This is a genomic window from Gemmatimonadota bacterium (assembly GCA_026705765.1).
Taxonomy (GTDB): domain Bacteria; phylum Latescibacterota; class UBA2968; order UBA2968; family UBA2968; genus VXRD01.
This window is the reverse complement of record JAPPAB010000104.1, coordinates 1-115,343: the sequence shown is the minus strand read 5'-3', so window position 1 is coordinate 115,343 and position 115,343 is coordinate 1. Positions and strand designations below refer to the sequence as shown.

Here is a 115,343-nt window from a genome sequence, read left to right as displayed (position 1 = left end):
CAGACCATACCGCCTGCATCTGGCGATGCTGATAGTAGTGAGGTTAAGGTTTTCGAATATAAAGAGGTGGAAGTAAAGCCTCATCCTATAAATATTATTACACCTGTATATCCTGAAAAGGCGCGGAAGGAGAGGATAGAAGGCAAAGTGATTTTGAAGGTTGTAGTCAATGTGGATGGCTCGGTGAGCGATGTGAAGGTTTTGGAAGGGCCAGAGATCTTTCGTCAAGCGGCGATAGATGCAATATCTCAATCTCAGTTCAAGCCCGCGGCGCACAATGGCAAATCTGTGCCCGTGTGGGTGGTTATGCCGATTGAGTTTTCATTAGGTTCCACGGACACAGATCTCCAGCTCACGTCGCCTGTGCCAATTGATGCTGATGGTAATGAGGTTGACATCCCCAATTTTTTCGAGGTTGAAGCCAAGCCCGAACTCTTGCAATCTGTTAAATCTGTGTATCCAACAAGAGTTACTGTGCGTTTGGAGTTCAGGGTCTATGAGGATGGCTCGGTGGGCGATATGAAGGTTTTGAAAGGTCCGGAGGAATTTCATCAGGCGGCGATAGACGCGATCTTGCAATATCGATTCAAACCGGGGACACTCAACGGCAAAGTTGTGCCCGTGCGAATGACGCAGTGGGTTATATTTCGATTGCCAAAGCAACAAACCCAACCGCCTGCATCTGGCGATGCTGACAGTAGTAAGGTTCTCGAATTTTATATGGTTGAAGTAAAGCCCAAGGTCCTGCACGCTGTTAAGCCTGTGCATCCGAAGGAGGCACTCAGAGATAGTTTGGAAGGCAAAGTGTTTTTGAAGTTTATGGTCAATTTGGATGGTTCGGTAAGCGATGTGCGTGTCCTGAGAGGAACAGAGGTGTTTCGTCAAGCGGCGATAGATGCGGTATCTCAATTTCGGTTCAAGCCTGCCGAACACAATGGCAAACCTGTGGCCGTATGGATGACTCAGCCGGTCTCTTTTCGGTTGCCAAAGGAATAGATTGCTCCATTTTGAAGTAGTGCGCCGAAATAGTCCAAAAGAAATGCCCCCCGGAATGCGTATTTCGGGGGGTCTGAATTGGGATAATAGATGGAAAAGAGAAAGTTATACATTGGGTTGATCCTCGCGCTGGTGTTGGGCGGGTGCTCTCGGGGTATTGACGAATACGTGCGTGAGTCGCGCCATGTGGATGTCGATGTGCGGGTTTATGGGGTTGGGAAGTTGGGGGAGAGTGGTCAGTTGGATGCTGTACCGCATTTGATTCAGGCGTTGAAAGATGAAAAAGTGCGGGTGCGACTGACGGCGATTGATGCACTGGGTATGCTGAAAGACAGGCAGGCGACTGAGGTACTTATTCCCTTTTTGCAGGACAAGCGAGCGGTTCTGGCATTGGCCGCGATAGATGCGCTGGGTGAGATTGGGGATTCGACTGCGGTGGAGGCATTGGTCGCTGTTGTGCAAGAAAAGGTGCCTTTATTGCGGTTGGCGGCGATAGATGCGCTGGGTCAGATCGGTGATTCGACTGCGGTGGATGTCCTGTGTTCGCAAATGCAAAGTGAAATATCCCAGGTGCGATGGGTTTCAGCAGTGGCTTTGGGACGTATTGGGTCGCCCCGGGCGATTGGGCCTTTGGCAAATTTGTTGGGCGATGAGGAGATGCGCCGGACTGTTTTGTTTGCTCTGGATCAGATTGATAAAAATTGGCGTGCGCGGTCAGAAGTCGAGATGGCTGTGGAGGAATTTCAGCGTGATTTGATACAAGATGATATGTTGGGCGATAAACAGGCAGTCATTCGGTTCCGCGCATTGGAGGGTCTCAACGCGGTTGTTCCCAACTGGCGAGAGAAAGATTGGGCAGAAGAACTGGTGATGTACTGGTGTCGCAGGGTGACAGAGGGCAATGACGATGAGCGGAAGGTCGCGGCGCGTTTTTTGGGCGATTTGAAAGATCAGCGAGCAGTGCAGGCATTGCTCATCGCAGTAGAAGATCGAGATCGCAATGTGCGTCGGCAGGCTATTCAGTCGCTGGGTAAAATGAGAGATATGCGTGCGGCAGGTGTGTTGAGGCACGCGCTTATGGGAGAAGACAGGTATGTTCGCGGAGTCGCGGCGCAGGTATTGGGCTCATTGCGCGATACGAGTGCTGTTGATCTGCTGATCTCAGTCGTGGATCGGGAGATGCATTTGCAGGGACGATCTGGAGAGGAATTAATGGCGTCTATTGCCCGTGCTTTGGGTGTCTTAAATGACAGGCGAGGAATAGATGCTTTGATCCGCTTGTTGGGCCATCCGAGGATACAGGTCCGAAGATCTGCTGTAGAATCGTTGGGACAAATAGGTGACCTGCGAACGGCAGATGCCCTGGCGCAAGCGTTAAATGATAGCTCGGTTTTTGTGCGCTGGGCCGCGGTCCGATCACTTGTCACATTGAAGGATGCGCGTGTGGTGCCTGCGCTGGTGGAAATGCTGGGCAAGGGGTCGAATATAATACGGAGCAAGGGGGGGCCAATGTAATACTAAGCAATGAGTCGAATGTGCAGATGGCGGTGAGAGCCCTTCGGGATATTGAGCCAGATTGGCGCAACAGGCGCGATGTACAGGAAAAAATTGACGCGTGGATTTCGGCATTTGAGAATGGCAAGGGGGTAGAACGCGTTGCGGCGGCTATGACGCTTTCTGAGATAGGTGGCGATCGCGTTGTCGAGGTCTTAAAACGCGCGCTGCGAGAACGCGAACTGGACGTTATTGCAGCGGCGCATCCATTTTTTATTCGCGAGTATTCTGCATTTGCAACGTCTGCTCTTGTTCAAGCTCTGGAACACGAAGGCGACAAGCGTATGGCCAGCGCGATGCTCGCGTCTGGCAATCCCAAACTGGTCAAAGCCGCTCGGTATTGGGCTTATGCCCGGGGTATGGCTCTGGTGTCTCCGCCCGGGCGTTTGGATGATGGTGGTTGAACGAAAAAAAGATGACTGATTCGTCGCGCAACTGAGCGGTGGGGTGAGGAGACCCGCCGCTCTTTTTAAGCTGTTATGAAAATATCCGATTGCTTTTTTACAATAAATTCGTTTTTATGTGCAGGTGATGAGGTATTTGGGGAGTGAGTTTGACACAGCCCCATTCTAAATCATAAACAAATTAAAATAGAAAGGCATACCATGGATCTGACGAAACAACCGCCTCGCCGGCCGACCAATACTTCAATGCTCGGTATTGTCTCGCTTGCGCGTTTGACCGATAAAGCACGGGCGCACCGGGCAAATACGATTGGCGAACATCTCTATGGCGAGAATTCGGGGTTGGACAAGATAGTACTCGATTTTCTCGGCATCTCGCACGATGATTTTGCCGATGCAGCCCAGCGTATGAACGACGCGGAATTGTGCGATTGGTTGCGCGAAAATTACCCTAAAACTGAAGACGAGGTTCAGGCGTATAATAACGAGCTTCTCACATGGGAACCCTTTGATGATGCGAGCCGCCAGCGCTTAAAAGATCGTCTTGAAAAATTCAATGCCGATCCCGATAAGGTGAAAACGATGCTCCAATCGATGGAACTCGACGACTGGGGGTGTTTTCGGGATACTGATCTGACCCAACATCCACCGCGTTCGCCGTATAACAGCGATGTCGCTGGTATTTATGGCGGATCGCGCATGGGCGATAAAGCACGCGCGGCAAAGGCGGGCAAGCTCAACGATTATATCTACGATTGCCCCATTGATCAGGTCATTCTCGATTTTCTCAATATATCCGCCGATGATTTCCAGGATGCGGCCTATCACAATGTCAACGATATCGAACTCGGGGATTGGGTACTCGAACACACTGATCGCACCCAGGATGAAATCTCGCGCCTGAACGAGGCTCTCTCTCAGAAGGGGCCCGAGAATGACGAGCAAGTGGCGATTTTCAACATAACGCTCGAGCGCGTGGCACCCGGTCGCACCGATGTCACCACATGGTTTGACCTGCTTGACCTCGACGATGCACACGCCTACGACCTATAATAATGCCCGAACCCGTCGAACTACCAATTGATGGTGAACTCGATCTGCACCATTTTCATCCGGATGATGTCAAAACACTTGTGCCCGATTATCTCGATGAATGCAAATTGCACGGCATTTCCGATGTGCGCATTATTCACGGCAAGGGCACGGGTGTTCTCCGCGAAATCGTCCACACCATTTTAAAACGTCGGCCCGATGTCATCGCATATTATCTCACCGATCACAACTGGGGTTCGACCTCTGTTGTTCTCAACCTGAAGACGCAATCGTGACGCCTAATTTAGAACTCGTCGAATATATCAGAAATGCCGAGCGTATCCTTATCTTCACGGGGGCAGGTGTTTCCACTGCCAGTGGCATACCCGACTTTCGCGGGCCAGATGGCGTTTGGAAAACCCGTCAACCGGTTTATTACCGGGATTTTATGACTTCTGAAGAAGCGCGTATCGAAGCGTGGGATCAAAAACTCGAAGGTTGGGCTGCCTTTGAAAACGCCCGTCCCAATGCCGTTCACAGGGCTGTTGTGAAGCTCGAGCGAGCAGATAAAATCGAATGCGTTATCACGCAAAATATCGATGGCCTGCATACCCGGGCTGGTACTTCACCCGAATGCTTGATCGAATTGCACGGGACTAATGCCGAAGTCGAATGTCAGACCTGCGGCAAACGCAGCGATCCCGAACGCCACTACGCTGCCTTTCGCCGTACAAAAAAACCTCCTATGTGTGAATGCGGAGGTTATCTCAAGTCTGCTACCATTAGCTTTGGTCAACTGCTCATTGAAGCGGACTTGCACCGGGCAGCAAAAGCGGCAGCCAATACCGATCTGGCGATATCTCTGGGTTCTACGCTATCCGTCTATCCCGCCGCGAGTTTTCCATTGATGGCAGCAGAACGCGGTGCGCCCTATGTGATTATCAATAAGGGCAAAACTGATCATGACGGTTATCCAGATCTCGCATTGCGCCTTGAAGGCGATGTAACAGAAATTTTTCCACTATCTGTAGAAGCGGCACTTAAGCCTGTCCCATAAGGGACAGGATACCTTTCAGTCTTATGCTCACTTCCGACCTTTTGCTCGTGCGCCGTCGCGGGCCTTATATCGAGCCTCGCTATGTGGATGCAACAGCGCCTAATATTATCGCGCTGGCAGAGGAAATTATCGATATTTTCACCGATCACCAGGGCAAGTCGCGCGGTGAATTACACAGTGCTCTGGACCTGCGTGCGGCTGAAGCAACGGATTATCGCGTTCAGCGCGGTCTGACGAAATTGCTCGAAGACGATCGCTGTGAGTTTCGCATTGACAGTATTGTTGAACCCGAAGAAATTCGCACACAGGTTTTTGGCCTCAGCCGAGAGAATCACCCCATTGTCCGCGAACCCGATCTTCTCTATCCCGTTACACGCGAACACATTCTCGACCAGGTCGCGCTCAAATATCAGACCTCGTCGGAAAATATCGCGCATAGCCTCTACGCAGACCTTCCCGTCAATCACTATCTCGATGGCTTTGATGCGCCCGATCCCGCATGGTTGCTCAACCGCTACAATGTCGCACTCGCGCAGGCTATGTTCTATCGCTGTACCCGCATGCGACTCTCGGTGCATCGCAACTTGCCAGTGCGCTACAAACAGCTTTTCAAGTTTATCAAATTTTATCGCTTGATTCACGATATCCGCGGCGACCGGGATGCGGGATACGAAATTGTCCTCGACGGACCTGTAAGCCTGTTTCGTCTCTCGCAAAAATACGGTATTCAGATGGCTGTTTTTTTGCCTGCGTTGCTCTTGTGTACCCGCTGGAAAATGGAAGCTACGGTCAAACTTAAAGATGGTCGCGAAGGCGATTTTGTCCTGGATGACCATCACAATTTGATTTCGCACTACAAAGATCAGACCATGTACGATTCTCTCCTCGAAGAGACCTTTGCTACGCGCTTTGAAAAAGCCAGGACCGATTGGGAACTCGAACGCGAAACAGAAATTGTGAATCTCAAGAATACGGTTTTTATTCCCGATTTTGCATTCCGCCATCCCGATGGCCGCACGGCACTGCTCGAGATCGTCGGTTTCTGGCATCCCGATTATCTGAGGCGCAAACTCGACAAACTCCGCCGCGCCAATCGCAAAGACCTCATCGTCGCTGTTTCCCGCGATCTCAATGTCCAGGAAGAAGATTTCGAGGATGTGCCCGGGCATGTTTTCTTTTTTAAAACCCGAATCCAACCGCAGGATGTCGCCCGACGCCTCGATCAAATTCGCCCCGAAGATTGCGTAAATGATTGAACATTGCGCGGGGAAATTGTATATTTGAAACTTCTATCCTGTTCACGGCATCCCAAAATAGACAGACCTGAAAAATTCACAACACGGTTCACTTTCAAAGGAGTGCATTATGCGGAATTTATTCGCCCTTACACTTTTCACCCTTACACTGCTCGCTTCACCTGTCTTCGCCGGGTTCACGCGCGTTAATGCGCCCAATCCCGACGATCCGATGGATGTACATATCTACAAACTCGACAATGGTCTCACCATTTATCTCACTGAAAACCACGAAGAACCGCGTTTTTATGCCGAAATCCCCGTGCGTGCGGGAAGCAAACACGATCCCGCTGAATCTACGGGACTGGCGCATTATTTGGAACACATGCTTTTTAAGGGTACGCAAAATATCGGGACATTGAATTACAAAAAAGAAAAGGCCCACATTGACCGCATTATTGCGCTCTACGAAGATCACTTCAGCGAAACCGATCCCGAAAAACGCAAAGCCATTTATGCAGAGATCAACAAAGCATCTCAACAGGCGGCGCAATACGCTATACCCAATGAACTCGACAAACTCTACAAAGCTATGGGCGAGAGTGGCTTGAATGCACACACATGGCACGAAGAAACCGTGTACAAAGTGGGTTTGCCCAGCAATTATCTCAAACACTGGGCAAAAATTGAGTCCGAACGGTTTCAAAATCCCGTATTTCGCTTGTTTCAGCCCGAATTGGAAGTTGTATATGAAGAAAAAAACCGCACATTGGACAACAAAGGCTGGCTCATCAGCGAGGCTGTGAATAAACATCTGTACAAAAAGCATCCCTACGGCCAGCAAACCACGATTGGCGAGGTGGCGCATCTCAAAAATCCCTCGCTTAAAAATATGTACCAGTTTTACGACACGTATTACGTGCCTAACAATATGGCGATTTGTATTTCGGGTGATATTGACATCGACGCGACTATTAAACTGATTGACGAACATTTCTCAGCATGGAAATCCAAAGATATTCCCGCGCTCCAAACATGGGAAGAACCGCCTCTTAAAGGTGCTGAGCGCGTCACGGTCAAATTTCAGGGCGAAGAATATGTACTTCTGGCTTTTCGCACAAATCACCGCAGTCACAAAGACGCCGAGGCACTGAAGCTGATTGATATGATTCTGGACAATCGCACTGCGGGGCTTATCAATCTCAATCTCGTGCAGCAGCAGAAAGTACGACGCGCGGGTAGTTATCCCTACTTACACAATGACTACGGCACGCAATATCTGTGGGGGATTCCGAAAAGAGATCAAACACTCGCCGAAGTTGAGCAACTGCTGTTGGATCAAATTGCCATGATTAAACGCGGAGAATTTGACGAAAGCCTGCTGTCCGCGATTGTCACGGATTTTAAAAAGAACCAAAAACGGGGCCTGGAATCCAATCGCAGTCGGGTCAGACAAATGACCAGTGCATTTTTGGGATTTGCCGAATGGGATCAAGAGGTTGCTGAAATTGCCCGTATGGAAAAAATCACGCGAGAAGATATCGTACGTGTAGCCAATCATTATTTTGGCGAGGACTATGTTGCGGGCTATCGCATTGACGAACAACACGAATTGCCCAAAATCGAGAAGCCCAAAATCGACAAAATTGATATTGATCCTACGCGGCAATCCGAATTCGCAAAAGATGTGCTGGCTATGTCTGCGGATGAGCTTTCACCGGTTTTTGTCACCGATAAAGACTATACCATTGCACAGGTGCGAGACGGTGTAAAACTCTACTATGTGAAAAACCCGGTTAATGATCTCTTCACGTTCACGCTTAGCGTAGATATGGGGACGTATCAGGATAACCGACTCAGCACGGCCAGATCGCTCCTGGACAAATCTGGTGCTGACGATCTGTCTCCCGATGCGCTGAAAAAAGAATGGTACAAACTGGGTACGGATTTCAATATTGGCGTGTCAGATAATGAGACCAATATCAGTATTTCCGGCTTAGATGAAAATTTTGCGGCATCTCTTTCGCTGATGATGAAATATATCCAGAACCCGACTACTGATCAGACTACGCTCGATGAACTCGTCAAAATTACCCTCGCGCAACGCGAAGATCAAAAGAAAGACCCCCGATCTTTGCGCAATGCCCTGCGTTTGTACAGTCGTTATGGCGACAATTCGTCGTATAAACGCCGCATTTCTTCTGAGGCATTGCAAAGGCTCACGGTTATAGAATTACACGGTTTGATATCCAGCCTGCCGACCTATGAACATGCTCTGATTTACGGTGGTTCCAGGCCGCTGGATGAGGTTCTTGCGACGATCAAAGCGCATTTTCCCAACGGTGGTGACTTAAAAATGCCTCCTGCTTATGAACGTCTCGTAGTTCACGCGCCAGATAAAACCGAGATTCGATTCTTTCACAAAGAAACGGCGCAGTCTCAGGTCTTTGTCGAGTCTGGAGGCGTCGTGTTCGATGCAGCACTCCGTCCGGCTATTGATCTCTACAATGATTATTTTGCCGGGGGTATGTCGGGTATTGTTTTTCAGGAATTGCGCGAGGCTCGAGCACTGGCTTATTCTACATTTGCGCGGTATGACCTCGGCGATCGCAGTAATGATCAGAATGTCATGTGGGGATATATTGGTTGCCAGGCGGACAAAACCTCGGAGGCTGTTGCTGCACTGGTCGAGTTGATTGACGATTTGCCCGAATCTCCCGAGCGTTTTTCAGAAGCCCAAAATTCTGTGGTTAATCGCTATCGCGTCGCCAAGATTAAATACCGCGAGTTGCCCGGTGTGTTGCGTATTTGGGAACGCCGCAACCAGACGCCCGATCCGCGAAAAGAGCGGTTTGATCACATTCTCCAGGCTGAGATGCCGAGTGTGCTCGATTTCCACAAGCAGCATATTGCCAAACGCCCCAAGCTCATTTCTATTATGGGCGACACGACCAAATTTGATCTCAATAGTCTGAGCACTCTCGGTACGATTACGCCCGTGACACTGGATGATTTGTTTGTGGATTAGGAGTGGTCAGATGAAAATTACTGAGATAAAAACATATCATTTGCGCTATCCCTTGCGAGAGAAGATCGCGATTTCGAGGGGATGGTCCACGAGCCGACAGGCGCAAGTTGTGGAGATCGCTACAGATAGTGGTCTGATTGGGTGGGGTGAGGGGACAGGCGATGTCCATCGATCTGCGATTGACGCGCATATTATGGGGCGCAGTCCGTTTGATTGTGGTGCGATCTATCAGGCGTTGTCCGATGATGGGGTAAGCCCGAAGGCGATCAGTGGGGTAGATATTGCGCTGTGGGATTTGATGGGCAAGGCTCTCGATATGCCGGTGTATCAATTATTGGGGGGAAAGGTGAGAGACAAGATTCCCGCGTATGCCACCGGGTTATTTTGCATAGACCGCCCTGATGTGACACAGGCTCTTGTCGATGAGGCAAAAGGGTATGTCGATATGGGTTTTTCTGCGATGAAAATGAAGATCGGATTTGGCGCGGCTTACGATGTGAAAAATGTAACGGCAATTCGGCAGGCGATAGGTCCCGATGTGTTGTTTGCCGTGGATGCCAATTGCGGATATGATGTGGGTACGGCTATTGATGTGGGTCACAAGATCGCACATAATGATTTGTTCTGGTATGAAGAACCGATACCAACGGATGATGTGCGCGGGTATTTGCAGGTGAAAGATGCGTTGCCTATACGCATTGCGGGCGCGGAAGGGCTGGGTGGACGTTGGGCATTCCGCGAGTTGATCCAGCAGCGGGCACTGGATATTGTGCAGCCCGATATCAGTATTGCAGGTGGGTTTAGCGAGTGTCGCATTATTGCGGCGATGGCGAGCGCAAATTATGTGCGGGTTTTGCCGCATATGTGGGGCAGTCATATTCGACTGGCGGCGACTGTCCACTGGCAGGCTACTATTCCCGATGCACCGGATGCGTTGAACCCCTTTCCTTCCCTGTTTGAATACGATATGACGGAGAATGGGTTGCGGACGGAGTTGGCTGTGAATCCGATCCAGGCGGTGGATGGCGAAGTGCCCGTGCCCGATGCACCGGGATTGGGGATTGAGATTGATCGAGGTGTGCTGGAAAAATACGCTGTTTGAGTTGGTTATTGATAACACAAACACAAGGAATAGAGATGAAAATTCACGAATATCAGGCTAAAGAAATTCTCAGATCTTTTGGCGTGCCCGTGCCAAATGGCGCGGTTGCTCGTACGCCCGAAGAGGCCGAAGCGATTGCCAAAGACCTCGGTGGGGCAGTGGTTGTCAAGGCTCAGATCCACGCGGGTGGGCGCGGTAAAGGGGGCGGTATTAAACTCGCAGCCGATCCGGCCGAAGCTGGAGAAGTGGCATCAGAAATTATTGGCATGCAACTCGTTACCCCTCAAACGGGTTCTGAAGGGCAAAAGGTCAAATCTGTTTGGGTGGAAAATGCGACGGATATTGACCGCGAATTGTACCTGGGCATTGTGCTGGACCGCGCGCAGTCGCGTCTGGTCGTTATGGCTTCCAGTGAGGGTGGGATGGATATTGAAGAGGTGGCTGCGACGACGCCGGAAAAAATTCTCAAAGAGGTCGTTCATCCCGGCGTGGGGCTTCAGCCCTTTCAGGCGCGGCATCTCGCACTCGGTCTGGGGCTTGAAGGCGATCAACTCAAACAGGGAGTCTCATTTATCACCGCCCTTTACAATGCATATATAGAGACCGATTGTTCGCTTGCTGAAATTAATCCCCTCGTTGTGTCCAAAAGCGGTGAGGTTCTGGCTCTGGATGCCAAGATGAATTTCGATGATAGTGCGATGTATCGCCATTCTGATATCTATGAATTGCGCGATGTTGACGAGGAAGATCCGCTTGAGGTCGAGGCTTCAAAATACGATCTCAATTATATCAAACTCGACGGGGAAGTCGGCTGTATGGTCAATGGCGCGGGTCTGGCGATGGCTACGATGGATATTGTCAAATACGCGGGGTCGTCACCGGCAAATTTTCTCGATGTTGGCGGGGGTACCAATGTCGAGCGCGTCAAAAATGCGATGCGTATTCTCACGTCCGACGAATCGGTCAAAGCTGTGCTTATCAATATTTTTGGCGGTATTGTGCGTTGCGACCGCGTGGCAGAAGGCGTTGTTGCCGCGCTTGAAGATATCGAAATCAATGTGCCGCTGGTGGTGCGATTGCAGGGGACCAATGCCGAAGAAGGCGCGCAAATTCTCGAAAATTCAGGTCTTGAATTTACCGTTGCCCGCAAGCTCCAGGAAGCCGCTGAGGCTGTTGTTGCGGCTGTACAGAATGCCGCATAGACCTGTGTTCAGGGCGTAAAATGAAAAGGGGCGCATGATGACAGTGCGCTCCTTTTTGGTGTGTCTCATATTGACAATATGGCAATAATCCAGACAATATGGCAAGGTGTTCAAAATATTATAAATTTTACACTGAGAGTAAATAATTATTTTATATTAAATTACAGTTTTTCGGACTTTATGGTATATATATTGCTTTATAAAATGGATGTTCATCCTACCAATCTAAATCAGAGGGTCTGTTATGCCGACTTATGAATATGCGTGTACTGCATGCGAGCACGAATTTGAAGCTTTTCACTCTATCACTGCCGAACCCATTCGTTTGTGTCCCGAATGCGGTGAGCAAAAGGTCGAGCGTCTTATCAGTGGTGGTGCAGGTCTGATATTTAAGGGGTCGGGCTTTTATATCACCGATTATCGCAGTGATGGATACAAAGAAGCAGCTAAAAAGGATAAAGAAGCATCTAAAGAGAAAAAATCTGACACAAAAAAATCAGAGACAAAAAAGACCTCTGAGTCTAAAAGTTCGGATACCAAAGCAGCATAAAAAATAGAGATGATATTTTTTCATATCCCGTGCTCTAGCATGGGAGCCAAATAAGGAGAATCCTGTAATGAGCAACGTAATAGGCATTGATCTGGGAACGACCAATTCGTGTGTCGCTGTGATGGAAGGCGGCGACCCGGTTGTTATTCCAAATTCAGAAGGGGGACGGACCACGCCCTCTGTAGTTGCATTCGCACAAGATGGGGAGCGCCTCATTGGTGAGGTTGCCAAACGACAGGCTGTGACCAATCCGGCCAAGACCATTTATTCTATCAAGCGATTTATGGGGCGCCGCCGCGAAGAGGTGAGCACTGAAATTTCCGAAGTGCCCTACACGGTCGCGAGTGACGCCAATGGGCTGGCATCGGTACAGCTCGACGACAAGACATATACCCCGCCTGAGATTTCGGCAATGGTGCTTCAAAAAATGAAGCAAACCGCCGAAGATTATCTCGGCGAAACCGTCACGCAGGCTGTGGTCACGGTTCCCGCATATTTTAATGATGCACAGCGACAGGCCACCAAAGATGCCGGCAAGATTGCTGGCCTTGATGTGTTGCGCATTGTCAACGAACCAACTGCTGCATCACTGGCTTATGGTCTGGACAAAAAGAGCGATGAAAAAATCGCGGTTTACGACCTCGGTGGTGGCACATTTGATATTTCCATCCTCGAACTGGGCGATGGCGTTTTTGAAGTCAAATCCACCAATGGTGATACCCATTTGGGCGGCGATGACTTTGATCAGCGCGTCATTGACTTTCTGGCCGAGGAGTTTTTAAAAGAAAATAGCGTGGATTTGCGCCAGGATCCCATGGCTTTGCAACGCCTTAAAGAAGCGGCAGAAAAAGCCAAGTGCGAACTATCGAGTTCCGCATCTACCGATATCAATCTTCCGTTTATCACGGCTGATGCATCTGGCCCCAAGCACCTCAATGTTAACCTGTCACGCGCGCGATTTGAACAACTCGTCGATGATCTCGTCGAGCGCACAAAAGGGCCCTGTGAACAGGCTATTCGGGATGCTGGCCTTTCGGCTTCTGATATTGATGAGGTGATTCTGGTGGGTGGTTCAACGCGCATCCCCAAAGTACAGGAAATTGTGCAGGGAGTTTTTGGCAAAGAGCCTAACAGGGGGGTAAATCCCGATGAAGTCGTCGCCATTGGTGCGGCTATTCAAGCGGGTGTGCTCTCTGGGGATGTGACCGATGTGCTGCTGCTCGATGTGACGCCGCTCTCGCTGGGTATTGAGACGCTCGGCGGCGTGATGACGCGCCTTATTGATCGCAACACCACAATTCCGTCGAAAAAGGCCGAAGTGTTTTCAACTGCTGCCGACAGCCAGCCTTCGGTGGAGATTCACGTTTTGCAGGGCGAGCGCGATATGGCGTTAGATAACCGTACCATTGGCAAGTTTCATCTCGATGGTATTCCGCCCGCGCCGCGCGGTGTGCCGCAAATTGAGGTCGCATTTGACATCGATGCAAATGGCATTCTCAATGTTTCGGCAAAGGACAAGGGTACGGGCAAAGAGCAGAATATTCGCATTGAGGCTTCGTCGGGATTGTCAGACGCAGAAATTGATAAGATGGTCAATGACGCACAGGCCAATGCGGCTGAAGACAAGAAGAAACGCGAGGCCGTAGAGATCAAAAATGCGGCGGAGCAGCAAGTGCATCAGACCGAGAAGCAGATGGAGGAGATGGGGGACAAGGTCAGCGCTGAGACGAAGTCCAAAGTGACCGAGGCCGTTGACAAGGTCAAAGACGCCCTCAAGAGTGAAAATGTCGATGCGATTAAATCGGCGAATGAAAATCTCACCCAGGTCTGGCATCAGGTTGCGAGTGAACTCTATCAACAAGCCTCAGCAGAGGAGGGACCTCAGGGTGCGCCAGGAGAGCCGCCACCTGGTGGTGCAGAAGGTCCCAGACAGAGCGACGATGGGACTGTTGATGCTGAATATGAAGTTGTAGATGATAAGAAGAAGTAAAGGTTGGATATCAAAATAAAACGCCGAGGGCAAACGTCCTCGGCGTTTTTGTTTAAGTAGGGGAGCGCTAATCACGATGCTTTTTCAATTGTCACGCGAATTGCACTCAGGGGTTTGATGAACCGGAACCTGACGGTTTTGCTGCGTGTGTCAAATCCGCCTGTGCCAACATCCTGGCTCGACAATTCCCGCAAAAAGTTTGCGACCCAGGGTGTGTCGCGTTGCCATTGCGGTACGGCATTTTGAATAAATAAGCGCACGAGGTCTGCATTGTGGTTCAAGTCGGCATCGGATATATCGAGTACGGTTACCATAATTTCGGATCGCAACAAATCGGCTTCTGGACCCCAGAACTCCAGTACGACTTGTCCGCTGCCCGTTGCGCCAAAATGGCGCGGCTGTCCCTCGAGGGGATCGACTTCTTCCAGTATCAGATCATCGGGCATGCCCGCAATCATGCCATCAATAGATAGGGCGCCGGGAGATGGTTGCGTTGTTTGTGTTTCTTGTGTCACTTGCGGTTCAGTTGCGGGCTGAGTCGGGCGCACTACAGGCCGTTTTTTTCGAGTTCCGGAACGACGCGCGAGGTCTTTTTGCAAAGCTGCACGCACAGCTGCGGCGTCTCCGACATAATTGCCGTGTACCCATCCTTCAGTTTTTCCATCTGTGCGTACACGTAACCAGGGATTGGCTCTTTCAAAAATTTCCAGTTCGCGACCACGCTGCAAGCGCTCAACGACCTGCGATTTTGTCGTTGGCTTTTCGCGCAAATTCAGAATTGCAACGGTGACATAGACTTTTTCTTTGGGTAATAGATAATCACAGCCACTTAAACTCGCCAGGAGTACACAAAAAAGGCCGACAAAAAATCGGTCGGCCAAAAATCTCAACCGCACCATCAATGATTCCTCCGCAAAAATCTCTGTGGATATTTTTTCTGGATTGAAAATATCGGAAATGCGATTGTGGTCAAGGATTAAATTTCACTTTTAATCCAGATATGTCATTTGTGAGGTTTGAGGCCATTTGCATTGCTCGGGTGCATTTGTCGCACTTGCCCATTCCCGAATGACTTCCAGATCCCTTCTTTTTTCCAGCATTTTTTCTGCAACCCACTCCGGGTCCCATCTATCCAGTACTTTTGCTGTTAGTTCTTCTCGAATCGCCTGACATTCGCTGTCGTCCGCCCGATTGTGTATTTCTTCAGGATCTTCGGATAGATTGAATAATTGCGGATCATAGCCGTGATAGTAAATCAGTTTCCAATCGCCTTGTCGAATCATGCGCTGGTAATGGCCTTCGTAGATACAGTATTCTGAAAAGGCAATATCTTCCCAGGTATCTACTTCACCGCGCAGCAATGGCAACAGGCTGCGCCCGCGCGAATGGGGCAATTCGGGTGCGTCCAATGCGTCGAGCATGGTCGCATTTAAGTCCAGTGCGCTGATGACGCGGTTATTGACCTGTCCTTTGGGCAGCGCATCGGGCCAGAAAATAATTGCCGGTACTCGAACAGATTCTTCGTAAAATGTTCGCTTCATCCACAATGCTTTTTCACCCACATGTTCGCCGTGGTCTGATGAATATACGATCATTGTGTTCTGTGTAAATCCATTCTTTTCTAATGCCTCCAAAAGTTGTCCGATCATGCGGTCCATTGCCGTAACCAGTGCCCAGTAAGCTGCGCGGGCGCGCGTGGTGTCGGCATCGTCAATTTCCAGGAAATTGTTTCGGTCTCGCCACCATTGAAAAAAGGGATGCGACTCATCGCCCATTGGTTTGGGATGTTTTGGGGGTGTAATCACATCGATGTACTGATCGTAATCTGCTTTTCGCGCAATATAAGGCGAGTGTGGTAGCATATATCCCACGTGCAAACAAAAGGGGGTATCCGTTTGTCCGCTGCGTTTTTTTATCCCTTCTCGATTGATAAAATCAATTGCTGCTGCTGTCACATCTTCATCGTGTACTTCGTAACCGCTCTGGCCCGCACCTGATTTTTGAACCGATTGGATTAAGTTGCTGGGGGCATCGCCTGTGCCCGGGTAATTTGAAGAATGATCTCCAATGGGACGATCCACATACCCGTGCAACTGGTCTGTGCCCAGAGCGTGCATGCGCCCTATGAGCACGGGGTGGTAGCCCGCTGCGCCCATTGCATGCGCGAGGGTAGGTCGTCCCGAATCCAGGATGTGATGGTTTGTCCACACTTCATTTTCATAGGGATACCGTCCCGTTAGCATTGACATCCGCGATGGCGTGCATACAGGCGATGGACAATAGGCATTGTTAAATCTCACCCCCTGTGCAGCGAGTGCATCCAGATGGGGCGTTTGGACGAGTGGATCGCCATAACAACCGAGTACTTTTGGGCTGTGCTGGTCTGAGTGGATGTAGAGCAAGTTTGGTCGGTTCATGTTTGAGTCCTTTTTACCAGTACACAGAAGGCAGGCAGCGGTTGCCCGTGCCTGCCATTATTTTGCGGATCAAGCGTGAGACAGCTATTTCTCACTCGCAGCTACCGTATTTACCAATCTGCCGATGCCCGAGATTTCAATTTCCACAGTGTCGCCTGGTTGCATATAGGTTCCCGTTGTATCGCCCACGCCCGAAATTGTGCCTGTGCTGATCAGATCGCCCGGTTCGAGGGTGATAATTGCCGAGATGTATTCGATAATTTTATCTACGGGATACAACATTTGTCCCGTGTTATTGTGCTGTTTGCGGTCGCCATTCACATACGTGCTGATGTCGAGGGTGTGTGGGTCTGTGATCTCGTCAGATGTTACGATCCACGGTCCTTGCGGTGCAAAGGTGTCCAGCCATTTGCCGTTTAACCAGTCGAACCATTCATCTCTTGGTCGGCTATCCGTGCGCTTTTTAATTTCTAACATGCGCTCGGAGACATCGTTCATGACCGTATAACCCGCGACATAATCCAGCGCGTCTTCTGCCTGTACGCCTTTTGCTTCTCGGCCTATTACGACGGCCAATTCGCCTTCCCAATCTACGCCTCTTGCGATGGGGGGGATCAAAATTTGATCGCCCGGTCCGATTACTGTCGATGTTGGAGGCTTCATAAATACGCGCGGGGTTTCCTTGTCCTGAATTTGCATCTTGGTCGTGCCGCTTTCTTCAATATGATCCTGATAATTGCCCGCCAGGCAGAATAATTTGCGCGGATTGGGCATTGGTGCGCTCAACTTGACGTCGCTGATGGCGAAACTGGTCTCGCCATCTGGTTTGCCATTCAAACGCTTTTCGGCATCAGCCGCCGCCTGTTGTGCCGCAGACCGTCCTTCTGATCCGGCTTCGAGAAGGGTCAGCATATCCGTGAAAAAGGGAGGGTTTTCTGATTGGGCTAACGCTCTGTCTGCTGCTGCGAGATCGACGATAATCGAATCATCTGCAACGACTGCGCCAATGGATTCTGCACCGCCGACTGAATAAGTCGCGAGTTTCATATTTTCTCCTTGTGCGAGTGATCAATGACTGGTAAATGACAATGGAAATGTCGGTTCTTGTGCCTGCTTTTGCGTAGGGGTTTCTATTTTTTGATGATAATATTCTTCGACGAATTGCGCCAGATTTTTGCTCGCCTCTTCAAAGACAATTTTGCCCTTTTCTGCGGTTGCTTTTTCCGCCTCGCCCATCACGCCCGAATCCGTATATTGACTCGTCCATTCAATGATGCCCACAGGTCCTCTGCTGAATAAATCGGTCCAGACAAATTTGGATCCCCGTTTATTGGTTCTGGCGATTTCGCTCTTGATTTTATCCTTGCGCACGCTTTCTGGAGACAAATGGAGTAACATGGATGTTTCCAATTCGCCCGCATGCGAACATCCGCCGGGAAATACGCTCTCTCGCCATTCTTTGTCAAAGTCCGGATCGACTTTGAGCAATTGCCACCACGAGCAGAAGGCGCAACTCGCATCTGTTTCTACGATTGTGCGCCGGGCGACCATTTCGACTAAGTTGTGGTTAGAACCGTGTCCGTTGACGAGGATCATTTTTTTGAAGCCGTGATAGGCAAGGCTTTTGCAGATGTCCAGCAGGTACTGAATGAAGTGTTCGTAGTGTATATTCAGCGAGCCGGGAAAATCCATGACGTGGTGTACATAACCATAACTCACAGGGGGTAGCACCAGGCTGTATTCCGGCTTTAAGCGCGCGCCTTCGGTCGCCACGGCATTGGCACATAGATGATCGACTTTCAAGGGCAAGTGATGCCCGTGTTGTTCGACTGCGCCGGTTGGGATAATCGGAATTTTTCCCATTTCCACCGCTTCGTTTACTTCGGGCCAGGTCAGTTCGTCAAATTTGTAGATATCTTTTACAGAGGCCATTTTTTCACCTTTCTAAGTGGTCAATTACAACTACTTCACCAGGAACTTCGTCACCACATCTTCGTCCAGATCCACGCCCAGTCCGGGTTGATCTGTCAGATGTAACACACCATTTCGAAATGTCATCTCGTGTTGTGCCAGTTTTTGTGCCAGGGGAGATGGTGCTCGCGTGTATTCTGTCAGCGGTTGTTCGCTCGCTGCTGCCCATTGGGCAGAGGCTGCCAACAAGACCCCGGTGCCAAATGCGTGCGGCACGGCACGCGCTCCCGTTTCTTTTGCTAATTTTTCAATTGCCAGACCGCCGGTAATTCCGCCTACGCGTCCCAGGTCGGGTTGTACAAAGTGGAGTTTGCCATTGTGTAGCAAGTCGGCGTATTCGCTTACCAGAGTCATTGCTTCGCCTCCTGCAATTGGGATGGATGACTGAGTTGAGAGTTCGCCATATCCCTGCACGTCAAATGGATGCAATGGCTCCTCGAGCCAGAATACATTGTATTTTTCAAATCGCGCCACGCGCTCCAACGCGGTTTCCGCATCCCACGCGCGACCGGCATCTACCATCAAATTTACATCTGGTCCCAAAGCCTCTCGTGCCGCTGCGACCAATGCCTCGTCTAAATCTGCATCTGGTCCCATTGGCGCCCAGCCGTATTTTACAGACTGGTAGCCTTGCGATAGAAATGCCTCTGCTGATTCTTGTACTAATTCCGGACGCTCGGGCCACAGGACGCTCGCATAAGCGGGCACTGCATCTGCAGCATCTTCTCGCAATAGCTTGCGCACGGGTTTGCCTTCGGCTTTGCCCCGAATATCCCACAGTGCCATGTCAATGCCACTCATAGCCTGTCGCGCCACGCCGCCTGGACCATACCATGATACGCCTTCGATCATGGCGTTGTGAATTGCGTCAAAATCCAGCGCGTCCATGCCGGTTACTATCGCTGATAGGCCATGGCGAAATGGCGCAGAGCGCGGTGCTTCAATTACGGCTTTGGCTACATAGGAACACGATACGACTTCACCCAATCCCGTTATGTCCGCATCGGTATGTACCCGCACGATCAGGCAGTCCTGAGTCCCATCGGCCGCTTCTACAATTTCTGGCAGTCGCAAATGAATGGCTTCAATATGGGTAATTTTCATATATCACCTTTTACGACCTTATCCCTTTTGCAATACCCGCCACCGATCGTACAATGGGCGCATCTCTTTTGGCAAAAATTCGCGCACATTATCTGCGAGCATCCACTTCAGACGCGGGTCCACCTCGGAGGGTTTGCTATCCTTTGAGTGCATACTCCAGCTTCCGGACAGGGTCAATCGCTCCACATCCTTTTTCATTACTCCGCGGTGAATTAAATTGCCAGTCCAAAACACGGTTTGCCCGGCTTTGAGAGGTACGGCATATTGTCCCGGGATATCGTCGTGGCGTTCTTCTAACAAGCACCTGCGCTCGTGGGCGGTGCGGTATCTTTTGTGGCTGCCGGGTACAATTTGCAAGCAATAATCATCTACCAGGGCGAGATGCCACCTCAAACCTCTTTGGGGCCGATTTAAGATTTCCATTTCCACCTGATACGATCCGTCGCGTTCTTTACTCCCAAAATCCCGGTGCCAGCCAAAACCGTAATCCGCTTCATAGGGATTTGTGAAGATGAGGGCGCCTCCCAATTGCAATTGCGTGCCCAGGAAAGCGCGCGTGTATTTCATGATGGGTTCTGATATCAGATATTCGGCAAAAAGCGGTTCGTTCATCTCGGGGGCAAATAACCCGCGTATTGCCCAGGGTTCTCCGTCTTCTGAGCGGTGTGTGTACAAATCCACTTCGCCTGAACGCACCTTTTGTTTAGCGCGAATCGCAGCCTCTAACAAGGGTTTTAGCATATCGGGATTGACGGCGTCATTGACAATAAAAAACCCTTGCTTCCTGTACTGTCGTTTCTCGGTGTCGCAAAACATGATCGCCTCCTTTCATGTGTGGCGCAATATAGGTGTGTCGCGCGACAAATACAAAAAAAAAGCGCGGGGGTATTGCGCTATAGACGAAGCAGAAAACAGTGGCAGGTCAGTGTCATTGTGATATTTTAAGGGAGAATATAGCGTATTTTGGAAGCAAGCGATTGAAATGGAGGAAGACATGATTGGACCGCGGTTGAGTGATGAAGCGTTTTTTGAAGCGCTCGATTTGTCGCGTGGGGATATGAGGGCTGTAAAAAGGGCGGTAGAGGCGCGAGATTGGACAGGTGCTCGGCGTGCGTTTGCAGAACACGTTCGCACGCGGGAATATCCGCGATGGTTTTCGGATTGGCGAAATCGGTCAGAGCCACAAGATCGGGATGCCGAGGTCGAACTGGTGCGCGTGGGAGATCGCGCAATCAGGGATGTCGATCTCGAAAAGGCCGACCACATTGTGGCAAATACGCTGATGAGTTGCGATGTGGAAGAGGCATTTGGAGATGTGATCAATTGGGAATTGGATCCGATCAATTACCGGGAATGGACGTGGCAGTTGTCGCGCCATCCGTTTTGGGTCACGCTGGGGCAGGCGTATTGGAAAACGGGCGATGAAAAATATGCCAGGGCATTCAGGCGGCAGATGCGGCACTGGATTGAACATGTGCTGATGCCAGTGGGTGAGGATGGCAATACCTGGAAAGACGATGCAGAGATGGGTACGGCTCACACGAATTGCTGGCGCACGATTGAGTGTGGGATTCGGATGGGGCAGACATGGCCTGCGGCGTTTTACTATTTTCTTTCGTCCGAAACATTTGCTGATGACGATGTGTGTTTGATGGTGAAGAGTATGGTCGAACACGCGCGGCATCTCACGCTATGGCCGCGCGGTGGCAACTGGCAGACGATGCAGGCCAATGGGCAATATCACGTTGGGGCATTGTTTCCCGAGTTCAAAGAAGCCGCAAGCTGGCGCGAGATTGCCATGCAGTCGCTGTATGAGGAATTGGATGAGCAGGTTTATCCCGATGGCGCGCAGATTGAGTTGTCGAGTGGGTATCATCAGGTGAGTTTGCGAAATTTTGTGATGGCGCTCGCGATTGCGCGGTTGAATGATTTGTCTCTACCGGAGGATTATGTCGCAAAATTGGAGCGGATGTATCACTACAATCTGTATTTGGCTATGCCCAATTTGCGATTGCCCGCGCTCAATGACGGCGGTCAGACGGATATTGCGCCCTATATGCAGGGCGGGTTCAGGTTTTTTCCAGAACGGACGGATTTTCAATGGGCGGGTTGCGGACGTATGGAGGGAACAAAGCCACAAACTCTGTCTTGCGCTTTTCCCTATGCGGGGCATTTTGTCATGCGTTCGGGCTGGGAACCGGATGATCTCTATCTCTTTTTCGACGGCGGTCCGTTTGGCTATGGACATCAGCACGAAGATAAGCTGAATATCATGCTGTACGCACACGGTCGCGTGCATGTGGTGGATCCGGGGAATTATCCTTATGATTCGTCGCAGTGGCGCACTTATGTGCTGTCAACCCGCGCGCACAATACGGTGATGGTGGATGGGATGGAGCAGAATCAGCGCGGGAAGTCAAGAGAGGATTACGTGGTGTCCGAGCCGCTTCCGCATACGTGGATTTCAAATGAGAAATGCGATTATGCGTCGGCGAGTTACGATTTGGGATATGGACCTGAGAGGGATCAGACGGTTACACATACGCGGTCAATTTTGTTTGTGAAACCCGAGTTCTGGATTGTGACAGATATTCTCATGCCCTCGGATGAGGCGTCTCACACGTATGAAGCGATGTTTCATCTGGATGCGGATGATGCCGAGGTGCTGGAGAATGGGCGCGGTGTTATGACGAGAAACAGTGGGGGAGAGGGCAATCTGAGCATTTATGCCATTTCGACAAAGCCGATAGATGTGCGGATTGTAAGTGGACAGGAAGAACCGACTGTACAGGGGTGGATTCCCCGGGGGGGACCCTATCAGTGCGAACCGATACCAACGGCAATTTTCAAAGCAGAAGGCGATGGTCCCACGCTGATGTCATACATTTTATATCCCGTGAAAGTGGGGGAAGGATCTCCTGTAGCACATGTGGAATACATTCCCGCGGTGGGGGACAATGGGCGGGTTGCGATTGCAGGGCGGATTGCGTTGCGCGATGGCAGGGAGATTTATTTTGTGCAATCAGAAGCTGGCGAAGGGTGGATACGCGTTGCTGATGGAGAAACCGATGCCGAAGCTGGCGCGATGGAGTTGGTCGATGGATTTGTGAGTAAAATAGCTCTCGCAAATGGACAAACAGTGCGGGTATATGGGCAAGAACTTCGGGAAGGGCAGATCGTGTAAGTCTATAACTGTTTGATGTCGATGCCTCCGTTGAGGGTTTGGAGTTTTATGTTCGGACCATTTCCGCCATTGAGGTTGCCACGGAGAGACTTGCTAATGCGCCCGCCAACGCGCCCTTTGACTTCAATTGGAAATTCTGTATCAATATGGCCTATCGTACTTTTGGCTTGAATGTGACCTTGAAAGTCTGAGGGAAGGGACAGTTTCAACCCGCCGTTTACAGTTTCTGCACGAATGTCGTCCTGTATTTGCTCGGCAATTGCGATTTCAATGCTGCCGTTCACGGTTTCGGCTTTTATACCACCGATAATCTCAGTGAGATTGATTTTGCCGTTCACAGTTTCAACATCGATTGCGCCTCGCGTGCCATTGATTTTGATGCTGCCATTCACGGTTTCGCTTTTTACATTGCCCGTGGTTGGGGGAACAGAGATACTTCCGTTGACTGTCTCGAGGTCCAGGCGCACGTTTTGGGGGACTGTGATTGTATAGTTTACGCTTATATTCCAGTCCTTAAATAGGTTCCACTTGTTGTCGGGGCGTTTGGTGCGAATCTCGATACCGCTGTCTGTTTCTTCGATTTCGATGGTGGTGGTTTCGAGGAGTTCTTCGGCGCCTTCTTCATCGCTCGCTTTTGCCTTTTTTACAGTGCGGACAAAGACCTGATCGCTCGTCCAGGTTTTAAGCGTGATTCCGCCATTGCGGGCGTGTACAGAGAGCATTTTTCCAGGGGCAAAATCAAGGGTGTATTCGACGATTTCTTCGCGTTTTTCCGCGGCATTGATCGGGAGTGTGAATAATGCGGCAAGAAAACATATAAAAAGTTGGCGCGAGATCATGGCAAGTCTCCCTATAAGCTGTAGGTTGTGAAACGCAACAATGGGGTATGGGATTAGACTCGTTTTTATATTAAGGGTTTCGGATTTTTGGGATTGAAGTGAAACAATTTTATTGAATTTGTCCAGAGAAATGCACCAGTGGCTACGAGAGACTTTTCCCGAGAAATAGAGGTTAGCCGTCAGCGGCAGGTCGTGACGCCAAAAGCATTGATGGTTGGGGTTCTGGTCGTTGTTGCGGTGAATCTGCTGGCGCCATTTTCCGAGTGGATTGTGCGATCTACGCTGTTGACGACCAATTATTTTCCGCTGGGGTTGGCGGCGTTGTTCATTTTTGTGGTTGTGGTCTTGAACCCGGTTTTGAAGGGAGTGAAGCGCGAGGGGGGATTGACAGGGGATGAATTAGGCGTGGTTTATACGATGCTTTTGGCGGCGGTATCGGTGCCGACTTATGGGGTGACCGGTTATGTGATTTCCGTGTCAGCTTCGCCCTTTTATTTTGCGACAACTGAAAATGGTTGGGGCGAATTTATACACGACCATGTGCCCCTGTGGGTTGTGCCGGGAGGGGGGCGCGCAGTGGCGTGGTTTTTTGAGGGATTGCCGCCGGGCGCGAAGATCCCGTGGGAAGTGTGGATCATGCCGCTGTTCTGGTGGGGATCGGTGATTGTCGCAACACTGATGCTTTGCACTTGTCTCATTGCAGTATTTCGCAAGCAGTGGGTAGATAAAGAGCGGCTGAATTTTCCTCTGGTTGATGTGCCGCTGGCGATGATGGATGGCGCCGAAGATGGTCGGATTTTGCCAAAATTTATGCGTAGCCGATTGTTCTGGACCGGTTTTGCCATTGCCGCAGGCAAAATTGCGTGGAATGTGCCGGGTTATTTTTTTGAGGCATGGCCGAGTATTCCCGCTATTCGATTGAGTATTCCGGGCGGGCAGGTTTGGCCGGGTATTTCGACAAATTTCTCGTTGCCTCTGGTGGGGATTACGTATTTTGTCAATGTGGATGTGATTTTCAGTGTGTGGTTTTTCAATTTGTTTAATATGGCTGAGATTGCGCTGTTTAATCGCACGGGGTTTACCATTGGCACATCAGAGGTTTATTCGGTTAGTCCAGCGGCGTTGGGGTGGCAGGGATTTGGGGCGTTTGTGGCAATTGTGCTGGGCAGTATTTGGGTTGCGCGCGAACATTTGCGCGGGGTGTGGCGAACCGCGTTGGGACAAGACGATGGCGTTTCAGATGGCGATGAGATTATGGGATATCGCGCGGCGCTGATCGGGATTGCGCTCGGGGTTGTGTACATTTTTTTGTGGTTGACGCGCATCGGTATCCACCCCGGCGTGGCTTTGCTGCTTCTTTTTGCGGTTATTACGCTTTATTTGGGTCTGACGCGCATTGTCATTGAAGGCGGACTGGTTTTTGTGCGGGGGCCTCTCGTGCCGCAGGCTTATGCGATGCATCTCATTGGTCCGGCAGATTTGACGGGTTCAACGATGACAGGGCTGGGGCTGTCTTACGGGTGGGCGTGCGATCCCATCGCCACATTTATGCCTTTTGGCGCGAATGCCGCGCGCGTACACAGCGAGCGTCGTTTTCCGCGAGGCGTTTATCTCACCGCGGTTGGATTGGCACTGGGGATTAGTCTGGTCGTGTCTTTTTATTTTTCGCTCAAGCTGGCGTATGCTTCGGGTGCATACAATTTTGGCGAGTGGGTCTTTCGCCGCGGGGGGCAGGTGCCTTATGATACGGTTGTGGCAAAAATTAAGGCGGCAGAGACGCTCAAATTTGGTCATTTTGCGTTTTTGGGTATTGGTGCGCTTGTGACAGTGTTGCTGACGTATTTGCGCCATCGGTTCGCTTGGTGGCGCTTGCATCCTATCGGGTTTTCAATTGCTTCTGTGGGACAAGTGCGATGGACCCTGTTGTCGCTTTTTGCCGCCTGGGCGATTAAAACACTTTTGATTCGCTTTGGCGGTTTGATGCTGTACAACGGCGCAAAGCCCTTTTTTGTCGGTCTGGTTGTGGGGCACTTTTCCGGTGCTGGCGTGTCGTTTATTATCGATGCGCTGTGGTTTCGCGGACATGGACACAGTTTGTATTTTTGAATAGGAGATTTATGATGAATGTAATTTGTATTTGTCTGGATACATTTCGCGCCGATATTGTCGGGCCAAATCAGAAGCTGAGTTTTGTCGATACGCCGAATATGGATGCGTTTGCCGCTGAGTCCGTGGTGTTTGAGCGGGCTTTCGGGGAATGCCAGCCGACGCTGCAGACGCGGCGGGGTTTGTTTACGGGGCGGCGCACCTTTCCCTGGCGGTACAATTTTGACCGGCGCGGACACTGGCATCACGCGCCCGGTTGGCACAAAATTCCGCCAGAACAAGATACGCTCGCTGAAATTCTGGTGGCGAATGGGTATATGACCGGGTTGGTCGCCGATACGTATCACATGTTTAAGCCGACGATGAATTATACGCGCGGATTTGTGACGTATGATTTTATTCGCGGGCAGGAGAGCGACAACTGGCGGTTTGGCACGCGGGAATCGATTGAAGATTTGTTGCGCCCGCATGTGCGTGAACCGATCAACTGGGATCGGCATGTGGGTCTGATGCAATACATGTTCAATCAGAAGTTTCGGCAACGCGAAGAGGATTACAGTTGTGCGCGTGTGTTTCGGCGCGCGGCAGATTGGTTGAGCGAAAATGCACGCAATGCGCCGTTTTTCCTTTGGGTCGATTCTTTTGATCCGCACGAGCCATGGGATCCGCCGCAGGAATATGCAGATCGGTATATGCCCGATTGGGATGGGAAGGATTTTATTACACCTGGAGCTGGAAATGAAGGCGGTGGGGTGAGCGATTCGGAGAGAGAGCGTATCCAGGCGCTTTATTTTGGGGAGGTCACGCTGGTGGATCGCTGGGTGGGGCACTTGCTGGATCGGGTCGATGATCTGGGTTTGAAAGGCGATACGATTGTGATGTTGATGTCAGATCACGGCACGCAGGTACTGGATCACGGGCAATTTGGCAAAGGACCAGATCGCCTGCATCCGTATAATACGCGATTGAACTGGATGGTGCGACATCCCGATGTGTGCAAGCGCGTTTCGGGTTTTGTTCAGGCGCACGATTTGTTGCCCACTGTGTTGGGCTTGCTGGATATTCCTTGCCAGGCTGTGGATGGGACAGATGTGTGGCCGCTGGTGACGGGAGAGGTGGATGCTGTGCGGGATCACGTTGTGATTGGCTGGGCCAGTTTTTCAACCGGGCCAGCCACGGGCAGGGCATCGGTGCGCGATGATCAGTGGAATTATACGGTGAGTTTGAATGATGTGAACAATGAACAACTCTTTGACCTTGTTGCCGATCCCGATGAGGATACCAATGTAGTCGCGGATCATCCCGATGTGGTGGCTTTGCAAAGATCGCGCATCCAGGCGGTGATTCACCAGCCCCTGCCCGCCACATTTAACGAAGTGTGCGACAACGCGCCAGCACCGAGTGCTATGTTTGTGCAGGGGAGAAGAAGAATGGGTTAAACCACCACGGGATCGCTATTTTTTGCGGCTTGCCAGGTGCGCCAGTCGCTGAGGAAGCGTTCCAGACCGATGTCGGTTAGGGGATGTGCGAGTAACTTGCTCAATACATCGGGCGGGAGGGTCGCAACATCTGCGCCGGCAAGTGCGCATTCGACAACGTGTTTGGGCGAGCGCAAACTCGCGGCCAGCACCTGGGTTTTAAATCCATAATTGTCGTAAATCTGGCGGACTGTGCTGATCAATTCCATGCCGTCTTGTCCCAAATCATCCAGGCGGCCGATGAATGGGCTGATATAAGTCGCGCCTGCTTTGGCGGCCATCAGTGCCTGATTTGCAGAGAAGCAAAGGGTTACGTTTACGCGAATCCCTTCATCCGAACACGTTTTGATCGCTTTTAGACCATCTGGCGTAATCGGAATTTTCACCACTACCTGTTCGTGGATTGCAGCATTTCGACGCGCTTCGGTGATCATGCCTTCGGTGTCGGTGCTGACCACTTCGGCACTTACTGGTCCATCTACAATTCCGCAGATTGCGCGAATGATGTCTTCAAATTCACCTTCTTCCTGCGACATAAGAGAAGGGTTTGTCGTCACGCCATCCAGCACACCCATGGCCTGGGCTTCGCGGATTTCGTCTAAATTGGCTGTGTCGATAAAGAACTTCATGTGTGCCTCCTTTTTAAAATACGCGCTCGACCAAAAATGAACACATTTCTCTGAGTATTTCTCTCGATTCCGACGGGGGCAACTGGGCGAGGCGCGCTTCGGCAGATTCGGCGCGCGTTTGGCAAGCCTGTTGCGCTTTTTCGATTGCGCCATATCTTCCCATCAAGTCAATCACCCACTCGACGTCTTCTTGCGATGTTGCATCTCGATCTCGATCCAGAATTTCTCGCACTTTTTGATTTTCCTCTGGCGTACAGTGGTTGAGCAAATCGATGACCATCAAGGTGCGCTTGCCCTCGGCAATGTCCCCGCCGCGCTCTTTGCCATAACCCCCGGATGTGGTTGTGGGAGCTAATGTTGCATCGGTATCTTCAACGACGATATTGAGCAAATCATCGCGAATTTGAAATGCAACAGCTATGGCTTCGCCAAAATCGCCAATCGCCCGCTTCATGTCATTGCCAGCACCCGCAATAATCGCGCCCATAGTACAGGGACCGCGGCCGCTATACCATCCCGTTTTGCGCCGCAGCATGTCAACAAAATCGCGTACATCGGGAATGACTTCGGCATCAATCCAACCGATATCATAAGCCTGTCCTTCAAATGTTATTTGTGCGCCCTGGATCATTTCACTAAGCAAATCGAGCGTTGTTGTTTCCCCTAATATTTCGCGATTTGCCTGCAATATTTCAAACACTTTGGAATAAAGCGCGTCGCCCACGTTAATGCTCAGTGGGATCCCGTGTATCAGATGCAAACACGGTTTTCCGCGCCGCATCAAAGAGGCGTCCTCTATATCGTCGTGTACCAGGGCAAAGGACTGAAATAACTCAAAAGCAGCAGCCGTTCGCAACCCTACGTTGGGATCACCGCCAAATGCTTCAATGCCCAGCAGCACCAGTGCCGATCTGAACCGCTTGCCGCCGCGCTGGGGATAATCGCGCATAGGTGCGTACAAAAAATCCACTGGATCTTGATCTTTTGGCAAGAACTGATACATTTCCTCGTCGATACGAGGCACCCAGGCGTCCAAATAATTTTTTAATCGCGTTTCCATTTATCGCTTAAACTCCTTTACTTTTTTGCGAATTTTTGCCTCGACATTTGCCGATAGAGGCCGAACGGGAATTTTTTCATCGCTGTGAGTAGCAACATCACCTGCGATGGGTATTTCAAGACGCGGATGTTTGGGTATATAAGGTTCTTTTTCCAACATCGCATGTAACAAGACGAGGGCGGCTTCTTTGTCGGGAATCGTTCCTCTCGTATTGCCATCGTCGCCAGGCGGCAATGGCGCGCCCACACACGACGGACACCCCGCTTCACATTCGCATTCCGACACGACCATCCAGCAGGCTGTTATGACATCTTCGATCATCTCATAAGCTTTTTCCGAAAAACCAATGCCTCCCGGATGCCGGTCATATACAAATGCGGTTGGTCGCCCCGTATTGGAGCTATCTACTGTGGTGCCAATATCCATGACATCGCACATTGCAAACAGTGGTAGCACTTCTCCCGTTACATTGGCGATGCCTTTGAGTCCTTCAGATGGCACGCGGTCGTGTCGGCGACACTGGTTTAGCCCTTCCTGGGGCGGTACGACCCAGCAGGCGGCTGTATCGAGCTTGCGCTCGGGCAAATCGAGATTTTCCCAGCCAATGCTATCGCGATCTTCGAATTTTACTTTTTTGAACATCGTTACTATTGACGAGACTGAGACGTCGCCAAAATATACGTCACTGACGCGCCATGTGCCCGATATTTCGGTATCATTTACGACAATACTCGTCTCGTCAACTGCCTGGGTATAATAATCCAGTGCTTTTTGACTTACCCGCGCAATTTTGCGCTCTGTGTCAAGTTGATCGACAAAGTACGTCTGTCCATTGTGCAAATATACAGCGTGTGTATGTATCTGAAAAAACGCGCTGGTTTCATCCAGGGAACCGATCACCAGCGGGTCGCCTTCTGTCTCGTCGATAATAGTATAAGTCAGATCGCTGATATTGCGTAGCCCAACTTCTGCTGCGGGATATCCCGATTGGCTGTAAAACCACTGTCCATTGAGCTGGCGCGCCATGCCTTCATCTGATAGGATCTCGAGCAGCGCACCTGTAAATTCTCCCATTACTTCGCCTTCTCCGCCCCGCACGGGCAATTCGCGCAAAGCACATCGCAGATGTCCCACGACGAGATGCGGATTGTTGGGATCAATGGTCGCGTGTTCGGGCGATTGTCCGAAAAAGTAAGCCGGATCGCGCATCAAAAATTGATCGATGGGGGCGTTGTGTGCCACAAAGACCACCAGGGATTCCTCGGACTGCCGTCCAGCACGCCCAGCTTGCTGCCACATGCTGGAAATACTGCCCGGATATCCCACAATTAACGCGGCATCCAGCTCTCCAATATCAATGCCCAATTCCAGGGCGTTGGTACTCACCACGCCGAGTAGCTCACCTTCAAATAATTGTCGCTCAATTTCTCGCCGTTCTGCGGGCAAATATCCGCCGCGATAAGCCCGAACTGCGCCTGCTAACCGCTGGCTTACCAGTGATAGATCCTCTTGCACATAGCGATAGATCACTTCTGCGGATGTGCGTGCTCTAACAAAGGCAATGGTCTGCACCCTGTTGTGGATGAGTTTGCCGAGTAACCAACGCGCTTCGGTATTTGAACTGCGTCGATCACTCGTGGTGCCTTCCAGAAAAGGCGGGTTCCAGAACGCAAAATGGCGTTTGCCTCTCGGGGAGCCATCCCGGTCAATCAGGCACATCGGCTGTCCGGTCAGTGCTTCGGCGTGTTCTTTGGGATTTGCTATGGTCGCCGAGCAACACACGAATTGCGGGGGCGTGCCATAGTGCGCGCAAATTCGCATCAGGCGGCGCAATACATTGGCTACATGCGAGCCAAAGACGCCCCGGTAAGTGTGTATTTCGTCGAGTACCACATAGCGCAAATTCTGAAAAAAACGCGCCCAGCGCGGGTGGTTGGGCAATACGCCCTGATGCAACATATCGGGATTGCTCAAGATCACCCGTCCCTCTTCGCGCAGTGTTTTGCGCTGGTTGGACGGCGTATCCCCATCGTAAGTACCCAGAGAAAATTTCAATTTTTCGTTTAATTCGCCAAACCGCGCCAGTCCTCGCGCCTGATCCTGTGCCAGGGCTTTGGTCGGGAAGAGATAGAGCGCGGTTGCCTGTGGGTCGGATAACAGTGCTTCCAGTGTGGGTATTTGATAACACAGGGTTTTTCCACTCGCCGTTGCCGTTACGACTACTACGTCTTCCTGACGCCTTAGTGCGGCCAGCGCATCGGCCTGATGCGTATAGAGCCGATCAATGTCTTGCTGTTTCAAGGCGTCGGAGATTGCGGGATGCAGCGCGCAGTCATCAGCGACGAATGTAGCTTCTTGCGCGGGTATGGTTTCTATATGGGCTACCTGACCGACATACCCATAGTCGCGGCGAACATGAGCGATAAATTGATCAAAATTCATCATGCGGGAAGGGCTTTTGAATTCCAACGGGAGAGAGAAAGAAAGTGAAAAATAAAGAGGGAGGTGCGATAGCTATAGAAATATAGATGGAAGGTGAAAATGGGTCAACTTAAAAGAGGCGAACAGGAGGCGGGATTTACGTATTAGAGTAGGGATTTTTAGAAGGTGTGCCTGACAGTGTGCGAGGGTGAGTGCCAACAACTACAGACTATGGGAGAGGCGCATGTATAAATACCTGCCCAGGAAGTCGTAGGTATTGGCATCGGAAGTGCCGAGGAAACCATTGTATATCACTGCTGGTGCCCGATTGAGGATGTTGTTTATTCCGATTGTGAGTACGGAGGTCCCCAGTTGATATGACCCATGCATACTAAAGATACTATTGGGACTGACTTTGCGACTCGGTGGTGTTTCTGTCACATCCGGCCGGTACTTGCCCTTGCAGTCACCATCCTCGCATTCCTCGAATCCGCCGATGTATCGCCATGTCAGCCCAATGGAAGAACGGTGCTTCTCTACGCCAACTGAAGCGGCGTGACGCCAGCCTGGGAACACGCCCAGGTCGTAGTAGCCCTTGCCTTTAACTAATTCGGGACCGTTGGCGGAAGGCAAGATTTGATCGTAATTTACGAGCAGGTTGCTCTCGATTTGCGCCGAGACAATGCCCAGGGGTGAGTCAGTAGCGTAATGGAGTCCGATATCCATGCCGCTGGTTTCGGTTTCGCCAACGTTGGTGTTGGGCGATGAGATGTAATTAATCAGCCCGGTGTTTGGATCGCGCACGACTTGATCACAGTTGGATGGCGTGTCCTGCGAGTAGCAGTTACTCAAGATGAGGCTGGCGGGTAACGCGCCGATCTCACTCGTGATCGCGGTGGTATAGTAATCCACGGTTATATCGAATCCATCCAGAAAGCCCGGCTGATAGACCAGACCTGCTGTGAGCATTGTGGCCTTTTCTGGATCCAGATCCGTGCTGCCACTGAACTGGGCTCGCAGTTGTGCCCGTGAATCCTCAAAGTCAGATGGGATGCCCTGAGCCGCGCAATTTCGCATTTGCTGAGCCGTCAACGTCCGGGCATTGCCCGCTTCATCGACTGTACTACAGGGATCGCTGACCAGCGGGAAGCCATCGCTGTTGCCGAGGAACATTTCGGCGATGCTGGGGGCGCGAAAAGCATTGGAGTATGTGGCACGAAATGCCAGCCCTTGAGGCAATTCGAGGCGAGTACCCGCTTTATAAGTAGAGCCGTAGCCGAACGAATCGTAGTGGAAAGTGCGCCCTGCGGCTATTAAATCGAGGCCGACTTCTCCCGCTTTGTAGAGAGGTAAATGGGCTTCGGCATACAAAGCCTTGACCGAGTACGCACCATCGGTGGGAGCCTCGTCACTGCCGGTAGTATTTCCCGATGCGGTTATGGGGTCGGGAAGATAGGCCCCCGCTTCCCAGCGTGAAGATAGGCCTGCGGCTATGACCAGTGGACCGGCCGGGAGTTGTGCGATCTCACCGGTCAGGTTCCACTGTAGGATTTGCTGTTGAGAGTAGCCTCTGGCGATACCGGTATATTGGATGTAATCTAACATTTCCTGGGTGATTGTGCCAGCACCGTGGAGTATATCCAGTTGCACGCAGTCGCCGGTGCAATCCTCGTCAGGTCCCAGTGCCCGTACGAGATTGCTGATTATAAATCGGCCCTCGTTGACGCTGGTGCCCTCGCTGCGTCCATAGGAAAAGGACAGATCAGCGTCAAAGCCCATAAACTGATGGTCCAAACCCAAAACGATGCGATAGGTATCGATATCCTGGAGATAGTTGCGATTGCCTGCTTCGAGAAAACGTCGCCGGACATCGATAAAATCGCGGCCAAATTCGTTGTAACGGTTGGTGGCAGATACTACGATGCCGTCGCTGATGGTGAACAAGGGCGTTGGGGCCAGCTTCTGGTCGGATTGTCGATTGGTGTACGATACTTCGAAGAAGGTTTTCGCATTTTTTGTGAACTCGTAAGCGCCGCTGAGAAAGGAGTTGTAGCGCGTTTGTGGGGTGTAGAGGTAATTCTCCGGTTGATAATTGTACGTATCACCGCTCCCATCCGAGGAGATTCCCGCCCAATTGAAGGGGCGCCAGCCTGTATTTGGATCGCGGTGGTAATCACCGGCGTCCTCGCCAGCCGCCGCAACGACTGCCTGCCAGGCTTCGTTGCCCTCAGTACCCAGGCGGTCGATGATGTGGCCTTCCGGGGTGGCCGAACTGCCATTTTTGTTATAGGTGCCGTCGTTTTTTCCCCAGTCGTAGTTTTTGTCCGATACGCTGAAACTGCGGTCGCCAGTCCAGACGGGCTTTCGGTTGTGGTAACCTGCCGAAAATAATATGTGGCCTTTTTCGCTTTGCAATCCGGCGGTTATGCTGAGATCGCGGACTTCGCCATCGCCTGTGCCCGAAATCCCTTCATAATAATCTATCTCTACCCCTTCCATATCCGACCGGGTGATGATATTGACGACCCCCCCAATGGCGTCCGATCCATATATGGCTGAGGCTCCATCCTTGAGTACTTCGACGCGTTCGATGACCGAAGCGGGAATAGAATTCAGATCAACGGATGAATTTGCGCCTGTTCCACCCGGCACGAAACGACGCCCGTTGACCAATACCAGGGTGCGATTAGAGCCGAGTCCGCGCAGACTAATTCTGGTAGAGCCATCGCCGCCGTTGTTGGACTGAGTATTGGTTGCATTGGACTGTACTGTGAGTGTTTGTAGCACATCGCCAATGGAAGTCAATCCCCGCGCTTTGATTTCGTCACTGGATAGGACGACGACTGGCGCAGGCGAAAGGCTTTCCGCACTTTTGATGCGGGAACCGGTTACGACAATCTCTTCAAATTCGTAGATTTTCGGCTCGTCGGGCGATTCTTCAATATTTTCTGCGAATACAGGTGTAATAAATACGATGGCGATTATTTGCCAGATTATGTGCTTTACACGCATCCATACCTCGCGATTGGAGAATGACAATTTTTTAGCCACTGCACGCATACGCATCAAATACAATTTTTAAATCGCGTTTTGCGCGTGCAAAATCCGAATACGGCTGACGCGAACGGTTTTGAAGACAGGACAAAAAATCAGCCGTCATCGCGCGATAGCCCATCAAATCTTTCAGCCCCGGCCAAAGAATCCGAAAGCCTTTCTGAGGTTTGCGAATATAAATGCCGTTGCTTTCAAAAACAATGCGTCCGTGTGACCCTTCGATATAAGAATGCTGAAAGACACCTTTTGTCAAACTGGGTGTTTGCCACGAGTAATGCAATTCGGCAATTGCGCCAGTGGGATAGACCATTCTCACGACAGATTCGCGCTCTGGCGTACTGCCGGAATTGCCTGGAAATATTGCTTCGACCTGTTCGGGCACCGCATCGAATAGATCTGAAATCAGGGCGATAAAATGAATGCCGCCTTCCAGCAGAGCACCATGAGCACTTTTCCAACCCTGCGCCTGCTGCGTTGTGAGCTTTTTTACTGAGACCGAACGCATTTCGCCAATATCGCCCTGGGCGACCATGTGCTTGATGTACGATAGCGAGGGTTTGTAATAATAATTCTCGGCGATCATCAATAGAGGGGTCTCGACCCGTTCCAGCGCGGTCTCGATCTCGACAATTTCCTCTGGCGAGATGCACATCGGTTTTTCGACGAGTACAGCCTTACTGGCTTCTAATAGTGCGATTACCTGGTCTTTGTGATGCTCTGGCGGGGAAGCGATTACTACGGCATCCACATCGCTTTCCAATAGGGCGTTCAGGTCGTCAAAGATGCCCTCGCCCTTAAATTTGAGATTGAACTTGTACGCGCTTACCCGAGACCTACTGCAAAAATACAACATCGCCCGCCATTGCAAATTTTTCGCATGAAGCGCGCCGATATTCCCACACCCCAGGATGCAGATACGAGGCTTTTTATACGTTAGATGATCCATTAACGTTTATACCTGTTGACCAAGGCAGTAGCACAACCCATCCGGTGCGATGACGAAGAATATGCGGAAGGATTTATCGCCGTGTTGGTCAATCCGATAATCAGGGTCGTCATTTTGCAATCCATTATTCTTCAATTCGTTGAAGGCGGTTTCGACATCAACCACTTCAAAAAAACACCCCTCTTGAGTCGGGTCGCCACCATTTTCTGCCAGGCCGATCTGGATATCGTCTCTTGCGAGTATAGCGGACTTACAGGGCGCGTCCTTCCGAGATACGACCCGAAATCCCATGACTGTCTCGTAAAAGGGAATGGCTTCTTCCAGGTTCTCAACTGGAAGGTTCAGGGCATCTTGCAGGTAGGGCGAGGCTGTTTTAAATATAGATTTAGTTTTCACGCTTATCTCCTTAGTTGAGATATATTGCAAATGGGTGACGGTTCATTCCTTCTTCTGGGCTGTGGTTCGGGCGGTCCCTTCCGCAGGCACATCCATACGCACATCCAGCACGGTATATCTCTCATCGTCGCTGGTGACCATCGTTTCCAGACGCCCGCCATCCACCGCGTACGCTCCTGCTGGTAGCACGAATGTCACCCGGCAATCGGGAAATGCGTCTGCAAGAATATTGGTCACTTTGGCTGTCACTCTGTCGTGTATCCCGTCGTTACCCGGATCGTATGTCACGCTAAGTGGCGGTGGCCCCGCTCGATCAAAAGGAATGGGAGCAATAGCATCTCCTCGATAGGTCGTTGATGCCACCTGGCCGTTTTTAAACCGCACCACCCGAAAACTGCTGCTATTGCTTTTGCCTACCCGCGTGGTGGGTGTGGCTCCAATGGTCATCACCTTTTCCCCGGGGCCATGCGCGTCGTGGATCAGCTTTACCTTATGCCTATCCAGAAATGCCTCTACCGGCGCATTGTGCTCGAATGCGTTGATTATCTTGACCTTAGCCTTCGCCCGCGAGGATAGAAGCGCATTGGCTTGCGATAGATCCACATGCCAGGGATGCCCGAAATTCAGGATGCATAGGTCTGGGCCATAATCGATGATTCCTACCTGATCTCCATACCACTTCTCGTGTCCATAAAATTGGTGATTGCCGAATGTAATCGCATAGGGCATCTCCAGTACCAGATGTGATCCCGAGATATATGCCGGGTTCACCGCATTGCTAATCAGGACCATATCCGGTGCGATCAGGTTGGCGACTTCGGCCAGTTGTCTCTCGTATTCCGCCTGGTACTGTCCCTGCGTGTCCAGGTGTCCAAACGTCATAAATACAGGATCTTTCGGATAGTCTCGAACGACGTACACGCCTCTGGGAGACTGTCGCGTGAAATCTCCCCGCGAGCCGGACACCCTGATCGATAGATCGTATAATCCCGGTGGTATGTCTTGGGGGAGACTTATCGTGCCTTCCCGATCATAATAAAACTTCGCGCTCGGATCTTCCTCAAATGCTACTGTGCGTGAGATCGTGGCTGGTCCAATCCGACGCGACAACTTCACTTGTCCTATCGTGTGATCGTAGGCGCCCAACCGCACCCGAAAAGATTCACCGGGCCGACGGATGGCCGGGTGCCCCAGAACTGGGAATCGGACGCCTTGTGGCCTGGTCTCCAGATTTCGGTGTAGATATACTGGTGGCAGGCGCGTTTCTTTTCCTTTTTGAATCGCGATTTCTTCAATTCTTTGGGACTCCCATCCGTACGCAATCAATTCCAGTGAATATCCCTTTCCTGAGGGTAGGCCAGTCAGACGACACGCCCCCGATAGCCAGTTCCGCACCAGCGTGTTCCGCACTATTTGACCACCCTGGCGTATTACCGCTCGTGCATCTACGAAGAATCCATTTTCCTCGCCGTTGAGTACAAATGACAGCTCTCCAGAATGCTCCGCCAGGACTCGAAATCCAGATATACGGCAGCCCATCTCGCTCCTGTTCTGACGATGCTCAACGCGTACCCGGTGTTTCCCTTGTGTCAGTCCCCTCGCCAGTACCACCTCTCGTGCTTCGTTACCCGGATACAAGATGCGCGGACTCCCATCATCCACTGTCACAATTAGCTTTCCCAGGGACGGTCTCCCGTAGGCCGACACGGCGTGCTGGCCCAGACCAAGTGCCACTCCTGTACCGGTAAATTCAAACGTCAAGGCAGCGCCATTATCCTCCGTCTCCAGACAGGCTGTCTCGGCATACCGAAACAGGCTCTCCCACCACGTACCTGATTGCAGCACACGGGCTGTATCCAGGGCTGATACCCACTCCTTACTCATTGGTGTTCATCCCTCTTTTAGACGCGCACTTCTCTCGCAACAATATCCAGGTCCCATTTCTGCCAGTAATATTTCACCGGGTCGCTCTCGTCCCATTTTTTGTACACATCTTCCCAGGTCAGCCAATTCATGTGCGGCTGTAGTGAATCATCTCGAACTGGATGGCTTCGCGGTTGATATCGGTAATCAGCCGAAATCCGCAGACGGTCTGCCGACTCGTTATCGCGTCCCTGATGAATGGTCAGACTGTGTAGAATAATCACGTCGCCGCACATATAGTCGCCGCCGATCCAGACGGAATCCTCTTCGACGGGAACCTGACGGCCACCTGGTCCCACGCCTTCGAATGTTTCCAGTTTTCCGCGTCGGTGCGAGCCTCGGGCGACGGCAAGTCCACCGAGTTCTTCTGGACATTCACCACAGGGAATCCATGCGGTCCAGGTTTCATCCGATCCTCCGATGAAGTAATTGTCCTGGTGCGGAGGCGTCGAATGGGTATCTGTATCGGGAAAGACAAGGCGGCAGATGTTTCGGCTGTGTGGTAGTACCTGTTCGCCGAATAGAACTTCAAATGCCCGAATCAGAGGGGCTTCGAGTGCCAGTGCGTGAAAGTCTCGAATTTTCAGTACATCATCATAAAATGCCTGCCAGCGCGGGTCTTTGCTCTCGACGACCTGCATGTCGGGATTTGCAATGCCCTCTGTCACTTCAGAGCCATCCATCAGCCACCCGTGATCCCGACAGACGCTGAGGATCTGATGTCGAACCTCGATTACACGTTCCGGATCGAGCAGGTTGCGAAAGAACAGATACCCATTTTCTTTTGCCTGTCGTCGGAGCGCCTCAGGATTCTGCAACAAATCCGTCGCGTCCTCAAGCGCTTCAATCTGTTTCATTTCAATCATCGCCATTATGACGGTCTCCTTTTTCTGAATGAGTCAGGACCCGTGCCAGGGATCCAACTCTTGAATTTCGTCTGGTTCAGGCATAGATGGGAATTGGACAGCTTTTATGGTTTTACGGCCTTCAAGTATCGCTTTGCACAGGCGGTGGCCGCCATCCATGAGTGAGCCATCTACATTTAGAATGATAGGATATTTCAGAGATGCCGTGTTAATTTTTTTACAATGCCGCGCGATCTCTCTGAGGGTAGGTTTCTTTTGCCCAAACCAGCAGTCTTCGTCTAACTCTTTGATTGATGATATGTCGATTTCAAATGGAGGAAGATCTCTGGACTGCATCCAGAGTTTTTCAGTGTACCACACAAGCCGTTTGCCATCGCGTATTGTACTGTGTTTCTGTGGCACGATTCCTCCTTTCGATTTCAGACCATATTCAGGCTGTATCGGATTTCTCTGCGTTCGACCCCTGCAAGGGGTTCTACTTTTTGCGCACCATCCGCGCTGAATCCGAATTTTCGATAAAAGGAAATCGCCCTCTGGTTGGTCTCAAGAAGCCAAATTTTTACCATTGAGCAATTCATATCGCGAAGGGCCGTAAGAGATGCCTCCATCAGCTTTCGGCCAATGCCGCGATCCCAGAATTCTTCAAGGGCATAAATTGCATAGACTTCGCCAACAGCATTTTTATCCAGTCCTTCATCTCGTACGGGGCCAAAGCTGATGAAAGCAACGATCCTTTGCTCTGTTTCGGCTACAAGTACTTTGTTGGAGGGACTATTGAGGGTCAGGTGCCATTGTTTCTCCCTCTGGTCAACAGACAAATTATCGAGAAAGTTGTCGGGCAATTGCCCTCTGTACGCAGCCTGCCATGATCGAACGTGGACTTCGGCCAGGCTTCTGGCATCGTTTTTGGAAGGTTCTCTGATTAGGTACATTGTCATGGTTGGAGATATCCTTATATGGCTTGCATAGTATCCAAGCGGTTCATCTTTGCAGTTTCGATTGGCAAGGCGATGTAGCCCCAAGAGGCACCCTCATTGTGACTGGCGAGTAAGAACTCGGGGCCCCATTGATGCCTTTGCCTCCTCGAAGTGGCGGATCGCGCTTTCGAACTTGTCACGGCAACCGGTATTGCAGAACCCGACGACTTGGCCGTCATACTCGGCTAGCGAGTCAGCTTGTACCGGCTTGCCTGACCAGGGGCAGGTCTTATTGATGCAATCGGCAATGTCGAGAGCAGACATCTTATCTCCTGTAGATTCATGATTGTATTAGTACCTCAACGTAGAAAATGGATTATAAGAATTCTTTTTTAAATTGTACGCTGTAACACACTATACGTTTCTGTGTCCACGACGATAATTCCTTCTTTTATTTCGTTAATCTGATCCAGCAATATTCCTTCTCTGTTCCACACCGATGTTCTGCCTGCACATTTCAGGCCATCAGACAGTCCAATACAATTAGACATCACCACAGTCATTGAGTATTCAAGGGCAATTTGGCCTAGTCTCTCGAGTGTTTTCTCAATTTGACTAACAGATTTCGCGACGCTCGCAATATAAATATCTGCCCCATTCTTGTATGCGTTGGCAGCATGTTCCGGCACAGATAATTCATAACAAATTGCCAGTGCAGCGCACGGATCTTCGCCTATCAGGCCCCCAGAAGGCTGACCGCGGACGAAAAATTTTTCTTCGTCAGGGTGAAGATGCATTTTGGAATATAGCTCCCTCGCCTTGAATGGTTGAAAAATCATCAAGCTGATACATACACCGCTATCATTTTTAGTGGGCACTCCAATCCCAATAGTAACCTGTTGGGTGTCACTGATGATCTGGAAGATATCGAACCGATGATCGTTTTGATTCGTCGCTAAGTCGTCCGCGAGTGTGGGTTCATAACCTGTTATGGACAACTCAGGAAAAACAACGATTTCGGCACCGTTGGAAACGGCAAGATCAACTAACCTGCGATGGACAACGATATTGCGCTGAATATCACCTGTTATGGGTCTTGTCTGTGCTACGCAAACCTTCATTTAGATTTCCTCTAGCTTGCCACCTTGAGAATGTCCTACGATATAGGAAATTTGCCAATAAAAAAATAAAAAATAGTTTTATTCGGACTGTTTTTGAAGGAAAATAGCTATGGCTTACAACGTTTTTGGAATCCAAGAACCTGCGAAGCCAGTCCCGACGAATAGATTACTTATAACTTAATGTTTCCTTCATTCTTTGAGCGCGTCTCTTACGGCTCTGGCGAGTCCAGGGTACTTCAGCAGGGTGCTCAAGCGAGAGATAACGAGATTGCCGTTGCCGTATTTCAGGGCGATTTCTATCTCCCTGATAAGGCGTTCGGGTGTGCGTACGAAGCCAGGCAGATCGTGAATGCCGATGAAGGGGACAAAACGGTTGATCTCTGGATTTTCCAGGCGCTTCATTTCGGTGGCTTCCATTTCAACGCGTTCGAGTCGCCATTCGGGGGGATAGAACCAGGAGATGGTCTGTGTGCAATAGTCGAGTTTGTATTTGGCGCCAATGTACTCGTCGGGAAGGAAGTGCGGCCAGACGTGGTTGGTGACGATGGTGTTGGGATCTATGGATTTAGCGTGGTCGTAGAGGAGGCGGTGAACGTCAACGAGAGTTTGTGTGGAGACTTTGGCCATGATTTCTATGTCGGACAGGTCGGGGTTTTGCGCGCTCGCTTCTTTACGGAGGATTTTACAGCGGTCACAGAAACAGGCGTAGTAGTTGACAAAGCCAAAGCCGTCAAGGGCGATCCCGTCGGCGATGTCGAGGGCGCGCTCAACCCGCTTCTTGAGTTCGGCTTGCGATTCCGGATGCTCAAAACAGAGGGCTGTTCTCGGTAAGATAAGCGATTGCCAGCGGTAGCTCTCTCCATGCGGTGGTTGTCCGGCGATGACGTCCGAGACTTTGTATTCGAATTCGCGCATTTTCTGAAGGCAATGCGGATGGGCATTTTCAAAGTCGTCGTCAGAATAGGGGAAGACAGTGGCGATGATCTGGATGTCTCGTTTATGGGCTTGCGCCACCATTTCGGGGGTGGCGCTATTGGTAATAAGCATGTTGCAGCCAAGGTCAGCCACAAAATCGACGGCTTGTTCGCGTTCGGTGTCGGTTCTAAGACGATCGATGGCCCAGACGGCTTTCATAGAGAGGCGTCCTTTCTGGGGTTGGGCAACGGTCATCATCTGGTTCTGTCAGGTAATATCTCCCAGGTATATGGGAGGTGCCTCGGGTTCAGAGCCAAGATAATCGAGTAAGGGCTTAGGATAGAATCTCAGTTTCTTGAGCTCACTAATGCTCATCCATTTCACACCAACCTGGATTGAATCTCCATCTGGGGCTTCGGCGGCATTATATCTTTCATCAACGGAACATCGGAAGATGAAGTCAATTAGATGGACACCCTTCGTCCGAGAACCCTCGTGATTGTCAGTGATATATTCTCGAACAAAGTTTAAACCTTCAACTGTGACGTCAGCACCTATTTCCTCTTGACATTCCCGCTTGAGAGCATCTATAAGTGTCTCTTTCCCAGGTTCCATGCCTCCCCCTGGCAGAATGTACCAAAGACCTTTGTCATCGATATTCTCGGTAACGAGAATTTGGTCGCCTCTCTGGATCAGGGCCTTGGCTGCATTTCGCAAGTTCATAATAGATACCTCAAGCGAATCTCACGCTACTCATCTCAGATCACTTTCTCCCAACACGTATTTGATCTGTACGTTCCCATCTTTATCGACGATTTTCATGTTTAGCTCGCGGTTGCCTTTGGGGCCTGAGAAACGGAGTAGCCCGAAGTTGAAACCGGGATAGACGGTTGCGATACTCTGTGGGTTTCCGCGCCAGCCCGAGCGGGGTCTCTGGACGATTGGGTCTGTCCTGACGGCGGCGTTGGAACTGAGCAATTCAAAGAGGGGATAGGTGTCCTGTCCCTCGCGATAGAGGCGGTTGAGCGTCCCAACGTGCCAATCGCCTGCGATGAAGACGACACCGGTGATGTTTTCGGCGAACATCCATTTCAGGAAGTCGTCCCGCTCTGTACCAAAATTGTCCCAGCGCTCGCCGCGCCCCGTGAAGTCAACGACCATGCTATTTCCATTGGCGATTACTTTGAACGTCGCTGTACTCGCCTTCAGGGATGCTTTCAGCCAGTCGATCTGCCCTTGTCCGAACATGGTCTTGCGGTCTTCTGCTTCGTTCGGGTCCCTATGATAGCGGTCGTCGAGCATGAAGAACTCGACATCGGAAATTCGAAACTTGTGAAAGATTCCCTTTGTCTGGGCAGTGCCTCCGCCCGAGTTCGGCCAATACCGTCGATACAGTTCCAGGGTCTCTTCCCGGTAGGAGAATGTACGATCGGAGTTGTTGGGGCCATAGTCGTGGTCGTCCCAGATTCCATAGCTGGGCGTCGTTGCCATGAGTGCTCTGATCTCCGGTACATGTCGCACTTCGCGATGGTATCCCGACATTGCATAGCGGACTGGATTCGGGTCCTCCCCATAGTGGCTGGATCGTCCCGGCATGTAGTTGATGTCGCCAATAAAGAAAAATGCGTTTGGGCGGTGCTGCAAGACTTCTGCAAATGCAGGTTGCATGGGCTGTGTAGCCGGGTTCAAGCAGGATCCGAATCCCACGGAGAAATCAGCGACGTAGGTTGAATCATTCTGTCGCGGTTGCATCGCGGGCATTGTGCGGAATACCTGGGGGACAAGTGCTCTTATCTGTTTCCCATTTACCGAAATCGCGTAGTGAACCCTCGCGTTCTGCACAAGTCCGTTCAGTGTCACCGTGCCAGTGTGGGGATAGCTTTCTGAGGTCATCGTCTCGACTGCTGCACGGGTGATCGTCATTGCTCTGCCCGTTTGTGTCCAGTAATCTACTGTGACCTTCGCTGGCGCGTCTGTCTCAACCCAGATTATCGCCGATGATGTCGTTGTGTGGCTTATCATTGGGCCTGCAAGTAGCTCTGCAGCCATCATCCGCGATGGAATGAGCATCAGTACTGTTAAGATCAAAATTCTCATCCTTCCTCCTCTTTTGTAAAGGTTTTGATTGTCTTTGCCAGTTCTTCAGATCGCTGAGAGCCAATCAATAATCGCTTTCCATTGTTTAGCTCCAATTGTACGCCGCGATCTCCACTCACATTATAAGCCATTCCTTTAGTTCCATACCGAATCCCCCATCCGCCATATTCTTTGATTGGGCTGTACTGTCTGGCATCACATTTTGCAATTTCTGAGAATGGGATTACCTCTCTCTTTAGCGGAAAGAATCGGATGTGAATGGCGTCATTTTTGACTTCAGTTACCATCTTTATCAAAAGCATAAACACCGGTACTAATACCAGAGCCAGAGCAATGGCACCAAAAATGAGCATATTGGTGCCAGACATTGGCCAGTTCCGAAATATCTTGAATCCTATATAGATCAAAGCTGAGATGCAAGGTACAAGTATAAGGGCCAATAGCCAGCCCTGTCTAAATTGCTGAATTTCGATGAAATTTGAGTTGTGCATTTATGACTCCCAGGGAATGGGTACATCTATCTCTGTGGCAATGTGTTGCAACATGTCGAGATGTTCTTCGGTCAGCGGGATACCGCTTTGCTCGCGTGTTTGTTCGCGTTGCCATTCCAAACTGCCGGGAACTTCGGCGCTCGACAAGCCCGGCATGGGGTTCAGTGACCGGCTTTCGCGCAAAATGCGAGAGATTTCTGCCTTATAAGCCTCCAAGTCTCCCAGTTGAGCCACATCTATCGCCACAATCATAAATCCCCGCGTGGCGCTTGAAAATTTTGGTCTGTGCGATTCAGGTGTTGCTGTGCCTGCTAAAATACCCGCCAGGAACCACGATGTAAATCGCATGCCCAAACTTTTAAAAATAAAATCCGGGAATGTCTGCAATGCCTCGGCGAGTTTGCTGCGGTCTTTCAACATGTTTGCGTTCATGTCCAGTACAAAAGGCGGGCCTTCTGCCGTTGGTATGCCAAAACACATCGGGGGGGCAGACATCGCATCCCATACCGTTGCATCGGGGCGCGTCGGTTTTTCCCAGGCGATTCCCCCTGATACGCAAAAGGTCGCCAAATCGCGTGTTAGTGCCAGCCGTGCGTAGATCCCCGCGCTGCCCACATGGCCGTGATTGCGCGTGTTCGCAACGGCAATGTCATTTGTTTTCGCCTTTTCAATAACCGCCTCTGTTGCCCGCGTTGCCACGAGGTAACCCGCACCGCCATCGCCATCAAAAATCGCCATTGAAGGGGCATCCATGATCTGGGCAATTTCGGGCTGTGGGTTAATGCGCCCTTCTCGAAACTCAGCCACATACCGCCTCAACTGTCGCGTGCCGTGTGAGGCCACCCCGCGCAAATCCACATCTACAAGATAGCGCGCGATCAACGCGGCATCGCCATCTGGCAAACCGACTTTGTGCAATGCTGCGGTAGCAAAGTCGCGCAACAGATCGGGCATGATGCGCCTGGCGTCTTCGGGGATATAAACGGGCATGAAGTCTCCTGCGAGGTGGAATTACTGTTCCGTCCAACTGGCGATGAAGTCCGCCGTGCTGTAGTCCGAGGGCATTTCGTTGAAATAGTGCTTCATAGGGATGGACTGAAAGCCCGGCACAAAGTGTTCTTCGTCCGATTGAAGCAGTGCTTCGAGTGGGCTGAAGCGATCCCAGAGCAAGCGGGCTTCGCCAGAGGTGAATCGTTCGGCGAATTTCGATCCCCAGTTGAGCGTGATGGGATGTGTTCCCAGAAGGCGACGCTGGAGGTCTTCGGCGATGCCCTGAAGTGGGGGATCTTTTCGCAGTCGAATCGCAAGTGCCGCTTTGCAGAGGAATACGGTTGACAGAATTCTACCTTTTTCGGCCCGCCACGGATGGAGGTTGTCCAGGGCGCTGAGATACGCGGTGCTATCTTTGGCAAGAATAGCCCTCAGTGCGTCTTCCGTGTGCTGCATCATCTGTTCGCTGCGGTTGTTCCAGCGCGCGAATGCCTCCTGTGTCTGCGGAGAGAGGTAGTTGGTAAACGAGAGGTCCTTGATTGAAGTGTGGGTCGAGAAGCCACCGTGGATGGTTCGTCGCATTTTTGGGCTGTAGTTGCTGCCCCAGTGGAGGATGGGGAGGATATAGACGACGCCGTCACCGGCTTCGAGGTGTGTCTGTACGCCATTGGGTAGTGGGCGGCAGGGGTCTGCCAACAATAGTTCGTTCTCTTCGGAGGTGTTCAGTCGCAGATGGCTGCCGGGTATCACCCAGAGGACGCTGTCGTCGTAGAGCGGGATGTTCCACTGGACGTAGCGCGGGCCTCCTTCGAGGATGTCGTCGATATAGCCCTGAAGCGGTGCTGTGTCGATCGGATGGTGATCGCGGTGCCACTTTGCCGGTCCGTGATCCCTGACGGGGTTGCACATCATCATCATTTCTGTGACGGCTCCGTCCGATATATCGAGAAGCTCTGTGCTGACTCCGCGGATGTTCTCTTCGAGCCATACTTCGACCGCTGGCGCGGTCTCCTGGTCGATCTGATTGACGAGCGGCGATCTTGAGAGTTGCAGGCGAGGCTGTGGCGCTGTTTCCCATACGCCTCCAGGTGGATCATTTTCCGCACGCTCGGCTTTCCAGTTTTCGCGCTGGCGGTCAACGAGTGTTTCGTACGCCTGCCGCACGCGTTCGAGTTTGTCGCGTGGCACGGCTTCCTTAATGATGAGGTAGCCGGTTTCCAAAAATTCGTCGCGGTTGAGTTTCATGGCTGACTCCAAGATGTTAGGCGAGGGCGTTTCTACCCGGTCCGGATAAGTATAAAATTTTCATCATCGCCAGGTGGCTCGAAGCGATTGATGAATTCTGTAAATGCCTGGTTGTTAATCCAAAGTGAATCCTGGTCGTTTTTTGAACGAGTGAGGGTCCGGTTTCGCAGTACGTCAATGGGAGCGTCGAGGAAATAGAGTTTTGAGTCCGCTCCTATGGCCGCCGCCGCTTGCCTGGTATTTTTGCGATCTCTTTTGTACCAGAATCCCTTATCGAGTATGACATCTGTGCCGAGGGCGAGATTGCGCGTGGCAATGCGCCAGATCAGGTTGGAAACGCGGTTGAAAAGTGCTTCAAATTGTTCGGGCGATCTCCCGTAGAGTTGAACCATCCACTCGTCATAAGTGTATCGCACAGCTCTTTGAGTCTTTTCAAGTTCCCGAGCAAAGGTGGTCTTACCCGAACCTGGTCGGCCACAGAGTAAGTGAACAGTCGCCATTGTATCTGATCGATACCTCTGTTTTAATTATCAGGCTTTTGCCCGATGTAGAGTATGTGTCTGGATGAAGCCACCATGCTTTGTTCTGCGCTGATTTCGAATAGAAGATCTAACCAGAGGTCTCTCTGCTTTCCTTTAAGCGTGTTATAGCTTTCGTCGTTTGCGGAGATAGATGGCTCGACACCTGCAATTTTGAGGGTGCGAAATCCCGCGCGCTCATGCATGGGTGTGATTTCCTCCAGCCGAACAAAATAGCCCCGAAAGCCTCCTTTTGGGACATTGACGGGGCGGTGGCCTTGTTCTATGTGTGACCAAACCGCTTCCTGGTTCTCAATCCACGAAGGGTTGTCCTTGATGAGGTCCCCAAGAATACCGAATCTGGAAATCATTGCAGAAAAGATTACGCCCCCTGGTTTCAGGCAGGCGTAGGCGGACCGCAGGGTTGCTGTTCGATCGGTTTCAAGTAATAGGTGATACAGAGGTCCCATAAGGAGAACAGCTTCGAATTCGCCACGCGGAATCCCATCCAGTTGGCGCGCATCGCCAGTGCGGAAATCAATTTGATCAGAGAGACCAAGCTCTTCCGCTTTCGCTTTGCATCGGATGACGTACTCGTCGGCGAGGTCAATAGCCGTGATCTGGTGGCCTCGTTTTGCCAGAGGAAAGGTGTAATATCCCGTGCCGAAACCAATTTCGAGGAGTCTGCCGCGAGGTGGGAGGTATAGATTCAAATAGCGCCAGGTGATATCCGCTTCGAGTTGGTGGCGCTCCAATCTGTTTGCCTCTACGTCCCAGGCTCCATTGTAAAACTCGCGTATGTCGGTGAGGTCGTCCATCATATCAGAATAATGCTCTATCTCTCTGTGGCACTTCTTGTTACCTCGGCTCGTTGGGATATAAATTCTCTACATATTTTTCATACCCATTGAATAGCAGAGTCGGACGTATTTCGGGGTTCGAAGCATTGGTGGTGATAAACCGTTCCTGGGCTTGAGACCACCGGGGATGGGCGACCTTGGGATTGACATTGGCGTAGAAGCCATATTCTCTTGGAATGAGTGTATTCCAGAAGGTTCTCGGTTGCTCGCGGACAAACTCAATGCTCACGATCGATTTGATGCTCTTAAAACCGTACTTCCAGGGCGCGACCAGGCGTATGGGCGACCCGTGCTGATTGGGCATTTCGTGACCGTAAATCCCCGTGGCTATAAAAGCGAGTTCGTTTGTCGCTTCTTCCATCGTCAGCCCTTCAACATAGGGCCAGGGCCACTGGGGATTGTTAAACTGTCCAATAGCCTGATTCGGATCCAGAAAGGTTGTCATTTTGATGAATTTTGCCGTAGAAAGCGGTTGTACCAAATCTATGAGGGCTTTCATCGGAAAACCGGTCCATGGTATTGCCATAGACCATGCCTCTACACACCGCAAGCGGTAAAGCCGTTCTTCCAGCGGAATAGCGCGGACCAGATCGCCAAAATCGTATGCCGTTTCCTGAGGGACCTCTCCTTTGATCTCCACTTTCCAGGGGTCTGTCATGAAATTTTCCGATAGAGGCTTCACCAGATCCTTTCTGGTGCTGAATTCATAAAAATTATTGTACGATCCGGCAATTGACTCCTCGGTTAAAGGCCGGTCCAGTTCCTTGAATTCATCATTGAGCCCGGCAGGGTAAAGCGGCTGCGGCGGTTGTGGTGGTTGAGGTGGATCCGGCGGTTGCTGTGGCGGTTGTGGCGGTTGCTGTGGATCCTGAGGTTGTTGTGGCTGTTGCGGTTGCTGCGGTGGCTGTGGTTGTTGTGGCTCCTCAGTCGGCGTAGTGGGTGCTCTTTCAGCGGGGGTAAAAATCTTCTCATGTCCGCAGCCTGCTAACGCTCCCAGAGCACCTCCTGCGGCTACCATAAACTTTCGCCGGTTCATATAAACATCTTCCGATGTAGCCTCTCTCTCGGGTATTTCCCAACCTCGTTTTGGCATATAAACCTCCTTGATCAGGTCCCCAGCTTATCTTTTAAATGCTATTCCAAACAAAAATGTATTTCCCGCAGTGGTGTTGCAGCCCGCTGCGATGTGAATCATTTCCACACTCAGTTCCAGCCAATTGGTTAAACGATAGATCAGACCGGGGGAGAGCTTTAAGATATTCTGGTCGGCGATCAGCCCCACCTCATCAACCGGGTTGCACGTTCCGAAGGTACGAGTACCCGAAAGATACCCTTTGAACAGGAATCGGTCCACTGTAATCCCCGCCTCCAGAGCATAAAATCCCTCATTACTGAAATCCCCTCCACGGATACGGTAACCCACCTCTCCAGTTACATAGATCGGGGCGGGGTACAGAGACTGGCCCAGTAGTATCCGAACATCTGCATCCATCTTTTTGGAACTCAAGGGAACCCGCGTGTTGGGGTCGTCATCGTACCATAGCGGAATTTTGCCTCCTACAGCAATCGATGCGACCACGGGCTTGTTGGCCAAAAGCCAGCGCAAACGCATCTCCATGTCGCCAAAACCCCATCGACGCTCCAGTGCTGTTCCCGTAATAACCTCATTGAGATCTCTCAGGGTGCGGGTATCCCTTAGCTGTTTGTAGGGGACGGACGACACAAGTGTGAGCCGGTTCAGCAAGCCGTATTCCAGGTAGGTCGAATAATTGTGGTCTCTCAATTCTCCCATATTTGCCTTCTGAATCTGTTTGCCATTGGCATCGATATCCCTGGTCGAGTTCAAATAGCCAGCTCCGATCTTGAAATAATAACCACCCTTATTCTGGGTCCACGCGCCGGCAAAGGCCGTGGATGCCAGACCTGAATAGGTCACGCAAATCGCAATAAAAAACAGACTTCGATATGTCATTGGTTTACCTCATATTCTGAGAGGTTTATTGATCGTGCGGTCAGCATATAAAGCCTATAATCAATTTAAGTTCCCCTTCCCTCATTCCTCTTCAATGACGGCCGTGTGGGCAGTCATCGTCGCACTGGGAGAGAGTCGCGGCTTCAGGCCGCTGGCAGTCGTCAGACCCCGGATCCTTACTTGCTGGCATGGGGTGTATGGGAAAGGACGTTCCTCAGACGCGGAGGCCTGTTCGACGCCATCGTGGAAGTCGTCCGGGGCGGTGAAGAAGTACATGCCCTGGTAATTATCGGGTGTATTGGAATCATCTACGAACAGTCCGTCGATAACGACTTCTTCAGGCATAGAGCAGGGATATCCGAAATCGTGCATGCCGTCGTTGGCAACATTGATCATGTGAGGCTGACAGATGTCTCCACAAGCCGGAATCCATCGGCAGTTGCGGATATTGAGCGCTCCCTCCCAGGTGCTGCCATAGTCGCGTCGAAAGGAGACCAGGCTGCTGCCGTACAACGTAGAATCCTCGACTATTAGCTGGCCTCGGCCGATCGCGTTTAGCCCCATATGCCCCAGGGTGCAGCGACGGATGACATAGGTGCCGGACACGCCCATGTGCGTATCCATCCTGGAGAGATGGCAGTCCTCGAGCAGGATGTCCTTACAGAAGTTGGATCCGATCACGCCCCAGCGCGTGCGGTCAGTGATGTGGTTCATCCGACATCCAATCATTGTGAATCCCACGACGTTGTTCGCATTGTAGTCGTAGGTACCCATGCTGACCGGCTTGCCCGCCGCGCCGATGGTCGAGTAGATTTTGTGCCCGGTGGCGAAGCAGTTGCGCAGTGTGATGTGGGCACACTGTTGCGCGCTAATAAATCCGGAATAGGGACAGCCCACGGCTGTCTCGCCGACGACATAGTGGGTCAGGCTCGAGACTTCTGTATTCGAGCGGGAGATCACAATGTTTCGATTCCAGTAGTTGTAACCATTTGGATGGTGCTCGCGGTTGGCAAATGTGGTAAAGACACCGCCGCGCAGGTAGAGCGTCTGCTCGTCAATGGGGCGTGCCTCCACCCGGGTGATCAGATCGTATTCCCAATCGATATCCGCCTCTACAGAGCCGTCTCGACGCAGGACAAAGCAGTCGTGCTGGGGAACGCCGTCGTTCTGGTTTAGACCCCGCCGGATATACATCCTCTTGTGTGCGTTTTCCACGCGGACGTGACAGTCGCGCTCCGGCCGCGTATCCACCTGCCTCTGGTCTCTCGTGAGCCGATCGATCTGCAGTTCTTCTGGTTCCAGCAGCGAGCGTACTTCAAAGAGATGCGCCTTGTGGTCTTCAACCTGCGTGTCATCGATTGTAAAACGGGAGGTGTTCCAGTCGGTATCGGTTGCGATCACAGCGGTCAGCGCCTGGCCGCCGAGATGGTACGTCGCGCCAGGCTTTGTCCTGACACTCAGGCCATGTGCGTTGGCGTAGGCGTGTGCCTCGCAGATCGCCGGCATGTCATCCGTGACGCCATCGCCCTTTGCACCGAAAGCCTCGTAGTCTATCAGGCCGTCTTTGAAATCCATGGATGTCTCCTTTTAAATGCTATCTCGGACCTTTATATTTTCGTCCGCGGTCAGCCACACGGCGGTCTCTGACCAGAGCCATGATTGGAACTCCGTAGCCACAACTCGTTTGCGTTTTTTTAATGTTCACTTCAATCACTTGCCGAGGTTTCTTCAATTCTTGAGCAGGTCTTTTGAGCATCTTACGTGCGAGAGGCGAGTCGTCAAGCTCAACGATCCGTGCATGTCCATAGAGTCGAACAATGCCCGCATCACCTTCCTCAAAGGAGCACACCATGATCGTGATTGGTCCTCCAGAGACCGCATGACGCGCTGTCTCATTCCCACTGCCGGGATAGTCGAGATAAGCAACGCGATTTGGCGTGAGAATATGTAAGGGTGTACCTCCCTTTGGCGACAAATTTACAGCACCTGTTCCATCAAGTCCGTTTTCCAAATTTGGATCGGCTGTCGCTACAAAGAATAGGGGAGCGTTCTTGATTAGCGCAGCTTGCTCATCTGTTATAGAAGTATATTGTGTTGCCATTTCGCGTATGTCTCCTTTTAGCGACGGTATTTCACACATTAACGTTGAGAGGTAGTGTCCGTCCTGCCCTGTGTGCTACAATGGCTTCATCGGCCAACCACTCCAGTAAATCCTCGGACTCAGGACGGCTAAACAACTCAGCCCATCGCTGATCCGACTCAAGTTCGGCCATCAGGAAACGCGCAAATTGATCCTGTTTCTCTTGTGGAAGTTTGGTGGCTCTCTCAAAAGCCTTTTGAAGAAGTGGGGTCATTTTTTTCCTATGAAAACTACCACTTTATACTCAATCTCGATATCTACTTCGCTACCTGGTTTGCGCCCGTTGAGCGTCCAATAAAATGACAGAAGCTCCTGGGCTTCCTCTATGGAGTCAAACTTAAAACTGGTCTCCAAAATATGACTCTCAAAACCTCTCTTATACCACCAGGATGAATCACTGGAAATATCGCGCTCAAAAAGACCACAGAATTCGTCATCTCCTGCATTATCTACAATGCAGATCGGACCTTGAGGCTTGATTACTCTGATCAATTCCTCTAATCCCTCTTTTCCATATCCTATAGCAGGGAAAAAATACGCCCATGTAGCATAGGCTCCCTCAAAAGAGTTCGATCGGAAAGGAAGCTCCTGTGCAATACCTCTGACCCAGGGTAGGGCTTGATTTCGATCAATCATATTATTGGACGGCTCATAGGGTATAACCTTTCTATTATTTCTGGTTAGCGAAGCTGCCGTATATCCATTTCCCGCTCCAATGTCAATCACCAGGCCAGAAGGCAAGATTTTATCGAGGTACTCAATGACGACGCCATCTTTATCCATACATCGCCGTTCAATCTCAAATAGATGGCGATTTTCCGATCCATAGAATGGTATAATTTTGCTTTTATTCATTTAAAGTTTCAATTGACATGCTCACACGTCATGTATAATCCACACATTGGGTTCTTCGTGATAGCCACAGTTGTTTTCTCGGTCAATTGAGACAAGTGCCAGTGCTCCTGGAACGACGTATTCTCCCGATGTTGGGAAGGACATGTCCGTCCATTTCTCCCAATCATCGACTGTACCTCGGACAGACATTGATTTCGGTGCCGCCCGTGCAATCCGACCTCCAATTTTCCAATGTACTCGGATCCATGGATCAAAGGGCTGCCCATCCTCTCGTTTCCACGCTATGTAATCGTCAATTGCTGTAAGCGGGTATCTGTCCTTGAATGTCGGTCGTACCGGCGCGATGAGGAATGAGAATCCATGGCAGTCAGCAGTGTGCTTCATGGCCAGCAAAATTTCTCGGCTGTACCCTTGTCCCTGGCGATCTGGCCTTATATCGACCCCCAACGCGCAGAGAGTTGTAGGGTCCTGTATTCCTTCTCTCAAGCCCAATTCCAGCGCTGGTGTCCAGCCTTCTGGTAAGTCTTCGTCATGACCGGTCCACGGGATGGGGATTGCGATACTATAGGCAGCCAATTGATCCTCAGATTCGCAATAATATAGTTGAAATTGGGGAAACTTCTCGAGTAACTGAGCTGTTATCTCCTTGGGCCCCTCGGCATGAAATATGAACTCGGGCCAGTTCGTTCGGGAATCCCATGTCTGCTCTCGCAGGTCGGGTCGCTCGGTATGCGAATACACGGTCAACTTTTTCACGATATTTCGTAATTCCTTCCGAGCATTAACAAAGAAGCGTTGATGTTTTATTTATAGCGTCAGCAAGCAATTGGAATCCCTCGTCACGTTTATAGGTGCTTAGCCAATCTCCGCTCACAAATTCAAAATCTCCGGTCTCTGTATCGAGCGCACCAATACATCCTTCGTTTATAACCTGCAATGTTGGGTCTCTGGGGTTGCTCACTATGCTGGCAATCTGAATGCACTCCGTCTCGTACACTTTTCTCGGGGCGACTGGATGGTGAAAGTGCCCAAATACATGGTAACGCGGTCTTGATGTCCTCAGATATTCGAGCAAAGCCTGAGGCCCTTCGGCGAGGTTATCAGCATCGGCACCAACTCCAAATCCTCCTTCATGTGAAACGAGAATATCTATACTCTTTGGGTAGTTGTGTTGAAGAGCCTCTGGGTCTCCTCCTTCACAAAAGCCAATCGTCTCCTTTCCAACCTCAAGTGTGAAACCGTCTGGTACGCACTCGAAGAGACCATGCGGGTCAAGTGGAATGGGTACAGAAGATTTTGTCTCTATAGAATTTCGAATATCAGAGAATTCGTCGTGATTGCCTGCTACTACAAGGATCGAAGATGTTAATTGTGACCGTGTATCGCGTGCGATTCGTGCATCTGGCCCTTCTGCCAGGATGAGGCTACACAAATCGTACACAGCCGGATCCCACTGGGAGAATCTATCGTAGGGAATCTCACCGCTCTGCGGTAGTGGCATAACCCCCAAATCGCCAACTTGAACGACAAGGTCAAATCGCTTTTTTCGCATTGACTGCCAGGTCAGGAGAATGGCAAGGGCATGGCATGCACGTCCGTGTATATCACCTATGAAACCTATAATCAATTTAAGTTCCTTCTACCAAATAGTCCCTTCCGTAGAATGGTATGATTTTGCTTTTATTCATTTAAAGTTTCAGTCAGAGCCTTAACAAAGAAACGTTGATGTTTTATACAGGCTGCGACATGGCTTCAGTTTCAATTTCCGCGCGCGCTACCTCATAACCTGCCGATTTTACATTTGCGATGGCTGAACAAATAGCTGCTTCCAGGGAATCTCCCTCTCGGTGGAAATCAATCGAAAAGACCCCGTTGCATATCCCTGGTGTTCCATCGTCACAACCGGCCTCGAACAATTCGTCTGCAATTTCTTCTGTTAGTTCGAATTGTCCTTTGAGAATTAAGGTAAATTCGTATTTGGTCATTGGACTTAACCTTTCCAATTTACAGTTTACGACAGATGATGCGGGCAACGGTCCACAGCCCGACGGATGTCTTTGGCGTGATCTTCTGGATTCCTGGGTGTAGAGTATATAGCTCTCACACAACCTGTTCGATCACTCTGTTCACAATACAAACGGCCCCATGTGTGGGCCCGTGGCCCAGCTTTCCGAACCGTCCAACCATGATCTAATGCGTACGCAATGGCTGCTCGAATATGCTTATTGGGATGATTAGACACAGAATTCCTTATACAGGCAGGTTATACGACTCGCATATTATAATGCTCAGTAGATAGTAGATCATTCCTAATTCTTGCGCAAATCTCATTCATTTGATCTTCACTTACTCTTTCTTCTGGAGAGACTCCCAAATAACCAAATATTTGAACACTTCGCCGGTTGGCTGGTTGATTAGCCATTCGTGGCACAATATGGAAATGAACATGTGGGTGATCCTCATGTTCGGCGAACTGAATTACGTATGTTTTCACGCATCCGATTACACTTTTGAGGGACAAGGAAACACGGCGAATCAGGCCCCCCAATTCATCGGCTTCCTGCTCAGTAAGTTCATCAAGCGATTCAATGTGTCGTTGCAGAACCAACACCAGCCACCCAGGTAAAGAGGTGTTGTATGCATGTACTACGTCCCAGTATTCGGTCTGGTAAATGCAGTCCCAAAGTGGTGCCTTACCCAGTCTTCTTTGCTCTGTTAATTCGCACGTTTTGCACCTGACACTATCGTTCATATCCAGCCTTTCATTACATCTTTGTGTCGTATGGCGTTTTCGCCTTTCCAGAATCTTGAGCTTTGTTTATTCGAAACCCAAGTTGTGCAATTTTGCCATCACTGAAATCGTTGTCTTCAATTTCGTCGAGTTCGGGGGCTCGAAAGAAGCCGACTTTTGTAAAAAGATTGATGCTTGGCTGATTGTGCTCGTATATTCCGGCAATAATATATTCGAGGTCAAATTCTCCGAAAATAAAGTCCACTGAGAGTTGCACGGCTTCTGTTCCGTATCCCTTAAATCTGAAGGGCTTATAGATCCAGATGCCCAGATCTGGTTCAAGGTGTGCCGGAGCAAGGCTGATGCGACCAACGGGAACTTGATCCTTCAAACGAACAATAGTGGCATTGAACCGTTGTGGCGGTCTGTCCGGGTTGGTAAAAAGTGCAAGGAAATCCTCGTAGGATTCCCAATAGTGCGTCGTATTGAAGTTTTTCTGCGTTGAGATATCCTTCCACGTTTGGTAGAACGGCCTATAATCTTCCATCAGGAACTCAGTGAGGCCAACGATTCTTCCTTTGGTGTAGAAGATTCGGCTGTCTTTGACGTTGTTCACAGCTATTTGGGTTCCTTATCCGGTATGCTGCTGAGATTATTGAAACTGTCTCCAGGGATGAATATCTTGACTGCCTGAGCATGACAGCTCAGAGTTTGTGTGTAGCAATCTCGTACATTTCGTTTGTGCAGGTTTTGAGGACTTTCAAGAGTTCGGGATATGGTTCGCCGTAGCCGGTGAGCAATCCAGAATGCTGGCGGTCCTGTTTTTGGGCGACCAGGTTGGATGCATCGATCAGGCCGCAATAGTGCCAGCCAATAAATTCTGGACGCGCAAAGGCATTCCGAAAGAACTCATCGGTCCATTCGGCTCGCTGTTCGATGTTGTCGGCCACGGGACCGTAGGGGCGCGGCATGGTGTCTGTGATCATCGTGAAAGCAGAATCGCCATTGATCAGCGGTTTGTCGGCGGTCCTGTACCAGCGATCTAACCCGGGTTTTTGCACCTCGTATCGGGCATACATCTGATAGAACACGATGTCGGTAAATTGGCTTGTAATGGGCAAGAGGGTATCCAGCGCATCTGTGTTGGCATTGATTTTGTCGCCGACGAACAGATGGTTTGGATCGTATCGGCGGATCGCGTCCCGCGTTGTCTGGTAGTATTTTGCGACGACTTTTTGGAGGAATTCAATATTGTCGCGGGTTTCGTTTCCATTGGAAAGATCGGTGTTTGGCCGCCAGTTCTCTGCTGTTTGGAGCGCGTCAAACGAATCAAATTGCGTGTCATAAGTTGCGTTGAAATCGCTGATTTGTCCGCGATAGATATCGCGTATGGTCTGAACATAAGCCTTTTTACCCGGTGCACTGGCATCCAAATTGCGCAATCGCCTCGGCCAGCCGATTCGAGCTTCCCGTCGTGCGCCGCCAATTACGTCGGGGCGTTCCCTGCAATCTTCTTCTGTAAATAACGGGCAGTCGGTCATGGCATAACCGAGGAGGAAGGGATCATCTTTTGCAGGCGCAGCAAACTCCTTTGCCATCTGACCGCAGTGTGAGGCAAACGCGTCTGAAAAGACATCCAAAAAATTGCTGTCGGGTATTTCTTGCTGCCAATGCGGGATATCAACGAAGTGAATCGACTGCATATAGGGCATAGATGGCTGCGGACGATTGACGGCTGAGAGTTCTGTGTGTACGCCTACTGTGTTGAAGCCGTATTGACGACATGTTTGCAGGAACCAGGTTTTGAGGGCAGGTGTGAATTCTCGGCTGTCCAGATTGTCTATACCCAATCGCTTTTTCCAGGCTTCACGATTGTAGTCCTGTTTCCACAGATGGGGATGCAGGTGGTTTATCCCGAAGCTCAGAAACGCATTTCCTTCGGGCGTTACGAGCCACCATCTTTCGTCTTTTTCTATGCGAAAAAAGCCAGTTGCCTCAAATTTTTTGCCTGTCCAGCCGCCGTATTGATCGCGTTCGGAGGTATCTTGATGTCGTTTATGTTTTTGCATTTGGATGTCTTTGAATAGGATATCTGTGGGTGGCTTAATTGCTCAAAGTATTTGACATTGTACGCGGTATATTACTCAGCGGGAATAACTTCTCGCGTAACCTCTTGAACTTTACCGGAAAAGGTTTGTCCTCTTACCCACATGATGGGCTGGCCTTTGCCAGCGTTTTCCGAATTCATCCATTCTGCTTGCGCGCTTAAGTAGTGCGATACATAGCTGCGCCTAAATCGTTGGCTATGATTATTTGTGCTTTTGTGTAGCAGGTGAGAGTGGAACCAGATGACCGCACCAGGGGGGGCTTCTACGGGAATGCCGTCCTCATCGCGGGCATTGCGCGCGAGTTTGAATTCATTTTGCTGAGATCCTTCAATGTCGTCGTGTTCGGAGATTTCCTGTTTGTGACTGCCGGGAATTACGTAGAGGCAGCCGTTTTCGCGATCGGCTGGATCGACTGCTGTCCAGGTGCCGACAGTTGTTGCTGTTCTGAACCGTTTGCCAAAATAAAATTTGTCCTGGTGCCAGGGGAATCCCAATCCGATTTCTGGGGCTTTCCAGATAAACAGGTTGTTGATGCCCAGAATGTCTGGGCCGAGAATATCGGCAACCGGGTCTGTCAGGCGTGGGTCGCGCACGCGGGCGAGGAATTCCGGGATGTAGCAACTGGGGTGGTGGATTTTGTGCATGGCGTAGATGCCAGACCGCGTGTCTTTGCCGTCCCGGACAAGGGCATTGCGGTCGATGTGAGCCATTGGCATTTTTCGCTTTCCCGCGACAATGTCTTCGGCGACCTGTCGCAGGTCGTCGTTTTCCTTATGTGAAAAGACGTTTTCGCGCACAAAATAACCATTGCGTTTCCAGTGCTGAATTTCATCGGGTGTCATGCGATTGGTATTTGTTTTTGATGGGTTTTTCATATACGATCTCCTGAGTTTAAATAGGTATCGGGAGCCTCACGCGCGCCGATCCAGACCTGATTGCCATCGGGATCGCGAACTCGAAATTCTGTCATGCCGTAGAAGGTTATGCGGATAGGATCGGGTTCGAAACCAGCGGCGATCACGCGGTCTCTTAACGTTTCAATATCGGACGTATAGTAGTAAACGACGGTTGAGGCGTTCGATTCCGTGCGAATCGAACGGTCTATCATCACCTGGCAACCGTGTTCACCTTCCAGCAGGGCATGGCCCCACTCGTCTTTACGCTGGGTGACCTGGAGACCCAGGCCTTGTGAGTAGAAGGTTATGGCTTGATCCAAATCGGTTATTGGAACCATTGCGGTGATGCGATGTATGCTCACTGTTTTGTCTCCCTAATGATTGATCGGAAGTCGAAAACTGCCTTGTAGTACTTTGCTATTGAACTCTGGTATTTACGATAGCTGAAATTCCTTTAGACTCGACTTTGTCCATTTTAAGGGATATATTCAAATTGCGTATGGGGAAAAGCAAAGAGCGTATCCTTTAATATCTGAAAAAAATAAATATTATGCAATGATCTGTGGGGAGATTGCGTTTTAGCACAGGGAGCGGGAGATGGCAAATGCAGGTGTGAGATCGAAACGGGAGATTTTGCTCGATACCGGATATTTTGTAGAAAAGGGCGTCCTGAGCGATTCGGATATTAGGGTTTGTAAGGATCGATTGCGAGAGATTGCGCTCCGTATTGATTTTTACCGCGATAAGCTTCGGGCGATTATAGATGTGCAGGACGAGGCGTACCAGAACCATCCCGATCCTCTGTTGCGATTTGATTGGATCAATGAGATTTCGTTTCGCGATCGGGTATTGTGGAAATATTCTGCTGCACACCCCAGGCTTATCGCATTGGCTATGGAAGTGTTAGGTCCCGATATTTATCCACTTAATGGCGGCGGGTTCTTTATGAAACCTCCCCGTTGTGGCGGTGAGGTACCGTGGCACCAGGATGCGAGTCCTTTCGATGGTTCAGAGGATATACCCGTGCCTGTGCTTTTCGATTTCTGGCTGGGGCTGGATGCGGCAGATGTTGAAAATGGGTGTATGGAACTGATTCCTGGATCGCATACTCTGGGGCGTTTGGAGCACGAGCAGACGGGTAAGATTTTGAGGGAGATGGATCCCTTTAAGCACGGATTTACCGAGGACGATGTGGTGCGTATTGAGACTGATCCTGGCGATGTGATTGTGTGGCATCAAGATCTGATCCACCGATCTTCTGCTAATTTCTCAGATCGTCCGCGGATTGGCAAAGCGAGTGTTTATATGTCCAAAGCCGATGAAGAGACGATACGGCAAATGTCCGATCCCTGGGGAATGAATCCAAATCGACCACCGATCTGTTTGGACGGTAAAATCTGTGAACTGACGCATTTTATAGAAGCGCCGGGTCTGTAAGTGCTGGCAGTTTTTTCATCTGAACATGTGTAGAATCTTCACCGATGATTGAAAATCCCAGTCTCTGGTAGAAGGCGATGCCGCGGATGTTGATCTTTAATACTTGCAGTTTCACAGCCTTCCCCGTAGCGTCAGCATCAGTGAGAATGCGTGTCATACATGCTGATCCAATCCCTCTGCCCTGATACTCTAGATGGATAAAGAGCTGATGGACCTTGAGAGAATCGGAAGTACAGGATGTGGAGAAGAATCCTACATCGTTTCCCTGAAATTGGATAATGCGAAAATCCTGCGAATCAAACCGCTTGTTGTGTAATCCCCTCTGATGTGTATCGTCCCAGCCCTCGACTTGCTCTACATATTCGCGGAATGCGGCCTTCTTTACGGCAAAGACAAAGTCGCTGTCAGTTGCATCCGCCTTCCGAATGTTCAACTCTTTCATGGAGAGACCTTTTATTAGAATGTATCCTGGCATTTACCACACTTCTTTCCCTACAGGTTTTCCCCAATCTAACTCTTCGATCGGTTTCACCATCTCGAGGTACCAGGGAGCAAATCCACAGTCCCGATAAAATGCAAGGATGTCATCGAAACGCTTCGCTGCCGAGTAGAGCCGCATGTAACCGAATCCAGCGGCTTCTGCTTTTGATTGAGCAGTTTTGACCAGTCGCTGGCCTATTCCACTGTGGCGGGATTCGGGACGCACATATAGTTCAATGATTTCGAGAATACGGCTACCTTCGGGGAATACACATTCGCCTCGATATGGCCGTTCCTCACAATAGATGAAACCAACAGGCTCACAACCATCTATCGCCAAAAAGAGCCAATCCAGGTTGCGGTCATTCCACACTTCTGCCGAATCGGGGCCATAGCCCCATATTGCGCCTTCGGATGTCAGGTCTTCCTGCATCGAAAGGATGGCGGCTATATCCGCCCCGTTTGCCTTACGGATTTTGATAGTCATTTTGCATTCAGTCCATTACTGGCAATTTCTCCATCTAACCGAAATGTTCTTCTAACCATGCAACGGCAAAATCGGTCAGATCCTTAGCGTCGAACAAATAAGAGTCTGCGGCTCCAACCCGTCCTGTTGTATAGCTTGCCTGGGTCATATATTCCTCTACAATACGAAGGAAATAGTCGCCATTGGGGGGCCCCCAATCGACGATGCCACCAGAAGTGTCAAATTGCTCAAATTCTATCCATTCGCACTTGCCATCACGCAAGATGGGCCACCGATAGCGCTCAGTTTTCTTGTTGGGCACGTCAGCAATATGCTCTGCGTAATGTAGAATCGTCAGGCTATCAAAGAGTGGTCCAAGCAGTAGTATTCGCCCCCTGACTTTGCACAATTTTGCGAGAGGGGAGCCTGCACCATAACCAAATTGGAGGGGGTGATCCGATGTGATCCACTCCGCTTTTGCGCCAATAGCCGCCATTCTTGCTTCGGGATGGTTGCTGCAATACGCGCCGGGCCATGTTCGGAGGTGCTCGGTGAGGATGCTCCACTTGCGGAAGGCGCGTGTCCGTTTGGGATCAAACGGTGGGCATTCTGCCAGGTACGCTTTTTGCCAGTCCTCTGGCCAATATTCAATTTCGTTTAGAGGCTCCTCGCATTTTATGTACATCATCAAGGTGCCCGCAGGTCCAATCACGTCCAAAATTGCCTGAATCACAATATCTGGTCCGCCAACGATCCAGCCGACTGCCTTGACAGACGCGTGCAGCATCAGGGTATCGCCCGGGACAATCCCCAGTTTTGATAAGTCAGATACCAGCTTGCTTCGCGTAATTACTGGCAAATCTATTTTCGCCATTGCGATCTCCTTTTTAGATCAGGTTTATCATAATCCTCTATTTATCTAAACCAGGTACAACTGCGCCATGTGACAAGAGCAATTCGCGCAGATCGGAAATAGGGACTTCGCGAGGTGTGGTTTCCAGACGCACAGATAATGCAGCGGCAGCACCTACAGCTTGTCCCATGGCCATAGATGAAGCCTGTACTCGCAAAGCGGAGTTCGCCAACCGGTCACTGCTCACGCTGCGACCAGCGACCAGCAAATTGCGACTCTCTTTGGGGATAAGCGCGCGAAGAGGGACGGTGGGAACGATTCCTTTGGATAGCGGTCTGGGTTTGATGCCATCGCGGTCGTGGAGATCGATGGGGTAAAAAGAATAGGATACGGCGTCATCAAAAAACCGTCCACTCGTGTAATCTTCATGGGTTATTTGCACATCGCCAACAATGCGATAGGTCTCACGCACGGCTGTTTCTGCCTGAGCTTTCAAAACACATGCGTTTTCGCACCCTGGTAGAGAACGCACAAAACGCAGAATCCGCAATAGCGCCTGTCGCCCTGCTATGTTGGTTTTTGTATGCCTGTCAGAGGTTGATGCATCAGCACCAAATACATGCTGGGCATTTCCGCCATTTCGAAGATAACGGATAAATCGCACCCGTGGATTCATTACATCGCCGTGCTGCAAGCGGCCATCTTTAATGGCAGCAGAAAAATGCGCCTGAATGACCTCCTCATCCAGTGATTCGACATTATAACCCCCGAGTTCAAAAATCAACGTGCCGGGTTGGGTTTCTTGTTCGCGCAAACGCGGAAAACCGATCTGCCCGACAATATTTGCGCCACCAGTACAATCAATTAACTGTTTGGCCCATATAGTGCGGCGCATGCTTTTGCCTGTGGTTTCTACTGTCCAGCCCGTGTCCGTTTCTGAAACCCGAGTCGGTATTTCGTAGAAATGTAATTTCACACCTGCTTGCGTACAGGCTTCTTCGACGAGTGCGGCATATACTGGACCGTTGATGCGAATCTGGTGCATCCAATGGCGCTCGGGAGGTACTGAAAAATCTGGCAATTTTCTACTGTCAAGTGCCACAGCTTTTGTAACGAGTTCCCACCCAATACCCGCAATAATTTGCTTTCCCCAGGCGTGAAAAAGGCCCGGAAACGAGACCCCACCCGTTGTGGTTACACCACCGAGTTGGCTGCCGGATTCAATCAGGGCTGTGCGAAGTCCCGTGCGCCCAGCTTGTACCGCAGCAATGGTGCCCGCTGTACCACCGCCAATGACCAGAACATCTACATTTTCTTTCATGTGCTCCATATTGACAATCTCCCTGTGTTTTACTCCTCAGTTTCAGTGTCGCCAAGAGGATGAAGATCAATCGGTGTGAGAATTCCGTAAAATCCGTATTTGATACCTGAGCGGTCTCCTTTTCCGGGCGGAAAGTATTCTTCTATAAGTGCCAATAATCGACAACTGAATTCGGATGCCTGTTCTTCAGATAGCCGCGCGCGGTTGTGATTGACGGATGTCTGGAATGTCGAACCGTACAGGCCCTCGGCAACTTCGCGAAATGCTTGATTGAACTGTTTGACAACATCGGTTGGCATAGCTTCGGCAATTTGTTTGTTCGCCAGGAGATCCTCTCGAACGCGAATCTTACCCGCTGCTGGCGAACAACGCCATTCATTGGGGTCGGTTTCATATTTCTTCAAATGTACGACACCTGTTTGTGCCAGCTTTTTTAAGTGGTATAGCACCCGGGCATCAGTAATTTCCAATGTCTGCGAAATTTCTGCAACCGACTTTCCATCGCCAAGGGTTTCGAGGATGAGCCAACGCAGTGGATCGGCAAGTATGTTCGCGCGGTCATCCTCAATAACGATTACCGTCCCCTTTAAGGCATTGGTCGGGAATGTCAATTCGCGCCACGTACTCATTTAGGCTCTCCTCTCTTTGAGGCAGAAAAACGCGCACGAAATAGCTCAGATTTGCTTCAGGGCTTTCATTCTTTGACTCAGCTTTAATATCCACTCGTGTCCAGGATAGCATCGCTCCAAACTTCGTTTTAGCCACGCAGCTTCCTCGTAATTGAGGTGCGGCAGAGTATTCTTGAAGTCGGCGTTGTTCCGATCAATCTGTAGGTTGTTCGCTTTATAGAGAAGCTGAATCTGCGGAGAGAGGTAAGGTATTCCGGATTTGGCTATTCGTCCCAGGGAGGAAATTGGTCCGGTGATCTTCGGTTCACGACGGAAAACCCACGAATCCCCGTCTGTTTCCATAAGCATCAATTGGATTGCCCAGGGCGATTCCGGTGTACGGCGCCCCCAAATGTCATTAATGGGTGGATCCAGGAATTCGCCTTTGGACCACGTCGTAAACTCTGGCGATCTCCTGTCGCTTAGATCCCAATTAGAAAGGTGTTCCTGGAATATGATTTGATCGTCTCTAAGGATCAGAACGTCCAGGTCCCCATGAGGACGTGTCTGGTGACCGATAAAGAGGTCAATGGCCCATCCGCCAGAAATCCACCAGGGTGCAGATAGCCCAGAGAATAGTTCCTGTGCCTCCGTGGGGGAGAGCGGGTCCCAAATCTGAGCGTTTTCTTTCAAGTGACTTGCTCCTTGTGTGTTACACCAGAACTAAATTTTGCAGAAATCTTATCGCGCGTCTTCTGATTATTAAGGCTTGTTCAATTTTTGATCGGAATCACGTAGGTCCTGCGGGAGACCTCTTGAAAACCAAGTTTTGCTGCAACTCGCAATGAGGCAAAATTATCCTCTCCTGTACTCCAAACGGGAACTCGTCCTTCTTTCTGAAGCCGATTCGATACTATCGAGGCGGCGGCACTACACAGGCCCATTTTGCGCCAGGGTTCGAGAGTTCCAACGCCAATCTCACCGTGAAGATCAGTGACGCCGCTTGTGTGAGCTATGGACACCAATTGATCCGCATCAACAGCGCCCGCCACAATTCCCTCTGAGAGCATTGTTTCCATATCCTCGTAACCACCACCCTGTATTTCGATGGGTGCGGATGCAATTAAGTTTCGGTCCTGCGTAGTCAATTCGCGGACATATTCACTGGTGAACAGTCGAACTGGCCTTGTCAACGAATGATAAACATCGCCGTAGTAGCGCACTTTTACTCCGTTGGAATTCTCTATCAGATCACCAAGCGATTTGGCGCATTGTCGATTCACACCTATACAATCCCAACCCTCCACCAACTGAAGCAATTCCCAAAGTGCTCGCGCCTCGGTCCCAAATCCCCTGGGTTCTTCTGAATCGAAGTAGCCCTGGACAATAGCTGCGCTGAAGGAGGTGGGACTTCCCGCGACAAAAGCCTTGCACAGTTTTTTTCTCAGAAGGTGTACTGCCACTACAGTCTCGGGGGTATCACCCAGAGTATCCGCGAGTTCGGTGAAATCCGCTGGATCCAGTTGTGCGATGTTCACTCTTGTGCCTCTCGAAAACCATAAACGAATTCACGGATCACCCAAAGATGTTGATCTGGTTTATAAAGCGTTTGAATGTATCCTGTATCTCCAAAGGAAAACTCAATCCCCTGGCCACTGACTGCTGGCTGTGCACCAACTATGCAACGCAACGCGGCATTTAAAATACCTCCGTGTGCGACCACCAGATAGCGCCCTTTTCCCTGTCTGATTACTTTCTCCAGCGCCCGTGCGGCTCGACAGTGAAATGCCCAGGCGCTCTCCCCAGAATCTGCACTTACAACATGGGGTTGAAAGGGATTATGAAAAGCAGGTAATGGATACCTGGCTCTGGCGATCTGATGTGGCAGACCTGCAATCGGGCCATTATCCTTTTCCGTCCAGTCTTCATCGAGCTCGACACCTATACCCAGGATGTTACCTACAATTTGGGCTGTCTCGTGGGCACGCTTTAATGGGCTTGCAATAAGCCTGTCAAATTTGATCTCTCTCGCCTTCAGTTCCTGTGCTCGGACTTCAGCTTGTTCACGACCCACGTCTGTAAGAGGTGCATCATATCGGCCCTCAATGACATTCTCGTCATCTGCTCGAGAGCGTCCGTGACGCATGAACGTAATCTTAATATCACTATTCATAAAATAACTCCATCATCAATCAGAAGAGGAGAAACCCCATCTTGTCGGCATAAAGATTTATCCACGAGCTCTCGTAGATTATCTCCCGAGATAATAAGTCAGTGTTTCCTGTAGCTCACAAGTTGAGTAAGTTTTTCCCTATTTACTTCGAAATTCTTCTTATTAACATTCACGTATGTTGCACCAAATAATCCACACACTTCAAACCATAGTAGCTCCGAAACATCCCTGCCAAATGCCTGACAAAAAATGGTCTTAAGTTCCGGTTTTTGGTGTAACCAACCTACGCATAGAATTTCACCGAGTGGATCATTTTTCAAACAAGCAAATTCCCAATCTATGGCAGCATATATAACACCATTTTTATGAAGAAAATTTTGTGGGTTTGGATCTCCGTGACAAAAGGTTAGAGGACGAGCATTTGGAAGCCGTTCACTCAGCCAGAAGAGCGAATATTTCACCAATGGATCATTTCTAAATGTGCGAGAGTTCTCATCTAACCAGGTAAGGTTGCTACACATTGTGCGAACGGGGAGAATAGATTCGAGACTATCGGATTCCCTGTAGTCGATAGTAGAAATATATGCAATCAACTCTGCCAGTTGTGAAACCAATTGGTCGCTATAGGACGGATGGAATGTCCATTTTAGATGCTTGCCAGGCAGACATTCCATCAGAAAACTGGGGACACCAAAAGTTTCTCCATGATCAAATCCCCAAACTTGGGGGGTGTGAAGCTTTAGATTTAGTTTATGTAGTTCCTGTAAAATCAAGAATTCTCGGTGAAGATTATACAGATCATAGCTTTTTCGCCATTGGGGGATATGTTCGGGTTCGCATCGTAGAACGAAATCAACATTTCCACCATCCGTTTTTGCATAGATATAGTAATTGCGATTCTCTATGCCTCCTGTCGTAGGTTGGGGCTGTCTTCTGAGGCCGATGATTTCTTTACCAACTGCAATAGACAAATATTCAATGAGGTTTAACCTGTTTTCCTCAAATGTTGGATTCAGAAACTTCATTCGTATCGAAGGGCATCCGTTACTTGCCCCTCCCTCTCAGCTCGAAAGTTTATAGATTTGCCATCTTTAACGGTGAAAGTCACTGTGTAATACGGATCGGTAGAAAAAACAAAGGTATGATTTCCTATGGCTCGAAGTGAACGACCACTTACTCTGAGTGTACCTTCTGCAACTGATACTGGGAATGGCACGGGTGCCATAGTTGACCTCCACTTGTAAGTGCCCGTATAGATTTCGAGGTTATCTTCTGACACCTGGATCTCATCAATTACGATTTCAGGAATCCCCAACATCAGGCGTGAAACTTGACTCTCAAGTTGTGCTTGTGGAGCAGAGTTGAGATTGCACAATACAGTGACAGTAAGACCATCATCGGGATAAGCAGATAATTGGGCACGAAATCCGTTTATGGTTCCGCCATGCTCAATTTTGCGATACCCATTGAGATTGCTTAGAAAAAAACCATATCCGTATGTAGTATGTTTCCCATTCCTTAAAAGACCTGGCTCAATCATCTTATTATAGCTTTGTCGTGATATGAGTCGATTCTCGTTTAGTGCAGTCTGCCATTTCAGTAGGTCTAATACACTGGACCCCAATGAGCCGCCCGAGAATGGGTTATCCATGCCGAGGGGATGCGCCAAAACAAATTCATCATCCTTATGATCATAACCCGTTGCGAGATTCTTGATAGGTTTGGTTTTCCCCAAATAGTAGGTGTCAAACATTTCCAAAGGCTGCCATACGTTCGCTTTGAGAAAGTCAGCATAGCTCATGCCAGATACATTTTCGATTATCAAGCCCAGGAGGTAATACCCTGAGTTATTGTACTGGTAATTTTCACCTGGGGAGAATTCAACGGGTTCTGACGAGAACAGACCAACGACCTCCTGCCGGGAAAGATCGCGTTCAGATATTTCCCAAAATTTCTCGATATCTGTATAGCTTTTGATGCCCGATGTATGGTTGAGAAGCTGATCTATTGTGACTTTATGATCTTTTTGGGGATAATTGGGCAGATAGTCCACCATCATATCATTCAAGTTCACTTTGCCCTGTTCAACAAGAATCATGATGGCGAGGGCCGTAAACTGTTTCGTTATTGAGCCAATCCGGTAAACAGTATGTTCAGTAGCTTTTACTTTTTTATTTAAATCTGCATAGCCATATCCACGCGCCTGAATGACCTCATTGTGGCGCATAACACCCACTGATGCTCCCACCAATTGGGTCTCATTTATCGCTTTTTCTATAATTGCACCAATCTGATCTTGAATGGTCACGTCTGGCATGAATTCTCCGTTTGGACACTGGTTGCTGTTATTCTATTGGCCATTCTCTGTCTCGCTGATCGCAGGCAACACGTGATTAATCGCGATCCGGAACGCCTGATTGGCCACAGACAAACCGTAGTTGCCTCCCGTAAAGACGATGACCAAAGACAACTCTGGGATGGCGAAGATGAACTGACCGCCGTTTCCTTCGGCCGCAAGAACGTCAACTGATCGTCCGCGGTATGGAAAATTATCGAGCCACCAGCCAAACCCGTATCGGTCGTTGCTGTAATGCCCCTTCGCCGACTCGCTGATCCAGGTTGCCGATACAATCTGTTTGCCCTGAAAACGCCCATTATCTACATAGAGTTGGCCGATCTTGGCCATGTCGCGCGGCCTGAGTCGCAAGCCAGCATGCGTTTGGGGCAGGCCACTTTTGGTGTACCACCATTCTGAGTGATCTATTTCGAGTGGCGCAAAGAGATGGTTATCTGCGAATTTGTCCACATGCATACCCGATGCCCGCTTGATTACGCCAGCGAGCAAGATGAAACAACCGCTGTTGTAGTTGAATCGTGAACCTGGTTCGTCCGACAGTTCTCTGGAAAGCACATACTCTATGAAGTCGCTGGCGTTCTCCATCTGCGCTTCGGAATTGAGGGAACCCGGCTCAGAGTTATGTGCGCCAGATTGATCCCAGTTGAATCCGGCGGTCATGGTCAGTAGATGTTTCAGGGTAATTCGCTCTTTTTTTTCCGTCAGGTGGTGGGCATACTCCGAAAAAAAACGAGCCATCGGCACATCTACAGAGTCGATATACCCACGATCAATGGCGATGCCGATTAGTGTAGATGTGATGCTCTTGGAAACAGATCGTGTATCATGCAGGGTTTGCTCGCCGAACTCAACCGCGCCTCTCGCACCATCTGTGCCGGTGTAATACGCTTCGAATACCAGCTTGCCATTTCTGACGATCAGAAAGCTATGGATGTTCTCGTACGTCTGGCTACGTATCTGGTTTGCAACCTGAACTATCGGTTCTGGATCGATCCCTTCCGATTCAAGTGTTGATACGGGCCAGTCATCGGGTAGGGTAGATTCGCTGGTTTCTTGTGCCATTGCGACGCTGGGAAGGCAAACGAACCATAGTAATAGGGCTAAAGCTGGCTTCAACATGTGGAATCTCTACTACGTATTTTCGACTCGAAAACCACTAACGAATTCACGAACCACCCAAAGATAATGACATTCTCGTCATCTGGCGGTGAAAACCTGCACATCTTTTATCTGATCAAAATGCAACTTCCAGAACGTGGCTTGAATTCGCTTTTTTTCGTAAGGTTCTGAAATCTCTTCATCAACCCAATCAAGGTCAAATATACGATTCCAACTATCTTCTATGCGTTGATGGTATGCGCGAACAGGTAGAGGCTTCATCTTAAAAAAAGACAGATTGTGCTCAGATAACTCGGCCTCAAATGCTTCTCCTTCGGTCACGGTTTGAGGCAAATACCAGTAATTGAGGACATAGTGCCATAGATCAAAATCGGATAACAAAACTCCTTTGTCTGATTGCTCGAATTCGATCCTTACACCGCGTTGGCCTTTGGGTAAATGACCACTGCTGCGTAAATCGGGTTTACGTCTTTTAATACCATCCCATTGATACCAGGCCCATAAAGGCAAAGACATAATCTCAGATTTAGATTCTATTCGGTGCTTCATTTGATTTGCTGTCCACCTGTAAGCGTCGAGAAACAAATCCTCTGCATATCTCTGATCGGCGAAAAGGACTTGTTTCCGCTGCAAGATCTTCCAGGCAGCCATAGATTGAATCGTCCAAAGCGTCATAATTTGTGGAATGGCAGATGGGCTTTTAGAGGTTTTTCCTTGACTCTTTGCTTGCTATAGAGTTTATCTTTTTTCATCAATCAATATACTGTTATATATGGTGATCTACAATGCTAAGGATCGATGACTTTTCATGGAGAGAGCTATGGCTGGATTTACTTTGGATACACGCATACGCGCGAAACCTGACGATAGCACGGGCACGTTTGAAATCGCTACAAAAACAGTAGAATGGAATCCGGCGAGAGCCGCTGTTATCATCTGTGATATGTGGGATACTCATCACTGCATTTCGACTGCCGAACGGGTCGCTGAAATGGCACCTCGCATGAATGAAGTCATAGCAGGTATTCGAAAAGAAGGCGCGCTGATCATACACGCTCCCAGCAGTTGTATGGGATTCTACGACAAGACACCACAACGCAAACGGGCCGAGGAAGCGCCTTTTGTAGAGGCTTCGGTTGAATTCAAATGGAATGGATGGGACCAACCCCGCGAGATTTGCCAACTCGAAGAGTCACCATTACCGATTGGAATCATCAATCCAGGACCGTGCTCGTGCCATACCCTTGAGCCTTGTTGTAAAGAGAGTTATGCGTCCTGGGTTCGCCAGATTGAGACGATTGAGATTGCTGAGGAGGATGCGATCAGCGACGATGGCCAGGAAGTATATAATCTGCTTCAACGCATTGAGAATGTACTCGTGATGGGAGTTGCTGCAAACATCTGCGTGCTTGGTCGGCCATTTGGTATTCGTCAACTCGTCTATATGGGTAAGAAACCATTTCTGTGTCGCGATCTGACTGACTCCCATCACTGTGATCACGGAGGTCATTTCCAGGGCACGGATCTCACGATTGAACACATCGAAAAATACTGGTGTCCAACCGTTACAAGTGATCAGTTGGTAGGTGGCAAAGCATTCCGGTTTCGCGATGACAAGCGTGAGTAGGATTGGTGTTTTTTTGCTTGCACCTGAATCATGTGCTCCGTAGCCGGGACCACGCTATTCGCTGAAGACCTATCTACAAGCCCTCTCTTTTGACGGCGAAGAAAAATGGGTGAACCTCTTCCGGCACATCAATACTTTTGGATCCTCCTCCTATGGTACCTTCCTGTTCAATCTGAAACCCATTCTCAATAAGAAATTTCTTGTAGGTAGAGGGGCCAAAGTTGCTCCAGTACATGGTCCCGCCAAAGAAATCATCTTCGGTATATCCAGGCCCATCGTCGTACCTTGCAACCGTAAACAGAAGGAGGCCACCGGGCCGAAGCCATTGTGCAAATCTACGAAAGAGGTCCTGGTGCTCCTGTCTCGGGATATGGAAGATGGCGTAAAAGCTGACAATTGCATCGAAGCTACCTGAGGGGAATTCGGTCTTCATTACGTCGGCGATGATGAATTCGGCTGTGGGGACGTTTTTCTTAGCTAAAGCGATCATGTTTGAGGAGATGTCGATCCCAGTGAGGCTGAATGTCCCGGCAAGATGTTGTGCAACCGGGATACCAGCACCACATCCAACATCAAGGACTTTTGAGCCAGATATCAGATGCTCAGTTATCAAGTTGAGCTCCGCTTCAGGCGTGGTACGCCTTTGCCCAGCGTAATCCCTCGCACACCGGTTATAAGCGGCCCTTACCAGGTCCCGATAATCGGTCTCTGGATCGTCAGCGATTTTGAATGGCATGGGTCTCCTTTGTGATCTGTGTTATGCGTTTCCTCTATCCGGTTCCGACGAGAACGAGTCCTGTGAAGATGATGGCGGTTCCGAGATATTTGGGTGTGTAGCCGGGTTCTTTGAGAAGGAGGATACCGAAAATAGTGCCCAGGGGAATGCTGATCTGGCGAAAAGTAACGACATAGCTGACGTTTGAGACAAAGGCCAGGCTGATCAGGACCAGAGTATAAGCGACGGCCATGCCAGTACCTGCCAGCAGGGCGCGAGATGTCCGTGTTTTCAGGATTTCCCACATCAGGATGCGACCGCGTTTTTGAAATAGAACCCAAACGCCCAACCAGATAGAGGTAATGAGGCCTTCGAAAAAGGCGTAGAGAATCGTAGCCTGCCAGCCTGCAATGGGGAGGGCGGGAGTATCTCTGAGGAAGCGCAAAGCCTCGTCGTCGATGATCGAATAACCGGCTGAGGCGAAGGCGGCCATCAATGCAAACAATACCGATGCATTCAGGTAGTTGTCAATATGGAAATCACTCAGATTCTTCATGGGCAGGATAAACATTCCAACGGCAACCAGAGCAATGCCCCAAATGCACTGTGTGCTGACCTGGTCGGCACGGTCAAAAAAGAGCGTCACGATAATGACCACGATGACTGGAGAGGACCGGGCGATGGGGTAGAGGATGGACAGGTCTCCTCTCTGGTAGGCGTTGGCCAAGCCGAGGATGTAGATGGTCTGAAAAATACCTGTTGCGATAAGCAAGAGCCATACGGAGGTAGGGAATGTGGGAATTGCGAAACCGAATAGGATGAGTGCGGGAATCAGGCACAGAGTCCCAAATGTGTTGACCAGGAGGAAGAAGGCGGAGGACGGGTGTTCCCGCTTACACAACAGGTTCCAGCCCACATGAGTGAAGGCGGATATGAGGATTAGGATGATGGCGGTGAGGGTCAAGGCGACATTTTTTGAATTATTGAATCAGGGAGGGTATCTTATCGTAAAAAACGGGCAAGTCGAGTACTACGCTTTATTGCGTGCTTCTAACCATCGCTTTAGCGAACGTTGGCTCTCTCCTGAAGGTCGGCCGGCCCACACATTTTCGACGCTGATATCCTCATCCAGATCAGGCCAATGGATGCCTTCACCCCGACCGATGAGTCGCCAATTATTGCGCTCTTGAGGGGTGCCATGCAATAGACGGGGATACCATTCTAAAGGGACGCTTATGCTTCGTCCATCGACTAAGTCTATCATTAGAGACTCATCGTCGATAGAGATACGCTCCGCAAGCGTAGGCTGAATTTCAATCATTGAAATACTCATTCCAGAACTCCACAATATCGTCTTGTTTTTTTTCAATAATCCTTCTTATACGCCTCAGATCCGCACTGCGAAAACCTCTGCTTCTCTGTAATCGGATAGGTTCTATCCAAAATTTTGCGATAGAATCATCTCTTTCTACATGAACATGAATCGGTTCATCCCGGTCACCTGCATAAAAGAAAAATCGGTAAGGACCGTTTGAAAAAAAAGTTGGCATGTACGTATATCATTGTTTTACAATGAAATGGAATCAAATAACAATTTTCAATGAAATATGAAAATTGTCAAGGGAAATGTATTCAAAGGGCTGAACGACCAAAGGAAGTAAAGGGGTATTCAGGTCCCCGCCAGCTCGAACTCACTCTCAAAATCAGTTAGGGATGCCTGCATTTCACTTGCCAGTGCCTTTGAGTCGGGTGTTTCTGCCAGGTTCCTAGTCTCCCAGGGATCCGCTTCCAGGTCGAAGAGCTGGATTACTGGATCGCCCTCATAGGTAATGAGCTTGTGTGTGTTGGTGCGGAGCATTTTACCGCCTCCGGTGGCGTGTGCAACCACAAAATCCCGCCAATCTGGATATTCCCCTTCAGCAATCGCACGCAGGCTGTATCCTCGCATCATGGGAGGCGGCGAGATCCCGGCATAATCACAAACTGTCGGAAAAACATCCACGCCCGATACGAGATGCTCCTGGTCGATCACCTGTTCTTCGATGTGACCGGGCCAGCTCATGATAAAGGGCACCCGCACAGCCTCATCGTATAGAAAGCTCTTAAAGACCATCTTGTGTCGAATATGCCCGTCCCCATGGTCGGAGGTAAGGAGTACGACCGTATTGTCCTTAAATGCTGAGTTTTCGAGCGCGTCCAGGATCAGGCCGATCTGCCCATCCACCTTTTCAATGTAGCGGTAGTAAGTCCAAATATAGTAACGGTAGAGTTTCTCTTCCCACTTTTCCATACCGGATTCTTCGCCTCGATCTGCCAGTTTTTGATTCCGAGAGCTTATGATTTTTTCCGGTTCCGCCATGTCTGTCTCGAAATTGGGGGGTAGTGGGGGCAGGTCGTCAATCTCGGGGAACGGCATCTCCCCGTCGTGCATCGTATGCGTTAGCACGAAAGAGCAGATATCGTGTGGATTCAAGAGTCCGACTGACAGGAAGAAGGGGTCTTTCTCCTTGTAGTTCTGGAGAAAACCGATTGCACTGCGGGTCGAAGCAATGTCTCCGGTCTCAGCCGTATTCCGTGGATCGGGGCAGATATGGTGGAAACTCTGTGCGACATCTCTGCCGGGAATATGCCATTTCCCGCTGTAGTAGGCGTTGTAACCATTTTTGTTCAGCCATTGTCCCAGGTCCGGCATGGATGGAACCATGTTGGCACCGTTAGTTACTACTCCGTTTTCGGGTGTGTGGCGTCCGGTAAACCAACTCGCACGCGCTGGACAGCAGACTGGATTCGCGCTATAGGATTTTGTAAAGCTGATTCCCCTTGCTGCAAGCCGGTCCATACAGGGTGTCTTCACGTCATTACACCCCAGATGCCCAAGGGCTTCCGCGCTATGCTGGTCGGTCGTAATCAGAAGAATATTGGGTCTTTGTTCCATCGCTTATGACGCCTCCTTCTTGAGGATCACTGTCCGGCGCGTACTCACTACGAGAAATAATCGCCCATTTGCATCTACATAATAACAGGTGGGAATAACGGATTCTCCGTAGTGGCAATACACATCGGCAGTCACAGCACTTTGATCTGTTGTGATCTCCGATGTCCCGCGATATACCAGAAACTGGTTTTCCCGGATCATCGAGAATTCTTCTATCAGGTCAAATGTGTACTTTGCAGTGTCCTTTCTGGCACTTAGCCGCTGGACTGCGTCAAAAAGACACCAGTCGGCGGTATAGGGGCCAAGCGTTTTTGAGCGCACAGGCTCTTTGCCATCCATCAAAAGTCGGCTATTTTGGATTTCCCCTTTCTGGGTGTATTCAACCAGTCCTTTTCCCGCCGCGGTCCCGTTGGAATACTTTAGCGTCCAGGTCTTTGGAGATGTGAGTGCGTTGTTCTCGCATTGTGCATTAATCTCTGTTGTGTTATCGAACTTAAGGTCCGAGCAGGTGATTCCCAAATGACGGTCTTCACCTTCATTCCTGGCGGAAATCCTGAGCGTAGCCTCAGGCTCGTGAGACCTGCTCCCTCGCGTCGTCCGAATGTTCATCCAGTAGATGTCGTATGTCTGCTCTCCCGGCGCCTCCGGATCAAAGGCTCCGGCGGGCAAACCGTATTTGTTCAATACCCTCTTTGTATGGATATATTCCCAGGGCTCAGCCATTTCCGCGCTCCTTTCCGAGAAAGGCTCTCAATGAACGACATTCAGATTCTACGACATACTTAGGGGGAGTGCAAGTACCATCTGGTATGGATTCCAAAGGGTGTTGGAAAACGCTCTATGCCCTACTTTGGCTGGGCTTGACCTGCAAAGGCTAAGTTGCTATTGTATCGGGCGCGAATTGTACTGCAGGAGCAACTGATGGAGGACAGATAATGTCGAATGAAAAGCCGAATGTGCTGGTGATTCAGCCCGACCAGCACCGCGGAACTGTGATGGGTTGTGCAGGTGACTCGCAGGTGAAAACGCCGAATCTGGACCGCCTTGCGTCGGAGGGGATCCGGTTCTCGCGCTGCGCCTCGTCCAGCCCTGTGTGTTCCCCATTTCGGGGGACGATGCAGACCGGATTGTATTGCCATACCCACGGCGTGGATGTGAACAATATTCTGCTGAATCCCGAGCTGATCACATTTGCCGATCTGTTTGCGGATGCTGGATATGCCACAGGCTATATCGGAAAGTGGCATCTGGATGGGTTTAAGCCCAGAGGATGGGGTGGATTTATTGAGCCAGGTCCCAGGCGAGCGGGATGGCAGGAATGGCACGGATACCAGAAAGGGCACGAGTTTTTTGAAGTCTGGGACTACAACGAGAATCGCGAGAGGGTGCGGATCGAAGGCTATGACTGGGAGCCGACGTGGCATACGGATATGGCTCTGGACTTTGCAAAACGGAATCGCGACGCCGGTCGTCCTTGGCTCTACTATTTGGGATATGGCCCGCCGCACAAGCCCGAACAGTGTCCGCAGAAGTACCTGGATATGTACGATCCAGATACCTTTGAGCTGCCAGATGATGTGAAAGGACGGTTTGGAGAGCGGGAACGCGAGCTTCGGGGGCTTTACCAGATGTATTACGCTCAGGTAACGGCGGTGGATGTGGAGATCGGACGTGTGATGGCTGGCCTGGAGGAACTGGGAATTGCAGACAATACGATCGTGGTCTATGTAAGCGATCACGGCGATAAGCTGGGCAGCCACTGCGAACCCGATGAGCGCAACTTTCGAGGCAAGGGAAGTCCCTTTGCGACCGCATTTCGCATTCCGTTCATCGTGCGATGGCCCGATCGCATCAAACCAAATCAGGTGTGTGATGCGCTGGTGAGTAGCGTGGATCTCACGCCCACGATTCTGGACCTGGCGGGACTGGAGGTTCCCGATGTGATGCAGGGCGACAGTATGGCGAGCTGGTGTCTGGAGGGGAAAGGCGTGAAGAACGACTGTGTATATATGGGACTCCGAGGCGCGACCCAGCCCGATGGATGGCGTGCCGTATGGGATGGTCGCTACGTGTTTTCACCAGGTATTCACAATGTCCTGTATGACCACGAATCCGATCCGCTGGAGATGGTAAATCTCATCGACGCGCCACAGACTTCAGGTGAGAAGAAGCGGTTAGCAGGGCTACTCGTACAGATGGCAGAGAAGACGGAAGATCCGATGCTGCAGGAGGTGAAGGGGCTTTGCAGTATGTGATCATCCCTGACCGTCATCGCGGCCATACGCACGCTCCCACGCCTTCACCCGTTCAAATAACACGCCCACGCGTTCTTGATATCTTTCATCCCCAATCTGATTATAAAACTCCTTCGGATCCTCCGATAGATCAAAATACTCTCCTGCCTCACCCTGATATACATTCAACTTTTCCGTCTCCGTCCGAATCATCTGAGTATCACCAATCTGACTGAATACCGCATCCCGCCAATCATCAGGGGCTGTCTCTCCATCCAGCAATGGTTTCAACGACTGTCCGTGTACAGAGTCGGGAACCTCAGCTCCAATCAAATCACAAATCGTCGGAAATAAATCAATGTGTTCTACGAATTCCCCCCGCACGCCCGATCGAATTCTGGGATCAGAAATCAACAACGGCACATGCACTGAAGCCTCTCGCATATTAAACTTCAAAAACATCTCGTGTTCCCACATCTGGTCGCCGTGATCTGCTGTCCAGATTACAATCGTCTCGTCCCTGATTCCCAACCGATCCAGTGCATCTAAAACCATCCCACAATACCCATCCACAAGCTCAATCATCCCATAATATCCCGCAATCACCTGCCGCAGTTCCACGGGTGTCAAATGCGCCCACTCTTTTCGTTTTCTCAAAATATCACTGTGGGGCAACGGCGCATCAGCAGGTGCTTGCTCTGGTAATTCGATCTTTGACTGATCAATCTTTTCATAAATTTCTTTGGGCGGGTAAAATGGGGGATGAGGCTCCGTAAAACTCGTCCAGGACAAAAACTTCTCCCCTTTACTGACGGCTTCTTCAATCTGTCGAATCGACTCCGTGGCCACATGATATCCCCAATACTGCTCCCGACTTCGCGGACTTGGCCCGCCAGATGACCGCCGCAATACGCCCTCATTTTCCCAGTCGTATCGGGCGAGCATATTCTCAGGCATTGTCTCGCGCCACATCTGTTGTGTTATTTCTGGCTCATAGCCATTGTCCATATCGGGATCTTTCCAGTGCATATGTCCCAGATGGAATCGACGATAATTCAGGGGTTGCACAGCGTGTGCGATAGTGTACATCCCCGGATAGGGCATTGAGTTATTGGTAAAAACGCCATGTGTATGGACATATTTGCCGGTTGCCAAACTGTGCCGCGCTGGCGAACACACGGGTGACTGTGTATAACACTGGTCAAATCGCACACTCTTTTCGGCCAGGCGATCTAGATTGGGCGTATGAGCCAGTGGGTTCCCCAGGCATCCCAATGCGTCAAATCTGTGATGATCGCTCATCAAAACAAGTACATTCATCGATAAATCTCCTTTCAATCAACTCCTCGTTCGATTTCTCCATTGGTTAAGCGCGAGGAGCATGCTGTCTCTGGTTTCGGAGTTCAGACTCTGAGCCAGGTTGTTGCGTTCATACGGGTCGTCCGCCAGATCAAAGCAATGTGTAATGTCATTCTCGTTCCGTTTCGTAATTAGCTTTACGTCACCCCTGATAATGCAATCATCTTTGTGTTCGATGAAGACATCGGTTGCGATATCTGGCTCTCCGGTCATGCAGGGGAGTAGAGAGCGTCCTTCAGTTTTTCCTGGATTTTCAGCATCGGCCAGATGGAGAATTGTGGCGAATAGATCTACGGTAGATACTGGTTTCTCAACAACACATTGTGCTGTTCCGGGTACGCGGATGAGCAGGGGGACGCGAACAGACTCATCGAACATAACGCCTTTTCCGAACAGGCCATGACAACCGGCCATATCTCCATGGTCAGATGTGAAGATGACGACAGTATCATCTGCCAGTCCAGTCTTTTCCAGTGTTTTTAATACGCGGCCAAACGCGGTGTCCAACTGAGAGATTTCCCCAAAGTACCGCTTCCTGAATTCTTCAACACCGTAGTCCGCATTCCAGCCTATATTCTTGAACCAGGCGTCGTGGTCTGTGTTGGGTGGGTTATCCAGTACGGACTTGTCATATCGCTGCATGTCGGTCATCGGGGGCGAACACGGAGGGTGGGGTGCTTGATACGACACGGCCATGAAGAATGGGGACTTCGGGGATGATAGCGATTCCAGTTCTTCGCAGACAATATCTGTCAAGCCATCGGTTTCGTGCCCACGAAGCTTTACGGGGGTGTCGGGATCATCGTACCAGATCAGTCCGGCATTGTGATCTACATGATGGCTTTCCCACCCAATGAAGTGTTGAAAGCCTCCCCGCAGTCCTGGCGGGACCCACCCGTTCTGTTTTTCACCGCTCAAATGCCATTTCCCGATATAGTGCGTGTCATAACCTGCCCGGTTCAGGTGATGGGCAATGGTCGGCTGATTCACGGGGAGGCGCATACCATTTCCTGTAACGCCGGTTTGGCTCGGGTATTGACCGGTGAGCAGGCAAGCTCTGTAGGGGGTGCATAGCGGTACATTCGTATAAGCGCGATTGAATTGCGCGTTTTTTTCGGCGAATTGTGATAGATTGGGGGCGTGAACGATCTGGTTCCCATAGAACGGCAACCATCTGGCGCTAAGCTGGTCGGGAAATATGAACAGGATGTTTGGTCTGTGTATCATGTATTCGGGGTGGGGGAGAGGTCGATCCTTTTTTAGTTGCTTTTGAAAGGGTCGCTCAAAACAACGAGGGTGATGAGATCGCGCAGGCCCTTATTTTTTTCCTGTACATCTTGCTCTATTGCATCAATCGCTGGTCGATCAGTAATGCCCAACTCGCGACCAATCGCATAGGTCAGCAATTTTTCTGTCAGACAGCGCGTGAACTCTGCGTGGCGCTTTGCCACTATCTTGCGAAATTCGACGAAGGATTGGAAGGTCTCGCCACTCGGCAATTGTCCCGAGGGATCAATCGTTGCGCTTCTGGTATAGTGGGTTCGCCAACCGCCGATCGCATCAAAGTTTTCCAGCGCGAAACCAGGGGGATCAATTTTGCTATGGCATTGGGCACAGGTCGGCATCTCGCGGTGCTTGACCAGTTGATCTCTGATGGTCGTTGCCCCGCGCGTGTCTGGCTCAATCTCGGGCACATCGTCCGGCGGTGGCGGCGGTGTGTATCCCAACAAATTTTCCAGCACATAAATCCCGCGCACCACGGGCGAAGTATCTACGCCATTGGCCGAAGCCATGAGAAAACTGCCCTGGCCCATCAAACCTCCGCGTGGCGTCCCGATGAGGGGAACCCGGCGAAAATGATCTCCCTCAATACCTTCTATCCCATAATGCCGGGCGAGTTCCCGATTGAGAAAGGAATAATCAGCAGAAAGAAATTCGCGGGGCGAGAGATTGTTATCGAGTACGTGCCGAAAAAACGTCTCTGTTTCAGTCGCCATAGCAGGGCCGAGGTTGTCGCGAAAATAGACTCTAAAATCGGGGGAGGGTGGCATCTCACCAATATTGTCATAGTGGAGCCACACGCGAATGAAATTTTTAACAAAGCGGTGCGATTTTGTGTCTTTGAGCATGCGATAGATCTGCTTACTGAGCGTGGCCGGGTCGCTGAGTTTATTCTGTTGGGCAAGTGCTATCAGTTCATCATCCGGTGCAGAAGACCACAAAAAATAGGATAATCGAGCCGCCAGAGAATAATCGTCCAGAGCGCCCTCGCCTTCATGCAAAAACAGAAAAGCAGGCGAACTGAGAATGGTCTGAAAACCCAGTTGTAATGCGGTTAACGGCTCCATGCCATTGCTGAGTTTTTCATGCGCAAGCGACTCAAATGGTGCCAGTTCTCCGGGCCGCAAGGGCCTGCGAAAAGCGGCTGTGGCAAATGCACGCAAACGCTCTGAAATGCGCTTTTGATCCAGGTCCTCGGGTTTTAGGTCGCCATACATCAACTGATGTCCGCGTGGAGGCCAGTCTTTCTCTTGAGGACCACTAACCTGAATTTCCCAAATCCTTAGCTTAGGCCCGCGATAAACCTTGAGCAGCGCGTGATTTCTTTTATTTCCCGCTTTCTGATCCACAAAGGGCAAGATTTCGGGTTTTGGATTTTTTGCTCTGGTAAGTTTGCGTACCAGGGCTTTGGTTGCCAGCGTTCCATTGCGAAAACGAACCTCGGGCTCAAATCCTTTTTCCAGATAAACATCCCATTCAAACCATTGAGGCGCTTCGCGGGTCAGTTCAACGGTTGCAAGCGTGTATTCGCGCGTAATATTGCCCGTGCTCTCTACACTGCCTTTGCGATCTACTGCCGCCAACTCCAGCACAAGCGGATCGCCTTTGGAAAAATCGTTGAGTTCTCTGTCATAATGATGATTGCGATCAATTGCTGCCGCCTGTACCCTTATGGTGTAGGTACCACTGACAGGGGCGCCACCATTCGCCAGCGGATAAAAGCCAATATGACCACCGCGGTAGTGACGTCCAGTGAGATCATCGTATCCCGTATCTGACACAAACCGAAAGCGATCCTCTCTAAAGACCTTGGGCAAGGACAAGGAATTGGCCTGTTTGTTTGTAAAATAGAAGGGTGATTTTTGCACGTAAGTTTTGGCTTCGGGTCTGGCTTCAAAATGCGTGGCGCGTGTGACGGCTTCTTCTGCAACGCGCAAATAGTGATCGAGCAACATGCCCGACGTGACAAGCCCGGCAGCATTGTTATCAAAGCCCTTGACTTTCACTTCGGGCGGAAAATCCTCCGTCGGATCCCAGGCTTCCATATTCAGACCGAGTAAATCGCCGAGTGTCTGGCGATATTCCCAGGCGTTGAGCCGTCTCAGAGGTGTGCGCTGTCCTTTGCCCGACAATCGCATACGCGCTTCAGCAATTGATGTTGTAATCATCTGAACAGTGGCGAGCACCTCATCTTTACCCGGCTGCATCTGACGCTTCGGTGGCATCGACTGCAGGTTGAGCTGATCGACAATATCCTGCCAGAGTTCTAATTCTTTGAAGTTGGCGATTGTCTCGGAGAACTGATCAAAGCGCCGATCGGCTTTTTGCACGCTTGGACCGTGGCACTTGACACAATATTGTGTGAGAAATGCCCTGGGTAGTTCTGCCCAGACAGAATGCGCGCATAGCGTGAAGGCAATGACCATCAAAATTCGTTTCATGAAATCTCCATCGCAGAAAAGGTCCCTGTGCTTTTGCCAAAGCTGTCTCGCTCTACACCAAACCACTGCAAGACGGAAAGCCAGAGATTTGACAGTGGGATCCGTTTGTGTGCCTCAGCAGGACATACGAGATGTCCCTGATGTCTCAAACCGCCTCCAGCGAGAATTACTGGCAAATTCCTATTGGAATGCCTTGAGCCATCGCCCATGCCACTTCCCAGAACGACCAGCGTGTCGTCAAGCACATTTGCTTCTTTGAGGCGATCCATAAAACGACTAAACTGAGTCAACAAATATTTTTCTACAATCTGCAGGTCTTTCAATCGCCCCTCCTCCTGGCCGTGATGCGAAAGACCGTGATATCCTCCGAGGTTGAGTTCGGACGTCTTAAAGCCCATGGGGATTTCAAAGGTCACAACCCGTGTCGAGTCTGTCTGTAATGCCAGTGTTAGCAGATCGTAGAAAAGCGGCATTTCCTCAATTTGCATCCGTTCGAGGTCTTCCACGGGTTCGATTGGAGATTCGGGCTTGGGTCTGTCGAGCCATTCGCGCGACATTTGCAGGCGACGCTCGACGTCGCGCACCGAAGTCAGGTATTGATCGAGCTTACCGCGGTCCGCCGCATTCAACTGCCCATCGAGTGTCTTTGCCGACTCGATTAAGGCGTCAAGCACACTGCCCCGATTTGATAACGCACGGCGCTCTGCGCTTCGCATAGCTTCATCATTCTGTACAAACAAAGCCTGAAAAATGCGGGCGGGATTGTTAATCGGTGCCACGTTTACGCCCGACCGCGTCCAGACCATGTCTGTGCCCCTGCCCAGCCCTGCAGTAATTGAGGGAAAGCGCGTTGTACTGCCCACATACTCAGCCGCTACCTGGTCCAGTGTCATATTTTTTTCGGGGAAACCTGCGGCTTCTTCCTTGCGTATGCTGCTCAGAAATACATGTACGCCGGAGTGCCCACCGCCCGTACCGTGATCGAGATTTGAAAAGATAGTAAAATCATTTCGGTGTGAATCGATATACTTCAGCGTCAGGCTCGTTTCATAGTCCTTACCGGACTGCTCGGGAAAAAATCCACCCGGCCAGAATCCCAGATGATTGCCCACGCAGACCAGACGCCTCGGATTCGCCGCACCGTACACCATGTTGCTTTCTAAGAAGGGCAAAGATAGTGCTACGCCAGCGCCCTGTAAGAAGTGCCGACGATTAACCCGCGCTTGCAAAAGTTCAGAGATGACGTTCATGCTTATCCTCTTCTATATTAAGTTAGGATCTCTATGCCAAAATTCGTTCTAATATAGCAGGTAATAAAATCTTTTGTCAAGCCGGCGATTGATGTCTTCGCCTTGCGCTTCACTCGCATTGGCGATATTCGATCTGTTCGATTGCTTGGATGCGATCAGCCCTTGACCTGGAATCAGGATCACGATGGTTTGCAAATCGTTTTGCCCGACGAGAAACCAAACGATCAGGCGTATGCATTTAAGATCGAGATAGACGGTGAGATTGATTTGGAGATGTAACATCATTGGATAGGGGTTCAGATTGTCGTTCTTCCCTGATACAGTAATGGATGTATGATCCCAATCGCGTCAATCTCAGACTGGAGATCGGCGGGGAGGGGACCACGCTCAATGGCGTCGATATTCGATTCGACTTCATGAGGATTTTTGAAGCCAGTCACAATACATTTGAGACGCTGCTCAGGCAGTAGCCAGCGCAGGGTGAGTTCCGGCAACTCCAGACCCGATGATGCCTGGATGTCCAGGTATTTGCAATAAGCGCGGTGGAAGCCTTCATCCATCCATTCGGGAAGATGGTTACGCCAGTCTGACCTGGCAACGGCAAGCCAGCCCTTCATAAACATCGCACCACCAACCACTCCTACGCCCTCTTTTTCGGTAAGGGGAAGCAGAAAGCGAGTAGCGTTGCGATAAATCGGATTGTATTGGTGTGCGACCATCATTGAGTCCAATTCCGTGGCGCTGACCAGCCGAGCAAGGCGTCGTGCATCTTTACCAGTGATGCCAATGAAGCGTGTCTTGCCTTGTTTCTTTGCAATGCGAAGAAACTCCAAACAGGGTGCCGCCGGAAAGTCATACTCTTCCTCGTCTATAATCAGCGGTCCTCCGTGGGATATGGCAATCTCTTTAGGCACAGGATCATCTGACCACCACTTTCGCTGATCTGCCTCATGTAGCTGGATCAGATCCACATAGTCGGTCTGAAGCCTGCCCAGACTCTCTTCAAATTGTCGCATGAGAGAATTGACTGTGCGGTGTCCCCCCGGGTCTTTTACACCACCTACCTTGGTCGCCAAGAATACCTTTTCCCGGCGACCTCGCAATGCCTCACCTAACATACGCTCATCTTTGCCTTTGCCATAGGCGGCAGCCGTATCGAAGTAATTGATCCCCCGGTCAACTGCCAGGGCAATACATTCGTTTACACCTTGTTGGCCTTGGCCAGCCATAAAAGCTGTGCCCAGACCAAGTTCGCTGACATTCACGCCCGTATTTCCAAGTGCTCGACGCTTCATATGAATACCGTACTCCTTTCGCCGTCATGTTGCTTTTCTCGCATACACGCCGGCAGTCAAACATTGAACGGAATGACTCTGTCAATTCAAGTGGTTGTCCAGGAATCCCAATACTCTCGCGAAGGCGGCTTTCACTCGAGGGTCCCACCAGCGTCCATCGAATCCGTGACCGCCGCCCTCAATTGTAACCATCTCGTGATCTACGCCCGCCTCCTTCAGACGGTTCTGCATACGCACAGACAGTTCGTAAGGCACGTCGGTGTCGTCTGTCCCGTGTAGCAACAGCGTTGGCGGATAGTTCGCATCGATGTTTTGATCTGGGCAGTACGGCGTGAAAAACTCGGGATCCTTCGCAGGATCGACGCCGAGTTCATCTGCGTTCGACCGAATCCATCCAAACGCATCGCGGACGTCTGCTATGATCTCCGGTAGTTTGGTCTCAGGGGTGAGCCGGTAGTCGATCGAGATGACTTTGTATCCCGCATCCACGTAGCGAGCCGCGTGGCTCTGACCGTTTTCTCGACTGCCCATTATGAGTGCCCCGCCGTGAATCCACACTACGGCGGGGGATATTTTGGCCATCTCTTCCGACGAGTACACGTCGAGATGGATGTCGCAGTCTGTCGTCTTCTTGAAGGCGTAGGTTCGGCGTAGGAGTGTAAAAATAGGTTCCGGCAAAGTTATCCTCGTTATTGAAGAAGCCCCAGATGATCCAGCTTTTGCCGAAGGCCGTCGGCTCCAGTATAGGTGTGTCCGGCTATGCCCAATCTGGTCGCCGCTGCCACATGTCCGGCTTTGTCGTCTATGAACAGAGCCTGTCCCGGAGTTGCGCCCACGGTATCCAGGGCTGTGAAGTAGATGTTGGGATCGGGTTTTGTAAACCCGACCTCTGAGGAGTTGATGATGTAATCGAAATCCTCGGCGATGCCCAATCGCCGAAGATCTGAGGGTAATCTCGATGTCGCATTGCTGATGAGGACTAACTTAGCCTTTTCCCGACAAGTCCGCAAGATCTCCAGGACCTCCAAATCGACTTCTCCCGGCGATGCGGACCAGAGTTCAACCGCGCGCTCCGCGTCGGCTTCCGGGAAGTCCTTGCTGAGCAGGTCCGCAATTCTCCGCCGCCACTCATCGTCAGAGATTCGTCCTGTGATCACCAGGGGGAGCAAGTCATCTGAGAATGCAATCCCGAAAATGGCTCCTTCGGGTAACCCGGTTGCACGCTCAGCCTTTCGGTGTATTTCAGGGGACCAGATCCGAATTACCCCATCAAGGTCTGTCAAGATTACGTTCGTCATTTCAATCAGGTTCGACCGCATTCTCCAAAATGGTAAATTTGCGCCGATCAGAGTCGATTTCTGCTTGAATCCCATACGGAAGAACGAACATCGGATCTGTGTGCCCAAAATCCATCTGCGTAATTATGGGGAGCGAAGTCAGTCCTTCCTCGTCAGCGACTATCTGAAGTATGGCGTCGTCATAAGCGTGAAACGAATCAGGCGACAACTCGTGGCCACCTGGTCTTCCAAAGAGAATTCCACTCAAAGATGGAAGAATATCCATCGCAGCAAGAGACCGGAAAAATCGGGTTACCGTACTTGGCGGCGGTGTTTCTTCAGACGTTTCGATAAAGAGTATCGCACCTTTCCACACTTCCTTGTCAGGCCAAACGTCTGTACTTCTTATCCAGTCGAGAACTTCGAGGCAACCACCTATGAGGTGTCCTTCCGTTTGCCCTTCTCCCTGGAGATACTGCCAACCCGCAGAGCCTTGAAGGATCCTCTTTCTTTTTTGATTCGCAGGATTTGCCCAGTCAAGACGTTCGACGGTCCAGCCATCTCGATTCTCCGGTATTTCACCAATATTTCCAGAATCAAATAAGGTCCGTCTAACGGAGTTCACCATGTAGGGAAACAACCCACCGTTCTCGGCAAATCCTGCCATAATTGCTGGACCATAAAAGGAGACAATGCCCGCCTTTAGGCACGCAAAGTGGGAAACGGTCGTATCGGAATATCCCACGAAGGGCTTCGGATTCTTCCTGATAAGATCAAGGTCCAGGTGACGAAGAATTCTAATCGAGTCATCGCCGCCAATAGTCGATATAATTCCTTTGATTTCTGAGTTTGAAAAGGCTTCCATCAAGTCATCCGCACGCGCTTTTGGATTCTCAGAGAGCCATTTTGGCTCTCTGAGTGTATGAGGCATCTCGATTACGACCAGGCCAAATGCTTCTTCCAGTTGTTTTTTTCCAGCTTCATATCGATGTGGAATTAGCCCCGGTCCACCCCATGACAGAGATACAGTGGCTACCTTATCTCCCTCTTGAAGCTTTGGTGGTTTAGTAAGCGATGGTTTCATTTTAATCTGTTCGGTTTCACCCAGACTGAAACATGGCTGTGACTTACGCCAGTAAATGGCTCTTGATCCCAACCTGCCCAGCGTTCCACTAATATCATTCCAGCAAGCTGAGCCATCAAATCGAGCTCCGCTGGCCAGACGTATCTAAATGGTGTAGAAAACAGCTCTATATTGCCATCGACGATTCGGGCGTGATGAGACGTTAGACCCTGCGAGACAACATCATACTCATCAACACCCCAATGCTTTTCGCTGAGGTCGTAAGCGAGTAACGTCTCACTTTTCGCCAGGCGCTGAAGCTGAGGAACCATAACTTCGATAACGAAATGGCCTCCAGGCTTGAGATGCACTGCCGCATTACGAAAGCAAGCTACTTGAGACGTCTGTGTCGTGAGGTTCATGATTGTGTTGAACACGAGGTATACCAAAGAGAACGAGCCATCAACAATAGTTGTCGAAAAATCGCCAATCGTTACATCAACTTCTTCGCCATCTTGCTTCAACTTAAGCCTCTCGATCATTGCCTTGGACATGTCCACACCATGCACAGGGACTCCTCGCCGGGCAAGTGGCAATGCGATTCGCCCTGTGCCAATGCCGAATTCAAGGGCACTTCCATCACCCGAAAGCTTGACAAGAAAATTGACGATAGGATCAACTACTGCAGGATCGAACATCTCGGCATCATCATCGTACGTCGCCGCTCTTCGTTCATTAAAGTAGCTGTCATCCATAATCTACCTCTACGAGAATTGTCCAAAAAAATATTGTTTGTAGCTCCACCAAAACGGGTCAAGCCCACTTGACTAAACGAAAACCCCGTGCGTGGGAAATGCACACGGGGCTGAAAACACGAATTTATCCTCAGGCTTCTATTCATCTTACCCACTCCTCAATGAACCCGACATACTCAGGCACAGGCATCATTTGTAGATCTTTGTCCCTAAAGCCCTCGGCCTCTCTCTTTTGATAAAAGTCCGCCATAAACTCGTTGAACTCATCTGTTCACTTAGCCCGTTTCCATTTTTGTATGGATCCATCTCGTTCGTGGATGACGACATCCCTACCCTTCGAAATCTTGCTTGCGTTTCTTTCGGCAGCGGACTTAGTGCTGTAGATTTTTGAAGCTTTGGAATTCCCTTCCTTCTTGACTGCCCAACCATCTTTTCTTGAGATGACATGCACTCTTTGGCCATTGGTTGCTTGTGAATTTCTTGCCATGGCAGGTCCTTTCTCATCTTCGCAGGTGCCTATCTAAGTCTTCTGACAATATATCAAAATGTGTAGATAAACGAAAGCGATTAGCCCCCTTTTTTTTATTTTTTTACACACTATGCTTGCTGTCACTTCCCATTCTTGGTAGCAACGAAGATCATCTCTTTTTCGTGTTCGGAATTCAGGGTCTCGTCTGTCCAATCCCCTTTGACATCGACATCTTGAAAGCCTGCCAATTCCAGCATCCACATCAGTTCATTTCGATGGTACCAGTGCGTCTGTCCGGTGTGAATTTCTTCCTTTATGAGACGATTACCTTCGTATAGTTCATATCGCCGTTCTCGGACAGCATATTGCGCCACCGTATCTTCAAAAATCTTGTGGTGGTAAACCAGCAGACGCTTTCTGTCTTCAAGCTCCTTGTTGGCGATCTGTTTCCACTCGCCAGGCCATGCGTGAATCTCTTTGGGGCCCCAGTAATAAAAACTATGGGCTGGGGCAACATTAAAGGCGAGAATTCCACCAGGCTCCAAATGAGCGTGGCATCGGCGGAGCGTTTCCAATGCCGCTCGCCGCCCCATTACACACTGGAAACCGCCGCACGGGATATAGATGGCATTAAAACGATTGGGGAGATCCAACTGCTGCATTTGCTGCTCATAGAGCACGGGGTCCAGCCCCATCGCGTTCGCATGCTGGCGACATACAGATAGCATATCGCCCGAAATGTCCACCCCCTGTACATCAAATCCTTCTTGCAAAAAGGTCAGTAGTAACCGCCCCGCTCCGCATCCCAGTTCCAGGGTCTTACCTCCAGTTTTCTCAAGGATACCTCTGTAGAATGACTTGTCTCTGCGGGGGTCTGACGTCGATATCGTAGCCCAATGAAGTGCGGAGAGTCCAGTATATAGATCTCGTTCATCGAATTTCATGAAAATATCCTCCAAAATGTTTAAAGATTCACCAATGATTTAGCCTATAAAAACACTTTAAAGGATGCATTTTTGAGGAGGCATGGTATGCTTTCAATAAGATAAAGCGGAGACATTCAGTATCCGGGTTTTGTTTTTCCGCTTCAAAAAAGATTCCCTTGTGCGCGGGAATTGCGGCCTATCACCGTGATCGGCTCGGCCATTCCTATACAGACATTGCCACTCACAAGGTTCCAGTCACTGTGCCCACTCTCGACGATGCCTCGCGTCTGGCACGGTGTGTCGCCTCCAACCGTCGGAGATTTGTCAACATCATCGGCGCAACGGTTGCCCTGAACAAGAAATCTTTTGGCATTGTGCAGACGCAGGGCGGGATAAGTTCCTGGCTCCTTCCAGGAATTGCTACGGAGGATGTTCCCGACGATCACATGTTCCACGCCATCGCTTGCGTTAATGCCCCATTTGCCATTCTCTGAGCATACATTGTTGCTGATGATGTTGTGATGATCCTCCCCGTGCCCTACACCGCCGATGCCACTGTGTTCGTTGCCTGTGAACACGCTATCGCTGCATATAGAGTCGCGCACATGGCCGCAGAAGTACAGACCGTCTCCGCCGTTTCCAATGGCGATGTTGTGTGACCAAATGCTGCGTTCCAGACCTGTACCGGGATGGTATCCGTGTCCGCGACAAAAGCGAACCTGACAGTGGGTGACCTGCGCATCCGAGCCGCCCTGCACACTGATGCCGTCACTCGGCCAGTCGATGACCGCTACATTCTGGATGCGTACACCTCTACAGTAGATAGTGTGTACAGCGCTGTAAGTGAAGTCTTGCCACCAGCGCCCTTTGGGATCTCTCGATCCGCGTAGCGTCAGATCGCGCAGGCTCACGTCATCTCTCCTAACAGCGGTAATGCCCGGGAAGAGGCCGACGATCTGGGCACCCTCTTTCACCCTCAGGCCCCTGTTCAGTGGCTCACTCAAGCGAACGAGGTTGCCCTTTATCGACCTCACCAGCGCGTGGGTTCCATCCCACCATTGGCGAGGACGGTCGGTCAACCCGACGCCATCGTCTGCTACAAAAGGCACTCGTCCGCGCAAGTAGATGTTGCGGGAACCTTTGCGGGCATCTCGAATCAGGAATAGTGCCCTGGGTGCAGCTATCGTCAGTTCAGTCGCTGATCCATCGCCGATGAGGCTTATGCCACTTCGGAGGACAATTGACTGACGTAGCCGCCATTTGCCTGCCGGAATCCGAACGCTCCCACCTCGCTCGCCAAGGGCGTCAATCGCCTCCTGAATCCCCGAGGTAGCCGAATCCTGATCGAGAGATGCCGTGATTATTTTGCTCATCATAGGCTTTCAATACCTTTTCATCAGGGCCTGTATCCCATAATCGTACCCATCTATTGGTTTATGTGAATGGGGTGTAGTTCTCGGTTACTTTTGCGCCCTTATGTTTTTTATCACACAAAAAACAACCTGCGCTCATAACCGTGCTGTTATACGCTGGCAGAAATTCAACTCTACTGGTTTAGCCCATCTATCAATTCCATTCGGATGAAGTCGAACTCGCCTCCATTTGTCCTATTCATATAGTGTTCAACTTCCCTAAAACCAACTCGTTTATATACCTTGATTGCTCGTTTATTGAAAGCCGCAACATGAAGTTGGATGGTTTTCGGTGAGAATCGAGATTGTGCAAAAACCAAACCTGCGCGAACAAAATCTGCCCCTAAACCTTTACCCGTTAGATCTGGATGAAGTCCTAAACCAAAAATCACTACGCCTTCTTTGTTCTGGAACGCAAAGAACCCCACTAATTCGCCTGCGCCATCTCGAACAGCGAACATGGACTCGCCCCGAAGAGCAGGATTAAGAAGCTCTGCTAAATCTTCGGGATCCGCTTCAGGATCATAAAAGGCGTATTCATCCTCATAATGCCATGAAGCAATTTTCTCAGCATTTGATTGATCCAATGGTTCAATGTAGAATTGCATCAGAACAGCTCCATAGATTTTCCTGCTGGCGTATAACGTTATGCCGGTTTGCGAACCCACAAAGCGGGTTGTCGTAGGCCAAGGCGCCACCAGCACCGCAGCGGAACACCGTGTTGTTAGCCGAAGTCGATCTATTTTCAAAGTTACATTTTTCTCACTATGAAGTATGCACGTCTGCCCAGCTCATAGGGCTCGCAATCCAGTGACGAAAAAGTATCGCACACCTCGAAACCTACCTCGGAAAAGAGGAATGTCAACTCTCGAAATCCATAGACCTGCATGGAGCTTGTCTTCGTCTCGGAAATTCCGTTCGCAACCAGAGTCCATTCAGTATCAATCCGGCTCTCCGTGTGTCTGTATTTTATGTCCTCCAGGACAGTTGTTTCACCTACTTTGCTCCAACTGCGAAGCTGGAGTCTTGGGAGTATTGTTTCAGCGACGTTGGGAATATCCAGAGCAAATTTCGAACCAGTCTTGAGCGTTCGATGCACTGCCTCGAGGAATCGCCTATTTCCGTCGTCGTCGAAGTATCCGAAACTTCCCCAAAAACAGAATGCTGCATCAAATGTCTCAATCCAGGACAGATCCCTCATATCCATCTCAACAAGCTCAAGACCAGGATTCGCTCCTTGTGAAGCGGATTGCGCCTCTTGAAGAAGGACGGTTGTAATGTCAACGCCGGTTACTTTATAGCCTCTCTCAGCCAGCGGAATCGCCAATCTGCCATTGCCACACGGCACATCGAGAACCCGACATCCTGGCTTCAAATTGAGCACGCGCACCAGAAAGTTTACCTCTTCTGAGGTACGCTCTGCTCGCATGTTTCTTTGAACGTCGAGCCAGTTTCCAGAAAAAAAGGTGGTCCACCACTCATTACTCACGTTTCGCCTCACTGCACAAGGTTACGTCTTGTCGGCAACATTCAATCCTTTCAATCGTATCATTCGCGATATGCATCCACCTTTCATTAGAATGCTCGAATGCCTTTAAAGCATTGAGAACTTCATCATCTGGGTAAATAACATCTGTGAAGCGAAACAGGGCTTGCGGCAGACTTGATGTATCATTTAACTTTTTGAGCCAGAAATCTCTGTAAATCAATAAATAGTGGTTCTCAAGTTCCAATACTTTTTCACATATACTTCGCAATTTTTGCTTTGCATGTGCTTCTTCAGGAATGCAATACTCCCATTGCGTTCTACAGGTTTCCCATATATCGGTCAAAAAATCTGCCCAAGCATCATTGATGTGGTTCCTATAAAGTTGAAATGCTTCACTTTTACCAAGCACATATGAATGTGTTTCGATGGCGACAATAGGGATAATAATTTGATACAAGAGTGCAATTAGGTCTTTGGTACCTTTTGGATACTGTGCGCCATTGAGTGAATAGACTTCCCTCTGATCATATCCGAAGAACTCACCTTCTGGATCGGGGAAGTCCAGTGGATAGATAAGAACCTCCCGGTCGCGAATATCTTTCTGATTGATTACATTCATACAATTTCGGATATATTCGTCAACCGAAGGAATCGGAAATGTATCTCTCACTTCTTCCCCATATACCAAACGACCTATGAGTTTGAAAATACCATTATAGCCTACTGGTTGCCGATCATCTTTAGGAGAAATCCCCAGTTCGATGGGCGTCATCAAATCACATAACCAGCCAATTTGACGCGCTTTGCTTCTTTCTTTTTTGCTGTATCCTCCTTTAAACAGAGGATGTATATCAAGATCGCTGGTCGAGATAGCCGTGCCATTTGCATAGCTGCCCACGAGATAATAACTGCAGATTCTATCGGGAAATATTCGCTCGAAGATACCGATGACTCCCTGTATTATCTGATCGACTTGGGAGTATCCAGTTGAATTCGTCAGCGAAACACTATTTAGCGTATTCTCTAATAGATTTTCATCTTCTTCTGATAATGGCATTTTCACCTCTAATAGTAAGATCGAAAGGACTGACTTGCCTATTCTGTCACAACCGCTTCAGGTGAGACGCGAACTGATGACAATATCAAGTAGGTAAAAGCCACCATCATTATAGCAGCTGAAATCAACAGTGTTGCCTCCCAGCCAAAAGTTTCACCAAGGTAGCCACCTGACAATGCCGCAATCGGAATTATTCCGAATACGACAAGACGCCTGGTGGCATTGATTCTACCTAACAGTCTATCTGGAGTCACTGCTTGCCTCAGGCTAATCTGGCTTATGCTGAAGAGGGTCAAGGCCAGGCTAAAGACTGCCTGGATAGCAATGACGGCTGGGAGCTTCATCCAACCGAAGTGGCCTGCGAAAGGAAGCACGCCCATCGCAATGCCCTCAAGTAGCAACGCAATAATCATCAACCAGCCTGCACCCATCCGCTTTGCAAGTGGAACAGCGGATAGGGCCCCGATAATCGAGGCACCTCCTGCAACAGATCCGATGATTCCCAGCCAGATCGGAGTAATGTCCAGGGTGCGAACAAGAAAAAGTGTCCAAACTGTATGTTGTACAGCACCTGCTGCACTTGCAAGAGCAGTCCCGATAGTCATGGCTCTCAGAATAGGGTGACTGAATAGGGTCGATATTCCCTCCTTAATGGCAGCTATCACCCTTTGGTCCATCCTGGTCCTGATATTATCAGATTCATCAAATCGGATCCTCAATAGGAATAGACCAGATAAGAAGTACGAGACTGAATCCACAAGTATTGCCAACGGTGCACCGAGAATATCGACAAGGTATCCAGCTGCTCCGGGTCCTGCTACATTCGTTGTCGAAGTGCTTAGCTGAAGTCGGGCATTCCCCTCGACCAGATCTTTCCGTTTCACGATGGAAGGCAAAAACGATGTTGAGGCAAGGACGTACATCATCGCGAGTGTACCACTTATAAAAGCCACAATATATAGCAACTCTATGGATAGCCAGCCAAGCAGAGTTGCTGCGGGGACCAGACCTATGATCAATCCCTGTCCGAACGCACTCGCGACCAGTATGGGCTTTCGTTTGGCTCGATCAATCCAGACACCAGCCAGGAGGGCGAAGAGCAGTACTGGAAGATGCGTTGCCGCGTTGAGGAATCCCATTTCCTTCGCGCCAACCTGAAGCGTTATTACTGCAACAAGGGGAAGCGCAAGGTTGGTGACAGAAGAGCCAAGATCCGAAATAGTGACGCTGCTCCAGAGCTTGGCAAAGTCAGAATTGGAGCGCGCCAGCCGAAAGAGGCCGCCCTCAGATGCTCTACTCATTTGAAATACTCTCTTCACGGGTTGTGGCCCTCTCTCGGACGGACTCATTACGGCTTCCGCGCTGATACGAAAAAGTCGGATGGCAGCGTTCCCCGTCCGGAGCCCCGGACCTCCTCATCCGTCCGCTCCAGCATCCGCTCTACGATCAGGCCCGAGGCGAAAACCGCGTTCAAGATGTCCGCCAGGGTGTGCGGAAACTCGACAGCGACCAGATCCTGGTTTCCATACTGGTAGGGACCGGAACTCTCATTGCATTGAGAATACTCCGGGGTACGGTCGCCATACACCCGATTTACCGTCCAGGTCCTGCCATCCTCGCTGTTGAGGGTCCAGGCTGAAATCGGATGCATTTCCCGCAAGACGAGTCGTCCGCCCGGCCGGAGTACGCGACACCAGTTCCGGCACGCCGTCTGTAGGTCTTCATACATCCAGAAGTTGTAGTCCGCATAGACCAGATCGAATCGATTGGCCTCGACCGTCGCCAAACGTTGGGAGTCATCGACAAAGAAGGTGACATCGAGGTCCACCTTGAGAGCGTTCTCTTTTGCCAACTCAATCGCCGTCGCGCTGAAGTCACATCCCCAAACGTTGGCGCCGAGGATGCTCAGAGAAAAGACCTGACTGGCGTCTCCAGCACAGCTCAACACGAGCACGTCGAGGCCACGCACATCGCCGAGCATGTCCAACTCGTCCTGATCGAAGTCGTGCTCGCGGTTTCGGTATTGTGCGTAGTATCGCGGTTTGTTGGTGCTGGCTTCGAACCAGCCGCGATGGCACGCTTCCCATGCGGCGCGGTTCATCTCCAGATGTTCTCGTTTGGATCGCGTCATAGATGATGTTCTCCAGCAAACTGGTTTCTAACGATCTACCCAGTCAAGAATGGCTTGCCTGAGAGGAACGGCGCGAATATCGATTGGTTGTATCTATCGAATTGTTTGAAGCTCAGACTCGGATCGTCTTCCAACTTCGCCCAAGCCTTGCACACAATCGAGCCTACTACGAAGGCTTCCAGTAGTTCAATGTGACGTGATTGAAGGGGTATGATGGAAGTGTACCCATTGAGGCACTTTTCGGTATTACCAAAGAGGTTTTTACGCCTCCAGTATCCTAAAGTAAGCGCAAGATCCCAAAGCTGTGGGCACACGCCTGATCCTTCAAAGTCAATGGGCCTGTAGTCTCTCTCTTGCTTAAGGCAGTTGCCCGGGTGATAATCCTGATGGGTAATTGAACACTTCAGTCCATCCGCACCTTGCCACATCTGGAGAACTTTGTTCATACAACCCTCGATAATGGAGAATCGATTCGGTTCGATTCGGCCTAAGGAGAAGAGCCGCTTTAGCCTTTCTGAGCTTTCCTCCATCGCTTTCAAATTCCATTGTCTCCGTACAATCTCTCTTTCGGGCTTCCACTTCTGGGTGCCTTCATGTATCCTTGCACTCAGCTTTCCGATATTTTCAGCATCCTTCAACGAAGTCATGGATACAGCCTCGCCTTCCACCCATTTCAGAAGTGCACACTGAAGATCCCCATCCAGCAACCGCACGGTTGATACAAGTTCGCCCTCCTCATTTCGCTGGGGCGTTTGCAGAGTAACACCGACTTCCTCCTCCAGATATAGCATCCACAGAAGCTGTGATTCAAGATACGCCACTGAGGGTGCGAAATCCCAGAGCTTGACCGGATAGCTCATGATTAGCAGGTATGGACCTGAGTCGCAGTCCACTCTCCACTTGTTCTCACCCAAGAAGTTTTGTACAGCCTGGATCTTGTAGTTGGTGATGCCAAACAATGCCAACGCCTTACGCGCTGATGAGTCACACCTTCTGATTTGCTCTTCTCTATCAACTTCTCGAAAGTCCAAGTATTCGAATAGCAAGGTCAATCCTCAGCGTCGAAATGTGCAAAACACTGTATTAGATGCTCACTCATTTCGTATAATTTCTACGGGGTTTACGATAGCTGTCTTCACACACTGATAGCTGATGGCCAGGCCCGCAACAGTCAAGGCGAGCAAACTGCCCAACAGAAGTATCTCTGGGCTGAGGCCAATCCGGTAAGCGAAATTATTTAGCCACCATCCCATAGCAAAGTATGTTGCAGGTTAGGCAATCAAATTTGCCGCAATAATCCATCTTAGAAAAGTCATCGCATGGCTCTCCATTTATGTGTCGTGTGACCCTCTATCCGTCGCCGAATGTGCCAATTGCGATCTCGTAGTCGTGTCTGTCGGCGAACCCCACCTTTTCTGCCACCCTGATTGACGGTATGTTGCTTGCCCAACAGTCCCAGTAGGGATTTATTCCAGAAGCGAGGGCGTACCTGACAAACTCTCCAGCCACCGCAGTGGCAATGCCCCTTTTCTCGTATGCTTCAATCGTCTCGATGCCTATGCCGCACTTGCCTTCGCTCACGTATTCTGCTGTACACCAACAGACAACAGAATTTCCATCGAGCATCGCAAAGCCGAATCCCTGGTCGAGAAATATTTCAAGGGATGGCCAGCCTCCCAGGATCTCGTCTTTGACCGCGCTAATGTGTGCAAAGTCACTTTGGAGCAATTGGGCGTCGATCTGCCTGAGCTTCAGCGGGGGCGATGGGACGTCAATTCTCGATGAGCTGTCCCGAACAGAGCAGTAAATCCGTCTTTCCACGTTCGTGTGCGAGAGCGGGCCGAAAATCTTCTCCAGCCGGAGGCTCCAGGCATCTGGTGAATAGTAGAGCTTGAAGAACCCGAGTTCTCTCGACTGACCCTCTAACTGAATTTCAGTCGAGAAGATCTCTCGCAGCCCTTTGTAGGCTTCAACGCCTTCAAAGTCTCCTACGAGGTAGATACACCGGCCTTCCCAGACTAATACGGTCCTCGGGGTAGCTGGATCGTCTGCCCAGACTCTGGCAGGGGTTTTGCCATCGATAATGCTATCTACAACGAGGCGGAGGTTGGGCGTGTCAAAATGAGGGCGAATTGACGCGGTTTCTTTACTGTTAAGTCGGTGCATGGTGTCTCACTCTGTCTGCTTTTGTTAGCCGAATGCGGGTTCTAACCATCCGGTTTCGTGGCTATGAAAACCATGTCCTTTTCTTGAGATTGATCCAAAAGTGCATCCCTCTTGGGTATAAAGTAAGAAAGAGTTTAGGCTGAAATTGAAGAAACGCTTGCATTTTTACAAGGAGGTGATGCGCTTGTGTAAAATGATGACGGTTCCTCTATGAGGGAGAGGCATGCGTATGCCACGAACGAGAATCGAACAGAAACAACAGGTTGCGCTATTCGCTTTGAATGGCGTTTTTTTATTGCGTCGGCCACTGCACAATTGGATGCTGTGGCCTTTTTTATTTGGAGGTGCCTATGGATATCCTGAAAGATGGTTGCTGTCCACGACGACGTTGGGGAAAAACGGAATTGTCCATCCCGGTAATTGCCTTTGGAAGTGATGGATTTGGCAATCGGTTCGGCCACGTAAGTGATGAAACTGCCATAAGGCTCATGCTACGCGCTATAGAGTTAGGTGTCAATCACTTTGACTGCGCTCGATGCTATGGAGATTCGCTACGCAAAATAGGGTTGGCAATCAAGCAAAACGCAATCAAACGAGAGGATTTAATCATCACTGGCCGAATATGTTGTCACGGTAGTGGTCAATGGGGTCTCTTTGGAAAAGGAGATCCTGAATATGCATCAGAAATCGCTGATTATTCGTCAGATCGCGTGCTGCCAGATATTGAAGATCAACTCAAATGCTTAGAAATTGACCGCTTCGATGCGCTACTCGTTCACGGCCCCTGGCCTGTCGAACCATCCCTTGCACCGGGCGGTATCCTCGAAGGTCTGGAACAAGCCCGAGATCGCGGTCTGGTAGATTTTATCGGCTATGGCATGCACCACCCTCCCTTTCATTTGAAAGCCATTGAATCAGGGCGGGTTGATGTCCTTTTGACCTACTCTGATTACAATCTGCTTCGCCAAAATGCAGCGGATGATATTCTGCCAGCGGCAGCAGCGCATGACATCGGGGTACTCAACGCCTGGTCTATTTTTAGAGGTTGGCTAACGGGTTTACCCGTTGCGTCGTTTGTCCCCCGACAGGAATGGAAGGAGGATCATCACCAGGCTGAAAATATCCGGCTCTGGTGTAAATCGCAAAATGTTGATATGCTCCAACTCGCTCTACAATTTTGCCTGCGAGAAGCTCGAATACATGGCAATCCAATTGGCATGATGAACATTGAACAGTTGGAAATGAACGTAGCTGCTGTATTAAAACCATTGCCCGATGAAGTATTCGACGCTTTCAAACTGGCGCACTTATGACCACATGAGAAATTCCAAAAGCACGTCCCATTGCGTTAATTGTCCTTTTTTACAGCACTTGCCAGAGCACGATCTTCTGCGTCATAGTCGAAGATGGACTGATCGTATGCCTCTGGAGGGTTCTCGCGTGCCCAGTCAACCGTACGCTTCATGCCCACGTTCAAATCCGTCCTGTGTTCCCAGCCCAGTTCTTCGCGGATCCTGCTGACGTCGTAGATCAGATCTTGCGCGGGGTTCGCCAGTTGTCCGAGATGGTCGGGTAGCTTGTCCTCGGGGAGCGTTCGGATTTCGCCCTTCCAGCCCGCAGCCTTTGCAATCGATTCAACCCATTCTCGCTCCGTGCAGTAATTTCCGTCTCCCACGTTGTAGATGCGTCCGGTAGCTGAGGCGTTTACTGTCGCGGCGACAATGGCCTCGGCGACATCGTCGATATATCCGCGGATGAAGCGCCAGTGCATGCTCTCTTCACCCAGCAAAATCACCGACCGACCGTCGAGCATCTTCTTGAGGTATCCCCAGGGACGATGGTCGCCGGGACCATAAACGGCAGGCAATCTGAGAATCGTCGTGTCGAACGCCTGTGAAAGTATTCGCTCTACAGGGATCTTGTCGTAGAAATCCATGTGTTTGTGCGGGTCGTTGTCAGACCGAAGCGATTCGCCGCGGTAGGGATACAGTCGCGTTCGGAGGTCACCGTCTTCGCGGATGGGGACTTCCTGAAGCGGACCTGTTCCGTATCCTCTCATGATGTCATAGGCGTGATAGACGTCACCGCTCGAGAGGACGACAACTCTGGGCGCAACATCCTGCATGGTGTCGGTGAATGTCTGCGCGAATTGCTCGTTCATGGCAATCGTGTCAAGGAGGACATCCACCTTCAGCGATAGGAACTGTTCACGGAAGTCGCCCAGGTCCAGTCGATTGCCGTGAATATGCTCGACGCTGTCCGGAACGAGATCGGCGTTGTGCTTCCCCCGGTGGAAGACGGTGACGGTATGACCGGCTTCAGCCAGCCTGGCGACAGCATGGGCACCGATAAAGCGCGTGCCACCGATGACGAGTATGTTCATGATGTCATTGTCCTATCTAATAGACCTGTTTTTTTATGTTTTGCTACTCAAATGGATTTCGAATCCCCACCAATGTTTAGCCGAATGCGGATTCTAATCAGCCGGTTTCGTGGCTACGAAAACCATGTCCTTATGCTCAGCGTTCAGGGGCGCGTCCGAGAAGTTACCCTTCACTTCCACGTCGGCGAATCCCGCTAGCTGTAGCATCCAAAGTACCTCATTGCGATGATACCAGCGCGTCTGCCCCACATGCACCTCTTCCTCGATAATCTGGTCACCGTCGTGGACCTCGTATCGGCGTTCCTGCATCTGGATCTGTTCAACTGGGTCCTCTCCCGTGTCTCGTAGATATACCAATAATCGTCGGCCGTCTGGAAGCGCCTTGTTTGATCGCAATGTCCATTCTCCTGGGTAGGTCTTCGCTTCTTCTTTACTGCCGTAGTAGTTCCGGTTCCCCGGAGAACAGGCGAATACGAGTTGTCCTTTCGGTTCCAGGTGGGTGAAACAACGTCGCAATGTCTCCAATGCCTCGGCGCGATCCATGACACACTCGAAGCTCCCACAGGGGATGTAAATGGTACTGTAGCTATGCGGAACGTCGAATGTCTGCATAGATTGCTCATAAAGGACCGGTTCGACTCCGACACGCTCTGCATCCTGGCGGCACACTGTTAGTTGATCTGCTGATATATCTACGCCCTCAACATCAAGTCCATCCTGCAGATAGGCGATCAACAAGCGGCCTGCGCCACACCCTAATTCGAGTGCTTTGCCTGAATTTTTCACAATTATAGAACGATAGAATTCCTGGTCTCTACGGGGATCGGTGACCGATATTGTGGCCCAATGGACGGACGCCAGGCCGGTGTATAGATCGCGTTCGTCGTAGCGCTGCTGCATTGCGTTGTCCTTGAGAAAACCGCCAAGAAGCCCAACTGATCTATCGTTGGGAGTAATCACACCTTCACATTGGCATAGAAATTGACGATGTTCCCATCCGGGTCACGAAACCAAACGGATCGGCGCCCCCACGATTGGGTTGTAGGCGGTTTAACAATCTCAACCTTCAGGGCCTTCAAATGCTCAAATTCCCGGTCGACGTCTTCTACCTCAAACTCGATAGTATAGCTACCATATCCAACTCCCTTCAGGCATCCAGGAGCCATCTTCTCCGTGCGTTCTGAGGAGAAAATTGACAAATCTGCACCCTCCGTTGGAATGATCTCAAATATATTTCCTTCTTCTGGTTCAAGTTTTAGTATTTCTCTGTAGAAAGCGCACAATCTGTCCACATTCTGCGTTATTATACAAATGCCAGTGAACCGCATGATGAACCTCCAGAAGTCTCAGTGAAATTCTTTTGGACGGCGCAGGACGCGTCGCCTCCTTCGAGGTGGTGAAAGTCACGGCTTGCGTATAAGGTTCTCGCCGTGTGCTCACGGTCGTGTTATGTGGTGTTCCGCATCGCTCTGGCTGATTCCCTTCGCCGTCATGAACCGCGGTCGATCCAGGATGTTGAAGCTCCTCGAGTGCAGAGCCGACATGTTCGTGACATACGCCTCACCCGGATCTCCTGTCAGTTCCACCACACGCAGAGGATGACCCCAAACGTCGGTGGGTTTCTCCATGAATCGTTGCCTGCGATCCTCGAAGTCCCTTTTATGAGTTAGATTTCGCAGCCAGGTGTGAGAGGCAAAGAACCTTTGCTTTATGTGCTTGACCTTCAGGTCAAGCTGATGCGGGGTGAGCTCGTTGTAGAACTTGCACACAACGTGGTGTGAACCCTCAACCAGAACCGTGCCTCCGCCTTCCGGATCGACCTTACTCAGAAAGCAGAAAATGAAGATGTCGCGGAGTTGGTCAACATTGCGAAGCGGGTTTCCGTGCCAGTGCCAGTCGGTTGCGATGTCCCAACTTTCTCGCTGCTGGGGGAAGGTGTACAGCACAATGCCGCGATCTTTCGGGGGACGCCACTGTCCCTGACCGAGCAACTGATCTACCACTGCTGCAAATTCTGCCGTCATGGCTTCTCGAAAGATGCGAGAATTTCTCACGGATCGGCTGACTCCACCCGGGTATTTTCGCCAGGTCGCAGGATCATCCCGCAATACGCCCTCTCTCTCCAGCCGACGCCAGATCGTTGATTCCATCTCTGCGGCGTCTTCGGCCGTAAAGGCGCGCACCTTGACGTAGCCTCGGGTGGAGAGTTGCTCAAGGTCTTGTTCGTTCAGTGGTCCGTCAGTCGTCATGGAATTGCCTTTCTATATCGGTGAATAGAATGAATTCGCCACTGATGTCAATCATGGCAGAGGGTGTGGGGATCGAACCCATATACGGGATATCCCACAGGATACCCGTAGCCCTCGGTTTGGAAGCCTCGGGGCCAGCACCACTGGCTCTCACCCCCTGCTCAATAATACGACGATGTCATAAAATGGAATGTTTCGGATGGGATAGGGGAGACTACACCTTATTGGTCTCGAAGCGCTTGCGTCTAACGATGGGGGTGGTTGATGTGGCAGGGCTTTTATTCAGGCTTACGACAGGAAAAAACGACGATATCATGCTCCGATGGTTCGGTGTCCCCGTAAGCTTTCGTCGTCTGTATATCCATAAATCCTGTATTACGCAGCATTTCTTCAAATTCAACTATGTCATAAAACCGTTCATTATAGTCGAATAGTTCCGTCGTAGTGAGCTCTCCATTCACATACACTTCATATTTGGTCAGGTTGCGAATGACAAGTCCACCGTCTCTTTCAGACCATAATGAAGTAATCCAAACAGTCGAACCATCAAGCCGGTCTTCGATTTCAATTTCCGTTTCGCCTGATTTTCCAAACTCACCTTCTTCAGGTGGCGTCTTGAGGTCCAGAATAAACCATCCACCGGGCAAGAGATAGTCCCAGAGTTTCTGAAGCGATTTCTGAGCAGCTTCCCGTTCATAGAGATGACCAAATGAACGGTCCGGGATGAAAATGAATCCATATTGTCGCGACAGGTTGATCTCTTCAATCAACTGTTGATGCAGCGAGGGATCTAAGCCCTTCTCTGCGCATTTCTTACGACATTCAGCCAGCATATATGGTGAAGCATCTACCCCATCAATATCCGCTCCTGCTTCCAGAAAGGGGATTAGAAAATATCCTGTTCCACACATCGGTTCAAGGACCGGGCCTGGTCTTCCAGCTTTCTTCCACTTGTTCAGGTAGAACGGAAGCATATCGCCGCGTCTTCCTTCCAGGTCGTAGCTTTGAGAGTAGATTCTTCCGTAAAAGGACTGCTTCAAGTTTGGGTCTCCTCAACACATCGGTTCAGTGAAATATTTAATGGATGTGTCTGATCCTGGGATCTCTGAAGTTCACGGACGACCACCATAGTCCCAGAGCTATTCCACCCTTTCGGTATGAGTTGTCCGTTACTTGATTAACCAGCTTTCCGTCGATGTAACTCGTCAACGACTGCGCGCGTGCTGCGATCAGAATATTGTACTCGCGACCCTTTTCAAAAGGGAAGTTGACAACACTCAGCTTGTCCACTTCTCCAGCACCAGGTTCCATTTTGCTGATGGCGATGGCCTGCCAACCATAGAGGAAATTGAGCATGTAGTAGGCTTGTCCTTCCTCTGAAACGCGGAAGTGTATTTGCACATCCGGTCCTTCAATTAGCGTGCATAGAGCTGAGATTTCGTAGTCGCGCCAATTCGCATCTCCCCGGACAATTCGGCTTGTCTTCTCGGCTGGCACTTTCCCCCTGACTGCATTGCCGTTGCGAGTCCACGATATCCCTCGCTCTGCTGGCGTGGAATTGGCCAACGGCACATCGGTCTCGCACCAACCTTCTAACCCATCACCCCGCAGGAGCGGTTCCCATGTAATATCGCCTTCCATTCCCCCTAACCCCGATCGGCCGAAATCATCTTCTGGCCCTGAGGCGTTGAAATTTTTTGTTTTCATTTGGATCATTTCTCCTTTCAGTTTTCTTCGTGCCCGATTGAGCCGACTCTTGACGGTTCCCAGAGGAACGCCTAACGTATTTGAAACGCTCTGCTGATCAAGACCGACAAAATAGTGGAGAACCACCGTGATCTTGTCGTCCGTTGGGAGTTTGTTTATCGCAAACCACAGGTGATTCAACCGATTAAACTCGTCCAACTGTTCGGCAGGAGTACTCACCAGATCCCGTTCTCTGAGCCAGTTCTCGTCTATGCGATGCCGCTTCCTCTTGTCCAATACATCAAGTGCTGTATTGCGGGCAATTTGACTGATCCAGGGGGCAAACTTCCTACCGTTCTTCAGGCTATACAATCGGCTGTACGCAGAAACGAACGTGTCTTGCACCACATCGTCGGCGTCTTCTCTCCGTCCCGTAATGGCCCAGCCAATTCCGTAAATAAGACGGATATAACGGCCAGAAAGGATGTTGAATGCACCCATATCGCCGGACCCTGCTCGTTGCACCAGCAGGTCGTCAGTGGCATCGTTGAGGTCAGTGTGGGATGTAGGTAATGACCGCGGCATTTGCCTAATAGACCGAAAAAGCTGCCAAAGGTTCACAGAATTTTGAGCTTAAAAAAATAAACACAAAAAGCAACTTTTATGACTCGGCTATGATCGTCGGATCAACGCCTGGGGGATATGCCAATGCCGCATCGTGCTGTTAGCCGCTGGTGCCTGTCGATCTCCCCAATCATTTCTATGGCGTGTCGATCCACCAGTGATACACGTTCGTCAAGTGCTGTTCATACGCATGCGACGCCTGCAGTAGCAGCCGATTCCGCTTGTGTGGATTCAGCGATCCGACCACGATGCTGTTCGAATATGCTGCGATTCCCTTCTCGCGCATCCTCAAGTAGATGCCGCCATCCCAGGCAAAGCCATCTCGTGAAGCATATAGAACAAAGTGACCTTTTTCCTCTTTCTTACCCTGCAAAAATGCACTGCGTCCGTGCATAAAATAACAGCCGTTTAGCACAGCCATCTGAGGATTTCGGATCTTCTTTTTAAAGTGTGCGATCTTCGGTTCTGACCAAGTCCGGCCGCCGTCGTTGCTCACCACATAGTCCATCGTGTGCTCAGCCTTGCTGTTGTATATGTAAACAATGATGCTTCCGTTATCGCGTATCCCCATGGTTCCGTACGATTTTCCGATGGTGTCGAAGGGAAGCTCGCTGCGCTTCTCGAAGGTCTGGCCGCCGTCGCTGCTCACATGCAACTCGTACACATGCTCGGGCTTGTTGCCCAGGAAATTGATCTCGTTGTCGTTCCTGAAGTGGAGCGCGAGTATCTCTCCGTTGTGATACTTTGCATCGTAGAGCCTGCCCCGACTGTCGCACAGTGCAGATGGCTCACTCCATGTGTACCCTCCATCCGGACTGCTGATGTATGTCGGCACCTGAAATTGCCTCCAAATGACATTGGTCGTGATGTCACACACAAGGAAAAAGAGGACGATTTCACCCTTGTCCGTTCGAATTGCCTTCTCGGCGAAGGCGGACAATTTCTTGCTGGTCTTCCCGCTCTGTCCGGTGTCGAACAAGTTTTTCGAATAGGCGACCACGTTCCGATCGCTCCAGGTCTCGCCGCCGTCTTCCGATCGCTTGTATTCCATCCAGCCTCTAGCCGAGTGGCCCTTGTCAGACTTCTTCGGGTTGTGGCTTTCGGCGGAGCAGTTCGGATAGAAGGCGAGGATCTTCCCGTCCTCATACTCCACCAGTGCGTGCCCGAGATTTCCACCTCTTCTTGCCGGGGCGTGATCGACAAAGAGAATCCCATCGTTCGGTGGGTTTTTGGGGGTGATTTTATAATCTGCTTTGTTTGGGTTTCCGGCCATAAGTGCCTCCCTGGACGAAGTTAAGTGCCTTTGTAGATATTGGAGGAATACATTTCAAAGCCTTCAGGGCCAGGGTAGCCGTCGAAGAGATTGCATTCGGGTACATTGCCGGGTGCGCCATTTTTGAGCCAGTCGATGAAGATGGGGTCGGCATTGCGGTGTTTGAGTTCGGCGATGCCTGAGGTGTGAAGGTCTTGAACGCGATCAGGATTTTCAGACGCGATATTGGCCAGAGAGCCGTAGGGCGTGAGGATGCTGTCTTCGGGGTTGGGATGCCATTCGAGATAGCCTTCCTGGTCGAAGACAGTAAAGTAGCCGCGTTGAAGATGTCGCATCGCTTTGCTGCGCGCCACGCCTGATAGGGCGATTTCGCGGTGGCCCATGCTGTTATTGCGTGCAGCTTTGAGGATGTCGTAACTTTCGATATTGTCGGGAACAGGTGCGTCTGATAGGTTGGCGATGGTGGCGAAGAAATCTTGTGGTTGAAAGATGGCAGAACTGCGACCTGTGTCGCCTTCGGGTGTTTTGATGAAAAGTGGGATGTGTATTTCTTGTTCGCGAACGGGTGCGCCTTTGCCAAATCTGCCGCGTTCACCGACGTTGGTGCCGTGATCGCCTGCGACGAGGATGGCGGTGTTTTTGGACAGACCCGTGGCTTCAAAGGCTTCGAGGAAGCGGCCAAAGCAGTGGTCCATCCAGGTGACTTTGGCTGCATAACTGGCTTTGATGCGTGCTCTGGCTTCGTCGGGCAGGTTGGGATTGCTGCGGGCTTGTGTTCCGCCCTTGAATATGCGAGGATCGAGGCGCCCATCATAACCAGGCGTTTTGTCGTATTTGAGCATGAATTCGGGGGGTACGTCCCAGGGTTCGTGGGGGTCGAAGCAGTCGATCCAGAGGAAGAAATTTTCCCGGTTTTTATTGTCGCGAAGAAACTCGGCGGCGGTGTTGAAGAGTTTGGCGCAGTTCCAGTCGTCTAAGTTGTCACGGCCTCTGTTGCTGCGGGCATATTGAATGGTTGGTATTGGGAGTTCGTCTTCGAGGATGTCAAAGAGCGGGTCTTTTGCCCAGTTGCTGGGCCATTTGGCTTCGTCATTTATCCAGGCGCGGTCAACTTCGGCACCGCGAATGAAGGTCCAGGTGTGAAAGGGATAATCGAAGGCGTGACCTCCGTTGACGAGGTGGGGGGTGTCGTGCAGGAGTTGCGTCGCGTAGCCTGCTTTGCCGAGGACATACGGCAGTGCGTTGGTGTTGAAGGGCAGTGGTTTCCAGGCGTGAAAGGGACTGCCGTATTTGCCGGTCATGACGTCGGTGCGATAGGGGATGGTGGGAAAGCTCGCTGCGAAGGCACGGTCGAAACACCAGGATTGTGAGGATAGGCGGTCGAGGTTGGGTGTTTCGATCCAGTCATTGCCGTTGGTGCCGATATAGTCGTAGCGCATGGTGTCGATGATTAAGAGAATGATGTTCATTGTAAATCTCCGAAGACGGATGGACGAATTAAAACTCTTGAGGCCGAAATAAGCTATAGACCCATTTGTTCCGACACAATAGAAATACATACTGATCAGGCTGACATTTCTTCATTGCTTTCTCTCGCGGATCTGTTCATATAAACAAGCCGTTGTTATCTTTTTGAAACAGGAGGTTATCGGATGTCCAAACCGCTTTATCAACTGGACTGGCAGCGTTGGGAGCAGCCGATTCTGTCGGGGATGACCACAAACCAGGACTGGTGCCGGGTGACGTTGTACAGCCCGACTGTTCTCCGTATGGGCGATACGTACAAAATGTGGTACCTGGGCAACCGAACGGCCACGCGCACGAGCGATATGGATCTGGGGTATGCCGAGTCCCCGGATGGGCTGACCTGGACGCCACATCCAGACAATCCGATCCTCAGCGGCGGGTTGCCGTGGGGCCGTGCATGGCAAACGCCGCACGTAATTTTCGACAGCGATGAGAATCTTTATAAGATGTGGTTCGTGATGGCTGACAGCCGTCCGGGTGAGGGGGGTAGGGCGATCGTTCTGGGACAGAAGCTGGGGTATGCGACCAGTTCCGACGGTCTGGCATGGGAGGCCTACCCCGAGCCGACCTATCCGAGTGGGCGGGGGCCGTGCGTGTTGAAGGAGGGACCAAATGCCTACCGCATGTGGATGTGTTCATCCCCCAGTCCGGACGGAGAATTTGGAGATCTGGTAGGGAATATCTACCACTTCGAATCGACCGACGGCATCGCCTGGACGCGGGATCCCGAACCGATGATCCGGGCTACGGAAACGCGCCGGAGCGTGGTCTATCCGAGCGTTTTGCGGGATAAGCAGGGATATACGATGTGGTACGGATGCCATGTGGAGGGGGGAATCTTTGAGATTTTCTGTTCAACGTCGGAAGACGGGCTGAATTGGACGCACCACCTGAAGGAGCCTTCGTTTCCCGCAACACGCGATCCAAACGATTTCGACGGACGATACACATCTACGCCATGCGTGCTGGACGATGGTGACCGCTACCTGATGTACTATTCCGCTCGAGACTGGGGAAACCTCTACCGGGCAGGGGACGGGACGATTAAGACCGACGGCGCGGGTATTTACCGCCACATCGGAGTGGCCGTATGTCCGAAGAAATGAACCGCTTTAACGGGTCAAGTTCACTCAGGCTTTAACGTTGCTCCGACGACTTTATTCGCTTCACGACGGGAGCTCTCTTCCTTGGAGGATAATCTGGGTGCAACCCGGCCATTCGCGGCGTCTGGGGACGGATCGGTCCCCAGTTGATCGCATAGGGGTGATCCTTACAGAGTTGCTCGATCTTTTCCCAGGCGGCGAGTACGTTCGCCTGTTCTCTTTTGTCTCCGTTCCAATACCGGGTCATTCCAGCGCGAATGTCGATCATGTGGCGGGTGTGATCCAGGCCTATGCGGACGAAATCAATCCGCGCCCCGAATCGCTCCGGTTCGTCCGTAACCTTGCGTGACGCCTGTTCGAGTAGCGCATAAGCGCGGTCGAAGAACGCCTTGTCATAGACATCCGGGTATGCTCGTTCACTTGCCCAAAAGATGCTGCGCGTCTCCTCCATCAGATTCCAATAGGCCTCGAGTTCTGTGGCTGCTGGGCCGAATGCACGTTGATAGTAATTCTGTAGAATCGCCTGCCCATCCTGCAACGGATCCCACAAGAGATGCGCCATGAGATAGTATTGTGGCCCGTGCGTTGCCCAGTGTTCCCATACCATATCGACAAAGATGCCCATCGCTTTTTCACCGATCAGTTTGAAGTCCTCAATTGCTTGTATGAGAGCCACATCCGGCTGTCCCTGAGGCCAGCCCGCGGGGTCACCGACATTGGGTCGCCACATCATGTGCTTCGCGACCTTCGACCACGCGATGTATTGCTCTTTGTGTGTGGAACCCCTGGTCGAACCACGGTCGATCAGGCCGTCTCGGTTGAGGAAATTCGCCACGCTTGCCACAATGACATTCTCTGCCGGAACTTCGCGAATCGGAGCAGGCCGGGAATGCCCGTAGGCCAGCATCATGACATAGTAGTCTCGATCCGGATAGCGCTGCTTGAGTAGCCGCGCACATGTGTTAGCAAACCGGACGTGCCGATCAGATAGTGCGGGCAGTTCCTGCCTGGTCCCTTTCCAGTGAAACGAACGGAGCTCGCCATCTGGATGGTCCCAGGCGCGACAGGGCTCACAAACACAATGCCCGCTAGCCCAGCCGTCGTTAGGCGACGCATTGAAGACGCGTTGATTTGGGTTTTGGTTTAGTGCTTTCTCGACATCCGCGAGCCATTGCTTCGGTACCTCCGGATTCGATTGGCAGAGCTTGGCGTATTTGGGTTGTGGAAATCCGCTCCGCGTTCCGTCAGGCTGAAGTGCGAAGTATTCGGGGTGTATTTCGTGAAATCGCTCCCACCAGTCGCGGAATCCATGCCCCCCTTCCATTTCGAGGGAACCCAACTGCAGCCGTTGACGGCGTGTCCACTTCTGGGATCGACCGTATGATCCCCTGGGTGCCAGCCTGGAGTAACTGAACAGTCCGGCTCGGAAACGAAGACTGGGATGGTAGCGATACCTGAAGGTCGCGAAGCGGATGGATTCCTGCGGGATGATATCCTCGCCGAGATCGCCAGGCCAGAGCCAACGCACGCCGAGTCGATCGTGCAGAAACGTATAGATCGCATTTACAGTCCCATACTCTTGCTGGATTCCCTCGATCCGTTTCCCGTTGATCTGTGCAATCAGGTGGTTGGGATCCCAACGGTCTCGCCCCGCGATTACGAGGTGCTTTTCGCTCGCCGCGATGACGATTTCCTCGGGGTGTTGGAAGTCAAAGTCGATATTTGGAAACAGCGAATCAAGCGCCGGTTGGTAACCCACCCAGATGGCCCGATCTGGGAATTGGCGGGGTGGACCGTCGATCCATTCCGGTCGAGTGCCACAGGTTTTCTCGATGTAATCGGCAAGATCAATCGCGGCTTTGCGCGTGAAAGGTGGTGCATCTGGAAAGAGGATCAGCGGTGCCGGTTTGATCCCGGCTTTTTTGTCCACGAGGGTGAACTCGGCGGTATCGGCTGCTGAAATTGAGGTTAGCACGATGGAAACAGTGCGGAGCAGATTAATTTTTTTTAACATGTTTCATTCCTTGATAGGGGCGACAGACACCTGTCAAGCTATTGTAATAAACTTCCTCATAGAAAGGCCATTTTGAATTACGGTTGAAGCCTTTGAAAGGCCATAAGAGTTGACGGATCAGTGACTATTTCCCTTGCGGCTTCAATAGTCAACCATTTGGCAGCATAGAATTCCTGCATATCAATATTGAAATTGCTGCCATCTGTAAGAAGCAAATACCAGATGTCATAATGAGACTGGCAGGGTTGCACGAGATTTTCTATTGGTGTAATGGTCAACAAAAACGGTTGTGGCTCGGATTTAAAAAAGCGCCATATTCCCAATTCTTCACCTATCTCACGGTTCAAAGCTGCCAAAAGCGTCTCGTCTTTATCTATATGGCCGCCAGGAGAAAGCCAGAGGCCAGACTTTTTATGGTGGATGACAAATACCTTTTTGCTCTGGGAATCATAGGGCAGAAAATAGACACAAAAATGGGTCTCTGGATTTTCATCTCGCGTTGGTTTTCCTTCTTTCACTCTTTGTTTATAGCGACTATAGGTTTCCCCATTGTCACATATATCACGGTCGATAACTTTTGCAATTGATTCTTCTGTTTTCATAGCGGCTTTTTTGAATTTTATGTTGCTTTTTTCGCAGTGATGTACGGCAATTCTGAGATATTGGGGTGAGGCCCCTGCATTTCCGCAAGGTCATTGATTGATGTCCTCGTCTTGATAGCCATCGCTATGGGTGCAAGGGCATCAGCAGCATTCCTTCCAACAGCTAATCCTCCGGCCACTTGCCCTTCATTGTCCCACGCAACTCTAATAAATCCTTCCAATTCGCTATTTACATGTGAAAGAATAGTTGCTCGAAAAGGCACTGCAACGGATTGAACGGAGCCGTCATCTCTTTGAATTGTTCCCACCCTGGCGACCTGGGGATTAAGCCCAAAGGAGATTACTGTGCTTTCCAGATCGAATGGGGAGGTCTTCTTATTTACAGCGTGTAATCCGGCTACTCTTGCTTGTCCCATGGCTATGGTTCCCGGACCAAATCGGATCGCATCACCTGCAACATAGATGTTGGAAATGTTCGTGCGTCCAAATTCATCCGGTTCCAGAAGTCCACGTTCATTAACCTCTATGCCTGCCGCTTGCAGATTGAGAGGTCCCAAATTGGGTCTATGCCCAAGATTGACGAACGCCATTTCAGCTTCGATTTTCAAGCCGTTCTGAATTACAGATATCGCGTCATTTCCGCGTTCAATGCACTCAATAGGTGGTCCGGCTTTAATTCGAATACCTCTTTTTTTGAAGATGCTGATGAGAAATTCATCTGCTTCTGTTCCAAAACCAGATCTGGGACCACCAGCCAACACTATCCAGGTTATACTGGCACCCAGACGGCTGAATATATCGACAAACTCAAACCCAATAGGACCGTCACCCACGACAATGATTGACTTGGGTAGGGCCTTCATCTGATTTATTGTGCTTGCGGAGAATATCCTCTCGCCATCAGGCTCAAATCCGAGTGGAAAATTAGGGATAGCACCGGAAGCAATGATGATGGCATGAGCAGACAGTTCTTGCCGAACCGCATTACTCGTTATTTGTACCTGGTTTGGGGAATTGAATGATGCACGACCAATCGAAATCTGGACACCTTTACGATTGAGTTCTTCAGTAATGTACTTCCTCCAACTACTGGCAACCCGGTCAGTGTGAGCAGCGATCAGGTCCAGATCAAACGCCCCAGATTTAGAGGTGGTTCGCAATAATGGAGACTGTTCCAGCATTTCCATTTGGTCGAGTGCAGCCAACCACACGCGACTGGGCATCAGCTTTCCCCAATCGCCAACAGGCTCTTCAGAGATGATTACCACGCTATCTGCATAGGGGACCGCCGCGACCGCCGCTTCAACACTCGCAGGACCACCACCGATTACAATTATGTCATTTTCCAATGCTTCTTTTTTCATAAAGATTCCCTTGTGCGCGGGAGTTTGTGGCCTATCACCGTGATTGGCTGTAGACAAAGAATGCTGTAGTCTCACGGCCTTTATTTATTGAGCATACTATACAGGCGTGGGATCTGTTCGACCAGGATTTCTGTCCTGGTCATCTTTTCCCACACGTCGCCGACTCCACCATATTCGAATGTCATAATCCACGGTCGCCCCCACGAACCATTGTTAATCTGATCTATCGCCCATGCCAAGAATGGCCAGTCATCATGTCCCATTGGCATGTGATCCACCAAACGGCCTTCAACGCGCTGAATAATTGCTTCATCCACTCCCATCTGGCGTGCCATCTCTATGTAGGTTCCTTCAATCCGATGGATGCCAGTGATGTGGAGTTCTTGAATGTGTTGGACTGGTAAGTCTGTAATATACTCACGGGCGTCGATACCCAAATAGTCAGCAGCCAGGCGAGCATGGGATACATCTAAAAGCAATCTACAACCCGTCTCTGCTACTATCTGACAAATGACTTCTGATAAGAACGCTGGACGTAATATGTTGTGTGTTCTTCCATCGAAAACGTTCTCAACAACTACCCGCTCTGCTCCAAAACGTCGGACCACGGCACTCACATCCCGGATCATATTATCTCTCAGCATTTCGACATGCATCGGATCCGTGGTATTAGCCGATACTTCTGGGTAATCAGTATCTTCCGGTGCCAGGTGTAGATTTATAAAAGGTGTGTCTGTTTGTCCCATTAGACCTTCAACCTGATCCCACTTGGCTGGCTGATTGGTGTGGGTGCTCACTGCATCAGAGATACCCAGGCCTACCTTAAGTGGAAAGTGCAGGTAAATGGGGTGACTTTCTTGAATCGTTGTAATTTGGTCAAACAAATGATCAGAACACTTGAAACGGTCGAAGGCAATCTGCTGCTGCCGCAACAACTCTGCCGCTTGGATAGAATAATTCACAGCAAGTTCCATAGCTGTCTCTCCAGTAGATGCTTTGTCGTGGCAATGAAATCCGCCTGGTTTTTCTATGAGATAGTCTGTGTGATCCGAATAGAGCCTTCCAACAGAATCTCTCTGTGTTCGTCTATTCTCTCGGTTCTCCAGTATTCTCGTGCCCTCTCAAACATTGATCCGAGAGTTTCAGGCTCTTCAAAATAGCTTATGAGATTCATATTCGCAGCAAATACACGAGAGCAATCAACAATCTCAACTTCATAGAGTTCAGTATCTGCTCTTTTCGAATTGAACCGTCTGGCAGCACGCTCGTCTGTCCAGAGGAAGAGACAATCAAATCGACTTGGTCTATATGGAAACTCTCTGAGGCGAACCGTTTCCCAGGCGACTTCCAACAGGACCCTTCCCGTTGAGGCAGCATCTGGAATCGTCACGGTGAGAGGACTGGTTTGCACTTCGATTAGAGGTTGGCGGATCAGATGGTCTTGAAAGTGCCCCGGCTTCACAAGGGTCCCAGAGGAAAGCTCGGATTTCGCTGACCAAAATAGTAGAGTTCCACGACCAATATCAAGAGCCATAGTGTTGGATGCCTCCCTTCTGTTTTTTGTTTTGCCTGTTTTGCTGTCTTTACTTGGTTACGGTCCAGTAGGTATTGGTGATATGTGGTGAACCCGCGTAGGGTTTGCCGTCGTGGCTCCCGTATAATTCCCACTGGTCAAATCCACTCAATCGCAGTAGTAACTGAAATTCTTCCTTGTGAATCCATCGGGTCTGCATTGGCACTTTGGCCGTTTCCCCGTCATACTCAAATGTCCAGGTGTAGGTTTCCGTTTGCGATGTCAGATCACATATTTTTGAGTAATTAACCTGAATCGGCTTCCCTGTCCTGGGGTGCATGCACTCACCGAACTCCTCCTGTCCTGGCGGGATGTCCTGGTGAAGGAGTATGTCTTCTGTGTAGGAGGGAATGTAGAAGTTCAGGAGTAAGCGTCCTCCTGGCTGCAGATGCTCATAGACCTGTCGTAGGCAGTCTATTTGGCTTTGCTGAGTCGGCAGCATCATGAAGGAACTGGCAGGTATGAGAACCGCTGCAAATTGGCGGTCATAGATAAAATCGGCAAGATCCTGTTGTGAGATTCGAGAATCTATATCTGAAATTCCCAAATTTATTGCTTTGTGCCTGAGCACTTCCAACATGGGATGCGAAATATCAAAGCCAAAGATATCAAGCCCATCGAGCAGCAGAGGCAGCATTTTACAACCCGTTCCACAGGCAGCCTCCAATATCACACCGCGCGTGTTCTGCAATTGATTTTTGTAAAAATGTAACTCCCGTTCATTTAGTGCAGAGCGGCCACCAGTCTCGTTCCATTGGTCATAGATTAGCGCCCACCAATGGGTATCATAGTTACTGCCAGTCTCTTGCATGAGTACCCCTCTGCAAAGATAGGTTTTGTTTTTTCGTTATATACAGTTTTTATATAGTCGGGTTTTCTCTTTATTTTTCAGTCATTTAATGAAATTTTTAAGTTTATTGCTGCCAACAAACCTTCATAGTCAATCGACTTGAAGTCTGTAGTATCAATCTCAAAAATAGAGCCGCCTATATCTAACGCCTTATACTTTTTATTTCTCAGAAATTCGTCGAACTGGTCGGACGTTACCAAATGATCTGTATGGCCGGGATGACGCTCCCCAGATTCAGACCGCACTTTGAATCTCTTAAAGAGCACATCAGCGTCGGTTTTGCACAGGATCTGAAATGGCTCAAAGTCATGTCTCTCTTTTAATTCCAGGAGTTTTGGCGTATCAAACTTGGAAATAAATGCTGTGTCAACAATAAGCGATTTTCCCGCTTCAACTTGAGTTTTCAGGAAACAATGCAAAAGCGCCCAACTGGCATGGATTAACCCTACACGAAATTCCCTATCTTCCCAGCCAAGGGTATCGAAGAGGACTTCCTTAATGCCATCTCTGCTAAGAAAGGGGAGGCGGAGTTGCTTAGCCAGTTTTCTCCCTAATGTTGTTTTGCCAGTACACGGAGCACCGTTAATAATAATAAGCAAAGATTTTGTCATTCGTCGAGAGTTCTCCATTCATATACACTTAATATTTGGTCAGGTTGAGAATGACTTGTCCACAGTCTCTTTAAAAGGACTGCTTTAAGTTCAGGGTATCCTCAACAAATCGGTTCAGTAGTCTGTATTATGCCTGGATTCAAATTCTGTGCGCAAAATCCCGAATAAGAGCCTGTCCCAACGTCGGTTGGACCAATATATAGCCTCGCGCTCGCACCCTTCCTGAGTAAATCCGAGCTTCTCGAGAACTCGGATGGCACCCGTATTATTGGAGGCTGTCACAGCCGAAATCCTGTACAGGTCCAAATGCTCAAACCCAAATCGAAGTATTACCTGTGCGGCATCTGTGCAGTACCCCTTACCTCTATCCCTCCTGCGGGCAATGCCAG

116 protein-coding genes (1 of these 116 running past the window's edge) are annotated in these 115,343 nt (G+C 50.4%); 23 read left to right on the top strand and 93 right to left on the bottom strand.

Going from position 1 to position 115,343, the window contains the following annotated elements:
• From OXH16_14410 to dnaK, 12 genes are all read left to right on the top strand, one after another.
• Positions 1-996, top strand: partial view of a M56 family metallopeptidase gene (locus OXH16_14410; GenBank protein ID MCY3682591.1) — the end only. The gene continues 1,401 nt to the left of window position 1, outside the view; 996 of the gene's 2,397 nt are visible here — the last part of the coding sequence; its start codon lies off the left edge, out of view; the stop codon is at positions 994-996.
• 90 nt (positions 997-1,086) lie between these two features.
• Positions 1,087-2,511, top strand: coding sequence for a HEAT repeat domain-containing protein (locus OXH16_14405; protein ID MCY3682590.1), 1,425 nt, complete (start codon positions 1,087-1,089; stop codon positions 2,509-2,511).
• A 26-nt stretch (positions 2,512-2,537) separates the two neighbouring features.
• Positions 2,538-2,954 (top strand): hypothetical protein, encoded by a 417-nt coding sequence (locus tag OXH16_14400; GenBank protein ID MCY3682589.1) that lies wholly within the window; start codon positions 2,538-2,540, stop codon positions 2,952-2,954.
• Positions 2,955-3,155: 201 nt separating this feature from the next.
• The gene (locus tag OXH16_14395) at positions 3,156-4,007 is read left to right on the top strand and encodes a DUF5069 domain-containing protein (GenBank protein MCY3682588.1); all 852 of its coding nucleotides are present in this window, start codon (positions 3,156-3,158) and stop codon (positions 4,005-4,007) included.
• Positions 4,008-4,009: 2 nt separating this feature from the next.
• Positions 4,010-4,282, top strand: a complete 273-nt coding sequence (locus OXH16_14390; GenBank protein MCY3682587.1) for a Smr/MutS family protein — start codon at positions 4,010-4,012, stop codon at positions 4,280-4,282.
• Positions 4,279-5,043, top strand: coding sequence for a Sir2 family NAD-dependent protein deacetylase (locus OXH16_14385; GenBank protein ID MCY3682586.1), 765 nt, complete (start codon positions 4,279-4,281; stop codon positions 5,041-5,043). Before OXH16_14390 ends, OXH16_14385 begins: the two co-directional genes overlap by 4 nt.
• A 23-nt stretch (positions 5,044-5,066) precedes the next feature.
• On the top strand, positions 5,067-6,299 hold the full coding sequence (locus tag OXH16_14380; protein ID MCY3682585.1) for a DUF790 family protein: 1,233 nt from the start codon (positions 5,067-5,069) through the stop codon (positions 6,297-6,299).
• Positions 6,300-6,408: 109 nt separating this feature from the next.
• Positions 6,409-9,306, top strand: coding sequence for an insulinase family protein (locus tag OXH16_14375; protein ID MCY3682584.1), 2,898 nt, complete (start codon positions 6,409-6,411; stop codon positions 9,304-9,306).
• Positions 9,307-9,316: 10 nt separating this feature from the next.
• Positions 9,317-10,408 carry a mandelate racemase/muconate lactonizing enzyme family protein gene (locus OXH16_14370; protein ID MCY3682583.1) on the top strand — a complete coding sequence of 364 codons (1,092 nt, stop codon included), beginning with the start codon at positions 9,317-9,319 and terminating at the stop codon, positions 10,406-10,408.
• Between the two features lie 35 nt (positions 10,409-10,443).
• Positions 10,444-11,610 (top strand): ADP-forming succinate--CoA ligase subunit beta, encoded by a 1,167-nt coding sequence (gene sucC, locus OXH16_14365; protein MCY3682582.1) that lies wholly within the window; start codon positions 10,444-10,446, stop codon positions 11,608-11,610.
• A 244-nt stretch (positions 11,611-11,854) separates the two neighbouring features.
• Positions 11,855-12,160 (top strand): zinc ribbon domain-containing protein, encoded by a 306-nt coding sequence (locus tag OXH16_14360; protein ID MCY3682581.1) that lies wholly within the window; start codon positions 11,855-11,857, stop codon positions 12,158-12,160.
• A gap of 67 nt (positions 12,161-12,227) precedes the next feature.
• Complete coding sequence (gene dnaK, locus OXH16_14355) at positions 12,228-14,150, top strand: molecular chaperone DnaK (protein ID MCY3682580.1); 1,923 nt, start codon at positions 12,228-12,230, stop codon at positions 14,148-14,150.
• A 71-nt stretch (positions 14,151-14,221) separates the two neighbouring features.
• Here dnaK and OXH16_14350 read toward each other — a convergent pair whose 3' ends face one another.
• From OXH16_14350 to OXH16_14325, 6 genes are all read right to left on the bottom strand, one after another.
• Positions 14,222-15,049, bottom strand: a complete 828-nt coding sequence (locus OXH16_14350; GenBank protein ID MCY3682579.1) for an SH3 domain-containing protein — start codon at positions 15,047-15,049, stop codon at positions 14,222-14,224.
• Positions 15,050-15,139: 90 nt separating this feature from the next.
• A complete protein-coding gene (locus OXH16_14345) occupies positions 15,140-16,567 on the bottom strand; it encodes a sulfatase-like hydrolase/transferase (GenBank protein ID MCY3682578.1) in 1,428 nt (475 codons plus the stop codon).
• Between the two features lie 84 nt (positions 16,568-16,651).
• Complete coding sequence (locus OXH16_14340) at positions 16,652-17,614, bottom strand: fumarylacetoacetate hydrolase family protein (GenBank protein ID MCY3682577.1); 963 nt, start codon at positions 17,612-17,614, stop codon at positions 16,652-16,654.
• Positions 17,615-17,635: 21 nt separating this feature from the next.
• Positions 17,636-18,499: a creatininase family protein gene (locus OXH16_14335; GenBank protein MCY3682576.1), complete on the bottom strand. Its 864-nt coding sequence runs from the start codon at positions 18,497-18,499 to the stop codon at positions 17,636-17,638.
• 30 nt (positions 18,500-18,529) lie between these two features.
• Positions 18,530-19,642: a mandelate racemase/muconate lactonizing enzyme family protein gene (locus tag OXH16_14330; protein ID MCY3682575.1), complete on the bottom strand. Its 1,113-nt coding sequence runs from the start codon at positions 19,640-19,642 to the stop codon at positions 18,530-18,532.
• Between the two features lie 18 nt (positions 19,643-19,660).
• Positions 19,661-20,458, bottom strand: coding sequence for a phytanoyl-CoA dioxygenase family protein (locus OXH16_14325; protein MCY3682574.1), 798 nt, complete (start codon positions 20,456-20,458; stop codon positions 19,661-19,663).
• Between the two features lie 178 nt (positions 20,459-20,636).
• Between OXH16_14325 and OXH16_14320 the strand changes: the two genes are divergently transcribed.
• Positions 20,637-22,826, top strand: coding sequence for an alginate lyase family protein (locus OXH16_14320; protein ID MCY3682573.1), 2,190 nt, complete (start codon positions 20,637-20,639; stop codon positions 22,824-22,826).
• Positions 22,827-22,828: 2 nt separating this feature from the next.
• Here OXH16_14320 and OXH16_14315 read toward each other — a convergent pair whose 3' ends face one another.
• The gene (locus OXH16_14315; GenBank protein MCY3682572.1) at positions 22,829-23,665 is read right to left on the bottom strand and encodes a DUF4097 family beta strand repeat-containing protein; all 837 of its coding nucleotides are present in this window, start codon (positions 23,663-23,665) and stop codon (positions 22,829-22,831) included.
• A gap of 138 nt (positions 23,666-23,803) precedes the next feature.
• On the opposite strand from OXH16_14315, the gene OXH16_14310 reads away from it, so the two are divergent.
• The gene (locus tag OXH16_14310; protein ID MCY3682571.1) at positions 23,804-25,771 is read left to right on the top strand and encodes a hypothetical protein; all 1,968 of its coding nucleotides are present in this window, start codon (positions 23,804-23,806) and stop codon (positions 25,769-25,771) included.
• An 11-nt stretch (positions 25,772-25,782) separates the two neighbouring features.
• On the top strand, positions 25,783-27,210 hold the full coding sequence (locus OXH16_14305) for a sulfatase (protein ID MCY3682570.1): 1,428 nt from the start codon (positions 25,783-25,785) through the stop codon (positions 27,208-27,210).
• Here the strand turns inward: OXH16_14305 and fsa are convergent.
• From fsa to OXH16_14155, 30 genes are all read right to left on the bottom strand, one after another.
• Complete coding sequence (fsa, locus tag OXH16_14300; GenBank protein ID MCY3682569.1) at positions 27,207-27,878, bottom strand: fructose-6-phosphate aldolase; 672 nt, start codon at positions 27,876-27,878, stop codon at positions 27,207-27,209. The two genes, OXH16_14305 and fsa, sit on opposite strands and share 4 nt — an antisense overlap.
• A gap of 13 nt (positions 27,879-27,891) precedes the next feature.
• A complete protein-coding gene (locus tag OXH16_14295; GenBank protein MCY3682568.1) occupies positions 27,892-28,938 on the bottom strand; it encodes a polyprenyl synthetase family protein in 1,047 nt (348 codons plus the stop codon).
• Positions 28,939-31,383 carry a DEAD/DEAH box helicase gene (locus OXH16_14290; GenBank protein MCY3682567.1) on the bottom strand — a complete coding sequence of 815 codons (2,445 nt, stop codon included), beginning with the start codon at positions 31,381-31,383 and terminating at the stop codon, positions 28,939-28,941. It abuts the gene before it with no gap.
• 198 nt (positions 31,384-31,581) lie between these two features.
• Positions 31,582-34,371: a TonB-dependent receptor gene (locus OXH16_14285; protein MCY3682566.1), complete on the bottom strand. Its 2,790-nt coding sequence runs from the start codon at positions 34,369-34,371 to the stop codon at positions 31,582-31,584.
• 31 nt (positions 34,372-34,402) lie between these two features.
• The gene (locus OXH16_14280) at positions 34,403-35,359 is read right to left on the bottom strand and encodes a Gfo/Idh/MocA family oxidoreductase (GenBank protein ID MCY3682565.1); all 957 of its coding nucleotides are present in this window, start codon (positions 35,357-35,359) and stop codon (positions 34,403-34,405) included.
• A gap of 6 nt (positions 35,360-35,365) precedes the next feature.
• Entirely contained in the window at positions 35,366-35,755 is a 390-nt protein-coding gene (locus OXH16_14275) for a VOC family protein (protein ID MCY3682564.1), read from the bottom strand.
• A 42-nt stretch (positions 35,756-35,797) separates the two neighbouring features.
• Positions 35,798-37,639 carry a hypothetical protein gene (locus OXH16_14270; GenBank protein MCY3682563.1) on the bottom strand — a complete coding sequence of 614 codons (1,842 nt, stop codon included), beginning with the start codon at positions 37,637-37,639 and terminating at the stop codon, positions 35,798-35,800.
• A 17-nt stretch (positions 37,640-37,656) separates the two neighbouring features.
• Complete coding sequence (locus OXH16_14265) at positions 37,657-38,550, bottom strand: phytanoyl-CoA dioxygenase family protein (protein MCY3682562.1); 894 nt, start codon at positions 38,548-38,550, stop codon at positions 37,657-37,659.
• Between the two features lie 27 nt (positions 38,551-38,577).
• Positions 38,578-38,946, bottom strand: a complete 369-nt coding sequence (locus OXH16_14260) for a chromosome partitioning protein ParB (GenBank protein MCY3682561.1) — start codon at positions 38,944-38,946, stop codon at positions 38,578-38,580.
• 17 nt (positions 38,947-38,963) lie between these two features.
• Positions 38,964-39,482 carry a GNAT family N-acetyltransferase gene (locus OXH16_14255; GenBank protein ID MCY3682560.1) on the bottom strand — a complete coding sequence of 173 codons (519 nt, stop codon included), beginning with the start codon at positions 39,480-39,482 and terminating at the stop codon, positions 38,964-38,966.
• 93 nt (positions 39,483-39,575) lie between these two features.
• Complete coding sequence (locus tag OXH16_14250; protein MCY3682559.1) at positions 39,576-39,785, bottom strand: glutathione S-transferase; 210 nt, start codon at positions 39,783-39,785, stop codon at positions 39,576-39,578.
• 68 nt (positions 39,786-39,853) lie between these two features.
• Entirely contained in the window at positions 39,854-40,582 is a 729-nt protein-coding gene (locus OXH16_14245; protein ID MCY3682558.1) for a carbon-nitrogen hydrolase family protein, read from the bottom strand.
• A gap of 189 nt (positions 40,583-40,771) precedes the next feature.
• Positions 40,772-41,716, bottom strand: a complete 945-nt coding sequence (locus OXH16_14240; GenBank protein MCY3682557.1) for a hypothetical protein — start codon at positions 41,714-41,716, stop codon at positions 40,772-40,774.
• Positions 41,717-41,764: 48 nt separating this feature from the next.
• A complete protein-coding gene (locus tag OXH16_14235; protein ID MCY3682556.1) occupies positions 41,765-42,220 on the bottom strand; it encodes an NUDIX domain-containing protein in 456 nt (151 codons plus the stop codon).
• Positions 42,221-42,250: 30 nt separating this feature from the next.
• The gene (locus OXH16_14230; protein ID MCY3682555.1) at positions 42,251-43,594 is read right to left on the bottom strand and encodes an alkaline phosphatase D family protein; all 1,344 of its coding nucleotides are present in this window, start codon (positions 43,592-43,594) and stop codon (positions 42,251-42,253) included.
• Positions 43,591-44,085, bottom strand: a complete 495-nt coding sequence (locus OXH16_14225; protein ID MCY3682554.1) for a DUF6141 family protein — start codon at positions 44,083-44,085, stop codon at positions 43,591-43,593. The genes OXH16_14230 and OXH16_14225 overlap by 4 nt, the downstream gene beginning before the upstream one ends.
• A complete protein-coding gene (locus OXH16_14220; protein ID MCY3682553.1) occupies positions 44,086-45,075 on the bottom strand; it encodes an Ldh family oxidoreductase in 990 nt (329 codons plus the stop codon). It abuts the gene before it with no gap.
• Between the two features lie 21 nt (positions 45,076-45,096).
• On the bottom strand, positions 45,097-46,320 hold the full coding sequence (locus tag OXH16_14215; protein ID MCY3682552.1) for a phytanoyl-CoA dioxygenase family protein: 1,224 nt from the start codon (positions 46,318-46,320) through the stop codon (positions 45,097-45,099).
• Between the two features lie 32 nt (positions 46,321-46,352).
• Positions 46,353-46,820, bottom strand: coding sequence for an ATP-binding protein (locus tag OXH16_14210; GenBank protein MCY3682551.1), 468 nt, complete (start codon positions 46,818-46,820; stop codon positions 46,353-46,355).
• A gap of 23 nt (positions 46,821-46,843) precedes the next feature.
• Positions 46,844-47,659: a class I SAM-dependent methyltransferase gene (locus OXH16_14205; GenBank protein MCY3682550.1), complete on the bottom strand. Its 816-nt coding sequence runs from the start codon at positions 47,657-47,659 to the stop codon at positions 46,844-46,846.
• A gap of 37 nt (positions 47,660-47,696) precedes the next feature.
• Positions 47,697-48,791: a protein-methionine-sulfoxide reductase catalytic subunit MsrP gene (msrP, locus tag OXH16_14200; protein MCY3682549.1), complete on the bottom strand. Its 1,095-nt coding sequence runs from the start codon at positions 48,789-48,791 to the stop codon at positions 47,697-47,699.
• A gap of 27 nt (positions 48,792-48,818) precedes the next feature.
• Positions 48,819-49,670, bottom strand: a complete 852-nt coding sequence (locus OXH16_14195) for a hypothetical protein (GenBank protein MCY3682548.1) — start codon at positions 49,668-49,670, stop codon at positions 48,819-48,821.
• Positions 49,671-49,751: 81 nt separating this feature from the next.
• Positions 49,752-51,245: a hypothetical protein gene (locus tag OXH16_14190; protein MCY3682547.1), complete on the bottom strand. Its 1,494-nt coding sequence runs from the start codon at positions 51,243-51,245 to the stop codon at positions 49,752-49,754.
• A gap of 19 nt (positions 51,246-51,264) precedes the next feature.
• Positions 51,265-51,771: a pyridoxamine 5'-phosphate oxidase family protein gene (locus OXH16_14185; GenBank protein ID MCY3682546.1), complete on the bottom strand. Its 507-nt coding sequence runs from the start codon at positions 51,769-51,771 to the stop codon at positions 51,265-51,267.
• Between the two features lie 31 nt (positions 51,772-51,802).
• Entirely contained in the window at positions 51,803-52,024 is a 222-nt protein-coding gene (locus OXH16_14180) for a hypothetical protein (protein MCY3682545.1), read from the bottom strand.
• A complete protein-coding gene (locus OXH16_14175) occupies positions 52,021-52,593 on the bottom strand; it encodes a methyltransferase domain-containing protein (protein ID MCY3682544.1) in 573 nt (190 codons plus the stop codon). Before OXH16_14175 ends, OXH16_14180 begins: the two co-directional genes overlap by 4 nt.
• Positions 52,594-52,686: 93 nt before the next feature.
• On the bottom strand, positions 52,687-53,421 hold the full coding sequence (locus tag OXH16_14170; protein ID MCY3682543.1) for a GNAT family N-acetyltransferase: 735 nt from the start codon (positions 53,419-53,421) through the stop codon (positions 52,687-52,689).
• Positions 53,422-53,446: 25 nt separating this feature from the next.
• Complete coding sequence (locus OXH16_14165; protein ID MCY3682542.1) at positions 53,447-54,292, bottom strand: metallophosphoesterase; 846 nt, start codon at positions 54,290-54,292, stop codon at positions 53,447-53,449.
• A 103-nt stretch (positions 54,293-54,395) separates the two neighbouring features.
• Positions 54,396-54,650 (bottom strand): hypothetical protein, encoded by a 255-nt coding sequence (locus OXH16_14160; protein ID MCY3682541.1) that lies wholly within the window; start codon positions 54,648-54,650, stop codon positions 54,396-54,398.
• A gap of 26 nt (positions 54,651-54,676) precedes the next feature.
• The gene (locus tag OXH16_14155) at positions 54,677-54,907 is read right to left on the bottom strand and encodes a hypothetical protein (protein MCY3682540.1); all 231 of its coding nucleotides are present in this window, start codon (positions 54,905-54,907) and stop codon (positions 54,677-54,679) included.
• A gap of 204 nt (positions 54,908-55,111) precedes the next feature.
• Between OXH16_14155 and OXH16_14150 the strand changes: the two genes are divergently transcribed.
• Positions 55,112-55,291, top strand: coding sequence for a hypothetical protein (locus tag OXH16_14150; GenBank protein ID MCY3682539.1), 180 nt, complete (start codon positions 55,112-55,114; stop codon positions 55,289-55,291).
• Between the two features lie 139 nt (positions 55,292-55,430).
• Here OXH16_14150 and OXH16_14145 read toward each other — a convergent pair whose 3' ends face one another.
• The 4 genes from OXH16_14145 to OXH16_14130 all read right to left on the bottom strand — a co-directional run bounded on the left by OXH16_14145 (position 55,431) and on the right by OXH16_14130 (position 58,762).
• Positions 55,431-56,012 carry a GNAT family N-acetyltransferase gene (locus OXH16_14145; GenBank protein MCY3682538.1) on the bottom strand — a complete coding sequence of 194 codons (582 nt, stop codon included), beginning with the start codon at positions 56,010-56,012 and terminating at the stop codon, positions 55,431-55,433.
• Between the two features lie 88 nt (positions 56,013-56,100).
• A complete protein-coding gene (locus OXH16_14140) occupies positions 56,101-57,465 on the bottom strand; it encodes a hypothetical protein (protein ID MCY3682537.1) in 1,365 nt (454 codons plus the stop codon).
• Positions 57,466-57,536: 71 nt separating this feature from the next.
• Positions 57,537-58,379 (bottom strand): phytanoyl-CoA dioxygenase family protein, encoded by an 843-nt coding sequence (locus OXH16_14135; protein ID MCY3682536.1) that lies wholly within the window; start codon positions 58,377-58,379, stop codon positions 57,537-57,539.
• Entirely contained in the window at positions 58,376-58,762 is a 387-nt protein-coding gene (locus OXH16_14130) for a VOC family protein (GenBank protein ID MCY3682535.1), read from the bottom strand. The genes OXH16_14135 and OXH16_14130 overlap by 4 nt, the downstream gene beginning before the upstream one ends.
• Before the next feature lie 235 nt (positions 58,763-58,997).
• On the opposite strand from OXH16_14130, the gene OXH16_14125 reads away from it, so the two are divergent.
• The gene (locus tag OXH16_14125) at positions 58,998-59,837 is read left to right on the top strand and encodes a phytanoyl-CoA dioxygenase family protein (protein ID MCY3682534.1); all 840 of its coding nucleotides are present in this window, start codon (positions 58,998-59,000) and stop codon (positions 59,835-59,837) included.
• Here OXH16_14125 and OXH16_14120 read toward each other — a convergent pair.
• The 12 genes from OXH16_14120 to OXH16_14065 form a co-directional block, all read right to left on the bottom strand.
• Positions 59,815-60,312, bottom strand: a complete 498-nt coding sequence (locus tag OXH16_14120) for a GNAT family N-acetyltransferase (protein MCY3682533.1) — start codon at positions 60,310-60,312, stop codon at positions 59,815-59,817. The genes OXH16_14125 and OXH16_14120 overlap by 23 nt on opposite strands.
• A complete protein-coding gene (locus tag OXH16_14115) occupies positions 60,313-60,804 on the bottom strand; it encodes a GNAT family N-acetyltransferase (protein MCY3682532.1) in 492 nt (163 codons plus the stop codon).
• 34 nt (positions 60,805-60,838) lie between these two features.
• Entirely contained in the window at positions 60,839-61,657 is an 819-nt protein-coding gene (aac(3), locus tag OXH16_14110; GenBank protein ID MCY3682531.1) for an aminoglycoside 3-N-acetyltransferase, read from the bottom strand.
• A gap of 37 nt (positions 61,658-61,694) precedes the next feature.
• The gene (locus tag OXH16_14105; GenBank protein ID MCY3682530.1) at positions 61,695-62,966 is read right to left on the bottom strand and encodes an FAD-dependent oxidoreductase; all 1,272 of its coding nucleotides are present in this window, start codon (positions 62,964-62,966) and stop codon (positions 61,695-61,697) included.
• Between the two features lie 20 nt (positions 62,967-62,986).
• Complete coding sequence (locus tag OXH16_14100) at positions 62,987-63,586, bottom strand: helix-turn-helix domain-containing protein (GenBank protein MCY3682529.1); 600 nt, start codon at positions 63,584-63,586, stop codon at positions 62,987-62,989.
• A 45-nt stretch (positions 63,587-63,631) separates the two neighbouring features.
• Positions 63,632-64,258, bottom strand: coding sequence for an amino acid transporter (locus tag OXH16_14095; GenBank protein ID MCY3682528.1), 627 nt, complete (start codon positions 64,256-64,258; stop codon positions 63,632-63,634).
• Between the two features lie 80 nt (positions 64,259-64,338).
• On the bottom strand, positions 64,339-65,103 hold the full coding sequence (locus OXH16_14090) for a GNAT family N-acetyltransferase (protein ID MCY3682527.1): 765 nt from the start codon (positions 65,101-65,103) through the stop codon (positions 64,339-64,341).
• Complete coding sequence (locus OXH16_14085) at positions 65,100-65,738, bottom strand: histidine phosphatase family protein (protein ID MCY3682526.1); 639 nt, start codon at positions 65,736-65,738, stop codon at positions 65,100-65,102. The genes OXH16_14090 and OXH16_14085 overlap by 4 nt, the downstream gene beginning before the upstream one ends.
• 98 nt (positions 65,739-65,836) lie before the next feature.
• Positions 65,837-66,763: a phosphotransferase gene (locus OXH16_14080; GenBank protein ID MCY3682525.1), complete on the bottom strand. Its 927-nt coding sequence runs from the start codon at positions 66,761-66,763 to the stop codon at positions 65,837-65,839.
• On the bottom strand, positions 66,760-68,055 hold the full coding sequence (locus tag OXH16_14075) for a serine hydrolase (GenBank protein MCY3682524.1): 1,296 nt from the start codon (positions 68,053-68,055) through the stop codon (positions 66,760-66,762). The genes OXH16_14080 and OXH16_14075 overlap by 4 nt, the downstream gene beginning before the upstream one ends.
• A 33-nt stretch (positions 68,056-68,088) precedes the next feature.
• Positions 68,089-69,156, bottom strand: a complete 1,068-nt coding sequence (locus OXH16_14070; GenBank protein ID MCY3682523.1) for a serine hydrolase — start codon at positions 69,154-69,156, stop codon at positions 68,089-68,091.
• A gap of 135 nt (positions 69,157-69,291) precedes the next feature.
• Complete coding sequence (locus tag OXH16_14065; protein MCY3682522.1) at positions 69,292-69,888, bottom strand: DUF3841 domain-containing protein; 597 nt, start codon at positions 69,886-69,888, stop codon at positions 69,292-69,294.
• A 145-nt stretch (positions 69,889-70,033) separates the two neighbouring features.
• Between OXH16_14065 and OXH16_14060 the strand changes: the two genes are divergently transcribed.
• A complete protein-coding gene (locus tag OXH16_14060) occupies positions 70,034-70,840 on the top strand; it encodes a hypothetical protein (GenBank protein MCY3682521.1) in 807 nt (268 codons plus the stop codon).
• Positions 70,841-70,913: 73 nt separating this feature from the next.
• Here OXH16_14060 and OXH16_14055 read toward each other — a convergent pair whose 3' ends face one another.
• The 6 genes from OXH16_14055 to OXH16_14030 form a co-directional block, all read right to left on the bottom strand.
• Positions 70,914-71,576, bottom strand: coding sequence for a class I SAM-dependent methyltransferase (locus OXH16_14055; GenBank protein MCY3682520.1), 663 nt, complete (start codon positions 71,574-71,576; stop codon positions 70,914-70,916).
• A gap of 34 nt (positions 71,577-71,610) precedes the next feature.
• The gene (locus OXH16_14050) at positions 71,611-72,519 is read right to left on the bottom strand and encodes an EamA family transporter (GenBank protein ID MCY3682519.1); all 909 of its coding nucleotides are present in this window, start codon (positions 72,517-72,519) and stop codon (positions 71,611-71,613) included.
• Between the two features lie 66 nt (positions 72,520-72,585).
• Positions 72,586-72,888: a DUF2442 domain-containing protein gene (locus tag OXH16_14045; GenBank protein ID MCY3682518.1), complete on the bottom strand. Its 303-nt coding sequence runs from the start codon at positions 72,886-72,888 to the stop codon at positions 72,586-72,588.
• Positions 72,869-73,105: a DUF4160 domain-containing protein gene (locus tag OXH16_14040; GenBank protein ID MCY3682517.1), complete on the bottom strand. Its 237-nt coding sequence runs from the start codon at positions 73,103-73,105 to the stop codon at positions 72,869-72,871. The genes OXH16_14045 and OXH16_14040 overlap by 20 nt, the downstream gene beginning before the upstream one ends.
• 119 nt (positions 73,106-73,224) lie before the next feature.
• Positions 73,225-74,490, bottom strand: a complete 1,266-nt coding sequence (locus OXH16_14035) for a sulfatase-like hydrolase/transferase (GenBank protein ID MCY3682516.1) — start codon at positions 74,488-74,490, stop codon at positions 73,225-73,227.
• Between the two features lie 3 nt (positions 74,491-74,493).
• Positions 74,494-75,213, bottom strand: a complete 720-nt coding sequence (locus tag OXH16_14030) for a hypothetical protein (protein ID MCY3682515.1) — start codon at positions 75,211-75,213, stop codon at positions 74,494-74,496.
• Between the two features lie 212 nt (positions 75,214-75,425).
• On the opposite strand from OXH16_14030, the gene OXH16_14025 reads away from it, so the two are divergent.
• Positions 75,426-76,745, top strand: a complete 1,320-nt coding sequence (locus OXH16_14025) for a sulfatase (GenBank protein ID MCY3682514.1) — start codon at positions 75,426-75,428, stop codon at positions 76,743-76,745.
• On the opposite strand, the gene OXH16_14020 is transcribed toward OXH16_14025, so the two are convergent.
• Genes OXH16_14020 through OXH16_14005 form a run of 4 tightly spaced genes read right to left on the bottom strand, consistent with a single transcriptional unit; the run spans position 76,746 to position 83,055 of the window.
• Complete coding sequence (locus OXH16_14020) at positions 76,746-78,044, bottom strand: sulfatase-like hydrolase/transferase (GenBank protein ID MCY3682513.1); 1,299 nt, start codon at positions 78,042-78,044, stop codon at positions 76,746-76,748. It lies immediately after the preceding gene.
• Positions 78,045-78,062: 18 nt separating this feature from the next.
• Positions 78,063-79,310 carry a sulfatase-like hydrolase/transferase gene (locus OXH16_14015; GenBank protein MCY3682512.1) on the bottom strand — a complete coding sequence of 416 codons (1,248 nt, stop codon included), beginning with the start codon at positions 79,308-79,310 and terminating at the stop codon, positions 78,063-78,065.
• A 32-nt stretch (positions 79,311-79,342) separates the two neighbouring features.
• Positions 79,343-81,805, bottom strand: coding sequence for a DUF1592 domain-containing protein (locus OXH16_14010; protein MCY3682511.1), 2,463 nt, complete (start codon positions 81,803-81,805; stop codon positions 79,343-79,345).
• Positions 81,802-83,055 (bottom strand): DUF1552 domain-containing protein, encoded by a 1,254-nt coding sequence (locus OXH16_14005; GenBank protein MCY3682510.1) that lies wholly within the window; start codon positions 83,053-83,055, stop codon positions 81,802-81,804. The genes OXH16_14010 and OXH16_14005 overlap by 4 nt, the downstream gene beginning before the upstream one ends.
• Before the next feature lie 102 nt (positions 83,056-83,157).
• On the opposite strand from OXH16_14005, the gene OXH16_14000 reads away from it, so the two are divergent.
• Positions 83,158-83,334: a hypothetical protein gene (locus OXH16_14000; GenBank protein ID MCY3682509.1), complete on the top strand. Its 177-nt coding sequence runs from the start codon at positions 83,158-83,160 to the stop codon at positions 83,332-83,334.
• 17 nt (positions 83,335-83,351) lie between these two features.
• Here the strand turns inward: OXH16_14000 and OXH16_13995 are convergent, their stop codons facing one another.
• The 14 genes from OXH16_13995 to OXH16_13930 all read right to left on the bottom strand — a co-directional run bounded on the left by OXH16_13995 (position 83,352) and on the right by OXH16_13930 (position 97,095).
• A complete protein-coding gene (locus OXH16_13995) occupies positions 83,352-84,350 on the bottom strand; it encodes an aldo/keto reductase (GenBank protein MCY3682508.1) in 999 nt (332 codons plus the stop codon).
• A gap of 81 nt (positions 84,351-84,431) precedes the next feature.
• Entirely contained in the window at positions 84,432-85,028 is a 597-nt protein-coding gene (locus OXH16_13990) for an alpha/beta hydrolase (GenBank protein MCY3682507.1), read from the bottom strand.
• Between the two features lie 11 nt (positions 85,029-85,039).
• Positions 85,040-85,669 carry an HAD-IA family hydrolase gene (locus tag OXH16_13985; GenBank protein ID MCY3682506.1) on the bottom strand — a complete coding sequence of 210 codons (630 nt, stop codon included), beginning with the start codon at positions 85,667-85,669 and terminating at the stop codon, positions 85,040-85,042.
• Positions 85,650-86,711 carry an LD-carboxypeptidase gene (locus OXH16_13980; protein MCY3682505.1) on the bottom strand — a complete coding sequence of 354 codons (1,062 nt, stop codon included), beginning with the start codon at positions 86,709-86,711 and terminating at the stop codon, positions 85,650-85,652. Before OXH16_13980 ends, OXH16_13985 begins: the two co-directional genes overlap by 20 nt.
• Positions 86,708-87,445 carry a class I SAM-dependent methyltransferase gene (locus OXH16_13975; protein MCY3682504.1) on the bottom strand — a complete coding sequence of 246 codons (738 nt, stop codon included), beginning with the start codon at positions 87,443-87,445 and terminating at the stop codon, positions 86,708-86,710. Before OXH16_13975 ends, OXH16_13980 begins: the two co-directional genes overlap by 4 nt.
• A 609-nt stretch (positions 87,446-88,054) precedes the next feature.
• Positions 88,055-88,858: a methyltransferase domain-containing protein gene (locus tag OXH16_13970; protein ID MCY3682503.1), complete on the bottom strand. Its 804-nt coding sequence runs from the start codon at positions 88,856-88,858 to the stop codon at positions 88,055-88,057.
• A gap of 143 nt (positions 88,859-89,001) precedes the next feature.
• Positions 89,002-90,216, bottom strand: a complete 1,215-nt coding sequence (locus tag OXH16_13965) for a right-handed parallel beta-helix repeat-containing protein (protein ID MCY3682502.1) — start codon at positions 90,214-90,216, stop codon at positions 89,002-89,004.
• Between the two features lie 170 nt (positions 90,217-90,386).
• A complete protein-coding gene (locus OXH16_13960; GenBank protein ID MCY3682501.1) occupies positions 90,387-90,860 on the bottom strand; it encodes a GNAT family protein in 474 nt (157 codons plus the stop codon).
• Positions 90,861-91,003: 143 nt separating this feature from the next.
• Positions 91,004-91,741 carry a methyltransferase domain-containing protein gene (locus OXH16_13955; protein MCY3682500.1) on the bottom strand — a complete coding sequence of 246 codons (738 nt, stop codon included), beginning with the start codon at positions 91,739-91,741 and terminating at the stop codon, positions 91,004-91,006.
• Positions 91,734-92,798: a nucleotidyltransferase domain-containing protein gene (locus OXH16_13950; protein ID MCY3682499.1), complete on the bottom strand. Its 1,065-nt coding sequence runs from the start codon at positions 92,796-92,798 to the stop codon at positions 91,734-91,736. Before OXH16_13950 ends, OXH16_13955 begins: the two co-directional genes overlap by 8 nt.
• A gap of 38 nt (positions 92,799-92,836) precedes the next feature.
• Positions 92,837-94,099: an MFS transporter gene (locus OXH16_13945; GenBank protein ID MCY3682498.1), complete on the bottom strand. Its 1,263-nt coding sequence runs from the start codon at positions 94,097-94,099 to the stop codon at positions 92,837-92,839.
• Positions 94,100-94,146: 47 nt separating this feature from the next.
• Complete coding sequence (locus OXH16_13940) at positions 94,147-94,929, bottom strand: class I SAM-dependent methyltransferase (protein MCY3682497.1); 783 nt, start codon at positions 94,927-94,929, stop codon at positions 94,147-94,149.
• A 35-nt stretch (positions 94,930-94,964) separates the two neighbouring features.
• Positions 94,965-95,975, bottom strand: a complete 1,011-nt coding sequence (locus OXH16_13935; GenBank protein ID MCY3682496.1) for a phosphotransferase — start codon at positions 95,973-95,975, stop codon at positions 94,965-94,967.
• Between the two features lie 304 nt (positions 95,976-96,279).
• Complete coding sequence (locus OXH16_13930) at positions 96,280-97,095, bottom strand: GNAT family N-acetyltransferase (protein MCY3682495.1); 816 nt, start codon at positions 97,093-97,095, stop codon at positions 96,280-96,282.
• 350 nt (positions 97,096-97,445) lie between these two features.
• On the opposite strand from OXH16_13930, the gene OXH16_13925 reads away from it, so the two are divergent.
• Positions 97,446-98,408 carry an aldo/keto reductase gene (locus OXH16_13925; GenBank protein MCY3682494.1) on the top strand — a complete coding sequence of 321 codons (963 nt, stop codon included), beginning with the start codon at positions 97,446-97,448 and terminating at the stop codon, positions 98,406-98,408.
• 35 nt (positions 98,409-98,443) lie between these two features.
• Here OXH16_13925 and OXH16_13920 read toward each other — a convergent pair whose 3' ends face one another.
• The 8 genes from OXH16_13920 to OXH16_13885 all read right to left on the bottom strand — a co-directional run bounded on the left by OXH16_13920 (position 98,444) and on the right by OXH16_13885 (position 106,779).
• Positions 98,444-99,478 (bottom strand): NAD-dependent epimerase/dehydratase family protein, encoded by a 1,035-nt coding sequence (locus OXH16_13920; GenBank protein MCY3682493.1) that lies wholly within the window; start codon positions 99,476-99,478, stop codon positions 98,444-98,446.
• Positions 99,479-99,571: 93 nt separating this feature from the next.
• Complete coding sequence (locus OXH16_13915; GenBank protein MCY3682492.1) at positions 99,572-100,378, bottom strand: class I SAM-dependent methyltransferase; 807 nt, start codon at positions 100,376-100,378, stop codon at positions 99,572-99,574.
• A gap of 56 nt (positions 100,379-100,434) precedes the next feature.
• Positions 100,435-100,806, bottom strand: coding sequence for a VOC family protein (locus OXH16_13910; GenBank protein ID MCY3682491.1), 372 nt, complete (start codon positions 100,804-100,806; stop codon positions 100,435-100,437).
• 108 nt (positions 100,807-100,914) lie between these two features.
• Positions 100,915-101,727: a hypothetical protein gene (locus OXH16_13905; GenBank protein MCY3682490.1), complete on the bottom strand. Its 813-nt coding sequence runs from the start codon at positions 101,725-101,727 to the stop codon at positions 100,915-100,917.
• 278 nt (positions 101,728-102,005) lie between these two features.
• Positions 102,006-102,767 carry a methyltransferase domain-containing protein gene (locus OXH16_13900; GenBank protein ID MCY3682489.1) on the bottom strand — a complete coding sequence of 254 codons (762 nt, stop codon included), beginning with the start codon at positions 102,765-102,767 and terminating at the stop codon, positions 102,006-102,008.
• Between the two features lie 37 nt (positions 102,768-102,804).
• Entirely contained in the window at positions 102,805-103,998 is a 1,194-nt protein-coding gene (locus tag OXH16_13895) for a sigma-70 family RNA polymerase sigma factor (GenBank protein ID MCY3682488.1), read from the bottom strand.
• Between the two features lie 175 nt (positions 103,999-104,173).
• Positions 104,174-105,310: a sialidase family protein gene (locus OXH16_13890; GenBank protein ID MCY3682487.1), complete on the bottom strand. Its 1,137-nt coding sequence runs from the start codon at positions 105,308-105,310 to the stop codon at positions 104,174-104,176.
• Between the two features lie 20 nt (positions 105,311-105,330).
• The gene (locus OXH16_13885; protein ID MCY3682486.1) at positions 105,331-106,779 is read right to left on the bottom strand and encodes a sulfatase; all 1,449 of its coding nucleotides are present in this window, start codon (positions 106,777-106,779) and stop codon (positions 105,331-105,333) included.
• Between the two features lie 183 nt (positions 106,780-106,962).
• Between OXH16_13885 and OXH16_13880 the strand changes: the two genes are divergently transcribed.
• On the top strand, positions 106,963-107,943 hold the full coding sequence (locus OXH16_13880) for a hypothetical protein (GenBank protein ID MCY3682485.1): 981 nt from the start codon (positions 106,963-106,965) through the stop codon (positions 107,941-107,943).
• Between the two features lie 31 nt (positions 107,944-107,974).
• Here OXH16_13880 and OXH16_13875 read toward each other — a convergent pair whose 3' ends face one another.
• Positions 107,975-109,279: a DUF4838 domain-containing protein gene (locus tag OXH16_13875; protein MCY3682484.1), complete on the bottom strand. Its 1,305-nt coding sequence runs from the start codon at positions 109,277-109,279 to the stop codon at positions 107,975-107,977.
• Between the two features lie 102 nt (positions 109,280-109,381).
• On the opposite strand from OXH16_13875, the gene OXH16_13870 reads away from it, so the two are divergent.
• Positions 109,382-109,900 carry a hypothetical protein gene (locus tag OXH16_13870; protein ID MCY3682483.1) on the top strand — a complete coding sequence of 173 codons (519 nt, stop codon included), beginning with the start codon at positions 109,382-109,384 and terminating at the stop codon, positions 109,898-109,900.
• 131 nt (positions 109,901-110,031) lie between these two features.
• On the opposite strand, the gene OXH16_13865 is transcribed toward OXH16_13870, so the two are convergent.
• From OXH16_13865 to OXH16_13835, 7 genes are all read right to left on the bottom strand, one after another.
• Positions 110,032-110,556, bottom strand: coding sequence for an NUDIX domain-containing protein (locus OXH16_13865; GenBank protein MCY3682482.1), 525 nt, complete (start codon positions 110,554-110,556; stop codon positions 110,032-110,034).
• A 17-nt stretch (positions 110,557-110,573) separates the two neighbouring features.
• The gene (locus tag OXH16_13860; GenBank protein MCY3682481.1) at positions 110,574-111,920 is read right to left on the bottom strand and encodes an NAD(P)/FAD-dependent oxidoreductase; all 1,347 of its coding nucleotides are present in this window, start codon (positions 111,918-111,920) and stop codon (positions 110,574-110,576) included.
• A gap of 80 nt (positions 111,921-112,000) precedes the next feature.
• Positions 112,001-112,894, bottom strand: coding sequence for a DUF692 family protein (locus tag OXH16_13855; protein ID MCY3682480.1), 894 nt, complete (start codon positions 112,892-112,894; stop codon positions 112,001-112,003).
• Positions 112,895-112,947: 53 nt separating this feature from the next.
• Complete coding sequence (locus OXH16_13850; GenBank protein ID MCY3682479.1) at positions 112,948-113,454, bottom strand: DUF2441 domain-containing protein; 507 nt, start codon at positions 113,452-113,454, stop codon at positions 112,948-112,950.
• 49 nt (positions 113,455-113,503) lie between these two features.
• Positions 113,504-114,304 (bottom strand): class I SAM-dependent methyltransferase, encoded by an 801-nt coding sequence (locus OXH16_13845; protein MCY3682478.1) that lies wholly within the window; start codon positions 114,302-114,304, stop codon positions 113,504-113,506.
• 77 nt (positions 114,305-114,381) lie between these two features.
• Entirely contained in the window at positions 114,382-114,954 is a 573-nt protein-coding gene (locus OXH16_13840; protein MCY3682477.1) for an ATP-binding protein, read from the bottom strand.
• A gap of 114 nt (positions 114,955-115,068) precedes the next feature.
• On the bottom strand, positions 115,069-115,343 hold a 275-nt coding region (locus OXH16_13835; protein MCY3682476.1), incomplete at its 5' end, for a GNAT family protein.

What these genes read in the sequence shown, in the direction of transcription:
- OXH16_14405 (MCY3682590.1), top strand. Translation starts at nt 1,087, where the DNA reads ATGGAAAAGAGAAAGTTATACATTGGGTTGATCCTCGCGCTGGTGTTG.
- OXH16_14400 (MCY3682589.1), top strand. Translation starts at nt 2,538, where the DNA reads ATGGCGGTGAGAGCCCTTCGGGATATTGAGCCAGATTGGCGCAACAGG.
- OXH16_14395 (MCY3682588.1), top strand. Translation starts at nt 3,156, where the DNA reads ATGGATCTGACGAAACAACCGCCTCGCCGGCCGACCAATACTTCAATG.
- OXH16_14390 (MCY3682587.1), top strand. Translation starts at nt 4,010, where the DNA reads ATGCCCGAACCCGTCGAACTACCAATTGATGGTGAACTCGATCTGCAC.
- OXH16_14380 (MCY3682585.1), top strand. Translation starts at nt 5,067, where the DNA reads ATGCTCACTTCCGACCTTTTGCTCGTGCGCCGTCGCGGGCCTTATATC.
- OXH16_14375 (MCY3682584.1), top strand. Translation starts at nt 6,409, where the DNA reads ATGCGGAATTTATTCGCCCTTACACTTTTCACCCTTACACTGCTCGCT.
- OXH16_14370 (MCY3682583.1), top strand. Translation starts at nt 9,317, where the DNA reads ATGAAAATTACTGAGATAAAAACATATCATTTGCGCTATCCCTTGCGA.
- sucC (MCY3682582.1), top strand. Translation starts at nt 10,444, where the DNA reads ATGAAAATTCACGAATATCAGGCTAAAGAAATTCTCAGATCTTTTGGC.
- OXH16_14360 (MCY3682581.1), top strand. Translation starts at nt 11,855, where the DNA reads ATGCCGACTTATGAATATGCGTGTACTGCATGCGAGCACGAATTTGAA.
- dnaK (MCY3682580.1), top strand. Translation starts at nt 12,228, where the DNA reads ATGAGCAACGTAATAGGCATTGATCTGGGAACGACCAATTCGTGTGTC.
- OXH16_14350 (MCY3682579.1), bottom strand. Translation starts at nt 15,049, where the DNA reads ATGGTGCGGTTGAGATTTTTGGCCGACCGATTTTTTGTCGGCCTTTTT.
- OXH16_14345 (MCY3682578.1), bottom strand. Translation starts at nt 16,567, where the DNA reads ATGAACCGACCAAACTTGCTCTACATCCACTCAGACCAGCACAGCCCA.
- OXH16_14340 (MCY3682577.1), bottom strand. Translation starts at nt 17,614, where the DNA reads ATGAAACTCGCGACTTATTCAGTCGGCGGTGCAGAATCCATTGGCGCA.
- OXH16_14335 (MCY3682576.1), bottom strand. Translation starts at nt 18,499, where the DNA reads ATGGCCTCTGTAAAAGATATCTACAAATTTGACGAACTGACCTGGCCC.
- OXH16_14330 (MCY3682575.1), bottom strand. Translation starts at nt 19,642, where the DNA reads ATGAAAATTACCCATATTGAAGCCATTCATTTGCGACTGCCAGAAATT.
- OXH16_14325 (MCY3682574.1), bottom strand. Translation starts at nt 20,458, where the DNA reads ATGTTTTGCGACACCGAGAAACGACAGTACAGGAAGCAAGGGTTTTTT.
- OXH16_14320 (MCY3682573.1), top strand. Translation starts at nt 20,637, where the DNA reads ATGATTGGACCGCGGTTGAGTGATGAAGCGTTTTTTGAAGCGCTCGAT.
- OXH16_14315 (MCY3682572.1), bottom strand. Translation starts at nt 23,665, where the DNA reads ATGATCTCGCGCCAACTTTTTATATGTTTTCTTGCCGCATTATTCACA.
- OXH16_14305 (MCY3682570.1), top strand. Translation starts at nt 25,783, where the DNA reads ATGATGAATGTAATTTGTATTTGTCTGGATACATTTCGCGCCGATATT.
- fsa (MCY3682569.1), bottom strand. Translation starts at nt 27,878, where the DNA reads ATGAAGTTCTTTATCGACACAGCCAATTTAGACGAAATCCGCGAAGCC.
- OXH16_14295 (MCY3682568.1), bottom strand. Translation starts at nt 28,938, where the DNA reads ATGGAAACGCGATTAAAAAATTATTTGGACGCCTGGGTGCCTCGTATC.
- OXH16_14290 (MCY3682567.1), bottom strand. Translation starts at nt 31,383, where the DNA reads ATGATGAATTTTGATCAATTTATCGCTCATGTTCGCCGCGACTATGGG.
- OXH16_14285 (MCY3682566.1), bottom strand. Translation starts at nt 34,371, where the DNA reads ATGCGTGTAAAGCACATAATCTGGCAAATAATCGCCATCGTATTTATT.
- OXH16_14280 (MCY3682565.1), bottom strand. Translation starts at nt 35,359, where the DNA reads ATGGATCATCTAACGTATAAAAAGCCTCGTATCTGCATCCTGGGGTGT.
- OXH16_14270 (MCY3682563.1), bottom strand. Translation starts at nt 37,639, where the DNA reads ATGAGTAAGGAGTGGGTATCAGCCCTGGATACAGCCCGTGTGCTGCAA.
- OXH16_14265 (MCY3682562.1), bottom strand. Translation starts at nt 38,550, where the DNA reads ATGGCGATGATTGAAATGAAACAGATTGAAGCGCTTGAGGACGCGACG.
- OXH16_14255 (MCY3682560.1), bottom strand. Translation starts at nt 39,482, where the DNA reads ATGACAATGTACCTAATCAGAGAACCTTCCAAAAACGATGCCAGAAGC.
- OXH16_14250 (MCY3682559.1), bottom strand. Translation starts at nt 39,785, where the DNA reads ATGTCTGCTCTCGACATTGCCGATTGCATCAATAAGACCTGCCCCTGG.
- OXH16_14245 (MCY3682558.1), bottom strand. Translation starts at nt 40,582, where the DNA reads ATGAAGGTTTGCGTAGCACAGACAAGACCCATAACAGGTGATATTCAG.
- OXH16_14240 (MCY3682557.1), bottom strand. Translation starts at nt 41,716, where the DNA reads ATGAAAGCCGTCTGGGCCATCGATCGTCTTAGAACCGACACCGAACGC.
- OXH16_14235 (MCY3682556.1), bottom strand. Translation starts at nt 42,220, where the DNA reads ATGAACTTGCGAAATGCAGCCAAGGCCCTGATCCAGAGAGGCGACCAA.
- OXH16_14230 (MCY3682555.1), bottom strand. Translation starts at nt 43,594, where the DNA reads ATGAGAATTTTGATCTTAACAGTACTGATGCTCATTCCATCGCGGATG.
- OXH16_14225 (MCY3682554.1), bottom strand. Translation starts at nt 44,085, where the DNA reads ATGCACAACTCAAATTTCATCGAAATTCAGCAATTTAGACAGGGCTGG.
- OXH16_14220 (MCY3682553.1), bottom strand. Translation starts at nt 45,075, where the DNA reads ATGCCCGTTTATATCCCCGAAGACGCCAGGCGCATCATGCCCGATCTG.
- OXH16_14215 (MCY3682552.1), bottom strand. Translation starts at nt 46,320, where the DNA reads ATGAAACTCAACCGCGACGAATTTTTGGAAACCGGCTACCTCATCATT.
- OXH16_14210 (MCY3682551.1), bottom strand. Translation starts at nt 46,820, where the DNA reads ATGGCGACTGTTCACTTACTCTGTGGCCGACCAGGTTCGGGTAAGACC.
- OXH16_14205 (MCY3682550.1), bottom strand. Translation starts at nt 47,659, where the DNA reads ATGATGGACGACCTCACCGACATACGCGAGTTTTACAATGGAGCCTGG.
- msrP (MCY3682549.1), bottom strand. Translation starts at nt 48,791, where the DNA reads ATGCCAAAACGAGGTTGGGAAATACCCGAGAGAGAGGCTACATCGGAA.
- OXH16_14195 (MCY3682548.1), bottom strand. Translation starts at nt 49,670, where the DNA reads ATGACATATCGAAGTCTGTTTTTTATTGCGATTTGCGTGACCTATTCA.
- OXH16_14190 (MCY3682547.1), bottom strand. Translation starts at nt 51,245, where the DNA reads ATGGATTTCAAAGACGGCCTGATAGACTACGAGGCTTTCGGTGCAAAG.
- OXH16_14185 (MCY3682546.1), bottom strand. Translation starts at nt 51,771, where the DNA reads ATGGCAACACAATATACTTCTATAACAGATGAGCAAGCTGCGCTAATC.
- OXH16_14180 (MCY3682545.1), bottom strand. Translation starts at nt 52,024, where the DNA reads ATGACCCCACTTCTTCAAAAGGCTTTTGAGAGAGCCACCAAACTTCCA.
- OXH16_14175 (MCY3682544.1), bottom strand. Translation starts at nt 52,593, where the DNA reads ATGGATAAAGATGGCGTCGTCATTGAGTACCTCGATAAAATCTTGCCT.
- OXH16_14160 (MCY3682541.1), bottom strand. Translation starts at nt 54,650, where the DNA reads ATGACCAAATACGAATTTACCTTAATTCTCAAAGGACAATTCGAACTA.
- OXH16_14150 (MCY3682539.1), top strand. Translation starts at nt 55,112, where the DNA reads ATGTGGGTGATCCTCATGTTCGGCGAACTGAATTACGTATGTTTTCAC.
- OXH16_14140 (MCY3682537.1), bottom strand. Translation starts at nt 57,465, where the DNA reads ATGCAAAAACATAAACGACATCAAGATACCTCCGAACGCGATCAATAC.
- OXH16_14135 (MCY3682536.1), bottom strand. Translation starts at nt 58,379, where the DNA reads ATGAAAAACCCATCAAAAACAAATACCAATCGCATGACACCCGATGAA.
- OXH16_14125 (MCY3682534.1), top strand. Translation starts at nt 58,998, where the DNA reads ATGGCAAATGCAGGTGTGAGATCGAAACGGGAGATTTTGCTCGATACC.
- OXH16_14120 (MCY3682533.1), bottom strand. Translation starts at nt 60,312, where the DNA reads ATGCCAGGATACATTCTAATAAAAGGTCTCTCCATGAAAGAGTTGAAC.
- OXH16_14115 (MCY3682532.1), bottom strand. Translation starts at nt 60,804, where the DNA reads ATGACTATCAAAATCCGTAAGGCAAACGGGGCGGATATAGCCGCCATC.
- OXH16_14105 (MCY3682530.1), bottom strand. Translation starts at nt 62,966, where the DNA reads ATGGAGCACATGAAAGAAAATGTAGATGTTCTGGTCATTGGCGGTGGT.
- OXH16_14100 (MCY3682529.1), bottom strand. Translation starts at nt 63,586, where the DNA reads ATGAGTACGTGGCGCGAATTGACATTCCCGACCAATGCCTTAAAGGGG.
- OXH16_14085 (MCY3682526.1), bottom strand. Translation starts at nt 65,738, where the DNA reads ATGAATAGTGATATTAAGATTACGTTCATGCGTCACGGACGCTCTCGA.
- OXH16_14080 (MCY3682525.1), bottom strand. Translation starts at nt 66,763, where the DNA reads ATGAAGTTTCTGAATCCAACATTTGAGGAAAACAGGTTAAACCTCATT.
- OXH16_14075 (MCY3682524.1), bottom strand. Translation starts at nt 68,055, where the DNA reads ATGCCAGACGTGACCATTCAAGATCAGATTGGTGCAATTATAGAAAAA.
- OXH16_14070 (MCY3682523.1), bottom strand. Translation starts at nt 69,156, where the DNA reads ATGGCACAAGAAACCAGCGAATCTACCCTACCCGATGACTGGCCCGTA.
- OXH16_14065 (MCY3682522.1), bottom strand. Translation starts at nt 69,888, where the DNA reads ATGACGCTTTGGACGATTCAATCTATGGCTGCCTGGAAGATCTTGCAG.
- OXH16_14060 (MCY3682521.1), top strand. Translation starts at nt 70,034, where the DNA reads ATGGCTGGATTTACTTTGGATACACGCATACGCGCGAAACCTGACGAT.
- OXH16_14055 (MCY3682520.1), bottom strand. Translation starts at nt 71,576, where the DNA reads ATGCCATTCAAAATCGCTGACGATCCAGAGACCGATTATCGGGACCTG.
- OXH16_14045 (MCY3682518.1), bottom strand. Translation starts at nt 72,888, where the DNA reads ATGAGTATTTCAATGATTGAAATTCAGCCTACGCTTGCGGAGCGTATC.
- OXH16_14040 (MCY3682517.1), bottom strand. Translation starts at nt 73,105, where the DNA reads ATGCCAACTTTTTTTTCAAACGGTCCTTACCGATTTTTCTTTTATGCA.
- OXH16_14035 (MCY3682516.1), bottom strand. Translation starts at nt 74,490, where the DNA reads ATGGAACAAAGACCCAATATTCTTCTGATTACGACCGACCAGCATAGC.
- OXH16_14030 (MCY3682515.1), bottom strand. Translation starts at nt 75,213, where the DNA reads ATGGCTGAGCCCTGGGAATATATCCATACAAAGAGGGTATTGAACAAA.
- OXH16_14025 (MCY3682514.1), top strand. Translation starts at nt 75,426, where the DNA reads ATGTCGAATGAAAAGCCGAATGTGCTGGTGATTCAGCCCGACCAGCAC.
- OXH16_14020 (MCY3682513.1), bottom strand. Translation starts at nt 78,044, where the DNA reads ATGAATGTACTTGTTTTGATGAGCGATCATCACAGATTTGACGCATTG.
- OXH16_14015 (MCY3682512.1), bottom strand. Translation starts at nt 79,310, where the DNA reads ATGATACACAGACCAAACATCCTGTTCATATTTCCCGACCAGCTTAGC.
- OXH16_14010 (MCY3682511.1), bottom strand. Translation starts at nt 81,805, where the DNA reads ATGAAACGAATTTTGATGGTCATTGCCTTCACGCTATGCGCGCATTCT.
- OXH16_14005 (MCY3682510.1), bottom strand. Translation starts at nt 83,055, where the DNA reads ATGAACGTCATCTCTGAACTTTTGCAAGCGCGGGTTAATCGTCGGCAC.
- OXH16_13995 (MCY3682508.1), bottom strand. Translation starts at nt 84,350, where the DNA reads ATGAAGCGTCGAGCACTTGGAAATACGGGCGTGAATGTCAGCGAACTT.
- OXH16_13985 (MCY3682506.1), bottom strand. Translation starts at nt 85,669, where the DNA reads ATGCGGTCGAACCTGATTGAAATGACGAACGTAATCTTGACAGACCTT.
- OXH16_13980 (MCY3682505.1), bottom strand. Translation starts at nt 86,711, where the DNA reads ATGAAACCATCGCTTACTAAACCACCAAAGCTTCAAGAGGGAGATAAG.
- OXH16_13975 (MCY3682504.1), bottom strand. Translation starts at nt 87,445, where the DNA reads ATGGATGACAGCTACTTTAATGAACGAAGAGCGGCGACGTACGATGAT.
- OXH16_13970 (MCY3682503.1), bottom strand. Translation starts at nt 88,858, where the DNA reads ATGAAATTCGATGAACGAGATCTATATACTGGACTCTCCGCACTTCAT.
- OXH16_13965 (MCY3682502.1), bottom strand. Translation starts at nt 90,216, where the DNA reads ATGATGAGCAAAATAATCACGGCATCTCTCGATCAGGATTCGGCTACC.
- OXH16_13960 (MCY3682501.1), bottom strand. Translation starts at nt 90,860, where the DNA reads ATGCAATTCTACATTGAACCATTGGATCAATCAAATGCTGAGAAAATT.
- OXH16_13950 (MCY3682499.1), bottom strand. Translation starts at nt 92,798, where the DNA reads ATGCCATTATCAGAAGAAGATGAAAATCTATTAGAGAATACGCTAAAT.
- OXH16_13945 (MCY3682498.1), bottom strand. Translation starts at nt 94,099, where the DNA reads ATGAGTAGAGCATCTGAGGGCGGCCTCTTTCGGCTGGCGCGCTCCAAT.
- OXH16_13940 (MCY3682497.1), bottom strand. Translation starts at nt 94,929, where the DNA reads ATGACGCGATCCAAACGAGAACATCTGGAGATGAACCGCGCCGCATGG.
- OXH16_13930 (MCY3682495.1), bottom strand. Translation starts at nt 97,095, where the DNA reads ATGCACCGACTTAACAGTAAAGAAACCGCGTCAATTCGCCCTCATTTT.
- OXH16_13925 (MCY3682494.1), top strand. Translation starts at nt 97,446, where the DNA reads ATGGATATCCTGAAAGATGGTTGCTGTCCACGACGACGTTGGGGAAAA.
- OXH16_13920 (MCY3682493.1), bottom strand. Translation starts at nt 99,478, where the DNA reads ATGAACATACTCGTCATCGGTGGCACGCGCTTTATCGGTGCCCATGCT.
- OXH16_13915 (MCY3682492.1), bottom strand. Translation starts at nt 100,378, where the DNA reads ATGCAGCAGCGCTACGACGAACGCGATCTATACACCGGCCTGGCGTCC.
- OXH16_13910 (MCY3682491.1), bottom strand. Translation starts at nt 100,806, where the DNA reads ATGCGGTTCACTGGCATTTGTATAATAACGCAGAATGTGGACAGATTG.
- OXH16_13905 (MCY3682490.1), bottom strand. Translation starts at nt 101,727, where the DNA reads ATGACGACTGACGGACCACTGAACGAACAAGACCTTGAGCAACTCTCC.
- OXH16_13895 (MCY3682488.1), bottom strand. Translation starts at nt 103,998, where the DNA reads ATGCCGCGGTCATTACCTACATCCCACACTGACCTCAACGATGCCACT.
- OXH16_13890 (MCY3682487.1), bottom strand. Translation starts at nt 105,310, where the DNA reads ATGGCCGGAAACCCAAACAAAGCAGATTATAAAATCACCCCCAAAAAC.
- OXH16_13885 (MCY3682486.1), bottom strand. Translation starts at nt 106,779, where the DNA reads ATGAACATCATTCTCTTAATCATCGACACCATGCGCTACGACTATATC.
- OXH16_13880 (MCY3682485.1), top strand. Translation starts at nt 106,963, where the DNA reads ATGTCCAAACCGCTTTATCAACTGGACTGGCAGCGTTGGGAGCAGCCG.
- OXH16_13870 (MCY3682483.1), top strand. Translation starts at nt 109,382, where the DNA reads ATGGTAGCGATACCTGAAGGTCGCGAAGCGGATGGATTCCTGCGGGAT.
- OXH16_13865 (MCY3682482.1), bottom strand. Translation starts at nt 110,556, where the DNA reads ATGAAAACAGAAGAATCAATTGCAAAAGTTATCGACCGTGATATATGT.
- OXH16_13860 (MCY3682481.1), bottom strand. Translation starts at nt 111,920, where the DNA reads ATGAAAAAAGAAGCATTGGAAAATGACATAATTGTAATCGGTGGTGGT.
- OXH16_13855 (MCY3682480.1), bottom strand. Translation starts at nt 112,894, where the DNA reads ATGGAACTTGCTGTGAATTATTCTATCCAAGCGGCAGAGTTGTTGCGG.
- OXH16_13850 (MCY3682479.1), bottom strand. Translation starts at nt 113,454, where the DNA reads ATGGCTCTTGATATTGGTCGTGGAACTCTACTATTTTGGTCAGCGAAA.
- OXH16_13845 (MCY3682478.1), bottom strand. Translation starts at nt 114,304, where the DNA reads ATGCAAGAGACTGGCAGTAACTATGATACCCATTGGTGGGCGCTAATC.
- OXH16_13840 (MCY3682477.1), bottom strand. Translation starts at nt 114,954, where the DNA reads ATGACAAAATCTTTGCTTATTATTATTAACGGTGCTCCGTGTACTGGC.